We start from the raw sequence: 115343 nt of genomic DNA on the forward strand, positions 1-115343 counted from the left end.
GATGCTAGCGTCTATCTGATTAACCACAACACCATCTACGTCCAGACCAGATTTACTGAATCGGGAGATTCCCTTTCTAATCCACCGCTTACTAGTTGAATTAGCCTTGATGACATAGAGTCGAGAATCAACCAATTTGCCAATCAGCAGTGCATCACTGACCGCCCTTACAGGTGGTGTATCGATAATGATGCGATCGTATAGTGACGCCAGAACCTTAATACTATTAGCGAAGGACACCGAACCGATAACTTTTTGCGCGTCTGGTGGTGTCGTTCCCGCCGGCATTATATCCAGGCCACTTTCCTTGTCATGGAATATGCACTCTTCCAGAGTCTTATTCTCTGCGATTAAGTCTGTAAGACCCGGATGGCTATTTGCCAAACCAAAAGCTTTGGCAATAGATGGTCGCCGCAGATCGCCATCGATCAGAAGGACGTTTTCTATTTGGGCGAGAGAAAATCCGAGGTTAATTGCGACCGTTGTCTTACCTTCCTCTGGAACAGAGGATGTGACCGAGATTACTCTCCCACTTGATTCCAGGTGGTAGAGTACGAGGCTTGTTCGCAATGTCCGGACCGCCTCTATAAAGTTGTACTTTTCAGCATCGAAGTAGGTGCGAAGGTCCAGCATTCCATTGGATTTCGCGCGCATAGCAGGTACCACCCCGAATAAATTCTGTCCCAATCCACGGTCTACGTCTTCAGAACTCTTAACACCGTCATAGACAAACTCAATGAAGAGCACAATCAATACGCCAACACCTAATCCCAATACGATTGCCAAGGCCACTATCAACTTGACTTTCCTTTCGATTGGATCACGCGGCACTACGGCCGGATCTGCAATACGTGCCAGGTCAGAATTCAAGCCACTAGTTTGGTTTGTTTCCTTCAAACGGGTCAGAAATGTATTATAGAGTCCCCTATTAATTTCAACTTGCCGCTGCAATTCTTCGTGTTGAGCGTCCTTTTCTGTAACCCTCTGGTACTCCGCTTTTGACTTTTCAAACTCACGCTCTGCAGCGCCTTCATTAGCCAAAGCGACCTGGTATTCACCATCTATACCTGTCACTAACTGCTTTAGTTCGCTATTTAATCCTTGTGTTACTGCTTGCAGTTCACTTTTAGCCGCGACCATTTTGGGGTGCTTAGGGCCATACCGTAGTGCAAGTTCAGATGCCTTCAAGCGAGCTTCCGCTTCTTGTTTCTTTATTCCCTGTATCACAGTGCTGGCCTGAAACGCCGGCATAGCGCCCAATACATCAGGATTATTTATATTGCTATGTATTTGTTCTCTCGTGTTAGCTACACGCTGTAAATCGCGGCGCGCCTCCATTAGATGCGCAGTTGCGTCTGTTAGCTCTTTAGCTGCCAGGCCACGAACGCCCTCCATATCGACAAGATTTTCTCTCTGTCTAAACTCAAACAATTTTGCTTCGGAACCTTCCAATGTCTCCCTTAGATTTGCAAGCTTTTCCGAGAGCCAAGAGTTGGCGCGATTTTGGATCTCATTCTCTGTGTTTTGCAAACGGTCCATATAGGCACTGGCTACCGCATTAGCTACAGTTGCCGAAAGTTCTGGCGAACCAGACTCATATCCAACTGTAATCAGTTGTGTATTTGAAATATTCTCAACTTTAAGATTTGACTTGATTACTTTTAAGACATTCGGCCTGTCCGCGCTCTTCATCAGAGCCTGCTTATTAGTCGATCGCTGTGTATTTCCTTGCGCCCTGCTCTCCAATGGCACTTGTTGATCTACGGCGGCCTCCGTGTTATTAAGTTCTTGCTCAAATGACGAAAGATCTTCCGTGATGGTGATACTGTTTGCATGTGGCAAGTCACCGGCCTCTGTACCATTGATCGATGACGGAAATCCTGCGCTGCCATTCGAACTTGTACTTGCACCATCTTCACTGAATGCATTGCTGCCCAAAGAACCCGGCTGCAGTTCCGCCGATCCCTGCGCTTTCGCCAAATCCGGATTAAATTCTGGATGCATCTCCAGATTGAGATCCGTGATTACTTTGTCAATAATTTGACGCGACTTAATCAGTTCAACCTGCGTTTGCAGGTATTCCCAATTTTTATTCCCCCCTTCATAAACTTCATCGATAGCTACTACATTTGCCCTACCGGTATCGAAACTTATCGTCGCTGACGCCTCATACTTATCAGGCAGGTTTACCACAAACCCCAAAGCCAAAGCCCCAGCGATCATTCCCGATAGACAAACCTTCCACTTATGCCGCGATAGGATTTGTAAATATTTGCGAAGGTCAAAATCGCTTTCATCATACATTTCCAGCGCCACAGCTTCCTCTCCTGATCTACCTTTACTTTCCATTAGAAAAATCCCTGTTCAACCGTGACAATGTCACCAGGTAGAAGCTCAGTATTGAGATCTGCCTTGAATTTATTTTGCTTTTTTCCTTGATCTCTAATCACAAATATCTTTTCTTTCGATGCTCTTTCCGTGAAGCCTTGAGCAAGTGCTGCTGCCTTGCTAATGGTCAGTCCTGGCTGATATGGATATCCTCCCGGCACCTTAACTTCACCATCGATAAAGAATGGACGGTATTCATTAATTGACACCCTTACCACCGGGTTTATTAAATAGTCGCCTTTAAGGCCCTTTGTGATTAGGGCTTCGAGCTGGCCTATCGTGAGGTTGTTAGCATTGATCTCACCGAGAAAAGGATAGTTGATGACGCCGCTTTCGCTTAAAGTTGTCTCCACCGTGAGATCGTCTTCTCCGTAAACGAGAATGTTGATTTTATCGCCCGTCCCCAGCTTGTACTTTCCGGAACTGGCCTGCTCGCTAGAAAATGCGTTTTCTGATGCCAAAGGAAGTACAAAAATAAAGAGGATTGGCGCCACCTTTTTAAGAACACGATGCGCCCAGGAAAATTCCATTTTCATTGTCGATCCTTATTCTTTAGGTTTGTGTTGTTTTAAATCCGTCTATTAAAGCGTCACCGTAAAACCCAGATACATTATATTTCTTGTGTACGCGAAAATGTCGTCAGTAGATCCGTTGACAGTTTTATCGTAACCAGCGCGCAAGATTATCCATCGCTTCATTTCATAGCGTAGAGCGGCACCGACGCCCTTATAAGTATCTCGCCCCAGGCCGGGGTCAGCACCTTCGTAGTCAATCTTTTCAAAGCTATATGTTAGTTCAGAAGAGAATCTTTCGCTCCAGCCATGATCCCAACTGGCGGAATTCATTGTGATATCGACGTAATCTCCATCGCCCTGCATTTCTTCGGTCTTTCTCTCTGTCGTAAATTCTAAAGTACTGTAGGTCAACGGCTTCCAACGAAAGGTCCCGGACCAACGCATTCCAGAAAAATCGCCACGACTTGTACTATCGAACGACTTGGTCCTTGTGCCCAGTCTCGCACTTATCTCAGATTTTGCGGATTCCCAGTCAACCCCAACCAGGTAGTCTGTTTCACTGCTATCAAGAGTCTCTTCGCCCAATCTGCGCTCGTCATATTTTATACGCCAATGGCCCAACTCAGCGACCAGACTCGTCTTGCCAGCAGCTTTAAAAAACACCCCGACCTTTCCGTGTTGGTTAATTCTATTTCTATCCTTCTTTAAAATTCCCGAATAATCTAACTTGCCGATACCAAGTAGCGTTTCAAAACTTAGTCGACTTTGTTCTGCACCCAATACCACTGTCGTCGATATTCCATACTCACTAAATTTGTCCGGTTCCGCGAGCAGCTCTCCAACGCCTCTCGAAAACCTCTCACCTCGCTCGTCATGACCCAGGGAATAATTGCCGTCTATGGATATGCTCTTACGGCTATTCAGCTCCCACTCTGCGCCCAATATAACGTCATGATCTGTATAGTTATCTTCAACACTGTCTAGATATTCCGCCTTCTCAACTGTGTACTGGAGCTTGTACTTATCTGAATTGTTTTGCCCCTCTAAGAGAAAATCCGCGCCGCCGACAAGCACTAAGCTGTCGATCTCTCTGTTACTAGAATTAGTAACATTATCATCGTATAGAACGTCGATATTTACACTGGGCACAAAGTCGATACCGGGTGTTAGCTTTACTCCCTCCGCTAAGGCCAACGGTGGAATCCCGCACATAAAGAGACCAAGCAGTTGACAGAGATCTCGTTTTAACGGTGGCTTAGAGCTTTTATGAGTGGTTTTACGTCGATTATCTTTAATATGAATTTTCACTGATAAATCCTTTGGAAAACGTTAACATTAGAATTCTTAGATCCAATAAAATTGACCAATTACGAATGTAATGGAGGTCATGCTCAACACGGCGAGCCATTTTCTCTACGGTATCCGTTTCCCCACGCCATCCATTGATCTGCGCCCAACCGGTGATACCAGGCTTTACTTTGTGACGGAGCATGTAGCCGTTTACGAGGCGGCGATATTGCTCATTGTGCGCCACGGCATGCGGACGCGGCCCGACGATAGACATACTCCCCTGTAACACATTGAATAGCTGCGGAAGTTCATCGAGTGAAGTTCGGCGCAGGAATCGCCCAAACTTCGTTACCCTGGGATCTTGTCGCTTCGCCTGTACGACAGTCTCTCCATTTTCCTGTACGGACATACTGCGAAACTTCCATACATCGATAACGCGGCCGTCCAGTCCATAGCGCCGCTGTCGGAAGATAGCCGGCCCAGGAGAGGTCAAGCGGATTCCTACCGCGATCGCGGCCATGAGCGGCGCGATAAGAGTAAGAATAGCGGTCGCCAGCACCAAATCCTCGAGCCGCTTGAACCAGACATTCAGTCCTTCTATTGGCGTATCAAATACACTCAACAAGCTGGACTGCCCAACCTGGTACCAATTTGACTGAAGCATATTCGCGACGAATATATTTGGCAGCAGATGCACCGTAGCAGTCGTGTCGGCGAACTCCACTAAAATCTCGCGTATTTGCTCTTCCTCGCGGAGAGGCAATGCCAGGTACACATGATCCAGCATACCCGCGCGCGCGGCGGTCACAGCATCCTCCACACCGCCGATAACTTGTGTGTCATTTAGCAGCGAGTCAGTTTCCGCATCGCTAATAATGCCATCGACGCGGAAGAAGCCCAGAATGCGTATTCCCAGATGCGGATTGTCCGCGATATCTTTAGCAAGCTGTCTGCCTGCCTCGGTCATACCAATAATGGCGCCTGTGCGGATATTGCGGTCTCTCGCACGAAGGCGGAACAGCAATTGTCGCGCTAGGAATCGCCAGACTGCCAAGGCGCTAAATGTGCTGACAATCCACGATCCTACGACGAGGCGCGAGAAGTTAGCCCCTAGCTTGGTAAAGTAGCCCAGCAGGAGCAGTAAAGCACAGGTTGCTATCCACGCGGCAAGGCAAGTACCTATCATGCGGAGGTAGCTTTCGACGCGCCAGGACCGGTAGAGCCCGACGGACTCCGCGAGAAAAGCGAAGCTGGTGACAGCGATCAGCCCTACAATCAGCCAATCCTTCGTCAAACCATGATCAAAGATCGTCAGTGAAACCGCCAAAGCGGAAAAAATAAGAAACCCATCCAATAGTCTGTACAGGGCGGCAATACCTCCCTGGTGAAGACGACCCCATCCCTGTTGCATCTACCTCTCCGTACCTCGTACATCCATGCAGTCTTGGTCGCTGTAAACCACCGATCTTTAACCGCAGTTTCGTCGCCCTCGCGGATCCCCAACCACATATTCACTGACTTTTTACCGGTCAATTTTGTATGAAGCTTGGGACAGCAAGAACACACGACAGTAAATCTCTGCACTTACTGCGTTGCGGTTAAAATATAGCCGTGTTTTTCTCGTCCTCCAGCTATAAATTGATTTTTTTTTGCTCTCGCGTTTGCTTATCTGCCGGCCATTAATTCGGCGTGGAAGGGGCTGTCTAATGGAGGTTTGATCAGAACTTATTAACTGGGTAAGAGGACGATAAATGCCTGATGGAACGCTCAACAACTCAATGTGGTTGGCGCTGTTTTGGTGCAATTCGGCAAAGGGCTGACAGCCCGACAACTATGCATCCCAGTCACAGAGAGCCGCATGGATAGCCGACAAAATACACTATTCAATTAAGCCCTGGCGACCAGTCAGGTCGCCATGTGTGGGCGATGGGGCGCATGAATTTATTGGCTGTGAATACTCAAATGGATTCCGCCACCTGTGATGCGGGAACAACGTTCACACCATGTCCTTTCATATAGTCAGGCGGGCTTATCCCCATTTGAGTCAAAATGGTCGGCGCTAGATCAATCGCATGTCCGTCTCCAATACGCGCCCCTTCCTGAATATCTTTCGCTTTCTGGACTATGAAACCCTCAGGTCTATGGCTGCCTGCGCGATAGCGTGACACCGGTCCGATTCGTCCTAGAGCGGATGCTTAATTGCATCGCTCGCATACTTGTCTTGCCAGCCTATTACAATGTCGGTAGCCGGTTTGCGAACGTCCGGCCCATCGGATCGTCACGCATACACATTATTTTCTATACCAACAGCTCTCCACTGCGCGCAGGTTGCTGACTCGCCATCTCTCCAGATTCCTTATCAAAGATGGCCCTGGCCAAAGATCGATATGTCACGCGCATCGTACGTCTTCAGAATGAGCTCAAGAAATCGAGAATGAGCGGTCCGCCCCCAGCCAGGCGCATTGACCTGCACACCCGCAGCAATACTCAGCGCGTGATACATTTCATATAAATCGTACCGCTAAAGCTATTTCGATCAAATGCGTTGTGCGTGGAAAAAATGGCTATTTTCAACACTTGTATGCACCTACCATGATCTGCTTACCTTGAGTGCTGCTAACTGAAAGCCAGCAAAACATATAGACCAATTAGCGCCAGCGCCAACATATCGGCCTTTATCCGCGCAAATCCCTTATAGTAAGCAACTGCCAAAGCCGCGATGTAGCCAACGAACGCTCCCACACATAGGCCGTATAACATCCCGATCACACCGCCAATGCTGTGGCCGATCAGGATGCCGGTGTTGCAGGTAATCGCTGTTGCCAATTTCATATAGAAAGCGGAGAGGCTGTCACCCTTTGCCAGCGCAATGCTCATGTAAAGCATCTGCAGAAATAGTATGGCGCCATTGACAGATAGAATTGAAAGGTATTCCCCTGCGGCCATGTAACGAGGGTCATACAATATCTCAATGAGTAGCGTGGATATCAGTGACAGGAAGAGAAAGGCCGCCACCCCTAACATGTTACTGATAAATTTCAGCTGACTAATTACCTGATTCAACTGCTCTGGTTTTTCCCTGGCCACACGGGACAAGGCGGGAAAACCGACACTCGACAGCAATTTATCGCTAAGCTCTGCCAGAGCACTGATAAACGTCATCGCTATAGCCAGCAGACCAAGCGTTTCGGCCGATACAAAATAGCCCTGTATCAGCGGCTGTCCGGTACTACCGAGAAAATTCGCCAAGGTTGCCAGCAGTATCCAGCGTCCAAAACGAACGATTTCCAGCACTGCCCCGCGTTCCCAGCACCAGGTGTGCCGATGCGACCCCAGATACTTGTGGCTGAGCACAGTTGCAATCAGGCTGCCAGCTATTGTGCCAATGACAAGAGCCCAGACAGATTTCAATATCAGGGCCATCGTGATGGTAATTGCCGTGGCAATTCCAGCTTTCACAATGTCGAGTATCACCAGGCGTCTGAATTGCAGTTTTCGATTCAGCGTAGAAAGACCCGTAGATGCGAAACCCTCAATGGCAGCGGATGCTCCAACTACACACAGGAGCGGGAACAGGATCGGCTGGTCGTAAATCTTCGAGACCGGCCAGGCCAGGATACAGGCGATTAGCCAGATAACGAATCCACGGATGATTTTTATGGTCCATGCCGTATTGAGATAGTCTTTCTCTTCTCCCCGCTTGCTATGGACGATTGCCTGATGTATCCCCAGATCACCAAACATGGTGATACCCGCCAGGAAGGTGCAGGCAAGCGCCATGATGCCAAATGCTTCCGGGAACAGGATTCTCGTGAGAACCAGGTTGGATGCTAGCTGGATGACTTTTTGTACTGAGAAGCCGGCGACGGACAGAATGGAACCTCGAAGTGAGGCTGCACGGATGCCTGTTCCGCGAATACTGCGGATAAATACCCTGAGCTTCTCGCCAGCATCTAGCGATGTTACCTCGGCGACCCGCTTTGAAGTTGCATCATCCGTCACCCAAACACCCCGTAATTTATGACGCTCGACAGCGACGTCCCGTAGCATGACTTGTGATTTGATCGCATTACTTCCCGCCTTTGAATCTGCGATCCTTATGACGGCATGTCTTTAGCGAAGATGGCGATTGGTCGCAGTACGCTTCTGCGACAGTACGTTTTTTAGCATGCAAAATTGACTAAGATCTTCCTGCATTAAGCGATTCAACATGCACTCTATTTACTGGAGCAAAAACTCTTCGGTTACCAATAAATACCAGGTCATTGATGCTTTGTAGCCTGATACGCTGTCGCTGCCGCAGCGCTTGCCTGTGCATGCGGGATGTGACGCCAAGAACACCACCGAGCAGTAGCCAGAAACAGGGTGTTAGTGAGCTGTTGGGTATTTGATCTATCATGACCAGCATCAGGATCGACATGGTTCCGGCGATCACGCCAATGGCACGGCGATCCCGTGAGCGCTGTGCAGTTCGGACGGTGTAGATGAATGCGCTGAGCAGTAGTCCGGTTTCCGTCAGGTAACCCCAGATCCCATATGTCCCCAGCACGCCAATCAAGTGTCCGTCGGAAATCGAATTGCTCAGCTGATGGCGGCCCCACATCCCCCACCCAAAGGCAATCTTTTTGGCGGCATGTTCCAGCAGCTCACTTTCCTGCGTGAACCTGAATGCGAGAGAATGGGCCCGTTCGCTGCCGAATATTGTTGAGAGCTCAATAAGTTTTTGATAGGGAATAAGGCCATTAATGGCTAGTAATGGATAGACAACTATAAATAGCGTCACGATTATGCTCGCCCTCATTTGTACCTTAGGCGGCAAAAAGAGGATACATAACATGGCGCCAAAGCCTAGCAGCCAGGCACTGACGGCTTTGCACAGAACCAGGATGACCGCAAAATAGATGACCAACAGCCCAATCGGCAGGCCGGAAATTCGATATTTTCTCCGCCAGAGAGTGGCTGTGGCGCAAAGCACCATCGCGATAAATGTCGCAACCAGCAATCCGTGCCCGAGAAAAACCACGGGTCGGAAGCCGTCAAAGCGTATCTGCTGGGTAAACTGGTGGGGAAAAAATCCGTAAACCCAGGTGTGCAATTGTGGACTAATCCTGATCTCCAGTAGCATCAATGGAGAGTATGCTATTCCGGCATAGATAAGCAGTTTTAGAAGCTTGACGATATCTTGTGTATTTCTAACTAATGTTATTCCAAGTAGCAGAGGTAGGATTTTCAAGTAGTTCCCTACCGTGTCTGCTATTGCGTCGTAGTAAGTAAGTCCCGGCTTCTGCCGTAGACCATCAAACATTGGCTCAGGATTTGTGATGGCAGACAGGAGTGGAGCCAACATTAAACAAATAAACAGGCAACGCATGATCGTGCCGTCGGGAAGCAATTTAATACGGACTTTCCTGATGAGAATGCAGCAGACGGCAGCGCTGATTGCCGGTATCGTGATCTGATCCAACGGCGGTATCAGGGGCAGGTCGATCTTAGTCCTGACGGGCAACAGTAAATACCCTCCGACCAGCACCCAAAATGTTGCCGTTAGCGTGCTCATTCGCGACATTCGATAGATAACAATCGCGACCAGCGGCCAGCTTATCAGGGCAATATAGGCAAATGTATTCGGCACAAACTAACTCTCAAGGGTGGATTTATTGTGGATAGTTATCGATGTAGATATGGCACTATCCATTGGCCTTAATTTTTCTAGTGTGTGGCCCATGCTGCCGCAATGTGTTAACAATGCCCGGAAGGTAAATCAGGTTCAAAATATATCTCCTTACCAGTCGGCGCGGGTTGCTGATCATACGATAGAGCCACTCGCAACTGATTGTTTGCATCCAGTCAGGCGCACGCTTCTCTTGCCCTGTCATAAATAGCAACGAGGCACCGACGCACAAGGCCACACCTCGGCACGGAGCCGTACCAATGCGATGGGCCAGAAGTTCCTGTTGCGGAGAGCCGACTGCAATAAATATATAGTCTGGATTCAGCGCGCAGGTGGCTCTGACAATCTCTTCAACCTCCTGCGGCTTCTTGATAAAGCCCATGGAGGGATTGATGTGCGAAATGTCGAGGTCACAGTACTGCTCCCGAAGCGCTTCGATCACCTTCCGGTCTCCGCCAATGATCAATATACGATCGGCCGGGCCAAGAAGCTGGTCAAACAGCCTGCAGGTCAGGGTACTTCCCGGAACGGCTTCCGGTACTGAAACTCCAATGACCGGCATAAGCAATTTCAGTACTCTGCTGTCGCAGAGCGAAAGACTGGATTGACGGTAGATTTCACGCAAGCTGGAGTCATCGCTACTAAGATACAGGCGCTGCAGGTGATCTATGTTGGGGGTAATCACATAGTGATATTGCTTCGACTTTGCGAGACTCTGTATTTCCCGTATGGCCTCATCCATCTTAACGGCGTCGAATGGGCAAAGCGGTAAATCTATTCGCTGTGGCTGTTCCTGTGTCCCATATAATGTCTTCATTTTCTCGCCGTCCTAACCCATTCGCGTTGTCTCTTGGTGATGAATCGCGTATAGAGCGCGAGTTTTGTCGCGGGATGGAGTGCCGCCCGACTCAACTCGGACGGACTGATAAGGTCTCTGGCACAAAGCATCCAGGCGACGGAAATGGCACTTGCCAGAGTGGCGCACGATAAGAGTGCAAGGTAGACTGGCGCTGTTTGGGACAAGAAAACGCCAGCCGCAAAGCCGATGGCTGTGTAGACAAAGTTTAGGATTACCAGCAGGCTGATCGGCGGCACAGAAAGATCCAGTGCCATCGCGAATAGGCGGCGATCGAATTTTCTTATCGACCTGACGATCAAGGCCGGCACCCGGCTGAATATGATTTGCAGATGTCCATGCTCCCAGCGTTCTCGCTGAGATTGCATTCCGCCTTTCGACTTGGGAAATTGGCTGACGACGCATATATCCGCGCAGAAGTTTGGATAGGCGGAAATTGTCGCCAGGTTTATGCCCATCTCGATGTCTTCGACCAGGTTAGATGAAGCGAGATTTACCGAGCTGATCATTTCCCAGGGAAACGCCATGCCGCTTCCAGCGAGCTGGCAGGGAAGATCTAGATTTTTCAGGCCCAAAGGTCGCAGATAGTTCTTAAGCCGCCAGGCGAAGTGTCTTATTCGTTCTGAAAGGCTCTCACCGCCGAAGACACGCATGCCACTATACGCCTGTACAGGCATTCGTTGCTTTAGCGCCAATCCGGCAAGATCAGCAGGTGTACCTGTGGAGAACGCACTATCTGCGTCTAATATGATGACGACTTCCGGGGGAGCGCTTTGAAGTATCTGCAAGCCAAAATCCAGCGCGTATCCCTTCCCCAGCTTCGTATTGTCATGTCGCTCGGCGACACTCGCGCCGCACCTTCGCGCCAGCTGGGCGGTGTCGTCAGTGCAATTATCCGCGACCACTAATATACGGCCTTTTGCGGTCATTAATCGCTTCAACGCGGTAATTGCTTTTACGATGGTCGGGGATTCGTCGTGCGCGGGTATTAGCACGACATAGGAGCTCAATTTTTCCGGGCGGGGGATCTTACAGTTGCGACTTTTCAGTTCATCGCGGGCAGACAAAATTTCTGCCAGCAAGATTAGACTCCACAGCAGTAGGACAGCACCGGGAATCAGAAGGAACAGAAACAGCTCATCCATGAGACATCTTCTACTGACGCCAATTTTGTAGTCATCAATGGCGTCGTTTATCTTTAACTTATCTATCTATCTTGATTGCATCACTGACTACAGTGAAGGTCATCAAGCGTGGTATGCAGGTGCACTGCTTTGCGACAGACACGAAATTTAAGATAGGAGATTCACGGAATTCTGCCGTACTTCTTGGCGACAGTTTTCTTCATTTCTTGCAAAAAAGATTTTTTGACTGCATGCGACAATTTATCGGCTTTGAGACAAGCCGCACTGCAGTAACAATATTTTTTTAATTATGAATCGTTCACTAGCAAAGAATTGCAACATCGAACGGGCGGCACGACCAGTAGCGGGCTAAGGACCTTCAACGCTGAAACACAGCAGACACTCATTCACTGTTGAACACTTATTCGGTACTGAAATTGCGGTGCAATTTTTATGAATACGAAAAATACAGCGATTAATTTTAGTAAATCGACATAGAATGGAGAGACGGCGAGAACGGCAATACAAGTTGGTAATAAATATTTAGCGGGTGGTTATTTATATTCGATCAGGCGGAATTCCTTCTTCCGCAAAATCGTTCGATAGAAGTCGATAACACCGACAAATTGTGCAAACTTCCCGATAACGATGTAGCTGCTGTTGATCGCGGCCAGCTTTTTGCTCAAACGTGATCTTCGCACACCATTGACATAAACCTTGATCCACAAAGGGACATACAGAAGCAATACTGACGTCGCTGCGACCACACTAAAGGGAAATAGTAGAAGCGACGTGAGTGGCAGAAGGGCGCCCCAGAATATGACGCTCGCCAGACTTCGCTGTTTGAAAGCACCAAGCGTTTCGCGATGCACATAGTGACTGTGGGCATAGGAGTGACCGCATCGCCGTGCGCGCTGCAGGAGCTGAGAGATCTTGCTGATATCCGATTCATGCACCGCCATCGGCTGGTCGATTCTGATGATTTTCCATCGACTCGATCTGAGGCGGTGACACAGCTCCGGCTCTTCCCCGGCAATCATGGATTCGTTAAACATGCCAACGGTTTGTAGCGCAGCAATACGGCCAAAAAATATGCCGCCACAGGCGTCTATTTCACCGGTATTTCCGCTCCACTCTATTTCACAGAGCTTACTGAATATCGTGCTATCGGCATCTTTCTCCTGAAGGTGGCCACAGACAATGGCGGCCTCGTCATGGGACTTCATGAACTCATGGGCTTCGCTCAACCATTTTTCCTCCAGCGTGCAATCCCCATCGAGGAACTGCACAAATCGAGTTGCTGGCGCAATTCTTCTCAGCACTTCAAGCCCTTCATTGCGGGCTCGCGCAGCGGAAAAGGGACGCACGGGGTCGAGCTGAAGTACCTGGCTACAGTAGCATTTGGCCAGCTCCACACTGCCATCAATGGATCCCGAATCCACGTATATTGTCGGATAGCCACGCCCGTGGACGGAGATAAGGCTCCGCCGCAGCCGCTCTCCTTCATTGCGGCCGATGACAACGATCCCGATGTCCGGCATGGTATTTTTATCGCTCATTGAAAATCAGTTTTCTGCAAGGGTTATGCCGATTGTTACTGAACTGAAGGATGCGTTTTTGTGTAGTGATTTTTCGCGAGCCGGCTTTCGCAACCTGACGAAACGTTGCAAAGTGAGCATTAGCTTAGCTCACCGTGGCGGTTATCAACGAAGACCCTGCCAATGGAGGAGGATCTGTGCGCTTATTTCTGTAGCCACGCCGTAGGACAGCGAGAGGCGGCGACCTTACTCCCGAAGAAGATCAAGCAGGCACTCTGAATCAATCTCCAGCGATTGGCCGGAAGTACCGAGGTGTTCCCAAAAAGATAAGGAAAGAGATGAATGCAGAAAGGCGGGAATTTTTTGGGCACCGGGATTACTGGCCGATGCCCGCGGGGAGCGACGGTACGGCACCGCAGCCCCCCTCAACAATTACAGCCACACAGACCAGAACAGACGGATAACATTGGCGCCGAAACTATAGGCGGGTTCGTCGCCCGGTGCTATATCGCTGCCGTCACCATGCACCGTAACGTCGCGGAAGTTGTCGTAGTCAAACATCATATGGTCCCAATGTAAGTTGAGCGTATTTTTACGCTCAAACAGGGACCAGCGCTCCGGTAGCAGGTAACTGACGCCGATACCAAAGGAGACGTTACTGAAATCACTCAGTTCCTTGTCCCGCGCCCTAAAGCTGGTGGCATTCAGATACGGGAACAGGTCACTGTAAAAGTCAGCGCCACGCTGCTGGTAGAAGCGCAGCTTGCCCTCAAGAATCCACTGGTCTTTCTCGGCCAACGGGTGGGTATACCTGAATTCGATATTATTGGCGCGAATACCCCAGCTGTCGGCGTAGTAGCGATACTCACCTTTTACGGCTGCCCGGTATGGCAATCGATATTTTGCGCGCAGTGCTATCGCATCGCTGTTGCGGGTGGTGGGGTAGAGCTCCGGCTGATAGCTGAAACCCGCGCCCGAGGCGGGATCGAGATAACGGACACTACGATAGGGGTTGTTGAGAAAACCCTCATCGGCGACCGTTTCCACGCTCAATTCGGCGATTAGTTTTTGTGTCAGTATCTGGTTCCAGCTCAGCGCATAGCGCCGGTGCTCTGCCTGCGCAGAAAAGTTGTCATCGCCGTTGCGGTAGACATCATCGTTGCCGTAGCTGACGCGCAGCCCCAGGGTACTGAGGTCGCCAAAGAAACCCTGGCTGATACCAAAGGAGACTGTCTCCGCCTGGTAGTCATTCTCCGAGCTGTTGGTGTAGCCGAGACTGAGGGTCGCTTTGTCCACCAGATAGTCAGCGCCGAGCGAGTACTCATCGCGCTGCTCGGAATAGCGGCTGGCCGTCGCCTCGACATCGATGGAGGCGCCGGAAATCATGTCCACGTAATAGTTCGCAGACAGCGACAGCGAGCTGCCGATATTCTTGCGCACCAGTAGCGAAGGACCGTCAATGGTGACGCCGCCGCCGCTGTAGGAGTGGTACATGCTATCGGCGCGTTCTTCCGGCAGCACCGCAGCGCTGGCAGTGAGCGGAAAAAGCAGCCAAACGCACGCCAGACATATAACAGAGGTGAGGATTTTGTAGGATGGGCAAAGCGAAGTGTGCCCATCAATACCGAAACTGATGGGCACGTCGCTGAGCTCCTTTGCCCATCCTACAATTGGGACTCGGCGCTCCCGGCAAAGATTAGTTACAGCCACAACCGCCCCCGCTGCCGCCTTCCGCGCCGCGAGCCGCCTCGCGCGCTTCGTACACATGGTTCATATAGCGGGCCGCCACCGGGTGCTGCTCGAAACTCATGATCGGGTCGGCGAGATACTGCCGCTCATAGGGGGCGACCCAGGGCGTCGCCGTGCAGCCGCTAACGAAGGCTGCGGCACAGATAAGAAAAAACGCGCGGGCCATAGGCTTACTCCCGGATCAGCTCCTTGATGATTTTCTTGTAGGCGGCCTCGTCGCCGTCGCGATAGCCGCGATGGATTTGGCGTACATTGCCGTCGCGATCGATAAAGACCGAGCTTGGCATGGCGTCGATACCGTACAATTTGCTGACGTTGCCGGCACTGTCGAACAATATGGGGAAATCCACCGGGATCTTGCCCAGCATTTTCTCCGCATCGGCGCGCTCGGCATCGACATTTACGCCCCAGACCTGGAAGCCGGCGGCGGCGTAGCGGGCGTTCAACTCGTCGAGCAGCGGCATTTCCTTGCGACAGGGCCCGCACCAGGAAGCCCAGAAGTTCAGCATGATCACGTCGCCGCGCTGCTCCGCCAGTCGCAGGTTGTCGCCTTTGTTGGACGCGAGGGTGAAATCCGCCGAGGGTTCCGCGGCAGAGGCCAGGTGGGCGGAGACAATCAGAGCCAGGGCGGCTAACAGTCGAAACATCGCAATCAGTCCTTATTGTCGATTTAGAAAAAGAACGAAACGCCGAGCTGCGCAGACAGGTTGTGAGTGGTCTGCGCCTCGCCAAAAATCTCGTGCTCGAAAATGTGGTCGCGAAAATCCAGCCGCACCGCCAGCCAGTCGTTGGCCAGTACGCGGGCGCCGGCGCCGACGTTGTAGGTAAAGTGCTCCTCGTCGGCAAAAGAGGTATTGCCGACACCGCCGATCAGATACAGGCTGCTGTTCAGGGCCCAGTCGCCGAAGACAAAATACTCCCCGGGAAACAGGTTCCACGCCAGCGACAGGTTGTAGAAGCTGAGCTTGCGCTGCTCGTCGGTCAACAGTGGCGCGGAGCCACTCAGGCGCTCAAAACTGGACTCGCCCAGCTCGGTCTCGCCGTAGGCGGCTTCCATAAAGACATCTTCATTGATGTGATAGGCCAGCGCGGCGCCATACAGTGCATTGGAGCCGAAGTCCTCCACATTGATGACGCCAGCGAAGGTGCTGAACTCGATGTTTTCACTGTCGATCTGCGACTCGCGGATCTCGCGGCGCTCCAGGTCCGGAGAAATGATATCGCCTAATACATCATCACCATCCTGCGCGACGACGGCGGGAGTGGCGGCCAGCGCGGCTACTGTCGCCGCGGCTACAGATAAACGTCGAAACCAAGTTTCCACTCGACTATCTCCTGATTGTTTTCCCGCGAAGTGAGCAGGTAGTGATTGGCATACTCCGCTCTGAGGGCAAAGCGGCGGGACAGATAGGTTTTCACCCCCACACCGGTCAACATGGCGGTATCGCGACGATCACTGGTGGCGACAATCGTGGCATTGGGCGAAGTCAGATTGATACCGGTGCCGAGCATAAAGTAGGGCGTCAGCCGCCAGTGGGGATAGGGCTGGTGGAGCACCGCCAGCTGGTAGGTCTGGCTATCGGAAAAGTCGCCCACGGCCTGGGTTGCGCGCAGCTCGACGGACAGGTTGCGGGTAAAGCGGTAACCGAGCGTTGCGCCCATGGAGTTGGCGCCAGCGAAGTCGCCGTAGGAAAAGCCCAGGTGAAAGTGCTGTGACTCCACGTCGCTGAAATCCGGCAGTGGCACCCGCACCAGTTCGCCATCTTCGCCATAGATTTCATTCAGGTCGGCGACGCGTACCCAACCGCTCTTGTCTCTGTGCGCGGCCACCTTGACCCAGTCGGTGCGGCGTTTCAGCAGCCACAACTGTTCCCCGTATTCGGCGACATGAAAGATCGGATAGCCGCGGCCGGGCCCGGTGTAGATATTCACGAAGGGACTGCCGACCGTCACCAGCTCGGCGCCTTCGGGCACTTCCTCCGGCGCCGCCAGGGATCGAGCCGAAACGCCGCTGCACATCAGTAACAGTGCAATGCAGAAAACAGAAAAGCGGGAACAAACGCGCAACATGAATCAGTTCACCGGTGCCGCAAAGGGATCGTTGTAATACTGCGCACCGATATCCAGCCATTCGGAAATCAGCCTCAGTTCCGCCGGGTCCAGATAGTCCGCATGCGCCGCCCCCGGCGCGAACATCTCGAAGAAGCGGCTGCCGTTGGCGGCGTCGCCCATAAGACGGTCGACATCGACGGTCACCATAACCGGAATCGGGTTGCCGTCGCTGTCGAGGATCAGGTTGCCGTCCTCGTCGGTCTCGAACACCAGGTTGCCGTTGTCATCGCGCTCCTGCACCAATATCGGGCTCAGGGCACCGTCCACCAGTTCCTCGGTGGGGTTGTCGAACAGTAGCTCCACATAGGAAGTCATCCAGTCTGCATTGGCTGCGGACGCCGCCGCGGTCAGATCCAGCTGTCCCGCCGGGATCCGCAGCATGCCGGCCGCATCGCGGTTGGAGTGGCAGACCGTACAGGTGCGGTCCTCGATCAGGTTACCGCCGGCGTCAAGCACTTCCCGCGTGCGCTCCCACAGCGGCTGGATATGCTGCGGGTAGTGGATCACGCTGCGGCAGCCGGCCCAGTCGTCCAGGCAGGTAGCCGCAATCGGCAGCGGCGTCTGCAGATCGGCATAGGCAATGCTGCTGCTCGGATCCTTGGCGCGCACGGCCGGATCTGTCCACAGGTCACTGAAACTGATATCGCGTTCCAGTTGTGTCTCGCCGGCGATGCGGGCCAGCAGCTGCGCCATCGTCTCGCCGATTTCCGCCACCAGTGCCGGTTCCGTGTTCGGGAAAGGGACGCCGGATGTGGGCGCTCCGGCCCAGGCGGACGCAGGCTCTTTGTCCGGGCGCCCGTGGGGCACTTCACTGTCACCGGTATGGCAGCCGTTGCAGGTGCGCACCTCGCCGGCGCGCAGCTGCAGCCAGCTGCGGTGGCGGCCGACGATACGGCGGCCATCGGCGTCGACCACGGAGATGGCCAGCGGCATGTCCGCCGGTAGCTTGACCCGCACCGAGCCGTCCGGCTGGATCGGCGTGTAACCGAGAATATCGCGCATGCCGTGGGCGCGGTTGCGGCCGAAGGCGGAACGGTCGAAATCCAGGATATCGTCGTCGGGAATTCCCACCGCCTTGGCGACGCGCAGGAAGCGCGCCGGGCGCAATTCGGCGGGTGTGATATCTGGGTCGGCGAGATTCGGGATACCGGCCCCGCCCTCTCCCGCAAGCATGTCCACGCCGTCGAAGTCATAGACACTGCGGATATCCAGAATACCCACCCCGTCCTGCACCAGTTCGCTGTCCAGGTCGACGCCGGCGATCGGCTCGGGTAGATAGGCGGGTTCGGTGCGCGGCTCCAGGGTGACGCCCTCGGATATCATCTCGCCCTCCTCGGCGACGACGATCGGCAGCTGCGTGCCTTCCGCGTAATCGTAAATCCACAGGCCGTAAATTGGATCCGCCGGCACTACCTCTTCCTGGCTCAGCCACTCGTCGGTGCAGGGCCGCGGCAAACCGGTCTCCGCCTCGAGCACCCGGCACTCACTCCAGCTGACCAGCAGCCGGCTGGTACCGTCGTAGAAGGGCCAGGCGGCGGCGAAGAGTCCGTGGGGCGAGAGGCTGCCATCGGTGATGACCTCTTCCACCGCGATGGATTCCTGGCCGACCACTTCGCCTTCGCCTTCCGGCAGGCTGTAGGCCTCGGTATGGTTGGCGCTGTCGATGGCCACCAGATCGCCACCGTAGCTGGTTCCCGCCGGCGCACGCAGTGTGATCAGCAGGCGACCGTCGGGCATCTGCCGCGGCCTGACGAAAGCGGCATCGGTCTGCGCGGTGCCGGTCTGCTGGCTGTGGTAACCGTAATTGAATGCCAGGTCGGTGCCATCCGGCTCGATGGTGTAGAGACTGAGGTTGTCGACACCGCCCATATTGTCCCAGCGGTTGAACAGAATGCGGCCGTCATTCAGTACCGTCGGGTGCAGGTCGTGACTCTGGTTAAAGGAAATCTGCCGAATAGCGCTGCCGTCCGCCTCCATGGCGTGCAGCACAAATGCCTCGTTGCGCTGGTTCTCGCTCAGCGAGGAGAACTGCGGTTTGTTGTCGTCCAGCAGCAGGGCGCGGGAGCGGCGCTGGCGGGTGGAGGAAAACACTATACGCCCGTCCGGCAGGAACGCCGGGGCAATATCCTGGCCTTCCTCCGCAATCAGGTCCGACTCGATCACGCGCCTGAGTTCGCGGCTCTCGCGATCGTAGAGCCAGATATTCCAGGTGGGCTGTTCATCGTCGTCCGCGCCCTCGATTTCCGGTGCGCGCATGGAGAACACCAGGCGCTGGCCATCGGCGGAGGTGTTCAGATCCTTTACGTCGTAGTCGCCGTCGAACAGCCCGGCGGTCAGCACCGTCTCGGGTGCGCTGGGTGTGGCGCGATCCTTCATGACAAGCTGGGCACCGGGATTGAAGTCCGCCGGCGAGTAGATATCGTCCTCCACCAGGGCGCCGTCGTCCTCGAAGCCGAGCTGGCGACGCACGAAGGCGATCGGGTAGTCCACCACCACCGGGTCTTCGGCCTGATCGCCCCCGGCTGAGGAGTCGCCACTACCGCCGCTGCACGCGGATAACACCAGCAGTGCCGGCAGCGCACGCATATATTTCATTGTTGTTTACACCCGCAATCGGCTCGGTCCACCCGGTGCTCTGCCAGATCTATCGCCGCTGGTCTGAAAATTTCTCTATGCGCGACATTTTTCCCGCGCGGCGACATTCTCTCAAGCCGCGCACAAAAAATTTGCCAACTGGCCCCCAGTTCTCGCAAGTCGCTCTAGCAATACCCAACCCAGCTTTTAGTATTTGGTGTCACTACAGTCAGTGATCACTTCAACACCCTAGCTCGATGAATACTCAACCATCTCGACTGCGCGCGGCCGGGCCCATTGCCGCGGGCGCACTGCTCGGCGCCTGCCTGTGGGCGGGCACGGCCAGTGCGGCACCCCAGGACCAGGCCCTGCAGATGCACAGCCGCCTGACCGGCGTAAAACCCTCGGAGAGCGTGCTGCTCGATATGGCCCAGGATATTGTCGACGGCAACCCGCAGGCCGCCGCCTACACGGCGATGCAGAACGACGCCTTCTACAATGTGACGCTGAAGAACCTGGCCACCCCCTGGACCAATCGCGATCGCGATGTCTTCGCCCCACTGAACGATTACTCCGCGACGGTGATCGGCATGGTGCGCGACGATATCGATTTCCGCGAGGTTCTCTTCGGCAACGTCATTTATACCGGCAATGCCTCCGGGCTGCCGCCCTACCGCAACAGTGACAACGCCCACTATGAGGCACTGGAAGCCGGCGGCTATTCGCTGAAAGACAATCTGGTGCAGCAGGCCCAGTCGTCGGTCACCGGACTGCCGACCAATGCGACTGCGGGCGTAATGACGACTCGCGGAGCCGCCAAGTCCTTTTTCATCGCCGGCACCAACCGGGCCATGTTCCGCTTTACCCTGCTCAACCACCTGTGCCGCGACATGGAGCAGGTGCAGGATACCAGCCGCCCGCCGGATCGCATCCGCCAGGACGTCAGCCGCAGTCCCGGCGGCGACAGCCGCGTATTCCAGAACAACTGCATCGGCTGCCACAGCGGCATGGATCCCATGGCCCAGGCCTTCGCCTTCTACGACTTCGCCTACGACGCCGACAACGATCCCGAAGGGGAAAACGGCAGCATCGACTACAACAGCGCCGGACAAACCGATCCTGTGACCGGCAGCCGGGTCAAGGCGAAAAACCATATCAACAGCGCCAACTTTCCCCACGGCTTCATCCTGCCGGACGACAGCTGGGACAACTACTGGCGCGCAGGGCCGAATATGCACCTGGGCTGGAGCAGCGCCCTGCCCGGCAGCGGCAACGGCGCCAAGTCCATGGGTGAGGAACTGGCCAACAGCCGCGCCTTTGCCGAGTGCCAGGTCACCAAGGTGTTCCGCCAGGTCTGTCTGCGCGAGCCGGAAGACACTGCCGATCGCGCGCGTATCGACGCCATCGCCGACGACTTCAGCAGTAGCGGTTACCGGCTGAAGCAGGTCTATGCCGATGCTGCTGTTTACTGCGCGGGGGATTGAGCTATGAATTTTGAGTTAAGCTCCGCAATTCGTGCAGGGGCGGCCCTGCTGCCGGTTTGGCCTTGCGGAACACGCCGTGAATCCATCCCTGGAGGCTTGTCGGCGAGGTCCCTCTCGCCGACAGTCCCGCAAGGCCAAACCGGCAGCAGGGCCTTCGCATCCAGTTCGCAACCTCGATCAATACTACATATTCCCGGGTTGTTTTTTGCGGCGGCAATCCTCTCCGCCTGTAGCGGCGGCAGCGGCCAGGACACCGAAGAACTTCCCAATACCAATCCGCCGAGCAGCGGTGCCAGTTATTCCGGCCCGGCGCCGGAGACCGACGACGTCAAACAGTACAAACGTTATATCTGGGACAACCTGGCGGCCGAGAATCGCTGCGGCAGCTGTCACGTGGAAGGCGGCCAGAGCCCCCACTTTGTGCGCGGTGACGATATCAATGCCGCCTACGATGCCGGCCGCGATCTGGTGAACCTGGCCAGGCCCGCGGAGTCGCGGCTGGTCACCAAGGTCGGCGGTGGCCACAACTGCTGGCTGTCCAGTGCCGATGCCTGTGCGGAAATCATCACCAACTATATCGAGGAGTGGGCGCTGGCCAGCGGCAGCCTGACCAACACCATCACCCTCACCGCCCCGGTGGAACGCACCGTCGGCGCCAGCAAGAGCTTCCCCACGTCCAGCGGCGGTTTTGGCGGCACCGTCTATCCCCTGCTGCGCACCTACTGCGCGGGCTGCCACAGCGAGGACGCCGGCACCGCCCAGCAACCCTATTTCGCCAGCGCCAATCTGGAACAGGCCTACGACGCGGCGAAGAGCAAGATGAACCTGGATAACCCGGCCAACTCGCGCTTTTCCCTTCGCCTCGGCAAAGAATTCCACAACTGCTGGGACGATTGCGACGCAAACGAAGCGGAAATGACCGCGGCCATCCAGGCGTTTGCCGACAGCATCCCGCTGACCCAGGTGGATGCCAACTGGGTGATCAGTAAGGCGCTGCTGCTCACCGACGGCATCGTCGCCAGCAGCGGCGGCCGCGTGGAGAACAACGCGATCGCCCTGTACGAGTTCAAGACCGGCAGCGGCACCACCGCCTACGACACCTCCGGCGTCAACCCGGCCATCGACCTGACCCTGACCGGCGACGTCGAGTGGCTCGGCTCCTGGGGTATTCAGCTGAAGGGCGGCAAGGCCCAGGGCGCGACCGCCACCAGCCGCAAGCTGTACGACACCTTGAGCGCCACCGGCGAGTACACCATCGAGGCCTGGGTGGCACCGGCAAACGTTTCCCAGGAGGGGCCGGCGCGCATCGTCACCTACTCAGGCGGTAACGACATTCGCAACTTCACCCTCGGCCAGGCGCTGTACAACTACACCTTCCAGAACCGCAGTGACAGCACCGACGCCGACGGCATGCCGGCGCTGATCACCGACGACATGGCCGAGCGCGCCCAGGCGACCCTGCAACATGTGGTCGCCACCTACGACCCGATCGAGGGGCGCAAGCTGTACGTCAACGGCGAATTCACCGGCGATATCGACCCGGCGACGGCCGAACTGCTCAGCACCTGGGACGACACCTTCGCGCTGGCACTGGGCAGCGAAGTGTCCAACGACAATAAATGGGAAGGTTCCGTGCGCCTGCTGGCGATTCACTCCCGCGCCCTGTCCGCCGAGGATGTCGCCACCAACTACGCGGTCGGCGTCGGCGAGAAATACCTGCTGCTGTTCAAGGTTGAAGAGCACACCGGCATACCGCAGAGCTATGTGATGTTCGAGGTGCAGCAGTTCGACAACTACGGCTACCTGTTTAGCGAGCCGACTTTTGTCAGCCTCGACGACAACGCGGATCCCAGCGGCATCGCCATAGAAGGCATGCGCATCGGTGTCAACGGCCGCGAGGCGGAAGTGGGCCAGGCCTGGGCCAACCTGTCGACCGCGATCAACGGCAACTATACGTCCGGAACAGGCCAGCTGCTGTCGCGGCTCGGCACCATCATCACGCTGGACAAGGGGCCGGAATACGACGAATTCTTCCTCACCTTCGAGCGCCTCGGCAGCGAAACCTTTACTCGTGTCGAACCGGTACCGGCGGCACCGGCGGCGCCGGCAGACCTGGATCCGCAATCCAGGATCGGCCTGCGCCGTTTCGAACAGATTCACGCGGCCCTGTCGCGCGCCACCGGCATTTCCAGCGCGCATCCGGATATCGTGGACACCTGGGAAAAGGTCAAGCGCCAGCTGCCGGTGGAGAGCGATATCCAGGGCTTCCTCGCCGCACAGCAGATGGGCATCACCCAGCTGGCAGTGAAGTACTGCAGCACCCTGGTCGATTCCCCGTCGCGCAGCAGTTACTTCCCCGGCTTCGATTTCAGTGCGCCAATCGGCAGCGCCTTCGACACCCCGGCAAAGCGCGCCCAGGTGATCGACCCGCTGATCAGCAATCTGCTCGGCCACGAGATGACCTGGCACGATGGCAGCATCTCGCAACTGGCCGTGGCACCGGACCTGGGCGCGGTCGAAACGGAGCTGAACAGCCTGATCGATACTATGGAAAACTGCAGCGGCAGCGACTGCACCGGCCGCACCGAGACCACGGTTAAAGCCGTGTGCGCGGCGGCGATGGGCAGCGCGATGATTCTGATTCACTGACAATACCGGTTGCGGCCGATGGCCGTTCCTAAGGCCGCATGTTAACTGTTCCGCGCAATCGTCATACCGGCGAAAGCCGGTATCTAGTTTCGAGACAGCTGGATTCCGGCCTTCGCCGGAATGACGAAAACGATTCGCAGGCGCGGCCACTGGCCGCGATCAAATTCGAAGAGAACCTCGGGCCGAGATGTGAAGGGCCTGGTACCGGTGGCTTCCTGGCAAATATTTACCGATCAGGTTTTTTGCCAGTAAGTCACCGGTAGCAGGCCCGCCCGAAAGCCGAATAAAAGCACCTCGGATTAAAAAATCCGGACGAGACTATGAGCAAGAAAAAACATTTCGACCTGGACCAGCCCCTGCGCCACCCGGACCACCATCGCCCGGTAACCCGGCGGGACTTTCTCGCCCAGGGCTTTCGCGCCGGGCTGGGCACGGTACTCGGCGGCTCGGTGTTCAGCATGTTCGCCGATCCGCGTCGCGCGCACGCAGCCCTCTCCTCCGACTTGGAGGCACTGCGCGGCCCCTGTGGTATCAGTGCCGCCGGCGGCGCCGGCAAGATTCCGTTTATCTGCTTCGATCTCGCCGGCGGGGCCAATATCGCCGGCTCCAATGTCTTGGTCGGCAAGCAGGGCGGCCAGCTGGATTTTCTCAGCACCGCCGGCTACGGCAAGCAGGGACTGCCCGGCGACATGGTGCCGTCGCTGACCGACACCTCCGGCAACCCGTTTATCAACACCGACCTGGGGCTCGCCTTCCACAGTGACAGCGGCATGCTGCGCGGCATCCTCGACAAGATCGCCGCCGGCACTGCCTCCGCCACCAACGGCGCAGTGATCCCGGCGCGCTCGGAAAACGATACCGGCAACAACCCGCACAACCCGATGTACGGTATCAATCGCGCCGGTGCCAACGGCGAACTGCTCGCCCTGATCGGTTCCAGCTCCAGCGAATCCGGTGGCAATTCCATGGCCCCCATGGGGATGATCAATCCGGAAGTGCGCCCCACCAAGGTGGATCGCCCCACCGATGTCACCGGCCTGGTGGACGTCGGCGATCTGGTGGGCCTGCTCAGCCAGGCGGATACCGTCGCCGTGATGGAGTCCATGTATCGCATCTCCGATGCGAAACTGGGGCGGGTGAATACCAAGGTAAGCGCGGACGCGGTGATCAAGGACCTGGTGCGCTGCGGCTATATGAAGAGCGCCGACCTGGCCGACCGCTTCGGCAATCCCGCGGACCTGGACCCGGTGCGCGACCCGGATATCGTCGGCCCCGGCGGTATCTTTACCAGCACCGAATTCAATAACGACCGCGAGTTCCAGAAGGCCGCCTCGGTGATGAAACTGGTCGTCAACGGATACGCCGGAGCCGGCACCATCACCATGGGCGGCTACGACTATCACACCGGCGACCGCGCCACCGGCGAGATTCGCGATCTGCGCGCCGGCCGCTGTATCGGCGCCTGCCTCGAGTATGCCGCCCGCCGCAACCAGCCGCTGATGATCTACGTATTCAGCGACGGCTCGGTGTTTTCCAACGGCATGATCGACGACTCGGTGGAGGGTCGCGGCAAGGGCGTCTGGACCGGCGACAACCAGCAGACGGCGGCCTCCTTCTTCCTCGTCTACAACCCGGCCGGCCGCCCGCAATTGCTCGGCGGCAGCGCCGACGAGCAGGCGCGACACCAGCAACTTGGCTATATGCGCCCTTCCGGTGACGTGGAAACCGCATCAAGCCCGGCGGCAAACAATGTTAACCTGCTGGTGGAAACCATCGTGCTGAACTACTTGGCACTGCACGGCGAACAGGGCAGCTTTGCCAGCCTGTTCCCGAATCACGGCCTCGGCAACAGCAGCCTGATGGACAGCATGACCGCCTTTGCACCGATTGTCTGATGAAGCGATTTACCCGATTTTTACTGTTGTGCCTTGCCGCAACGACTTATTCCGCCCAGACACAGGCGGAATGGCACTACGACAAGCAGTCCATTATGGGCACCGAAGTAACGGTGCAGTTGTGGCATGACGACGACCAGCAAGCCGCGCAACTGATCGAGCAGGTGATGGCGGAATTCCGCCGGCTGGACGATGAGCTGTCGCCCTACAAGGAAGACAGCGAGCTGTCGCGGGTCAACCGCGAAGCCGCCACGCAGGCGGTAATGTTGTCCGACGAGCTTGCCGCACTGATCGACAAGTCGCTCTGGTACAGTGAACTGACCGGCGGTGCCTTCGATATCAGTTTTGCCACGCTCGGCAAGCACTACAATTTCCGCAAGCACCAGCAGGCCGATAAGACACTCACCCAGTCCCTGCTGGAAGCACTGAACTACCGCCATCTGCACTTCGACAAAAATGCGCAGACGTTGCGCTTCGGACACAGCAAAACCAGGATCGATCTAGGCGGTATCGCCAAGGGCTACGCGGTGGACCGCGCGGTGGCAATTCTGCAAAAGGCCGACGTCTGCTGTGCGAGCGTCAGCGCCGGCGGCGATGCGCGCATGCTCGGTGACAAGCGCGGCGAACCCTGGCTGGTGGGTATCCGCCATCCGCGGGACAAAGACAAGACTGCTGCGGTGATACCGCTCAACGATTCCGCCATCTCCACTTCCGGCGACTACGAGCGCTACTTTATCGACGACCGCGACACCCGCGTGCATCACATTTTCAATCCGGCCACCGGCAAACCGGCGGACACCACCGCCGGTGACAGCGACAAACTGATCAGCGTCAGCATTATCGGCCCGCGCGGTTTCGATACGGATCCGCTGTCCACCAGCGTTTTTGTACTGGGCAAGGACAAAGGGCTGGCACTGATCGATCGCCTGCCCGGCTTCGAGGCGGTGGTCATCGACAGCAATAAAAGACTATTTTTTAGCCGCGGACTGGCCAACCCAAAATAAAGTTACTGTCCCCAAAAGAAAAATGCCAACGGGATCACATCAGCAACATGATCCCCTGAGATAATTCACCACAATCGGCACTTCCCACGCCGCCCCAATTGAAAGGCCGCACGATGCGACGCTGTTTCCAATCATTATTGCTTTCGCTCGCGCTGGTCGGCGGCCCGACTGCGCTTGCACAGGACTTCCCCGCAGACAAGCTCGAAGCGCTGAAACGCGATGTACTGAAACTCAATCGCGACCTGTTGATCCTGGAAGAGGATCTGCTCTACCCGGCACAGAGCCAGGTGGCTTTTTATGTTTCCATGGACGTCGGCGAGTACTTCAAACTGGATGCCGTCAAGCTGCATATCGACAACAAGCTCACTGCCAGCCACCTGTATACCGAGCACCAGCGCGACGCGCTGGTCCGCGGCGGCATACAGCCGCTGTTCAAGGGCAACCTGAAATCCGGCAGTTATACCGTGTCCGCATTTTTTACCGGCATTGGCCCCCAGGGGCGCGAGTACAAGCGCGCGGCGACACTGGAACTGGAAAAGACCGACGAGCCTGCGGTCATCGAGTTGCGCATCGCCGACTCTGCCGGCAAGCAGCAGCCGGAGTTCGAACTGGTGCAGTGGCCGGCGCCCTGATCCGCAATGCTGTGCCACCCCCTATCCCGCGCAATTTCACTGACAGCAGCCCTGCTGAGCGCTGCCACGCCTGCGCTCGCCGCGGACACGCAGGAACAGGAAAAGAGCGAGAAAGGCAAATATCGGCAGGCACAGGACATGGCCTACGGTGCCGCCCTGTATGAGTACTTCCAGGGCAACTATTTCAATTCTCTCAGCACTCTGCTGGTCGCCCAGCAACGGGACGCGATCAATACCCACCGCGATAACGCCGCGCTGATCGAGGGCGGTATCAGTCTCGGCTTCGGCCTGCGCCGGCGCGCGGCAGAGCTGTTCGAACAACAATTGCAGTTTTCCGACGGTGACAGCGCGTCCGATGCGCGGCACCGCCAGGTAGCCTGGCACAAGCTCGCCGAACTGAATTACCTGCAGGGCGACTGGCCGGCGGCCGCGGCGCAACTGCAGAAATCCGGTGTCGCGGAGGAGTCCGCGCTGGCGCTGAACCTGGCGCTGCACAACCGGGATTTTTCCGCAGCGGAATCACTGCTGGAGGCGGAGAGGCTGCCTCTCGAACAGCGCGTGCTGGGCAATATCAACCTGGCCGCGGCACTGGCGCGGGAAGGGTACCTGACAGCAGCCACAGTGCACTACCGCGAGGCCGGAGAACTGGCCGCGAGCGTCGAAGATGCGCCCGAGGAAATGCGCGTGCTCGCTGACAAGGCGCATATCGGTGCCGGTTACGCCTTGGCACTGCGGGAACAGCACGAACGCGCGGCAGAGGAGTTTCGCCAGGTGCGCCTGCGCACGCCCTGGGCAACGAGCGCACTGCTCGGGCTCGGCTGGTCATCCATCAACAGCGATCAATACCAGTCCGCCATTGACGCGCTGCAATTTCTGGTGAATCAGCACGGCGACTCGCCAGCCGCGCGAGAGGCGCTGGCGGCACTGCCCTACAGCTACGAAAAACTGCAGCGGCCGGCTGCGGCACTGGCGGGCTACCGGCGCGCGGAAGGGCACTACCGCTCGGTACTGCTGCAGCTGCAACTGCTGCAGGATTCGCTCGATTCCGTGCAGCTGGCACCGGCCGCTGGCGCCGACGCGCAGCGCTACGGCTGGCTGCAACTGGCCGAGGCGCCGGAACTGCTGCACGACAACAAGCGCTACCTGCAGCAGATACTGCAGAGCGACAAATTTCAGCTGCGTCTGTCGGAACTGCGCGATCTGCGCCAGCTGGCGCAGGTGATCGAGCGCTGGCAGGAGAAGCTGCCGCAGTTTGACCAGCTCATCGAGGCGCGTCGCCAGCGACGCCTTTCTATTGAAGAAAATTACCACAGCGCGCAGTTCGACCAGCAGGTGGATATCGCCGCGCAGCAATTCCGCGAACTGGAGGAATTGCTGGCCCGCATAGAACGCGAGCGCGACGCGCTGGCGCTGCTGGTCGCCGAGGGCGACGACCGTGAGGACGCCGAAATGCTGTCGCTGCTGCGGCGCGCCGAGCGGCGCTATCAGACCCTGGCAGTCGCCGGCAGGGTCGGCGCACCCCAGCAGCAGACACTGCAGCGCGCCCGCGGCATTCTGCTGTGGCAGGCCAGCGAGCAATACCACGACCGGCTGTGGCAACAGCGCCGGGAACTCGAGCAACTCGGCAAACAGCTGCAGGACGCCGAACAACAGCGCCGCGATACCGATACGGTCGCCCGCCGCGCACCGCAGCTGCAGCAGTTGCAGTCACAGATCGCCGCGGCCGCGCCGGAACTCAGTGCCCAGTACCGCGCCATCAGTCGTGCCAGCGGGCAAATTGACGCCTCGATACGGGCGGACGTGATCGCCGCGCTCAATCACGAACGCACGCAGATCCAGCAGTATATGGCCCATACCCATCTGGCGATTGCGCGACTGCAGGACGCGGCCATGCAGGGAGCGGCCGAACAGGTGGCGGATCCGCTGAAAACCGAAACGGCGGGCGGTAGCGATGAGTAAGTCAATCCACTCGCCGAAATTCCTCGCGAAGAAATCGCTGGCGCTGGCGATCTGTTGTCTCGCCGCCTCGTGCAGCAACAATTCTGTACAAACACTCGCCGACCTGCCGTCGACAGCGCTGCCGGCAGAACCCAGCAGCGTCAGTGTTCAGGCACCGGTGCTCGACATCTCCGCGCTGCAGCGCAGCTACGAGCAGGCCCTGGCCAGTAACGGCGACCCCCACACACGGCGGCAGATACGCCTGCGCCTCGCCGACCTGGAAATGGAGCGGCTGGAGCAGCAACTGACAGAGAATCCACAGCTGGCGGTTTCTTTCGGCAGCGCGGCGCGCCAGTACGAGGCGCTCGCCCAGGAAGCACCGCGGGACGATTACATTCTCTATCGCCTCGCGCGCGCGCGGGCACTGGACGGCCAGCCGCAGGCGTCTCTGCAGGCGCTCGAGGGCATAGCCGCGACGGCGCCGCAGTCGCCGTTTATCACCGAGGTACTGTTCCGCCGAGGCGAGGCGGCGTTCAACCGCCGGGACTATACGGCCGCAGCCCGGGATTTCCGCGCGCTGCTCGAGCACGGTGACAGCCCCTTCGCCGACAACGCGCGCTACATGCTCGCCTGGTCGGAATTCAAATCGTCCGACTACCGCACATCGACACAGACCTTCCTGCAACTGCTGGATCTGCTGTACCAGCGGGCGCCCTTCGCAGAATTGCCCCAGGGGCAGCAGCGGCTCGCCGACGACAGCCTGCGGGGGCTCGCGCTCGATTTCAGCTATCAGGGCGGCGCCGCTGTTATCGAGACCTTCAATCCCGACGGCGCCGCGCGCGCCTTCCAACACGAACTGTACCGCGCCCTCGGCGACTGGTATCGGGAGAAAGAGCGCTATCGGGACAGCGCCGATACCTATCTGAGTTACGTCGAACACTATCCAGAAAGTGCGGAGGCGCCGGCCTTGCATCTGCAGGCCGTGGAAACACTGCAGAGCGCCGGGCTCAACGGTGAAGTACTGCCAGCCAAACGCGAGTTTGTCCGCCGCTACGGCGTGCGCAGCACCTACTGGGCGCAGGCGGACGAGCCACAGCGGGAGAAGCTGCGCGGCTGGCTGCGCCCATGGCTGGAGGAGCTGGCGCGCTACGACCACGCCCGCGCCCAGGCACTGGCGGCGCAGGCGGGAAAAATTACCGACATAAAAAAAAGGCGCGAGCAACAAAACGTCGCCGCGGAATCACGCCGGGCCTACCTGGCGGCGGCGGAACTGTATCAGCAGTACGAGGAAACTTTCCCCGCAGATCCGCAAACGCCGCCGCTGGTATTCCTGATGGCCGAGTGCCTGGAGCAGGCGGGCGACTATGCGCGCGCCTGGGAAGCCTACAGCCGGGTTGCCTGGGAGTACCGGGACAAGACCCACGGTGCCGAAGCCGGCTACGCGGCGATACTCTCGTCGGCTCAAGTACAAAAACAATTGCACAAACAAGCAGCCGACAGCGTCGAGGCTGAGAGCCTCTGGCAGGAACGCAACATAGCGGCCAGCCTGAAATTCGCCGACGCCTGGCCGCAGGATGCAAGGGCGCTGCCGGTACTGGTCGCCGCCGCCGACAAGCTGCTGCAACAATCCCGCTATGTGGACGCCATCACCGCGGCCGTGCGCGCCGATGGGTGGCAGCCGCCACCGAATCCGCAACAGCAACTGAATATCGCCATGATACTCGGCCACAGCCACTTCGAAGTGCGCAATTACGCGCTTGCCGAGCAGGCCTACGCGCGAGTGCTGAACAACAGCTCCGCCGACGCCACACTGCGCGACACTGCGCGACAGCGCCTGCAGGCCGCCATCTACCGCCAGGCCGAACTGGCGCTGGCCGACGGCCCGAACGAACGAGGTCTGCAGCACCTGTTGCGCGTGCGCGACAGCGGCCGCAGCGAAATCGCGGCCACCGCCCAGTACGATGCCATCAACCACCTGATCGAGCTGCAGCAGTGGCAGCGCGCCGGCGCGGAACTGGCGGACTTCCGCCAGTACTACCCCGCCCACCCGCTGACACCGACACTGGCCGCCAAGGCGGTGGTGATCTTCCGCGCACTGGAAATGCCCGCGGCCGCCGCCGGCGAACTGCTGCGGCTGGCGCAGAGCGATCCGGACAGCGAGGTGCGACGCCAATCGCTGTATATGGCCGCGGAGAGTTTCCAACAGGCCGGCGACCGGCAGCAGGCGATAGACGCCTACCGCCGTTACAGCGAGCAGTGGCAACAGCCTGCCGAGCAGCGCCTGGAGGCCCAGTTTCAGCTGACGCAGCTGCACGCGCAAACAGAAGAGCACCGCGAACGCAATCGCTGGCTGCAGCAGCTGGCCGACAACCGCGTCGATTCGCCCCGCGGCCGCTACCTCGCCGCTTATTCACAGAGCGAGCTGGCCGAACAGAGCTACCGCAGTTTTGCCAACCTGCCGCTGCGCCTGCCGCTGAAAACCAGCCTCGCCGGCAAGAAGCGCGCAATGGACGCGACCGTAGCCGATTACCGCAAGGTACTGAAATTCAATATCGCCGAGTTCACCACCCAGGCAAATTTCCGTCTCGCGGAAGTCTACCGCCAGCTGAGCCGCGACCTGATGGAATCCCAGCGCCCGCAAAACCTGAACGAACTCGAGCTGGAACAGTATGAAATCCTGCTCGAAGAACAGGCCTACCCGTTCGAGGAAAAAGCCATCGAACTGCACGAGGCCAATATCCAGCGCACCAGCGACGGCATCTACGACGACTGGGTTAAACGCAGCTTCGACTCGCTCGGCAAACTGCTGCCGGCGCGCTACCAGAAACAGGAAAATATCCTGGGGTGGAGCGATGCATTGCACTGACCGGAAAACCCTGCACGGCACATTTGTGATGCGCGCAACCAGATTACTGGTGCCTGCAGTCGCGACGCTATTGTTCGCCGCCTGCTCGTCAACGGGCCCGGCACCAGAGACGACCGCTGAGGCCGCGGGCGCACGCGTGTTGTCACCCAACCCGTATCTGGCCCAGGCGGACAGTGCGCCGGCAGCGGCGCGCGCAGGTATGGATACTGCACGACAGGCATTCGAGGCCGGAGATCTGGCCAGTGCGGAAACCGCCCTACTCAAACTGACCGAAACCTGGCCGAAACTGTCCGGCCCCTGGCTGAATCTCGGCATAGTGCAGGTGCGCGCCGGCAATGCCGAAGCGGCGGAACAGAGCCTGCGCCAGGCGATTGTCGTCAACGACAATAACGTGTTTGCCTGGAACCAGCTGGCCGCTCTGCTGCGCGATGCCGGCCGCTTCGATGAGGCATTGCGGTGTTACCGGGAAGCCCTGCAGCGCTGGCCGGACTACGGCGATGCCCACCGCAACCTCGGCATCCTGTTTGATCTCTACCTGCACCAGCCGGACAAAGCACTGGAGCACTACCGCGCGGCGCAGGCCATACGCGAGGAGCCGGACAAACAACTGGCCGGCTGGATCGTCGATTTGGAGCGAAGACTGTGATGAAAAAAATATTAATGGTTACCTTGCTCGCCGCCATCAACTTCGCCGGTGGCGCCGCGGCTGAAGAGGTCATCACGCTGGAGTCCACGGTGATCGGCAGTCAGGAACAACCCAAGGTGCTGTACATCATTCCGTGGAAACAGACCGACAGCCTGCAGCGACTGGACAGCGTGCTGCCGCAGACAGTCGACGATGTTTTCAGGCACCAGGAATATTCGGAACTGCAACGGGAAATGAAATTGCTGCAGACCGATAAAACAGGCAATTAGGCAAAATTTGTAACGATTCCCTCCCGGGCTGCCGTATAGAGAAGCGTGGGCGGCCCTGCTGCCGGGGGAGATTTACGGGACACGCTGTGGATACGTCCTTGTACGCTATCCATGGCCGTGAAATGTCCCGTAAACCTCCCCCGGCATCAGGACCGTCGAATCGGGCTCTGGCATTCTTTTCCGAGATCCGGGTCCCGAGGCTGGAGTCGTCACCGAAACTTTAATTATCTATCCATTGCGGAGATTGCATTATGGAATTCACCCAGGCGCTGCTGCGCTTCTTTCAAAACGGCGGTCCGTTTATGTACCCGATCGCGCTGGTGCTGGTCATCGGCCTGGCCATGGTTATCGAACGCTGGATATTCCTGTCCCGCGCCAAGGCCGCCAACCGTCGCGCCTACCAGCTGGTGCTGCCGATGCTGCAGAAGCGCAACTACCAGGGCGTAATGCAGCTGGCGCGCGAAAACAAGGCGGCCATGGGCCGTATCGCCGCAGCCGGTATCGGCACCCTGCAATACGCCAAGCGCGACGAAAATATCGCACTGGCCATCGAGGAGGGGATTCTCGAGGCGGTGCCGCGCCTGGAAAAGCGCACCAGTTATCTCGCCACACTGGCCAATATCGCCACCCTGCTCGGCCTGCTCGGTACCATTATGGGCCTGATCGCCGCCTTTACCGCGGTGGCCAGCGCGGACCCGTCGGAGAAGGCAAGCATGCTGTCCACCAGTATTTCCGTGGCGATGAACACCACCGCCTTCGGCCTGATCTCCGCCATCCCGCTGCTGCTGTTCTACTCCATGCTGCAGAACAAGACCAACGAGATCATCGACAGCCTGCAGATGGCCGGCGTCAAGTTCCTGAACTTGCTCACCATGGGTCGCGCCCAGGCGGCCGAACAGCGGACTGCAAAAGGCTAGGGCCCTAAGCCATGCTGAAACTGAATATTCGCCGGCGCACGCACCGGGAAGCCGAGCTGGACATCACCTCCTTTATGAGCCTGATGACCATCCTCGTGCCGGTGCTGTTGCTCAATATGGTGTTCTCGCACATTTCGGTGCTCAAGCTGAACCTGCCGGGCCTCAGCGATGCCAGTGTCGCCAGTGCGGAAGAAAACCGTCAGCTGGAGCTGGTGTTACGGCAGTCCCACGTCGACATCAATTACCCCGCGGGCATGCGCGTGAAGCGTGTTCCGCATGTCGATGGCGAGCCGGATTTTGCGACCGTATCGACGGTGCTGCAGGAAGTGAAACGTCAGCTGGGCGAGAAATCCATCGACAAAAAGGATCTGGTGATTCTTTCGGAGAAGGGCACACCCTATAAGACGCTGGTATCCGCGATGGATACCGCACGCAGCTATCGCGCGGTAGTCGCCGCCTCGGTAGTCGATGCGGAACTGTTCCCGCAGATCTCACTCGGCGATGCGCCCGGGGAGCAGATGCTGCAGGCCACAGCGGGAAAATAATATGAATCTGAATGTAGCCGCCAAGCTGCAAGATCGGAAGCAGCGGCAACAGAAGCAGCAATCGAAGCTGAATCTGGTTTCCCTGATGGATATCTTCACCATCCTGGTGTTCTTTCTACTGGTCAACTCCTCCGATGTGGAAGTACTGCAGACAGACAAGAACATCAAACTGCCGGAATCGACGGCACAGCAGAAGCCGGATGTGACCACGGTTGTTCGCGTTAACAATGCGCAATTGTTTGTCGGCGACCGGCTGATCGCGCAGGTCAAAGATATCGACCAGGGCGCGGACAGCATCGAACCGCTGCGGCGGGAGCTCGAGTACCGTGCCAGCCGTGCCGGCGAACTGCCGGAAGACAAGAAAGCCATCGGCCGTGCGGTAACTATCATGGGAGACGAGCAGGTGCCCTACCAGTTGCTGAAGCAGATAATGCAGACCTGCGCCGCAGCAGACTTCCGCGATATGTCGTTTGCCGTCAGCCAGACAGCACCGCAGGACCCGCCGGGGGTCGACAGCTGACATGACTACCGCGAACTCTGTTTACGCCCCCTGGCAGCTGCAGGAGACGGTACTGCCCTGGTCCGCCTCCGCGGAGGAAGATCGGCGCTTTGTAAAATTCCTGCGCAATGGCCTGATCGCATTCGCGGTTCTCGGAATTGCCGTTGCCCTGATACCGGTGCCGGAACTGACCCGCGAGCAGGCCGAGCGGATTCCGCCGCAGCTGGCCAAGGTCATACTGGAGAAAAAGGAACTACCCAAACCGGAACCCAAGCCGAAACCGGTTGAGAAAAAGAAACCGGAAAATCAACCGGAGAAGAAGCCGCCGGAGCAGAAGAAACCGGAGCCCAAACCAGTGGTGAAGGAAAAACCTCCGGCGGCCAAGGTGGAACTGGCGCGGGAAAAGGCCGCCAACAGCGGCCTGCTGCAGATGCAGGACGACCTGCTGGCGATGCGCGACAGCCTCGATGTAGCCGAGGTCAGCAGCGGCCAGCTTGCGGCGAGCACCGCGGCCGCGAGCAATATCGATCGCAGCCTGATTAGCGACAGATCCAAGACTGCCAGCGGCGGCGTCAACACCGGCAAGCTGAGCCGGGACACCGGCGGTATTTCGCTGGCTGCACGGGAAACCACGCGGGTGACAAGCACCCAGGCGGACGGCGCCGCGCGCGAGGTGGCGAAGAGGGTACAGCGGGAAAAGACCGCGCGCGCGGAGGAGTCGATTCGCAGTGTGATGGAGGCGAACAAGGGCGCTATCTACGCGATCTACAACCGCGCCCTGCGCCGCGATCCAACGCTGCAGGGCAAGGTCACGGTGCAACTGGTCATCGCGGCAAACGGCAGCGTCTCCGCTATCAAGCTGGTCGGCAGCGAACTGGACAGCCCGGACCTGGAGCGCAAACTGCTGGCGCGGATTCGGCTGATCAATTTCGGCGCCGCCAACGTGGAGACCACGACGCTGAATTACTCGATCGACTTCCTGCCGTCCTGACCGGCACGGCGGCGAGATCGAGCGCCGGGGTGAACATGTCGCCGCGACCCACCCCGGTCAGCGCCTAGTTCAGGTCCACCGCGTATTCGCGCAGCACTGTCAGGGGCACCGTCTCCAGCGCCCTGATATGCGTGCGCTGCAGGTAGACCCGCGGCGCCTTGCCCAGCTGCTGAGCCTCCAGCCAGCGCGCCGCACACAGGCACCAGCGATCCCCGGCCGCGAGACCGGGGAAGTCGTGCTCCTCCACCGGCGTGCTCAGGTCATTACCGCGGCTGCGGGAGAATGCCAGAAATTCCTCGGTGACCTCGACGCAGACGGTATGCGAGCCGGCGTCCTGGTCACTGGTATTGCAACAGCCATCGCGGAAAAAACCGGTCATCGGCTCCATGCTGCACGCCAGCAACGGATCCCCGAACACATTGACTGAATTATCCTTTTGCATTTTTCCGCTCACTCCCGATCCACAGTTTGTAGCAATTCGATATCCACCAGCTGCCAGCGCAGGCCGCGGCGCTCCAGCTCCAGCCGCAACGCCGCCTGGTCGCTGTCACCGTAGTCCGCGGTCACGCGGTTGAGGCCGACAAAGCGCCAGGCCAGCCGCTGCCAGCCGGCCTCCTTGTCTGCGTCGTGTTCCTGCGCCTGGCTCTCTATCGATGGCGACCGCCGGCGATACAGGTCGCGCTCAAATTCATACATATTCTTGCCGCCGCGCAACAGGTCGGCAATGCCCTCAGGCGTTACCAGCTGATTCAACAGCGGGCCGATAAACAGGTTGGCGCCGGCGACCAGAAACTCGTCAAACTCTTCCGGCAGGGAGTCGCCCATGGATTCGCGCAGCTGCCGCTGTAAGCGCAGTTTCAAGTTGTCGCGCAATACAGGAAAGTCCACATAGCGCCGCAGATTCTCGACGCCCCGCTGCCGCTCGCCCTGTTCCCGTGCATCGGCCGCCTGTGCCGCCTGCTCCAGTTGCTCCAGCGCAAATCCGGGCAGCGCGACATAGCCAATGATGATCAGCGCCAGTGACAGCAGCGCGACTCCCAACCATTTCTTCATCGATTCAGTTTCCTGTTTTCCTGCGGCGGATTCTATCTACTGGCAGGGACGCCGGCTAATTTGTCTTCGCCTCGGTTGGCGCGGGATTGTCCATCGACGACGGCTGTGAGATATTGATCGCTTATGGCTCTACACCAATAAATACGGAACTGTGAAAGGACATCAAAAATGAGCGATATCTATAAGGCCCCGGAAGCACAGCTGACCAGCGGGGAAGAGGGCGGTGGTTACGGCTCCCTGGAACGCGGCGTAGCCGGCGACTACTCCATCTCCATCGGCGAGATTTTTGGCGAGGCCTGGCGCCGCACCAAGGGCAACAAAGGCACCGTGTGGCTGGCGATTATTCTGTATATCGTCGCGTTCGTGGTCGTTAGCTTCGTGGCCGGCATGATCACCGGTTATTCGGCTTTCGATATCGAACAGCAGGCCAACGCCTCATTTGGCTCAACCATTCTCTACCAGATTCTGGTCAACCTGATCGCCGCGCCGCTGACCGCCGGCATGATGATGATCGGTATCAAAATCGCACGCGACGAAAAAACTTCAGCTACTGAAGTGTTTGCCCATTTCGACAAGCTGCTGCCGCTGGTCGTCGCCAACATCATTATGTCCATCCTGGTAACCATCGGTATTTTCCTGCTGGTACTGCCGGGCATTTACCTGGCGGTGGCCTACATGCTGACCCTGCCGCTGATCGTCGACAAGAATCTCGGCCCCTGGCAGGCACTGGAGACTTCCCGCAAGGCGATCACCAAGCACTGGTTCGCTTTCTTCGGTTTCCTGATCGTTGCCCTGCTGCTGTACGTGGCCGGCGCACTGCCGCTGCTGATCGGCCTGATCTGGGTACTGCCGCTGCTGGCAATCGCCTTCGGTGTTGTCTACCGCAATGTCTTTGGCGGCCCGGAAAGCGCCTGATCCACCTGACCTGATGGGAGTGGTGGTTTGCTGGACACCACCTGTTTGGATACTACCTATAGCGTCGAGACCCCGGAGGGGATCGACCTGCGCGCACAGGCCGCCGGGCCTGTGCCGCGTATTCTGGCCTACGCCGTCGATGTCTTTTATCGCACGCTGATTCTTGCCGCCCTCGGCATTGCGCTGGCGTTTGCCGATCGCGCCGGCTGGGGCATATGGTTTCTGTGCTCCTTCCTGCTCGAGTGGTTCTACCCGGTTTATTTCGAAGTCATGCGCGGCGGACAGACGCCGGGCAAAAAGGCCTTTGGCCTGATGGTGGTCAACGACAACCTCACCCCCATTTCCTGGGGCGCATCGCTGTTGCGCAACCTGCTGCGTTTTGCCGACTTCCTGCCCGTCGCCTATGCGGCGGGGGTTATCTGCATGACACTCGGCCGCAACTTCCAGCGTCTCGGCGACCTGGCCGCGGGTACGCTGGTGGTCTACCACCAACCGGAAAAACCCCACACGTCGCTGCCCGATGTCGCACCGCTGGCGCCGCCCCGCGGCCTGCAGCTGCAGGACCAGCAGGCGCTGATCAGCCTGACCGAACGCCACGCCGACCTGAGTGAGGCGCGTCAGTGCGAGCTGGCCAACCTGCTGGAGCCGCTCACCGGCAAGAGAGACAAAGAGGGGCTCCATTATTTGCGCTCCGTGGGCAGCTGGCTGCTGGGTGGCAAATGAAACAGATCGATTTCGAAAACCGCTACCGCGATCGCTGGGAGCAGCTGGAAAAGTGGCTGAAGGTCGGCGACGGCGGCGCTGAAGCGGCGTCACTGGACCTGCCGGCGGCCTACCGCAGCCTGTGCCAGCAGCTGGCGGTGGCGAAAGAGCGCCAGTACACCAACCAGTTGATCGACCGCCTCAACCGGCTGGTCATGACCGCCCACCACCGCGTTTACCAGCAGCAGACGCTGCGCCGCAACACCTGGCTGTGGTACCTGCTGGCCGGCTTCCCGCGCGCGGTGCGCGCGCAGATCCGCACCGTGTGGCTGGCCACGGCGCTGTTCCTGCTGCCGGCGCTGGTGCTCGGTATCGGCAGTTACCAGAACGACGCGCTGATCTTTGCGGTCATGTCGCCGGACCAGGTGTGGCAGTTCGAATCTATGTATGACCCCGGCAACCGGGTATTGGGGCGCGAGCGCGGCTCCGACTCGGACCTGCTGATGTTCGGCTTCTATATCAAGAACAATATCGGCATCGCCTTCCGCACCTTCGCCGGCGGTGTATTGTTCGGGCTGGGGACAATTTTTTTCCTGGTGTTCAACGGCGTCTACCTGGGGGCGGTGTTCGGGCATATCACCCGTGTCGGCTTTGTCTCGACTTTCTATCCGTTCGTGATCGGCCACGGCGCCTTCGAACTCACCGCGATAGTACTGGCCGGCGCCGCCGGCCTGCGGCTGGGACAGTCGCTGGTGGACCCGGGCCGCCACCGCCGCCTGGTGGCGCTGCGCCTGGCCAGTGTCGAGGCGATGAGGATTATGTACGGCACCTTCCTGATGCTGGTTATCGCCGCCTTTCTCGAGGCCTTCTGGTCGTCGAGCACCGAGATAGCGATCGGCGTGAAACTGGCAGTCGGCGGCCTGCTGTGGCTGCTGGTCATTGCCTACTTCGCGCTCGCGGGGCGCGGAGTCGCTGGCCCTGAGCACGAGGTACAACGTGGAGCTTAGCAACCTCGCCGTACACGCGCGCCTGCGTTCGCCCTGGGAATCCATCGACCTCGGCATCGCGCTGGCGCGGCGACACTGGTGGCCACTGTTCCTGGTGTGGCTGCTGCCGGCGGCGCTGCTGTTCGCCGCCTGCCACTGGCTGCTGCCGGACTCCCCCAACTGGTCCCTGTTCCTGATCTGGTGGCTGAAACCGGCCTTCGACCGCCTGCCGCTGTTTATCGCCAGCCGCACGCTGTTCGGCGAAGCGGTTTCGGTACTCGGGGCACTGAAACAGTTCTTTGCCCAGAACCGCCGCGACTGGTTTGCCTGGCTGACCTGGCGCCGCCTCAGTGCGACCCGCTCCTTCGATTTGCCGGTGACGCTGCTGGAGCAGAGCAGCGGCGCCGCCCGCGCCGCGCGCATCGGTGTGCTGCACCGCAAACACGCCAGTGCGGCGACCTGGCTGACCCTGACCGGCTTCCACCTGGAAACATTCCTGCTGATGGCCCTGCTGGGGCTGATCTACCTGTTTATTCCCGAGCAGGTGCAGATCGACTGGATACCGCTGTTCAGCAGCGGCGCCCCGTGGTTCGAATGGGGTATCAATGCGTTCTACCTGCTGGTGATGGCCGCGGTCGCGCCCTTCTATGTCGTCGGTGGCTTCTGCCTCTATATAGGCCGGCGCATCGAACTGGAGGGCTGGGATATCGAGATCCAGTTCCACCGCCTGCGCGACCGACATCAGCGCGAGCAGAAGCAACGCGCCAGACAGGCGTCCCGCGCCCCGGCTGCCGCGCAACTGCTGTTACTGTGCGCTGTGGCGGTAACGACAGCAATATCGATTCCGCCGGCCAGCGCCGCCAGTGCGGAGACCCCCGTTCAGGCGCGGGAGACCATCGACGAGGTACTCGCCGGCGATGACTTCCATCAGGTGGAAGAGGTCAGCGGCTGGCGCCTGAAAGAGATCGAGCGCAAAGACAGCGAATTTCCCGAGTGGCTGATCGCCCTGCTCGAGTGGCTGGAAAACCGCCCTGTCGACAGCGACAGTGAATCGGACTGGGGCCCGTTTATCGGCCTGCTGATCGAGATACTGCTGTGGGCCACCGCTGCCGGTTTGCTGGCGTACCTGCTGTGGCGCTATCGCGAGCCGATTCGCCGTAGCCTGCAGTTGCGCAGGCAGGTCGAGCAGAAAAAAGCCGCTCCCGAGACACTGTTTGGCCTGGACGTGCGCCAGTCCAGCCTGCCGGCCGATGTCTGCGCCGAGGTGTTGCGCCTGTGGCAGAGCGGCGACCAGCGCGCGAGCCTGGGCCTGCTGTACCGCGCGACCCTGTCGCACCTGATCGAGTCCTACCAGTTTGAGTTCGCCGATCACCTGACCGAGAGCGAATGCGCACAGCTGGTGCAGCTGCGCCAGCAACACCCGGCGCAATCAACCGGGCAGGCCGAGGCGCAGTTGCGGCCGGTCAGTGCCGCCCTGAGCGGCTTCGTGCATCAGCTGACGACCAGCTGGCAGCAGCTGGCCTACGCCCACCGCGCGCCGGAATCCGCGCGTGTGCAAATACTGTGCGACCAGTGGCGGGAGGCGTTTGGCCGTGACCATTAAGCGCCTGCTACTGGGCCTGCTCCTGCTGTTGATCGCCGGTCTGGCCGCACTGTTTTTTACTTTTTTCGAGCGCTACACGGAACAGGTGGACCGCGGCTGGGGCCCCGCGGCCTGGCACAATCCGTTCCTGGCCGCCGAACAGTTTCTCGCCCGAACCGGGCTGCAGGCGCGCCGCGCCGACAATATCGCCGTGTTGGCGGAGCTACCGGCCGACGCCACCCTGTTTGTCGCCAGCTCCACCCAGGTCTACAACCCGCAGCGGGCGCGGGAACTGCTGGACTGGGTAGAGCGCGGCGGCCACGCGATCGTGGTCGCACACGGCGTCGCCTACGGGGAACGCGACTGGCTGCTGGAGCAGCTGCAAGTCACGCTGGAGGAGGGCCGCGAGGAGCTGATTTTCGAACACCCCTTCCGCCAGCTGCTGGACGACGATGCCGAGCAGTACCGCGGCAAGAGCGCCAGCGAAATGCTGCGCGAGCACAACCGCAAACTCAGAGCGGAAAAGGGCGCGGGCGGGAAGGCCGCGAACACAGGGGAAGACGAACCGGCGGAAGAAATAACACCGCCGCGCAATCCGGAGGTGGATCCGCAGGACCTGATAACCCTGCCGACGGACGATGGCAGTGACTACCAGCTGCACTTCGACGCCAGCTACCTGCTGCATCACCCGGCCATCGGCGCTGCCGGCCAAGGCGAAGACTTCACCACCGAGCCGGTGTTCTGGGCGAAAATCTGGCGCGATGACACCGGCGTGCCTTTTATGCAGTTCGAGCGCGGCGAAGGCCTGATCACGCTGATGGCCGATGGCGGCATCTGGCGCACGCAGCGTATCGGCCATTTCGACCACGCCTATTTCCTCGGCCTGCTCGCCACGGAGGGCGAATTCGTATTCCTGACCCAACCGCGTTTCGCCTCCCTGTTCGAGCTGGTGCGCCGTTACGCCGCCGAGTTTTTCCTCGCCGGCGGCCTGGCCCTGCTGGCGTGGCTGCTGCTGCGCGCGCGCCGCTTCGGCCCGCTGGCGGCGGAACCGGAACTGGCGCGGCGCTCGCTGCTCGAGCATATCTCCGCCTGCGGCCACTACTACTGGCGCGCGGAAAAGTGCGCGCGACTCTTACACAACCTGCGCCATGACCTGCTGCGACGCCTCGGCGGCGAGAACGCGTCCATGGAGACCAGGCGCAGGCTCTGCACAAAACTCAGTACCGCCAGCGGGCTGAGCGAATCCGCCATTGCCGCCTGCCTGTGGGGCGACCTGCCCCACAGCGAAGAGGCATTTACCGAACGCATGCGCAACCTGCAGCAAATCGAGGCAGCCCTATGAGCGACACCATCCATCAACCCGAACACCCGCAACAAGAGAGGGCCGGCGCGCACTGGCAGGCGGCCTCCGCCCAGCTGGCGCTGCTGCGCAACGCCATCAACCGGCTGCTGATCGGCCAGGAACAGGTGGTCGACCAGGTGCTGATCGCACTGCTGGCTTCCGGCCACGTGCTGCTCGAAGGCGTGCCGGGCCTCGGCAAAACACTGCTGGTGCGCTCGCTGGCCAACTGCTTCGGCGGCGACTTCCGCCGCATCCAGTTCACACCCGACCTGATGCCGGCAGACGTGACCGGCCACGCGATTTTCAATATGGGCGAGAGCCGCTTCGAAGTTCGCCGCGGCCCCGTGTTCACCAACCTGCTGCTGGCGGACGAGATCAACCGCGCCCCCGCCAAGACCCAGGCCGCACTGCTGGAAGTGATGCAGGAGAAGCAGGTCACCATCGACGGCGAGGCGCTGCCGACGCCGCGACCGTTTATGGTGCTGGCCACCCAGAACCCGATCGAGCAGGAGGGCACCTACCCGCTGCCGGAGGCGGAGCTGGACCGCTTCCTGCTCAAGGTGCTGATCGACTTCCCCAGCCACCAGGCCGAACTGAAACTGGCCGCGGCGGCCAGCAGCGGCCGCATCGAGCAGCAACTGCAGCAGGCACCCGCCGGACAGATGACTGTCGAGCAGCTGCAGCAACTGCAGACACTGCTGCCGCAGATAGCGCTGGACCAGCAGGTACTGGACTACGCCGTGCGCCTGGTGCGCGCGACCCGCGAATCCAGCCAGCTGCGCCGCGCCGCCGGTCCGCGCGCCAGTATCGGCCTGCTGCAGGCGGCGCGCGCCCAGGCACTGCTCGCCGGGCGCGAATTCGTATTGCCGGACGACGTCAAGGCGATGGCGATTCCGGTGATGCGCCACCGCGTCGCCCTGTCGCCGGATATGGAGATCGACGGCGAGACGCCGGACTCGGTACTGGCACAGATTATCGATACCGTCGAGGCGCCGCGCCTGTGAACCCGGGCCCGTCAGCCGAAACCGTAAGCCCCGCCGCCAGCGATGGTGAGCGCGCAGCAGCGCGGGCCGGCGCAACCGGCCCCAGCCGGCGCCTGGTCAGGCTGCTCGGCTACTGGTGCCTGGCGGCACTGGCGGTCAGCGGTGCCCGTATCTGGCAGCCGCAGAGCGCCGCCGCGCTGGAAAATCTGTGGTGGCTCGCGGGCACTGCACTGCTCGCCGCCGCGCTGCTGGATTTCCTCACCGGGCGCCGCGTACAGGGACTGGACGGCGAGCGCCGGCTGCCCGGCAACCTGGCGCTGGGCGTAGAGAACCAGGCGCGGCTGACGCTGCGCAACAGCGGACCGCGGGCGCTGGCATTGAATGTCAGTGACAGCCTGCCGGCACAGCTCAATGCCGAACAGCTGCCGCGCCGCGCGCAGCTGGATCCGGGTCAGCAGGTCGCCATCGACTACCCGCTGGTGCCGCACCGCCGCGGCCGCGCGGACTTTGGCGCTATCCAAGTGCTGGCGGACTCGCCCTGGGGCCTGTGGCAGACGCGAGTGCGGCTGGGCCAGCCGCAGAGCGTCAAGGTCTACCCGAATTTCCTCGGTATCTCCTCGCTGCAATCGCTGTCCACGGAACAGAGCCTGCGCTTTCTCGGCCTGCACCAGCAGCAGCGGCGCGGCGAGGGTATGGATTTCCGCCAGTTGCGCGAGTACCGCCAGGGCGACAGCCAGCGCCAGGTGGACTGGCGGGCCAGCGCGCGGCTGCGCAAGCTGATCAGCCGCGAATACCAGGACGAGCGCGACCAGGAGATCGTCTACATGCTCGACTGCGGCCGCCGCATGCGCGCCAAGGACGGCGAGCTGAGCCACTTCGACCACGCCCTGAATGCACTGCTGCTGTCCGCCTATGTGGCGATCAAACAGGGCGACGCCGTGGGCCTGCACGCCTTCGCCGCCGACGGCACTAGTTCCGGGGGCCGGCTGCCGCCGGTCAAGGGCGAGGGCGGCATCAACCTGCTGCTGAACCACGTCTACGACCTGCACTCCGGCACCGCCAACGCGGACTTCAGCGGTGCCGCCCAGCAACTGCTGGCGAGCCATCCGCGCCGCGCGCTGGTGATTCTGGTGACCAACCTGCGCGACGAGGACAGCGATGAACTGCTCGCCGCTGTGCAGCTGCTGTCCCGCTGCCACCTGGTCATGGTGGCCAGCCTGCGGGAGACCGCCGTCGACCGGCTGCTGTGCCGCCCGCTAGAGAGCTTCAATGATGCGATCGAGGCTGCTGCCGCCAGAGACTTCCTGGCACGCCGCGCCCGCCTGCTGCAACAACTGCGCGCACGCAATGTGCTGGTCGTGGATGCTGCTCCCGACCAGTTGCATATGGCCCTGGTGGAGAGCTACTGGCAACTGAAGCGCAGCGGCAGAATCTGACCTGTCGCATAGGGGAAAAAGGGTGGGATGCGTATAATGCCGCCAGCCTTTCAATGCAGGACCGATAGGAAAATGACAATGCTAAACATCCCAGGCCTGGCATCCGCGGCGGTCAAGGCCGCGCCCTTCCCGCACTTCTATCTAGAGCGCTCGGTGTCGCCGGAACATATCCAGGACCTGATCGCCGACTTCCCACAGCTGGATCAGGGCGGCAGTTTCAATATCAGGGATGTCGAGACGTCGGCGCGCTTCCGCCAGTTTGTCGAGCAGTTCGAGAGCGAAGAAGTGCGGCAGATACTCGGCGAAAAATTTGCCGTGGACCTGCAAGGCAAGCCGATGATGGCCACGCTGCGCGGCTACTCCCGCGCCAAGGACGGCCGCATCCACACCGATTCCAAGACCAAACTGATCACGGTACTGGTCTACCTCAATGAAGATTGGCAACCGCAATCGGGCCGGCTGCGAATCCTGCGCAGTGGCACCGACATGGACGATTACACCGATGAACTGCTGCCGGGGCCCAGCTCCATGGTCGCCTTCAAGGTGACCGATGACTGCTGGCACGGTTACCCCAGTTTCGAGGGCAAGCGCCAGTCCATCCAGATCAACTTCCTCACCGGCGAGGGTGTCAGGGCCAAGCACCAGTTTTTCCACAAACTGAGCGCCAAGCTGAAAGCCCTGTTCCGCTGATGGCTGCGGCAGCTAGTGCCGCGCGCAGCCTGAGTCCACCCCGATAAAAACAATGGCGCAGCGCAAACGGCCCAAATTGCAATTTCGCGCGCGCCTGTCCCAGTGGCAGGCGGCGCTGTTTCTGTGCCTGTTTCTGTGCCTGTTTCTCGCCGTGCGCGGCCTGGTGCCGGCGGGCTTTATGCCCGCATCCCTGGCCGCCGGCACGCCCTACGGCCTTTGCCACGGCGACGGCCGCAGCGCGCTGCTGCTGAATGCGCTGGCGCAATGGGAACACGCCCATCACGGTGCCGGCCACGATCACAGCGCGCTGACGGCGCAGGCCTTCGCCGACAATCACTGTAGTTTTTCCGCCGGCGCCGGTATCGCGACTGCGCCGACCCTGGAGCTGGCGCCGCTGTTCGACGGCGGTCAGCAACCGACAAATGCACCACCCCGTAATCCGCCGCAGTGGCGCCTTTATGTGCTGCCGCCGAAGCGCGCCCCGCCCATCTCCCGTTCCGCTTAGATTCCAATAATTTTCAGTTCGCGACAGGTATAGCCTCGCCGCGATTTCAGTTTATGGCGGCCGCCATTTTTGCGGCGGCCGTATTGCTATGGGAAAAAGCAATGAACGCATTCAAGAAAACCCTGCTGGCCACTTCCGTTGCCCTGGTCACACCACTGGCACTCGCCCACGACGACACCCCCGACTACCTGCCCGACAGCCACGCACCCGCCGGCGTGATGGCCGATCACCTGCACGCAAAAGGTGAATGGATGTTCGGCTACCGGGCCATGCGCGAGGAATACGCTGACGTGTACCGCGGTTCCGACGAGGTCGGCGCGATGGAGCTGGGCATGGCCGGCTACTCGATGATGCCGACGAGCATGACTATGGAGATGCACATGCTCGACATCATGTACGCAGTTTCCGACGACCTGACCCTGATGCTGATGCCCCAGTACATGACCATGGATATGTCGATGGCGATGATCGGTGGTGGACACGATCACATGGGCGGCATGGCCACAATGGATGGCATGAGCGGAACGGACGGCGGCGCTGTGATGGGCGGCCACTCGCACGATGTCGCCGGTGTCGGTGACACCATTATCGGCGGCCTCTTCCGCATCGCCGGCACTCAGGGCTATCGCCTGCACGCGACCCTCGGCTTCAGTGCGCCAACCGGCGCCGTCGACGAGAAAAATGCGGACGGGCGCTTCACACACTACGGCATGCAGCTGGGCACCGGCACCTGGGATCTGCTGCCGTCGTTAACTTACACAAGTGCGTATGAGAGACTGAGCTGGGGTGGTCAACTGTCGGCGCGACTGCCGCTGGAGGGCGAAAATGATTCCGGCTTTGCCGTCGGCGAGCGTTATGCGGCCACCGCCTGGAGTGGATACCGTGTCCTGGACTGGTTGAGCCTGTCGGTGCGGCTGCAATACACGAAGCAGGGAGATATCAACGGCCATTACAACGGCCCGCACAATCATTCCAGCCCGGCAGATCTGCAGACGAACTACGGCGGCGAGTTACTGGATTATGGCCTGGGCGTGAACCTCGTGGGTCAGCAAGGCGCCCTCGCCGGCGTACGCCTGGGGCTTGAGTGGATCGGCAACTTGACCGCCGATTACAACGGCTATCAGCTGGCACGCAAGGACGGCCTCAATATGAGCCTGAGCTACGCCTTCTGATTCTTGCAAAAAGCTATCCGCTTGCGGTCAGCGGCCGCGAGCGGGTAGATACGTATCTAGAAGCGGTAGGCAAAATTCAGTGTCAGTGAGCGCAGGTGGCCGAGGTCTACATCGGCCACCCTGCCGACATCGTTGTAGTTGTACTCGAGGGAGGTGTCGAAATCCCGCGTCCAGTTGTAGCGGTAACCGACGCCTGCGTTCCAGTAGTTATCATCACCGCTGTCATTGACAACGATAAGAGTGTCGTGCCGCTCGACGGTGCCGATATCGAAATCGCCGTAATTCCAGCCGACCATCCAGTACAGGCACTGCACGTCGCACGCCAGGCTAAAGTCGACCTTAAAATTCACGCCATACTGGTCGACATCAACCTGGTTGTCGTCAAAATTGGAGTAGCGGAACTCTACCTGCCACACCCCCACCGATGGGGTAATACCGACGCTGGCATAACCAAAGGCATCCCGGTCATCATTGATTTGCAGGCGTGCATCACCGAGACCGAGCGTGGTGATTACACGGTATTCGCCGGTACAGATACCGACGAAGGGGTTATTCCACTCAACGGCGGCTGCCGTAGCCGAGTACATCAGGGCGAAAGCAAAAAGAATTTTTTTCATTGCATCCTTCCTTGGAGCTTTTTCGTCGATCAGGGTTCTGCTTTCGGAGAGCTGTGCGCATGGCCAACGTCAATAATGGCCCAAATACCCCCGGCAAAAGCCGGATTTTTCCGTAATGCTTCCAGCTCTCCCGCAGGTGGCGGCTGCTCGCCGGCATCCAGCAGCTCCTCCAATCGCTGCAATATGGTCTCCGCCATTTTTTGCAGAGCTGTATCCAGCGTATCGGCGTGGCAGTGACAGTGGGGCAGGTCCGGAGCTATGGCACCGAAGCCGGCATATTCGATGTTGTGGACCACAACCGGATAGCGCATCGCGAGTTACTCATACGGGCATTAACTCACCAAGCGTAGACTTAAATTATTTTTTCGTGGAACAAATACGAGAAAAAATTGGCGCGCGGAAAAATAGCGGAAAAAAGAATTAATTCTTGCTGCGTATTTAGAATCGCAATTGCCTTTTATCAGCGCGGCATGCGCCCGAGCAGGGCGCGGCGGGAAAAAATCATTTCCTTGTAGGTTTGCAACAGCGAAAGATCCAGATCCGATTCGGCACCACCCAGCTCTTCCATTTGCCGCTGCAACCAGGTGATCTCCGTTTCCAGCTGCAGACGCAACCGGCGAATTTCACACTCGCTGATATTGATATGCGCGCTGCGAAGACTGGACATAGCTCTACCCCAACCGGATTTCGCGCCCGCAGGCGCGGAAAGCTTCAGTGGATTCCCGGCTCCGCCCGCCTGTCGCGGACGGAGTATTCGGTAAGCTTAGTCGAATGTCGGCTATTTCGTGAGCAAATCGCGCCAACCGTAGGAAGGGTCGCCAATGACATAGAAGAACGGGTTCAACAGGGAGTCCTTGCGGTTGTAACGCAGCAACTGAAACTGGTCATCGACCACTATGCCGCCGGCAGCCTCAACCACCGCCTGCGCAGCGGCCGTATCCCACTCGCAGGTGGGCGCCAGGCGCGGATACAGGTCCGCAGCGCCTTCCGCGACGAGGCACAGCTTCAGCGAGCTGCCCATGTTTTTACAGGCCACCGCCCCGAGATCGGTCTCGATCCGCTCGACCAGCTGATCCACGGCGCCGGCGCCGTGGCTGCGGCTGGCCACCAGCTCCACTGCCTCGCCGGCATCCAGGCGCGGCTGCAGCGGCCGCGCACTGATCACCCGATCACCCTGCGCGTCGCGCTTGAAGGCGCCATCGCCCTTGAGACCGGCATAGGTGATATTCAATACCGGCACATGCACCACCCCCAGCACCGGTTCGCCGTTGTCGATCAGCGCCACATTGACGGTGAATTCTCCGGTGCGGCGAATGAACTCCTTGGTGCCGTCGAGTGGGTCCACGATCCAGTAGCGCTGCCACTGGCTGCGCTCGGCAAAGGAGGGCATCTCCTGTTCTTCCGACAGTACCGGCACGCCGTCGATCAGCTGCGCCAGCGCGGGAGCCAGTATTGCGTGCGCGGCCAGGTCGGCGGCGGTCACCGGCGAGTCGTCCGCCTTGGTCTCCACCGCCAGCTCGGCGCTGCTGTTATACACCTCGAGGATCGCCTCGCCCGCGCGGGTACAGATCTCGATGACCCGCTCCAATAATGCCTTGTCCATAACTGCTCCCGAATCTATGAACGCCGCATTATACGCACTCGCCGGCGCCGGGCCACGGCACCGGCGGCGCCATCGGCTGCCGCTGCTAGGCGGGGAAGAGGTCGTCGATGGACAGGTAGCGCTCGCCGGTATCGTAACTGAACACCAGCACCCGGCTGCCCGCAGCGAACTCACCCTCGCGCCGCTTGACCGCGGCCAGGCTGGCGCCGGAGGAAATACCGACGAAGATACCCTCTTTCAGCGCACACTGGCGCGCCATCTCGAAGCTGTCCTCCTCGCTGACCAGGATGGTACCGTCCAGCGCTTCGGTGTTGAGGATTTCCGGCACGAAGCCCGCGCCGATGCCCTGCAGGCGGTGCAGGCCCTTTTCACCACCGCTGATCACCGGGGACTTCTCCGGCTCCACGGCCAACACCTGCAGTTGCGGCAGTTTCTCTTTGAGTACCTCGGCGCAGCCGGTGATATGGCCACCGGTGCCGACACCGGTAATCAGATAGTCCAGGCCGTCGCCAAAGTCGGCGAGAATTTCCCGCGCCGTGGTCTCGCGGTGCACCTTGACGTTGGCGGGATTGCGAAATTGCTGCGGCATCCAGCTGTTCGCATGCTCCCGCAGCAGCTCCTCGGCCTTGGCAATGGCACCGGGCATGCCTTTCTCTTTCGGGGTCAGCACCAGTTCCGCACCCATCGCCTTCATGACCTTGCGCCGCTCCACCGACATGGATTCCGGCATGGTCAGGATCAGGCGATAGCCCTTTACCGCCGCCACCATCGCCAGGCCGATACCGGTATTGCCGGACGTCGGCTCGACAATCACCCCACCGGGCTTCAGGGTACCGCTCGCCTCCGCCTCGGCGATCATCGACAGGGCGATACGGTCCTTGATGCTGCTGCCGGGATTGAAGCGCTCCACCTTCATCCACACCTCGATATCCGGGCGGAACAGATGATTAATTCTGACATGGGGGGTGTTGCCGATGGTTTCGAGGATATTGGCTGCCTTCATGGCGGAGCTCTCCCTTTAGTTAGTTCGCTGTTGGGGAATAACGCTGGCGGTTAGCGGGTGGCGCGGAAGATTGCGCCGCCGCGATCTTTGCCGAATACTCATGCTGAACGACCGGAACGATCGGTTCATTCACCCGAGCAAACCACAAAATCATAAAAATCGCGAGAAGAGACATGCATATTACCTCCAGTACCGGCAGTTCCACGCCACTGCAACGGGCCGATTTCCGGCTGCCGCTCGCCTTTGTCGCTTTCGCCGCCGTCTACATGGCCCTCGACGCCGGCGGCCTGCGCGGCCCCTGGATGGCATCGTTGAAGATTGTCCCCATCGCGATACTGGCGCTGCTCGCGCTGCGCGATCTCCGCGGCCCCACCCGCACGCTGACGCTGGCGGCACTGAGTTTTTCGGCACTGGGCGACGTGCTGCTGGCGCTGGAATTCCACAACCATTTTGTCTTCGGCCTCGGCGCCTTCCTGCTGGCACAGCTGACCTACGCGGGCAATTTCCTGCGTCGAGCGGACTTTCGCAACCAGCGCACGCTGCTGCGCGCCCTGCCGGTGCTGGCCGCCGCCCTGCTGCTGGCACAACTGCTGCTGCCGGCGGCGGGCGAGCTGGCCCCGGCGGTGCTGGTCTACCTGCTGGCGATAGTGGCCATGGCCCTGAGCGCGGCCGCGCACCGCGGCGACTCGGCACTGCTGTTCGCCGGTGCGGTGACCTTTATGGCATCGGACACACTGATCGCGCTGAACAAATTCATCGCGCCGCTGCCGCTGGCCGGCACCGCCATCATGCTGACCTATTACGGTGCCCAGATGGCTCTGCTGTACGGCATAGGTCGCGCGCGGGCATAATGGGCCGCTGACTAGGGGCGGCGGCGATCTATCCTTTGACTGCTACCGCCCCTAAACGAGAGGTACACCGACCCGATGCTCGACTGGCCCACGTTCGACTGGCAGGAAATCGACACAGTGCTGCTGGACATGGACGGCACGCTGCTCGACCTGCACTACGACAACCACTTCTGGCTAAGTCACCTGCCCCGGCGCTACGCCGAGATCCACGGCCTGGCGCTGGAACAGGCACTGCAGCAGATGAATACCGAGATAGAGGCGCGCCGCGGCACCCTCGAGTGGTACTGCCTGGATTTCTGGACCCGCGAACTGCAACTCGATATTCCGGCAATCCTGCGCGAAATCGAAGACCGCATCGCCCTGCGCCCGCAGACCGAGCTATTTCTCGAGGGGCTGCAGCAGCTGAACAAGCGCACGCTACTGGTCACCAATGCCCACCGCCGCGGCCTGGATCACAAGCTAGAAATCACCGGTATCGACCGCTGGTTCGACGGCATCGTCTCCTCCCACGACTACGGTCACGCCAAGGAGAGCGGGCACTTCTGGCGCGCGCTGCGCGAGCAGGTGGAGTTCGATCCCGCGCGCACCCTGTTCGTCGACGACAACGAGAGCGTGCTCGCCGCCGCGCGCGACTACGGCATCGCCCACCTGCTGTGCATCCGCCAGCCGGACAGCCGCGGGCCGCTGCGCGAGATCGCCGATTTTCCGGCGATTCACCTGTTCGATGAGATCATGGCCATCAGGAGTCGGTGATTCAGCTCCTCCTCCAGATGGATGGCCGCACGGCGGCGCAGGTTGGCACCTTGCGAGGTCCTGCTGTCGGGGGCCAGCCGGCAAATAGTTACCGATGAGGTTTTTTGCCGGGTGGCCACCGGCGGCAGGGCCGATCGGGGCACGTTATTAACGAACAAACCATCAGGCATCAATGGATAAAGTACGTATCGACAAGTGGCTCTGGGCCGCACGCTTCTACAAGACCCGCAGTATCGCCAAGCAGGCCATCGAGGGCGGCAAGGTCCACGCGGACGGCCAGCGGGTCAAAGCCAGCAAGGAAATCACCACCGGCATCACGCTGAGCATCCGCCAGGGCTGGGACCTGGTGGAGGTAGAGGTGCTGGCCCTGTCCGACCAGCGCCGCGGCGCCGATATCGCCCGCACCCTGTACCGGGAAACCGAAGCCAGTATCGCCAAACGCGAGCAGACCCGCGCCGAGCGCCAGGCCAGCAACGCCGGTATTCACAGCGAGCGACCGAACAAGAAGCAGAGACGCCAGATCCACCGCTTCATCCGTGAACAGGATTGACCCACCGGTACTGCGATGGCGAATTAACCGCCAGTTGCGTTTCAGCTGCTAAACTGGCCCCACACTACAGATAACGAATCCCCCCATGATGAAAAGATTCCTCGCCCTGACTCTGCTGCTTCTGCTCACCGCGCAGGCCGCCAGCGCCGACAGCCGCGAACACGAGCAGCTGAAGCGCTCCATCATCAAGATCTACACCACTGCGGCCGCGCCGGACTACTTCAATCCCTGGGCGCTGCTGAACCCCAAACAGCTGTCCGGCTCCGGCGCAGTGATCAGCGGTAAGCGAATACTCACCAACGCCCACGTGGTCGCCAACGGCAGCTTTATCCAGGTGCAGCGCCACGGCGATGCGCAGAAGTTCCGCGCACAGGTGCAGTTTGTCTCCCACGACGCCGACCTGGCGCTGCTGACCGTCGAGGATGACAGCTTCTTCGAGGACACCCGCCCGCTGGCGCTGGGTGAGTTACCGGACCTGCAGGAAGAGGTTACCGTCTACGGCTACCCGATCGGCGGCAAGTCCCTGTCCATCACCCGCGGCGTGCTGTCGCGGGTGGAGCACCAGTATTACGCCCACGCCGAAAGCTACCTGATGGCGGGCCAGATAGATGCCGCGATCAATCCCGGCAACAGCGGCGGCCCGGTCATCTCCGACGGCCGTATCGTCGGCGTGGCCATGCAGACCAACCAGGGGGCGGAAAACCTCGGCTATTTCGTGCCGCCGAGCGTGATCGCCCACGTGCTGGAAGATGCGAAAGACGGCGTCCACCAGGGCTTCCCGGAACTGGGTGCGGTCACCCAGAGCCTCGAGAGCCCGTCGATGAAAGCGGCCGCCGGCCTCAGCGAAGACCAGGATGGCGCGCTGATCGTCAAGGTCTTCGGCGATTCCCCCGCCGCCCAGGTGTTGCAGCCCGGCGATGTACTGCTCGAAGTGGACGGCTACCCGGTAGCCGCGGATCGCACCGTGGAGTGGCGCGAGAACCAGCGCACCAACTACCACTACGCGGTGGATCGCCACCATGTGGGCGACAAGCTGCCGGTGCGCTTCTCCCGCGACGGCGCGGTACAGAGCGCCGAAGTCGCCCTGGCCGCCGCGCCGCCCTCGCGCTCACTGGTATTGGGCGAACAATTTGACCAGCAACCGCGCTATTACATTTACGGCGGCGTGGTGTTCGTGCCGCTGAACATGAACCTGATCAAGCGCTGGGGCAACAACTGGCACTCCAAGGCGCCGATCGAGTACCTCTACGCGCGCAACCAGTGGAGCGATGCGCAGCGGCGGGAGCTGGTGGTGGCACTGAAAGTGCTGCCGGCGATGGTCAATCTCGGTTACCACGACTGGAAGAACTGGATTATCGACTCGGTGAATGGGCACAGCGTGGCGGACTTCGACGAGTTTGCGCAGCTGATGGAAAACAACGAGGAGACCTTCGTGGATCTGCGCGACCAGTCCGGCTACCGCTTGGTGCTGGATGCCGCCGCGGCGCGCGAGCAGGAGCCGCTGATACTGCAGACTTACCATATCCCACAGCGCCACTCCCAGGGGCTGTTCAGCACCCTGGCCAATAAGGAAGAATAGCGCCTGTCACCAATTACAAATCGGAAGGGACGGCCATGAAATCTGTATTTGGGGGAATTTTGCTGGGCGGGCTGCTGCTCTCGAGTGCAGCCGCTTGCGCCGGCGACCTGTACCGCTGGGTTGACGAAGACGGCAAGGTCCACTTCGGTGACCGCCCGCCGATGGAAGCCGAGGCGGAAAATATCGAAGGCGAGTTGCGCCCGGTCAATACCGCCGATGCCCCGGCGCCCCAGCAGACCGCATCGCGACAACAGCACAACGTGGATCAGGAATATGAGAACCGCCAGCGCCAGCGGGAATTGCGGCAAAAGCAGCAAATGACCCGCGCCTGCAATAGCGCGCGCCGGCAGCTGCGCATGCTGCAGGGCCGGGTGGCGTTTATCGACGCGAATGGCAAGGAAATCAAAATGACCGAGCGCGAGCGCCAGCAACAGGCCGAACGGCTGCGGCGGGAAGTCGCGCGCGCCTGCGGCTGACGGCTCCCCGCAGCCCAACCGCCGTTCGAGTCCGCCGCAACCGCGGCGGCTACCATTTATAGATATCCACCTCTAAAATCCCGCGGCTCGCTGATGTGGCGGGCCACACGGCGTTCACCGCGCCTTGGCTCGCAGAAAACGGCCGCCGTCGCGGTCATCAAATTTAAAGTTAACAGGCCCTAGTACCGAGGCACCCGAACCATGTCCGACCAGCTGGAACGCTTTATTTTCTCCCGTCACGATATTCGCGGGCAGATGGTGACCCTCACCGACAGCTACCGCGCCGTGCTGGAGAACAACCAGCTGCCGCCGCCGGTGGCGCGGTTATTGGGCGAGTTCCTCGCCGCCGCCTGTTTGCTGTCCACCACGCTCAAATTCGAGGGCCTGCTGGTACTGCAGGCGCGCGGCGAGGGCGACGTGCCGCTGATCCTGGCGGAGTGCACCCACCACAGCGATCTGCGCGGTATCGCCCGCGTGGCCGAGGGGGCACAGATAGACGGTGACGCCAGCCTGCGCCAGCTCGTCGGCCGGCGCGCGGCCCTGGCAATCACCGTCGAGCCGGAGCAGGGCGAGCGCTACCAGGGCATAGTGCCGCTGGAAAAGGACACCCTGGCGGAGTGCCTCGAGGACTACTTCACCCAGTCGGAGCAGCTGGCCACCCGTTTCTGGATCGAATCGAGCCCGGACACCGTCGGCGGCATCATGCTGCAGGTGCTGCCCGGCAATAACGCCGCCAGCGAAGAGGAAAACCGGGACGCCTGGGAGACGGCGCAGCACCTGGCGGAGACAGTGACCGCCGACGAGCTGCACTCGCTGCCCCACGAGCAGCTGCTGCACCGCCTGTTCCACCAGCTGCACCCGGCCGCACTGGGCACCGCCAATATCCGCTTCAAGTGCAGCTGCTCCCGCGAGCGCAGCGCCCGCGCGCTAATCGCGCTGGGTCCGGAAGATGTGTACAAGCTGCTGGAGGAGCAGGGTGGCGAGATCGCCGCCGACTGCCAGTTCTGCAACGCCCAGTACCGCTTCGACGGCGAGCAGATCGAAGCGCTGTTCAACGCCCCGCCACACACCCTGCATTGATGCCGCTCACCCGCCGCGCCCGGCCCCGTCGGGCGTTGCGGAGGTCGCCGCAATTAGCGGATTTTTCGGCAAAAATTCATAAAATCTATGTAGTAAAACTACACCATCGAAATTTCAAATAATTTAGCGCGTTTTTTCCATTGACAGCGCTATCATTGCACAAAAAACAACCTCTTTGTCTGTCACGTCAATTTGAAGTTTGCCATAATGCGCCCCCCGAAATTTGCCCGGCCGCCGCGCCCCGCGGTGGCCCAACTACTTTCTATTGATACAACTTCACGGGTAATCGACGAATGGCACAGATCGACGACACCGCGCAGGTCTTCAAAAACCTGGCACCGGCGCAATTGGTTGAACAGGCGCTGGCGCGCGGCGAGGGCAAGCTGTCCGACACCGGCGCACTGGTAGCGGAAACCGGCGCGCGCACCGGTCGCTCCCCGGCGGACCGCTTTGTAGTGGAAGAGGCGTCCAGCGCCGACAGCATCGACTGGGGCAACGTCAACCGTCCTTTCCCGCAGGACAAGTTCGACGCGCTGTGGGACCGCGTCGAGGACTTCGTCGCCAGCAGCGACCGCTTCGTGCAGCAGCTGCACGTGGCCCAGGACGAGGACCACTACCTGCCGGTGATCGTGACCACCCAGACCGCGTGGCACAACCTGTTCGCGCGCAACATGTTTATCCGCGCCGAGAAGTACAACCCCAAGGCCAAAGAAGAGTGGCGCATCCTGCACGCGCCCAACTTCGTCTGCGATCCGGAGCGCGACGGCACCAATTCCGAAGGCTGCGTGATCATCAACTTCGGTGCGCGCAAGGTGCTGCTGGCCGGCATGCGCTACGCCGGTGAGATGAAGAAAGCCATGTTCTCCGTGCAGAACTTCCTGCTGCCGGAAAAAGACGTCATGCCGATGCACTGCGCCGCCAACGTCGGCGTGGACGGCGACACCTGCCTGTTCTTCGGCCTGTCCGGTACCGGCAAGACCACCCTGTCCGCCGACCCGGAACGCTACCTGATCGGCGACGACGAGCACGGCTGGACCAAGGGCGCCGTATTCAACATGGAAGGTGGCTGCTACGCCAAGACCATCAACCTGAGTCGCAAGAACGAGCCGGTAATCTGGGACGCCATCCGCTTTGGCGCCATCGTCGAGAACGTGGTGACCGACGAGGCCGGCGCACCGAACTACGACGACACCAGCCTGACCGAGAACGGCCGCTGCTCCTACCCGCTGGAGCACGTGGAGATGCGCCAGCTGGAAAACCGCGCCGGCGAACCGAAGAACGTGATCTTCCTGACCTGCGACGTTTCCGGTGTACTGCCGCCGGTGTCCATCCTGTCCAAGGAAGCGGCCGCCTACCACTTCCTGTCCGGCTACACCGCCCGCGTCGGCTCCACCGAGCTGGGTGCGGAAGCGGGTATTCACCCGACTTTCTCCACCTGCTTCGGCGCTCCGTTCATGCCGCGCGCCCCGCGCGAGTACGCGGACCTGCTGATGAAGCGCATCGAGGACTTCGGCTCCAAGGTCTACCTGGTCAACACCGGCTGGACCGGCGGCTCCGGTGACAACGGCAAGCGCTTCCCGATCCCGGTAACCCGCGCGGTGGTCGCAGCCATCCAGAGCGGCGCGCTGGAAGGTGCCGACACCGAGCACCTGGATATCCTCAACCTGGATATCCCGCTGGAAGTACCCGGCGTGGACAAGTCCTACCTGAACCCGCGCGAAGCCTGGGCGGACAAGGCCGCCTACGACGACCAGGCCGGCAAGCTGGCCAAGCTGTTCGCCGAGAACATCGAAAAGTTCAACGTCAACGACGACGTCAAGGCTGCAGGTCCCAAGGCATAACGCCAGCCAGGATTACCTGCACGCCCATCCCAAACCCCCGCGGTGCGAGCCGCGGGGGTTTCTTTTTTGCGCGGCCACTGCCCGCGGCCGAGTCGGTCTGATTTTGCGACTATAGTGAATAAAGAAGCGCCGACGATCGACAGTCTGCGCCGCAATTTTCCTGGGTGCAGCAGTCGCGAACACAACATGTCCGCAGGCAACTCATATTCCCGCTTCAGAACCGGCTATCCGCAGTCGCCCCCCGGCCAGCGCACCAACCGCCTGGTAGTGGTCGGCCTGGCACTGCTGCTGGTACTGGTGGTCGTCACACTGTGGCTGTACCTCTACCTCAAGTCGCTGGAGAAACCCTACCTCCAGATCAAGGGGTATCGGGTAGCCACGATGCAGAGCTTCAACAATTTCCTGCGCCGGGAAGGCAACCGCGCCCGCGTCACCGAGTTGACCCGCTTCCTGGAGAAAGAGGGTGTCGGCGACGTCATTGCAGTACACGAGCTGCTGCGCCAGGGCACCGATTGGCTCGACATCGACGAGCCGCCCTTCGCCATTCCGCCGAGCGACCACTGGCGCAATATTGTCACCACGCTGGCGATTATCCGCGACGAGGTACAGCCGACCGTCGGTGCGGTTGAAGTGCTCTCCGCTTACCGCACTGACAATTACAACCGCAAGTCCGGCGGTGCCGCGCGCAGCAAACACCGCGATTTCTGCGGTATCGATGTGGTGCCGAAATCCAATATCAGCCGCAAGGAATTGGTGCAGGAACTGCAGAGCCTGCACCGGCGCCTGGGGCCGAAGAGCAACCTGGGACTGGGCATCTACAGCAGCGTGCGCTTTCACATCGACACCTGCGGTTACCGTATCTGGTGAAGCATGGAAATACACGAGAGTGAAGACCACGAGTTCGTCGATATACATATTGAGCGACGCCGCGTTATCTGGATCAGCGCGGTGGTACTGGCCGGCATCATTGCACTGCTCGTCCTGACCATGGACAAGGTGCGCGAGCTGGGCGAGCGCATCGTCACGCCGCGCGAATATATCCCGCCAAAGAGCATCCCCAAGGGCATCGAAATTCCCGATGTCTACGACATCAAAGGCTACGCCGCGGCGTCTCCCAAGGCATTCGACCGGTTTCTGGCCAAACAGGACTTCCGCGAAATTTTCGCCCGCCTGCAGCACTTTCTGTACATTAACGAGGTGGACGGCGTGGTGCCTTCTTTTCAGTTGTTGCGCCAGGGCAGCGACTGGCAGACGATCGACGAGCCACCCTTTGCACTGCCGCCGGAAGAAAGCTGGGAATCCATGGTGAACACGCTGCGCCTGTTACAGGAAGAGATTGTTCCCCGTATCGGTCCGGTCACGGTGTTGTCCGGCTGGCGCACCGATCGCTACAACGCCAAGGCGGGCGGCTCCAAGACCAGCAAACATATGCATTTCTGCGGGCTGGACATGGTGCCGGAGCGGGACTTCACCCGCGAGGAATTACTGCCCATTCTGCGGGACATCCACCGCAAACAGGGTAAAAAATGGAATATGGGCCTGGGCATTTATAAAGGCGTCCGCTTTCACGTCGACACCTGTGGCTATCGCCGCTGGTGAGTGCCGAGCGCCTCTGGTAAAAAGTAGCCGCTTCTGCTTACATAGGCGCCACACGCAAGCCCCAAACCACAGACAGCCACAGCGCGACAATTAGAATAATTGAGGAACACAGCCGGTGCAGGAAAAGCTGGAAAGACGCTCGTTTATATTTTCCCTGTTGCTGGTGACGCTGGCCTTTGCCCTGCTGCTGAAACCCTTCTTCACGCCTATTTTCTGGGCCTGTGCAATCGCGCTGATTTTCTTCCCGTTTTACCGCTACCTGTTGCGGCACTTTCCCAAGTGGCCCAACCTGATGGCACTGCTGACGCTGCTGATGTGTATGGTGCTGGTGGTGATACCGGTGCTGTTGGTGGCCAGTTCATTTGTCAACGAGATGGTGACACTTGTCCAGAAGGCACAGACCGGACAGATAGACCTGTCGCAGCAGGTCGAGAAGGTGCGCAGTGCCTTTCCGGGAATCAACGCCTTTTTTGAGCGCTTCGGTATCGACTTTGACCAGATGAAGGAGCGATTGCTCGGCAGCGTGATGAGCGTCGGCAGCTTCCTGGCCAAGAACGCCCTGGCGGTGGGACAGAACACCGTTAATTTCTTTATGATGCTGGGCCTGATGCTCTACCTGACCTTCTTCCTGATTCGCGACGGGGAGAGCCTGGTGGCACTGCTGATCCGCGCCATGCCTCTCGGTGACGAGCGCGAACACCTGCTGCTGGCAAAATTCGCCGAGGTCACTCGCGCGACGATCAAGGGTAACCTGGTGGTGGCTGTTACCCAGGGCACCCTGGGCGGACTGATCTTCTGGGCGCTGGGCCTGCCGGCGCCGCTGTTGTGGGGCGTAGTGATGTCGCTGCTGTCACTGTTGCCCGCGGTCGGTGCGGCACTGATCTGGTTTCCCGCCGCTCTTTATTTGTACGCCACCGGGGAGATCGTCAAGGCATCGATACTGATGGTATTCGGCGTGATGGTAATCAGCCTGGTCGACAATATCCTGCGCCCGATCCTGGTCGGCCGCGATACCAAGCTGCCGGACTATATCGTGCTGTTCTCCACAATCGGTGGTCTTTTCATGTTTGGCATCAGTGGCTTCGCCATAGGTCCGCTGCTGGCCGCGCTGTTTATTGCCTTCTGGGAGATATTCATGCGGGAGTTTGTCACCCCTTCTGGCATCCACCGCAACCAATAGCACTTCGCCGCCGCCTCTCCCTCATCCGTCGTCATGCACCGGGGGAGGCCCGCCTGTTCGCCGGTGCTCAGCTTCCTGCAGGCGCAAATGCAGTTCCGCCATCGGGCGCTGATCGAGCAACAGTGTGCCCTCGGTGGACCTGTCGAGATCTGCGATCAGCAGGATGACGGTCGAAAACGTCAGCGCCAGCGCCAGCGCTACATGCAGCGAACCGCCGCGACTGACGCCGAACTGAAAGCCGATCGCCAACATCGCCAGCGCCGTCATAAAGTAGATCGCCACCCATATCGCGCCGGGAATACGATATTCCAGCCCCACAGTTATGCGCGAGTTGTGGTCATTGATTACTGCATTGAAAGGTTCGACAAACTGGCGCAGGTAACCGGGATCATAGCCGTCGCGGATATGTTTACTCACCAGCGACCATATCTCGCGATGAATCTCCGCGCTGCGCGCTATGGCGTAATCGCGCGCAGCGGCCTTGAGCGGATTGATATCTCGAATAGCCGCGTACTCCGCCAACAACTGCCTGGCGCGGCCGGCCGCCGGCTCCTGCAAAAAATCTGCGCGCAAATAGGCGGTGTAAATCACATTGACTTCATCCAGCAACAGCACCTTGCGGTCATTGAAGCGGCTCGCCGTCATGTTGAAGGTGAAGGCGAGCAGGAAAGCCAGCATCCCGAGTGTCGCGGCGACAGCGCTGCCGATGGACGCATCCTTGATCTCCCTGTCAGTGCGCAGGTGTCGGCGCCCGAGATACAATCCCACGGCCAGTGCGCATAAAACCAGAAGCACCGAAAAGACGTAAACGACCAGCAGTGGCAGGGTGTGAAAGAATTCGCTTAAATTCATCAGAGTTCTCGGCTGTCCAGCCAAGTCTGGTCCAATTGCCGGCAGGCCGCTAGCGATTCGTCAAGCGCCGAACCTCACGGCAGGTTGGTATAGAATGGGCCCAGCCTTTGTCGCGCCCAACTCGCTGACGACTTTACGAAAAGCAAGTGCAGCCAATGACCATTAGCTCTAACCAGGGACACGTTATGAAACGCTTATTCGGTTTTCTGATTGCCGCATTTACCAGCCTGCCGCTTGCGGCGCTGGAAGTCGGAGATCCGGCGCCCGACTTCTCGCTGCAGGCTTCCGACGGCAAAACCTATTCGCTGGCGGACTTCAAAGGCAAGCAGGCCGTCGTGATCGCCTGGTACCCGAAGGCCTTCACCAAAGGCTGCACCATCGAGTGCAAGTCCCTGGCCGAAAACGGCGATATGATTCGCGCCTACGATGTCGCCTACTTTATGGCGAGCACCGACGAGGTAGACGTCAACACCAAGTTTGCCGAAGAGCAGGGCGCGGATTTTCCGCTGCTCAGTGATCCGGATGGCGAGGTGGCCAAAGCCTACGACGTGCTGATTCCCGTCATGAACGTGGCGCGGCGCGTCACCATTTATATCGGCAAGGATGGCCGCATCCTCAAGATCGACAAGGAAATTCACCCCGCCACCAGCGCGGAGGATATAGCGCGAACGCTGGATGAACTCGGTGTTGCGCGAAAAGGCTGAATTCGAACGGCGCGGGAAGACGGCGACAACGCCCGCGCCTTAACCACTTTGCTCTCGCTTCGCGCCATGCGCAGTTTAGCGGCCACCGCAATGGCGATTACTGCTTGTTGGCTTGCCGGCGCATTCTTTCAGCCGCCGCCAGCCGCGCATTGAGCTCCGACATCGGCGTCTGGTCGACAATCAAAACGCCTTCATAGGCGCGATCCAGATCCGCGATCAGCACGATCACGACGGAGAAGGCCAGTGCGAGCGCCAGTGCCACCTGCGGCGACCCCCGGCGACCGACGCCGAGCTGGAAGCCGATACCGAACATGGCCAATGCGGTGAGCGCGTAGAGCGCCGCCCAGATAGGTGGCGGTATCTTGTAGAAAGTCCCGACATAAAGACGCGAAGTGTGGAAGTCGATGACCTGATTCAGGATATCGTAGAAGCCCCGCAATCTCTCTCCGTCGTACCCCGCCGCGCTGAGCTGCGCGACTATCTGCCAGAGTTCGTTATGGATCTCTGCGCTGCGCGCAATGCGCTCATCGAAGTCGGAAACATTCAGGGGGTCGATATCCCGCAGGTCGGCGTACTCCGCTATCAGTGCGCGGACCCGCCTGCCCTCATCCGGCAGCAGCAGATCCGCGCGCAGATAGGTCGTCGCCATCGCATTGACCTCGTTCAGCAACAGCGCTTTGCGCTGATTGAAGCGGTCTGCAGTCATATTGAAGGTGAACGCCAGCATAAACGCCAGGAGCCCAAGGGTGGCGGCAACCGCACCGCCAATGGACATTTCTCCCACCTTGCCATTGCGCGCCGCGCGGCGGCCAAAAAAATTGCCCACGGCCAGCGACACGAGTACGAGCAGGATGGAAAACCCGTAGATGACGAGGAGCGATATCGTATTGAATTGAGTTAGAAAATTCATCAGCCGCAGAACTGGCATTTTTAGCCAAGTCTGGCTCAGGCGCGCACTGTCTGCCGGATTTTTAGCTGGAGCAGGTCCGGGACCAGTGCACCCGCCGCCTTACGGGGGCGGGTAGTCGTGATAACTGGCGCAGGGATTAGTCGGAGTCGCCGTCGCCGTTCATGCCCAGCTCTTTGAGTTTACGCGTCAGCGTATTGCGCCCCCAACCGAGCAGTTCGGCGGCGTCGCGCTTGCGGCCGGCAGTGTGCTTGAGTGCGATTTCGATCAGCGCGCGCTCGAACGCCGGCACCGCCTCGCTGAGAATCTCGCGACGGCCGGTGGCCAGCGCCTGGTCCGCCCAGAGCCGCAGGGCTTTCTGCCAGTCCTGCGGCGCCTCGCCGGTAGCGGTCTGCTGGTGCAGTTCCTGCGGCAGATCCTCGATATGCACTTCGCGGCCGGAGGCCATCACCGTGATCCAGCGACAGGTATTCTCCAGCTGGCGCACGTTGCCGGGCCAGTCGAGGCCGGAGAGGTATGCCTCGGTCTCCTTGAGCAGAATCTTCGGCTCCACCCCCAGATCCTTGGCGGCGGAATTGAAGAAGTGGCGCACCAGCCGCGGGATGTCCTCGCGGCGGTCGGCCAGGCGCGGAATATGGATGCGAATGACGTTCAGGCGGTGGAACAGGTCCTCGCGGAACTTGTGCTCCTCCACCAGCCGCTCCAGATCCTGGTGGGTAGCGGCAATAATGCGCACGTCCACCTTCACCGGTGTGTGCCCGCCGACGCGGTAGAACTCGCCATCCGCCAGCACGCGCAGCAGGCGCGTCTGGGTCTCCGCCGGCATATCGCCGATCTCATCCAGGAACAGGGTGCCGCCGTCGGCCTGCTCGAAGCGGCCGGCGCGCTGGGAACTGGCGCCGGTAAAGGCGCCCTTCTCGTGACCGAACAGCTCCGACTCCATCAGGTCCTTCGGAATCGCAGCCATATTCAGCGCGATAAACGGTTTGCTCTTGCGCGGGCTGTGGTTGTGCAGCGCCTGCGCCACCAGCTCCTTGCCGGTGCCGGATTCACCGTTGATCAACACGGTGATATTGGAATGGGACAGGCGGCCGATCGCGCGGAACACCTCCTGCATCGCCGGCGCCTCGCCGATAATTTCCTTGCTGCCGGCGCCACTATCCAGGCTGACCTGCTCTTCGCCGCGCTGCTCGCTGGCGTGCGCCAGGGCGCGGCGGGTCACCGCCACCGCCTCGTCGACATCGAAGGGTTTCGGCAAATATTCAAAGGCACCGCCCTGGTAGGCGGCGACGGCGCTGTCCAGGTCCGAATGCGCGGTCATGATAATGATCGGCAGCGAGGGGCGCTCGGACTGGAAGCGCTGCAAAAGTTTGAAGCCGTCGGAACCGGGCATGCGGATATCGCTGATCACCACATCGGGCGAGTCACTGTAGAAGTCGTCCAGCGCGCGATCGCCGCTCTCGTAGCACTTGGTCTCTATGCCTTCGCGCGTCAGCGCCCGCTCCAGGACCCAGCGGATCGATCGGTCGTCGTCAATAATCCAAACGCGATTGCTCATGCTCTAGGTTCCCGTAATCAATTATTCGTTCGAAAGCGGCAGATAAATCTGGAACACGCTCTGCCCCGGTCGGCTGTCGCACTTAATCAGGCCGCGATGCTGATTGATGATGTTCTGTGAGATCGACAGCCCCAGACCCGATCCCTCGGCGCGCCCGGAAATCATCGGGTAGAAAATGCGCTCGCGGATGTCCTCGGCGATACCGGGGCCGTTGTCCTCAATCTCGATGCGGCACACCAGCGGACAGTGGTGTTTGCCGATGGTGAACTGGCGCTGGATACGCGTGCGCAGCACGATTTCGCCGCTGGCGAGGCCGATACTCTCGTCGATGGCCTGCATGGCGTTGCGGGCGATATTCAGCAGTGCCTGGATCAGCTGCTCGCTGTCGCCGGGAATATCCGGGATCGACGGGTCGTAGTCGCGGCGGATCTTCAATTCGCCGTCGCACTCCGCATCGATCAGCTGGGCGACGCGCTCGAGAATTTCGTGCACATTGGTCGGCTTCAGCTGCGCCGGTTTGCGCGGACCGAGCAGGCGATCGACCAGATTGCGCAGGCGGTCCGCCTCGTCGATGATGATCTGCGTGTACTCCGCCAGCTCCTCGTCCGGCAATTCCCGCTGCAACAGCTGTGCGGCACCGCGGATACCGCCGAGCGGGTTTTTCACCTCGTGGGCCATGCCGCGCACCAGATTGCGGGTGGTCTCCTGGGCACTGATCAGCGCGTCCTCGCGAGCGATACGCAGCAGCCGATCCATGCTCTGCACTTCGAGCAGCAGCAACCCCAGCTCCGGCACCGGGCTTACCGAGTAGTCCACGGTGCGCGTTTCGAGGTTGTGCAGCGTCCAGGTGGCGCGGCGGACTGTGTACTTTTCACCGGTGGCCAGGGCGTTGCGCAGCGCCTGCTGCGCGGCGGCGGATTCACGCACCACATCCGCCAGCGGCTGGCCACTGACCCGCGAGCTGGAAGCGGCGAGCAGGTCCTCCGCGGCGGAGTTGAGGTAGCAGAGCAACAGACTGTCATCCAGCACCAGCACGGCGGAGGTCAAACTGTCGAGCAGCTGGCGCAACTGGCGGTCGTTGAGCATGCGATAGGTTCCGATTCAGTTGTGGACGGAGCGCGAACCCGCGGTACACCCGCCGTCGGCTTCGGCCACAAGGCCTTTGTAATCAGTCAGTGCAAGAAGCAAACCAAAATGGCGCACAAAAGTGCCGGGAGCACTTTTGGTCAGCTTTAGCTGACCCCGATAGGGGCGGGGCCCACGGACGGGCCCCGCACTAAAGTGCCGGGAGCACTTTTGGTCAGCGTCACTGGTCATATGAAGCGCACAGTCCCGCAATCCGAGTGCTGCACGCGCGCACCCGGGTGCGGGCGCTGAACCGCAGAGGGGCACGCCGCGGCGATACACGCGTCCGGGGACCACAGCGGGTGCACACGGGGACTGGCGCCCTCTCGCTTGCACCATTATGGTGCGCCGATCAAAAAAACGCCAGCCTGGCGGCCGAGCGTGGGCGTGGGGAAGGGGTATTGCCGGGCGCACAGGGCCCGGCATCCGGGGTTAATTGCCGCGGCGCGACCGCTGCTGCTGTTGTGGCTGGGACTGGGGCAGGCCCGGGGCCACGGGAGCCTTGGGTGCCTGGGTGGCCCGGGGTGCAGCGATATCCGGCAGGGTGCCGCCGGGGCGCTTCACATAGATGGTAATGACCTGGGATTGCGCCAGCACGTTGCCGCGGTCGTCGGCCAGTACCGCCTGCACGCTGTGAGTGCCGCGCTCCAGCTCAGAGATATCCAGGCTCGAACTGGAGGAGCCGCCGCGCCACGGCTGGCCGTCAATCACCGCGAAAAACTGTGCACCGGCGGGATAGGCGGGTACCACATCGACCTGCAGCGCGATAAAGCGCTGGCCCGGCGGAATCGTCGCCCCGTCCGGCGGACTCACGATGGCGATGTCGACGGGACCGATCGGCTGGCTCGCATCGTCGGCGCGCTGTTGCGCGTCCTTCGGCGACAGCTTGCGCGTTGGCAGCGGCCGCGGCAGGGCAATGGGCTGCACATTGGTGGGACCGATCACGACCTTTTCCGCCTTGCCGCTCTTCGGCGGCGTGTCGCTGAACACCACCTTCCCGTCGGGACCGACGGTCTTGTAGACGGTATTGCCGGACGGCGGCGCCTCTGTGCCGTCATCGCCGGCCAAAGTGCCGATAGGCAGGGCGAACAACAGCGCGAACAGATAGGGAATAGTCTTCATCTTGCCTCTCGTGCGGCGCCAGGCCGCTCCGACACGAATCGCGGATTTACAGTCACTTTTAACCCTAGCAGGCTGGTGAAAAACAGCCTGCTAGACCGGGCCAAGGACGGCCCGACCGCAAATCAGGCGCGTAAGTGCTTGATTTGTCGAGGAGGGTTTGCGGACATGCGCCGCAAACCCGGGTTGAAAAAGGCCGGGATGGCCTTTTTCAACAACCTCCTAGTCTACCCGCAATAAAAAAGCCCGCACCAGTCGGCGCGGGCTTTTTCCGAAAACGGACCGGCATCGGGGCCGATGCCGGCGGTCGTTATACGGAGTAGTACATGTCGAACTCGACCGGGTGAGTGGTCATCTGCAGGCGCTGAACCTCTTCGCCCTTCAGGGCGATATAGGCGTCGATCGCGTCGTCAGTGAACACACCGCCTTCGGTCAGGAAGGCGCGATCCTGATCCAGTGCTTCCAGGGCCATTTCCAGGCTGGAGGCAACGGTCGGGTACTCGGCCAGCTCTTCCGGCGGCAGGTCGTACAGGTCCTTGTCCGCGGCGTCGCCCGGGTGGATCTTGTTCTTGATGCCGTCGAGGCCGGCCATCAGCAGCGCGGCGAAGGCCAGGTACGGGTTGGCAGTCGGATCCGGGAAGCGGGTCTCGATGCGCTTGCCTTTCGGGCTGGCGACAAACGGAATGCGGATGGACGCAGAGCGGTTGCGCGCGGAGTAGGCCAGGATGACCGGCGCCTCGAAGCCCGGCACCAGACGCTTGTAGGAGTTGGTGGAGGCGTTACAGATGGCGTTCAGCGCGCGGGCGTGCTTGACGATACCGCCGATGTAGTACAGGGCGGTCTCGGACAGGCCTGCGTAGGCGTCGCCGGCAAACTGGTTCACGCCGTCCTTGCTGAAGGACATGTGTACGTGCATGCCGGAACCGTTGTCGCCCACCAGCGGCTTGGGCATGAAGGTTGCGGTCTTGCCGTAGGCGTGGGCAACGTTGTGTACGGCGTACTTGAGGATCTGCACCTCGTCCGCTTTCTTGGTCAGGGTGTTGGCGCCGACGCCGATCTCACACTGCCCGGCGGTGCCCACTTCGTGGTGGTGCACTTCCACACGCAGGCCCATTTGTTCCATGGCGCCGCACATGGCCGCGCGCACGTCGTGCAGGGAGTCGACCGGCGGTACCGGGAAGTAGCCGCCTTTCACGCCCGGGCGGTGGCCGATGTTGCCTTCCGCGAAGGAGGCACCGGAGGACCAGGCCGCCTCTTCGGAGTTGATCTTGTAGAAGGCGCCGCCCATTTCGGCACCCCAGGTGATGTCGTCGAATACGAAGAACTCGGGCTCCGGGCCGAACAGCGCGGTGTCACCCAGACCGGTGGACTTCAGGTATTCCTCGGCGCGCAGCGCGATGGAGCGCGGGTCGCGCTCGTAGCCCTGACCGGTGATCGGGTCGACGATGTTACAGCGGATGATGACGGTGGCTTCGTCGGTAAAGGGGTCCAGGAAAGCGGTCTCGTCGTCCGGCATCAGGATCATGTCGGATTCGTTGATGCCCTTCCAGCCGGCGATGGAGGAGCCGTCGAACATCTTGCCTTCTTCGAAGAACTCGCCGTCAATTTCCGACGTCGGAATGGATACGTGCTGTTCTTTACCCTTGGTATCGGTGAAGCGCAGGTCGATCCACTTGGCTTCACTCTCTTTAATCAAACCGAGCGTTTTAGCTGACATTGCTGTCCTCCAGGTCTTGAAATGTAATTTGTCGCTATGCCGTTGGCCGGCATGCACTCCCTACCTGGCGTGTAATAAAGCAAGGAGTGTGCCAAATTGGGGCAGCCGCGCCGCCGCTGCGATTGCGGCGTGCGCCGGCAGGTTTGCGGCGCCATCTGCAGCAGAATAGATGCAATGTGGCGGGTCAGCCACCCACGGGCGCACCAAAATGGCGCGCATTTGGGCGCCCGTGCACGAATGCGGTGCGCAAGCAAGTTGTGCTCGGCGGGGGCTCACTAGCTTATAATGCCGCACCTCCTATCAATTCGCGGTACCCCACGGATCCCCATGCACTTTGTCGTCAAATTTTTTCCAGAGATCACCATCAAGAGCAACCCGGTGCGCAAGCGCATGTCGCGCCAGCTCAAGGACAACCTGCAGCGCCTGCTGAAACAGCTGGACGATCGCATCGTGGTGCGCAAGGACTGGGAAAAGATCGATGTGGTCGCGCCGGATGCGGTCGCCCACCTGCGGCAGCGCATCGAGGAAGTGCTCTCTCACACGCCGGGGATCGCCAACTTCGCCCGCGTGTGCCAGTTCCCCCTCGGCGATCTGCACGACATCTATGAGAAAACCCTGTCGGTGTGGGGCGAACACCTCGCCTGCAAGACCTTCTGCGTGCGCGCCAAGCGCACCGGCCAGCACGACTTCAAGTCCCTGGATGTGGAGCAGTATGTGGGCGGCGGCCTGAACACTAATACCGACGCCGCCGGCGTAAAGCTCAAGAATCCGGACATTACCGTGAAGCTGGAGATCCGCCACGACAAGCTGTACGTGATAGAGGCGCAGCACCCGGGCCTCGGCGGCTTCCCGCTCGGCACCCAGGATCCGGTGCTGTCGCTGGTATCCGGCGGCTTCGATTCCACCGTGGCCAGCTACCTGACGATCAAGCGCGGCATCCGCACCCACTACCTGTTCTTCAACCTGGGCGGCCGCCAGCACGAACTGGGCGTCAAGGAGGTGGCCTACTACCTGTGGAACAAGTACGCCGCCTCACACCGGGTGCGCTTTATCACCGTGCCCTTCGACGAGGTTGTGGCCGAGATCCTGGAGAACGTCGACGACTCCTATATGGGCGTGGTCCTGAAGCGCATGATGCTGCGCGCCGCCACCGTGATCGCCAACGAGGTGGAAGTGGACGCGGTGGTGACCGGCGAGGCCATCGCCCAGGTGTCCAGCCAGACGCTGAAAAACCTGGCGGTGATCGACAGCGTCACCGACACCCTGGTGCTGCGCCCGCTGATCACCAGCGACAAGACCGACATCATCCGCACCGCGCGGGAAATCGGCACCGAGGAGTTCGCCGCGAATATGCCCGAGTACTGCGGCGTGATCTCGGTGAAGCCGACCACCCGCGCCAAGATCGAGAAAGTGGAGAAGGAGGAGAATCGCTTCGACTTCACCGTCCTCGACCGCGCCATCGGCAACCGCGTCATGCAGAATATCGACGAGGTGATCGAGGAGGTGAACGGCGAGGTACCGGACGTGGAAATCCGCGATGAGCCCGGCGATGCCGTGGTCATCGACATCCGCCACCCCGACGAAGAGGAGATTGATCCGCTGGAGCTCGAGGGCAAACCGGTGGAGGCCATTCCCTTCTACCGCCTCAACAACGCCTTCGCCAAGCTGGATCAGGAGCGCCACTACCTGCTGTACTGCGCCCGCGGCGTCATGAGCAAGCTGCACGCGTCCCACCTGCTGGACGAGGGCTACCGCAACGTGGGCGTATACCGGCCACAGAAACGCAACGCCGCGTCACCGGAAGATACACAAGCCTGATCCGCCAACCCTGCGCGCGCCCGAAATAGCGCCTGGCAACCATCGCAACTGGCAACCGCGCGCATAAGTGTTATGGTTGCCTCATGACCGCCCACTTTTCTCCAGCCGCAACGGCCCTGAGCCACACCGCGCGCACACGCCCCTCCGGGCGTGCGCCGTCTGCCGCCTTGCAGACTTAGGCCGGGTTTCCATTCGCGCGCGGGAACCCGGCACCCCCGCCCGCTGCGCTCCCCGAAACTCTATCGAAACCCGATTGACGCCACTTTCCACTGGAGAAGTCATGTCTACACTGCCCCCCATTACGGTCTCTCGCGAGGATCGCGACAAGATCTACAACCTGCTGGACAACATGCCCGCGCACGACGAGGTAGCCGAGGGCCTTTACGATGAACTGGATCGGGCGCAAATCCTCGAAAAACAGGCAATGCCCGACGATGTGGTAAGGCTCAACAGCAAGGCGCGCTTTACCAATGAGGCATCCGGCAAGGTTTACCACCTGAAACTGGTAATGCCCGCGGATATGAGCGGAGACCAGTGTGTCTCCCTGTTGAGCCCCGCCGGCGCAGCGCTGCTCGGCCTGAAAGTCGGCGACAGTATCGAGTGGCCGCTGGCCGGCAAGCGGCTGCGGCTGCAGCTGAATACCGTCGAAGCCTAAATACCCACAGCGCTCGGCCCGAAAAGGCGCCAGTCCCGGCATTTCGGGTGTGCACGCCATTCGGGTGGATGCCGGCATCCACCCGAATGGCGAAATCTGCAATTTCAATCCCGCGGCGGAATCGCACAAATTTCCACCAAATTCGCTCCCAATTGTCACGCTTCGCCACTATAATCGCCGCCTTTGGCCGGACCTCCGCTGTCTGGGCCTGGTGACAGGTCCTAAGCCCCCGCCCCACACCATTTCACGCGTTAACGCCCAGAGGCACCCTGTGATAGAGAATTTGCGCAATATTGCGATCATCGCCCACGTAGACCATGGCAAGACCACCCTGGTGGACAAACTGCTGTCCCAGTCCGGCACCCTCGACCGCCGCGACCAGGGCGCCGAGCGGATCATGGACTCCAACGACCAGGAGCGGGAGCGCGGTATCACCATTCTGGCCAAGAACACCGCCATCCGCTGGAACGACTACCGCATCAATATCGTCGACACCCCAGGGCACGCCGACTTCGGCGGCGAGGTGGAGCGCGTGCTGTCCATGGTGGACTCGGTGCTGCTGCTGGTAGACGCGGTGGACGGCCCGATGCCGCAGACCCGCTTCGTGACCCAGAAGGCGTTCGAGCAGGGCCTCAACCCGATCGTGGTCATCAACAAGATCGACCGCCCGGGCGCGCGCCCGGACTGGGTGATGGACCAGGTATTCGACCTGTTCGACAGCCTCGGCGCCACCGACGAGCAGCTGGACTTCCCGGTGGTCTACGCCTCCGCCCTGAACGGCATCGCCGGCCTCGACGATACCGATATGGCGGAAGACATGACGCCGCTGTTCCAGATGATCGTCGACAAGGTCGAGCCGCCGAAAGTGGACCTGGACGGCCCCTTCCAGATGCAGATTTCCGCGCTGGACTACAACAGCTACGTCGGCGTGATCGGCGTCGGCCGCATCACCCGCGGCATTCTGAAGCCGAACCAGCAGGTGGTGATCCTCGACCGCGAGGAAAACAAGCGCAAAGCCAAGGTGCTGCAGGTTATGGGTTACCTGGGCCTGGAGCGCGTGGAAGTGGAGCAGGCCAGCGCCGGCGATATCGTCTGTATCACCGGTGTGGGTGAGCTGAACATTTCCGACACCCTGTGCGACCCGGACCACCCGGAGGTGCTGCCAGCGCTGACCGTGGACGAACCCACCGTGAGCATGACCTTCCAGGTCAACGATTCACCGTTTGCCGGCAAAGACGGCAAGTTCGTCACCAGCCGCAACATCAAGGAGCGCCTGGATCAGGAGCTGATTCACAACGTGGCGCTGCGTGTGGAGCAGGGCGATTCTCCGGATAAATTCAAGGTTTCCGGCCGCGGCGAGCTGCATCTTTCCGTTTTGATCGAAAACATGCGTCGCGAAGGTTTCGAACTGGGCGTATCCCGCCCGGAAGTGGTGCAGAAAGAAGTCGACGGCGAAATCCAGGAACCCTACGAGCAGGTGGTGATCGACGTCGAGGAGCAGCACCAGGGTTCGATCATGGAAGAGCTGGGCCTGCGCAAGGCCGAGCTGACCAATATGGAACCGGACGGCAAGGGCCGTGTGCGCCTGACGTTTATCGTGCCGTCCCGCGGCATGATCGGCTTCCGCAACCAGTTCCTGACCCTGACCAGCGGCTCCGGCATCATGACCAGCATCTTCGACCACTACGGTCCGGTAAAAGAAGGTGACGTGGCCAAGCGCATCAACGGCGTACTGGTCAGCATGGTCAACGGCAAGACCCTGGCCTACGCGCTCTTCGCGCTGCAGGATCGCGGTCGCCTGTTCCTGGGCCACGGCGAAGACATCTACGAGGGCCAGATAGTGGGTATTCACTCCCGCGGCAACGACCTGGTGGTAAACCCCACCAAGGCCAAGCAGCTGACCAACATCCGCGCCGCCGGCACCGACGAGGCCCTGACCCTGACCCCGCCGATCCGCCACACCCTGGAGCAGGCGCTGGAGTTCATCGAGGACGACGAGCTGGTGGAAGTGACTCCGAACCACATCCGCCTGCGCAAGAAGATCCTGCAGGAGAACATGCGCAAGCGCGCCAAGAAGTAAGCGCTGGCAGAAAGAGAAAGGCGGGCTTTGGCCCGCCTTTTTTATTTCCGTTCGCGGCAGCAGTGCGCAATCGGCCCGTTACGGCGCATCGCATCAGATGGCACTTCGTAGTGAAACGCGCAGCGGTAGCCGTTGGGCAAAAAACCTGATCGGTAACTATTTGCCCAACGGCTACCGCTGCGCTTTTCAGTTATCACAGAAATCTAAATCCCCTATCCCGTCAGGACTGCGGGCCGCTTAACCGCCGAAGAACCGCTTCCCCACCCGCCGCCATTCAGCCAGCGCCGTCGGCGTGTGCAGGCAGACGGTCAGCTTGTCGAATTCCCCGACGTGTTCCAGCAGCACTTCCAGCGCCTGGTGTGCGGCTATCTCGTGGGGGAAGCGGTTGGTGCCGGCGCCCAGGGCCGGGAACAACAGGGTCTTGAGCCTGTTTTGCAATGCCAGCGACAGCACACTCTCATAGCAGCGTCGCAGTTCCACCAGCGCCTGGGCACCCCACTGGTCGCCGCTGCTCCACTGGGGCGTCACCGTGTGCAGCAGGTATTTCACCGGCAGGCTGTAGGCGCGGGTGAGCCTGGCCTCGCCCACGGCGCATTCCGGCTGCTGCTCGCAGGCCGCCGCCAGCGCGGCGCCGCCGCGATCGTACACCTGTGCCGACAGGCCGCGCCCGCGTATCAGGTGCTTGTGCGCAGGGCACACCAGTGCGTCAGCGCGCAGGGCGAGGATATCGCCGCATGTCAGTTCAATTTGTGCCACTTCTCAAATTCACACTTTGGTTCATTGATACTTTAGTCCCGACCTTTGGTGGTCGGGCTAATCACAATATACTGCTTGGCTATCCCTTTCTGTGGCGGCTTGTTGAACCGCGCCTGCAGAGGCGGAGCATGAAACAGAAAATGCGGCCGTGCCCCAGGCACGGCTCCGGGCCAGACGGAAGTAAGTGGTCCGCACAATGACAGGGAGCCCCATGACTTCAGGGTACGACCACCAGAACCTGGCTTTTCGCGACCCCATCGAAGAGGCGCACCAACTCGAACTCCGCCGCCGCGTCCAGGCTTCCGGCTACATGCTGATCTTCGCGATGGCGATTACCGGCGCCATGGCGCTCATCGCACTGACCGGCGGTGACATCTGGCAGGCCAGCGCGCTGTTCGGTGTCGGCGGCGTCATTTTGGCCGCCTACATCACCATCAACCTGATCGGCCCGAGCAGGATGACTCCGGTGCTCGTCGGCATTCTGTTACTGGTACTGTATTTTTACCTGCTGCTGTCCGGTGGTGTAAACAATACCGGCCTGATGTGGGCGGTGATGCTGGTGCCCGGTTTCATTAATCTCTACGGCTACAAGCGCGGCACTGGGACCCTGATCGCAGTCGGTAGCGCCACCGCCCTGATCCTCTTCTATCCGGACTTTCCCGGGCTCACCGCCGAATACGACACTGCCTACCGCGCGCGATTCATCGCCGTGTTCGGCGCGCTCACCGCGCTCACCGCACTGCTGGACAGCAGTCGCCACCAGACCCAGCAACTGCTGCAGCGGCTGACCCAGGAACTGGAAAGCCGCGCCTCCACCGATGCCCTCACCGGCCTCGCCAACCGCCGCGAGGCCTACCGCGCGATCAACGAACTCGAGCGCCGCAACCGCCACCTGGAGGGTCGCTACGCGGTACTGATCGGCGATCTGGACAACTTTAAACGCATCAATGACACCTATGGCCACGCCTTCGGCGACCGGGTATTGCAGGACGTGGCGCAGGTATTGCGGGATAACACGCGCGCCGACGACATAGTGGCGCGCTGGGGTGGCGAGGAATTCCTGGTACTGCTGCCAAACACCGACCTGCACGGCGGCGGCATACTGGCGGAAAAGCTGCGCGACAAGGTCGAAGCCCTGAGCGGCAAATACGATCCGCCGGTAACGATTTCCATCAGCTTCGGCGTCGCCGAGGGTGATCCGACCTGTGCCACTCACGGCCAACTGCTGGCAGAAGCCGATGCGCGCATGTACCGCGCCAAGGATGCCGGACGCAATAAGGTGATGGCCGTTTAGCCCCAAATTCCAGCGCTCGGCGCTGTCGGCAGCGCCAGCAAACTGGACTTACCGACACCAAAAGTGCCGGCACGCGGAGCAACGTGGGTAAAAAAACCGAAAATAGCAACAAAAAAAGCCGGCAAATGCCGGCATCAGGATGGGACATCCTAAACTAGTGGTTTAAGCGGTAAATTCCGTAACCGATCTCTTCGCCACAAGCCCCTGTGCTGCGTTGAAAAAGTTTGAATTAGCCCTGCTAGTCCTGCGCTTTTTCGCCTTGCCCTGGAGCCTGTGGCTGTAAGCTTTATTTACCGCATTTACCGCTTAAACCACTAGTGTTCGACCATTTCGTCCAGTAACTGGCCGGTGGTCTTGAGGAACCGATCGGACAAGCGCTTGCTCTTCACGCTGCGCGACAATTGCAGGGCACCGACCATCGCCGCCAGCACCAGTACGCTGCGCTCGTCGGCATCGTCGCCGCCGAGGCCGGCGGCGATCTGCTCCAGGCGCGTCTTTACCAGTTGATCCGTGGTGGCACTGGGCTCACCGCGCTGGCCCAGTTCCGCGGCCATGGTCGGCAGCGGGCAGCCCTGCTCGGCGTGTTTGCGGTGCGCGGCAGAGAGATACTGCGCGATCAGGGTCTGCAGCGGCTCGTCGCTCGCCATGTACTCATCCACGGCATCGTTGCGCTCCTGCACCGCGTGTTGCAATGCGGTTTCCACCAGGTCGTCCTTGGACTTGAAGTGCGCGTAGAAGCCGCCGTGCGTCAGGCCCAGCGCCTTCATCAACGTCTGCAGCCCGGTAGCGCCGATGCCGTCGCGACGAAAGCGCCGCGATGCCTCGTCGACGATACGCTCGCGGGTCCGGGCCTTGTGCTCTTTGGAATAGCGCATAACTCTCTCGCTTCAGATGTTACCTATCATCTTAACGTCAAATCCGCCGTGGAAAAATTGCGCTTATGGCTCCACCCGCTCCAGCAGGGTCGCGACGCCCTGGCCGCCGGCGATGCACTGGGTGGCTACCGCATAGCGCTCACCGCTGTTGCGCAGCAGTGCCGCCGCCTTGCCGGTAATGCGCGCGCCGGTAGCACCAAGCGGGTGTCCGAGGGCGGTGGCACCGCCATGCAGGTTCACTCTGTCCATCTCCACCCCCAACTCCCGCACGCAGGCGATGGACTGGCTGGCGAAGGCCTCGTTGATTTCCATCAAGTCGATATCGGCGATGCTCAGGCCGGCGCGCTCGAGCAGTTTGCGCGTTGCATACACCGGCCCCATGCCCATGATCTCCGGCGCGCAGCCGGCCACCGCCACCGCCCTGATACGAGCGAGTATTGCCAGGCCGCGGCTGCGAGCGAACGACTCTGTACACACCAGCAGCGCGGCAGCGCCGTCGGTCAGCGGCGAGGCGGTACCCGCGGTAACGGTGCCGTCGAATGCCGGCTTCAGTTGCGCCAGGGCTTCGCTATTGGTGCCGGGGCGTATGCAGCCGTCCTCGGAGACCGGCCCGCTGGGCGTTTCCACCGCGGTGATTTCCGCGGCGAGCAGGCCCTGCTCACGGGCGCTGGCCGCCTTGGCGTGGGACTCCACCGCAAACGCCTCCTGCTCGCCACGACTGACGCCGTAGCGCTCCGCCACCTGTTCGGCGGTGTGCCCCATAGACATGTAGACCTGCGGAAAGGTCTCCAGCAGCTCCGGGTTTGGCGAGACATTGAAGCCACCCATCGGCACCCGCGTCATCGACTCGACGCCGGCACAGATAAACGCCTCGCCGGCACCCGCGGCGATTTGCCCATACGCATAGTGCACCGCGCTCATGGAGGAACCGCAGAAACGGTTGATGGTGATACCGCCGAGGTGCTGGGGAAAGCCGGCACGGAAGCTGGCGATGCGCGCGACGTTCATGCCCTGCTCCGCCTCGGGATAGGCGCAACCCATGATCACGTCCTCGATTTCCGCGGGGTTCACGTCCAGGGATTCCACCAGCCCGCGCAGTACCTGCGCGGCCAGGTCGTCCGGGCGCACATCGACCAGCGCACCCTTGCGGGCGAAGTGAAACGGTGAGCGTTTGTAACCCGCGATAACGATAGATTGCATGGCATCGACTCTCTGGTAAGTACACAGGCGGCCGACAAATCCCTGTAATGCCGGCCATTAGATTACAACCATCATACACACATTTGGATTATAGTCATCATTTAATGATTCACCAGCGTTATCTCCGGCTTTTCACGCCCGGGCGGTCGCGAGGTGCTTGATCTATGGATAGGCGCCGGCCAGCTGTGCGGCGCGCATGCCGAATCACCGTGTCAGGCGGCGTCGATGCCAAACAGTTGCCGCAACAGGTAACCGGTCACGTAAGCCAGTGACGCGGCGCCACCGCCGAGCAGCAGAGTACTGAAACCCGCGCGCAGGATCGGCTGCGAGTACACCAGGCTCTTCAGCATACCGATGCACAGGAACATCAGGGCGGCGAGAACAGTACTGGCGACAAACTGTGTCTGCTGCGCCAGAAATGGCATCAGGAAGGGCAGCAACGGAATGGCGCCGACAGCGATAAAGGCGGCAAAGGTGACCAATGCCGAGGTCACCGGGCTGTAGCGGGTGCTGTTGAGGCCGTACTCCTCAGTGAGCATCGTCTCCACCCACAGCTGGCGATTGGCAGTGATGGTGGCGACGATTTTTTCCAGTGTTTCGCCACCAAAGCCCTTGTTGGCAAAAATCTGCCGGATCTCCTCGCGCTCCCCTTCCGGCACCAGCTCGATATGGCGCTCCTCGGTGCGCCGGGCCAGCTCCCGGTATTCGCGCTCGGCGTTGACCGCTTCATAGTTGCTGACTGCCATGCTGAAACCGTCGGCGATCAGGTTGGCGAAACCCAGCACCAGCACTACCAGCGGAGAAAAACCGGCGCCGAAGGCACCCGATACCACTGCGAAGGTCGTCACACAGCCGTCGATTGCACCCAGTACAAAGTCGGAAACCTTCTGCGATTTCGGCTGCTGCTGCAGGCGCCGGGCAATATTTTCCGGCCGGTGCTCGTCGAGCAGGTCCTTCCTGCGCTGTTCTGCCATCGCCAGTCCTTTCGTCAGTCCACTCTTTTGGAGTAGAGCGCTACTGCAGAAAACGCTGCATCACATAGACGTCTTCCAACCCGCGCTGTGGATCAAGGCATGTCTTGGGCAGGGTATCTATGATGGTGAAGCCCAATTCCTGATACAGCGTTACGGCAGCCACATTGTTACCGGGCACATAGTTAAACTGCATTTCGAGGAAATCCGCGTCCTGCGCGCGGGCAATGCTGTGCTGCACCAGTGCGCGTCCGACGCCTCGATCGCGCACTTCGGGGCGCACCAGATAGGTTGCAGCACAAATGTGGTGAGCGAGGCCGGGGTAGTTAACTCCGAGTTTGTATATCCCCAGCTGGTGTGGCCCCTCTTCGGCCACATAAGTCAGCAGGTCTCCACCAAACCACTGGCAGTGGAATGCATCCCGATCGATCGCGCCGGAAAAGGGCAGGTCGCCATCGGCGCGTACCGCGCGAAAAATGCCCCACATGGACTCCAGATCCTCTTCCACGGCTTCGCGGATGTGCATGGTTTACTCCAGTCCGCGGCTCTCGATGGGATAGGGGCGCGGCGCGTTATTTGACGATAAAGCTACCTCGGTCGACACCGGTGTTGCCGGTCTTCGGGTCGTAGGCGTAGACGAGAATCTCATAGACGCCCGGCGCCGAAGTCTCCAGCTTGGTACTGAAGGTATTCATGGTTTCCTGCATCTTGAGTGGCAGGGTCTTGAACGCCTGGCCGTCCTTCTTGACGATGGCCGCCACCTCCAGCTGGCTGCCGTCCCACAGGCCGCCATCGGTTAGCGGGCAGCCGCACATCATCACCACGTTGGCGCGTATCTCAAATGGGCCCTTGTCCGCGGTCGCGTAGAAATGTGTCTGCGGGCTCAGCAGGTCCACCACCATACCCGGTATCTCGACGACGACCCCGTCGCCGGCGATCGGCTTGCCCGGTACCAGCCAGGTCTGTGTCTGTGCCAGTACGCGCGCCTGTTTCTTGATATAGGGCGCCACTACCTCGACGGTGAGGAAAACCGGCTCGCTGATATCGAGTGTAGCCTCGAACTTGGCTGCGCCCTCGGTAATGGAGCCATAACGGCTGTGGGGCTTTTCCATAATGATTTCGGTGTTGCCGGTACTGCCCCGGGTCAAACCCTCCGCCAGAATGCGGCCGCTGTCCGCCTCGCGAATGCGCACCATGGCGCCGCCGATGGAGGTGCCGATAAATTTGGCGTCCTTGGCCTTGGCACGCACGACGATATCGGTGGGGATATCCTTTGCCAGCAACGGCAATGGCGTTATCAGGAGCAATAGCAGAGTGAAAAATCGAGTAATCGGTCTCAAGGCTCTTTCCTTTATCGAGTCAGGGGAAACGGGGCCGCCGGCGGTGCCCGGTAGATACCGGTGTTTACAGGATTCCCCCGGGTTATTTTCATAATGTCGCTTATTGGGCCTGTGCATAAGGCCCTGAGGTACGCCAAAGCTAACTTGGACGGCGGGGAATTGCCATAGGTGTGCGACCGCTCCAGCGGCCAATAAAAAAGGCCGGGCAATGCCCGGCCTTTACATTGGGTAATTCCACTGCAGCGGATTAAGAGGCCTTCACCTCTTCAACCCAACGATTCACACGCGCCTCGAGCATCGGCAGCGGCAGCGCGCCGCCGCCCAGCACGGTGTCGTGGAAACCGCGGATATCGAACTTGTCACCGAGGGCTTCCTTAGCCTGGTCACGCAGTTCGAGGATCTTGTTCATACCGATCTTGTACGAAGTGGCCTGGCCCGGCAGGGTCAGGTAACGACGCACCTCGGAGCGCACGGCGCTCTCCGGGATCGCGGAGTTGTCCAGGAAGTACTCCACCGCCTGATCCTGGGTCCAGCCCTTGGAGTGCATGCCGGTGTCGACTACCAGGCGGATGGCGCGCCACATTTCGGCGGTCAGGCGGCCGAAATCCTTGTAGGGATCCTGGAACTGGCCCATCTCCTTGGAGAGTTTTTCCGAGTAGAGCGCCCAGCCCTCGATGTAGGGCGTGAAGTGCGCCTGGGTGCGGAACTGCGGGATGTCCTCCAGCTCCTGGGCGATGGAGATCTGCATATGGTGGCCGGGGCTGCCCTCGTGATAGGTCACGGTCTCCATGTCGGTAGTGGACAGGGCACTCATGTCAGACATATGCACGTAGTAGGTACCCGGGCGCGAGCCGTCCGGCGTGCCGGATTGGTAGTGCTGGGCGCCGCCGGGAACTTCGCGGAAGGGCTCGACGCGCTTCACTACCAGCTTGGCCTTCGGCAGGATGCCGAAGTATTCCGGCAGCTTCTTCTCGATATCGGCGAGGAAGCCGCGCGTCTCGGCCAGGTAGCCTTCACGGCCCTCATCGGTGTTCGGGTAGTAGAACTGGTCGTCTTCGCGAATGAAGGTGAAGAATTCCGGCAGGTCGCCGTCGAAGCCCACCTGCTCCTTGATGCCCTCCATCTCCTTGCGGATACGCGCCACTTCATCCAGGCCGATCTGGTGCACCTGATCGGCAGTCAGGTCGAGAGTGGTGTAGTTGGCCAGGCGGTTGTTGTAGAAGGCCTCGCCGTTCGGCAGGGTCGAGGCGCCCTTCGGCTCCTCGCTGGCATTCACACGGTCTTCCTGCAGCCAGGCGATGTAGGCGTCGAAGGCCGGCTTGAAGTTTTCCTTCAGGCTCTTTTCCACCTTGGTTTGCAGCTGCGCGGCGGTTTCCGCATCGATCTTGTCGGCTTTTTTCAGCGCTTCGATCTTGCCCTTGGCATCGGAGTAGAGCGGGGCATCGCCCTCACCCGTGAACGGCGCACCGCTGGAGACTTTCTGCGCGCGCTCGATGGCCAGGTCGTAAGCGAAACGCGGCGGGCGGATGCCGTCTTTAGCGGAGAGTTGGGCGCGCTCGAGCAGCTGCCCCAGGGCGCGGCTGACACCATCGATACGGGCGATGTACGCCTGCATATCCTCGACGGAATCCACCTTGTGAATATTGATCAGGAAATTGGGCAGGGACGCCTCCGGGCCACCCAGCTCACCGGCGAAGTAGGAGTGACGCTTGAACGGCTCCGCGGCCTTGGCCTGCTCGTACTGGAAGATCCACAGGTCGTAGGATTCCTTGCCAGCAGTGGTGAGCTTGTCGTAGTCGAAGTTTGCCTTCAGGTCGTCGACGGTCTTCGCCTGCCAGGCCAGCTGGCGGGCCTCCTCGGCCTCGCTCATGTCGTCGATCTGGTCGTAGAGTTCCTTGCGGCCCAGGTAGCTCAGCTGAATCGGGCTGAACTGCAGCTGCTCTTCGTAGCGCTCGTCGAACCACTCGGTCAGGCGCTGGGTTTCGGCGGCCGGATCCGTCGCGGCAGCGGTTTCAGTGGCGGCGGCATTTTGCGCCTGCTGCGCACTGGCGCTGGCTTCGGTGGCTTCGTCGCGCTGACAGCCGCCCAGGATGGCGAGGGCCAGCAGGCTGGGGATAAGGGGGTTGTACAGTTTTTTCATTGGAATCTTCGTGGCCAGATCAAAATTTGTGCAAAAAAAACGCCGGTTACTTTGACATGAAAACGGCGAGGTGTCGATTAACCCGCCCGCAGGGCACTGCGCCTTTGCGCCGAATCGACGGAACGGCGAGACGGGTATTTCAACGAAAGGTTTGACGGGAACCTAGCCGGAACCGGGATCGGCCGGATTCACCAACGCGCGCCGCCGGCGCCAGCGCTTGTAGCGCGCGTGCACACCGCGGGTCAGCAGGGAGGAATAGTTCTCCAGGACATCGACGCCCAGCAGTACGAAGACCACCAGGAATGCCAGGGTTATCGCCGTGCCGGGCACGCCGAAACCGATCAGCGTGCCGATCGCCGCCTGCACCCAGATGGTGGCCGCGGAGGTCACCCCCACTACGACGCCGTCGCGGGCCAGCATGACGCCGGCACCGAGGAAACCGATCCCGGTAATAACCTGCCCCAAAACTCGCGCGCGGTCGGCGTTACCGCCGATGGAAACCGCCAGCGCGGTGAACGCATAGGTGCCGAGCACGATCAGGATCGAGGTGCGAATACCGACCGGCTTGCCGCGCAACTGGCGCTCGAAGCCGATGGCCCCTGCGCACAGCATGGCGGTGATAATACCGCTCCAGGTCAGCGGCGCGACGGTGAGCAAGTCATTCATTCTGCAGTTTCTCGAGGACCTTCTTGCCTTCCGGCTGGCTGACGATATGCAGCTCCCGCTGCGGGAAGGGAATGGTGAGCCCCTCGGCCTCCAGCGCCGGCTTCAGTTTTTTCATCATGCCCCAGTAGATATCCCAGTACTCATCGTTGCGCGCCCAGGCGCGCAGGTGCAGGTTCACGGAGCTATCGGCCAGTGCCCGCACCGCGTAGGCGGGTTCCGGCTCCGGCAGGATACGCGGCTCCTCCGCCACCAGGCGGCGCAACACCGCCATGCCGGTCTCGATATCGTCGCCGTAGGCGATACTGGCGATAATCTCGAGGCGGCGGGTGGCGTTGCGGCTGAAATTGATCAGGTTCTGGCCCCACACATTGCTGTTGGGGGCGGAAATCCGCAGGCCGTCCACGGTGTCCAGCTGGGTGGTGAAGAGGCCCACCTCGACCACGGTACCCATGGTGTCACCGAATTGAATCAGCTCGCCGACGCGGAAGGGACGCAGTCCGAGCAGGATAAAGCCGGCGGCGATATTCTGCAGCGTGTCCTTCAGGGCCAGGCCCACGGCGATACCCGCGGCACCGAGCAGCGCCACCAGGCTGGTGGTGTTGACGCCAAAGCGGTCCAGTATCACCAGCAGGCCGACGATATAGACACCCCAGACGACGATATTGCTGAGCACCGGGATCAGGGTGGCGTCGAGTTTCGACGACAGGCGGCCGACGGCGCGGCGGGCGAGCCCGGCGGCAATCCAGGTAACGATCAGGATCGCGATGGACACCCCGACCTTGAAGGCCAGCGCCATCAGCTGGGGGGCATACTGCTCCAGCAGTTGATTGAAATCCATTGCACAGCTCTCCTCTCAGTGATGTCCGCAAAGGGCCAATGGTCGCAGCATACGGCAAAAGCCGGCGGCCTTCACCGACCAGCTGCGTCGACGAGCGGCCGCGTCAGAGCAGCCCCCGGCGCGCGGCCTCCGCCTCACACTCGGCGTGGGCGGGGCAGGTCACCAGGTGGTCGTTGACCATGCCGGTTGCCTGCATATGCGCGTACATGATGGTGGAACCGACAAAACTGAAACCCACTTTTTTCAGTGCCTTGCTCATCGCGTCGGAGGCGGGCGTGCTGGCCGGCACCTGCTTGAGGCTGCGACGGCGATTGACCAGTACGCGGCCATCGGTAAATTGCCACAGGAATTCCCCCAGGCTGGTCCCGCTATCCCGCAGTGCCAGCGTCGCGCGGGCATTCTTGACCGCCGCCTCCACCTTCAGGCGGTTGCGGATAATGCCCGGGTCCAGCAACAGCTTTTCTATTTTTCTCGGCGTATAGCGGGCGATCTTTTCCGGGTCGAACTGGTCGAACAGCCGGCGGTAATTCTCGCGTTTGTTCAGCACGGTGATCCACGACAGCCCGGCCTGCGCTCCCTCGAGAATCAAAAATTCGAACAGGGTAGCGTCGTCGGTAACCGGTCGCCCCCACTCCTCATCGTGATATGTCTGGTACAGCGGTGTACTGAGACACCAGCCGCAGCGTTTGTCCTGCATGGTTATTCACCCCTGCCCTTTGCCCATCCTACTGTGCCCTATGTTTTCCCATGATGGTTGGCACAACCACCCTGTAGGAGCCTGCTGTGACCGCCATGGAGGGCGGAAATGCAGATTTTGCAGGAGCAGAAATCTGCCAGGCGAGAAACCCGGCCTGAAAAAGGCGCCGACAGTTTTCGCCGGCAAACAGGCTCCTACATGGAGACGCTATTGAGCGCCGGTAAAGAAATAGTGTTGTATCAGTTGCAGCACCAGCAACAACGCGACCAACACGAAAACGATATTATTGCGGTTCACACGCTCTCCTTAATCGCGCCTGCCGGCTTATCCAGCAGTTTCTGTTCGATCAGCCAGTCGCGGCATTCGCGCAACATGGCATCCAGATCGGTAGCGGAATCATAACCGAGTTCCCGCTCGGCCTTTGCACTGCTCGCCACCACGCGCCGCGTAATCAGCGCGGCTTTCTCCGGAGTGATAACCGGCTCGCGGCCGGTAAAGCGTGACAGGGCATCGGATAGCCATCCGACCGTCCGAATCGCCACCGCAGGCGTCGTGCGTTTGGGTACCGGTTTTTCCAGCAGCGCGGCGATCTTGCCGAAGAACTCGAGGAAGCTGGCATCGGTGCCGGCGAGAATATAGTTTTCGCCGCGGCGCCCTTTATGAAACGCATTGATATGCGCGCGCGCCACCGCGCCGGCATGACAGAAAGATCCGCGCCCCGGCGGCACGCCCGGCAGCTGACCTTTCTGAATCATAAAAAATGTCTGCGCCCAGTTGCCGCTATCGTACTTGCCGACGATGGCACAGGGATTCAGGAATAGCGCATCCAGGCCGCGTCCGATTTCCTCGCGCACCGCCTGCTCGGCCCGTTTCTTGGTGTACAGGTAGTGATAGCGCGGGTCATCCGCCAGCTGCGGACTCTCCTCGGTAATCTGCTCGCGGTGATAGCCGTAGGCCGAAATAGAGCTGGTGACGATCAGGCGGCCGGCGGTTTTACTCCGGGCGAAGGTCTCCCGCGCCACCCTGGCGATATTCGCCGATCCCTCGACATTGTCTCGCCACTGCTGCGCATTGCCGCCGCGCCACATGTTCGTGTTCGCCGCCAGGTGAAATACCGCATCGACATTTTCCGGCATGGCCGCGCGCAATGAGCCCGCGTCAGTCAGGGAAGCCTCGACCAGCTTCACGCCCATCTGCCGCAGCAGTTGCGTATCGGAGCCGCGGCGGTGCATGGCGGTGACCTGCCAGCCGTCGCCGATCAGCTGCTCTATCAGGTTGGCGCCGAGGAAGCCGGTGCCGCCGGTGACGAATGCGTATTTCAATTGTTTGCTCTCTTCTTGTTGTTCGGCAAGTCCGGGGTGGAGCAGAGGTAGCCCTTCGGAAAAAAACCTGATCGGTAACTATTTTCCGAAGGGCTACCTCTGCTCCGGCTACCGCTGTGCCACTCGAATAGATTTTTGAAACTTTATTGGAGCTGCAAAAGTCAGAGCGTGTGTAAAAGGCGCGGTGGTGGTCTTGTGGGAAATAGTTACCGATCAGGTTTTTTCCCGCAAGACCACCACCGCGCCTCCCCCCTACGAAGCACAGTTACTCAACCACTCGATCACCGGCATCGAGTCTTCATGAAGGTATTAACGGTTTCTCGCCCTCGCTCTGTCCGCTAATCTAGGCGATTTACTCACCGGGTTCCACAAGCGCAGAGAGGTTGAGATGAAGGGGTTGATCCAGCGAGTGAGCCACGCACGCGTGGATGTGAACGGAGAGTCGGTCGGTGCCATCGATCGCGGCCTGTTGCTGCTGCTGGGTGTCGAGGCGCAGGACAATCGCGACAGTGCCGACAAGCTGCTGCACAAGGTGCTGCACTACCGAGTGTTCGGGGACGAGCAGGGGCGCATGAACCTGAATGTGCAGCAGGCCGGCGGCGCCCTGCTGGTGGTGAGTCAGTTCACCCTGGTGGCCGACACCGCCCGCGGCCTGCGCCCCAGCTTCAGCCGCGGCGCCACGCCGCAACAGGCGGAGGAGCTGTACGATTACTTTGTCGAGCGGGCCCGCGCTCAGTTCGCGCCCGTGGCCAGTGGCGTGTTCGCCGCGGACATGCAGGTCTCGCTGTCAAACGACGGGCCGGTAACTTTCCTGCTCGAAGCCTGATAGCGCGCCGCCAGCGTTTCGAGGCGCCGTTTGCGGGCGCTCTTGTCGAGCTTGCCCATTGCCTCTGCGGCCTCATAGAAGGCCTCCCAGCTGCCGCTGTCCAGATACAGCTGGCGGAAGGCCGGCACCTGGGACTGGTATTCGGCCGCCAGCGCCAGGGTGGCGTTATTGGTTTTTTCGATATAGGCGCGATAGCGCTCCGGATTGGGCCAGTCCGCCGACAGCTCGCGGTAGCAGTGCCGCAGGCGCGCGAGAATGGCGGCTTTCTGTGCGCGCTTGTCGTCGTCGGGCAGGCCCGACTCGTAGAGCGGTTCCAGCCGCTTGCGCGTTGCCGTCATCAGTCGCCTGACCGCCAGTGCCTGGGCGCGGGCATCCGCCGAGGCTCCGGTCAGTCCCTGGCGCCGGCGCCAGTCCGGCAGTGCCAGTTCCGACACCGCGGTAGCGAAGCTCTCGTTGAACTGGGTATCGCCGGAGATATATACGCGCCGGTGCGCCAGCTCGTGGAACAGTAGTCCCCCCAACCGCTCCGGCGACCAGTTGACGAAACTGGACAGCACCGGGTCGTCGAACCAGCCCAGGGTGCTGTAGGCGGGCACCGGCCCCAGGTAGACATCGTAGCCTTCGCCCAGCAGTTCCTGCGCCTTGCCGCGCGCGGCGGCTTTGTTGAAATAACCGCGGTAACTGGCACAGCCCGCAATCGGGTAGCACCAGCGCTTGGGCGACAGGGAGAATTCCGGCGCCGCCAGCACATTCCAGATCGGGTACTCCTCGTCGAGCTTCACGAAGGCACCGTAGGCGCGCCCGACCGGCAGGCGCAGTTCGCCGCTGGCATAGGCGCGAATCGACTGCACCAGGCGCAGCTGCTGCTGCAGCTTTTCCTCGGTGTCCGGCGCCTGCGCCACCTCCTCGATCGGCTGCCGGGCGGCGAGGATTCGCCACTGGCCGGTAGCCGCCTGGGTGTAGTAGCCCGCGGTCTCGCAGCCGCTCAACAGCAGTAGCGCGACGACCAGTGCGATCACTCGCGGGTTCAGTATTGCGATTGGGCGTCCGCTGCTGATATACACTCTTATTCCTATCGATGGATTTCCGATTCGCAGGAGGGTTAAGGCATGGAGCCGGCAGCCACTGGTACCGGCATGGCGCCCGTCGCCGCCGTCCTGACAGTTTTTGCGCTGGTCTTCGGCTTCATCAGCTGGCTGCGCCTGCTGCGCGTCGGCTTTGGCGAGCAGACGGCGCTCGGACTTCTCGCCGTATTCCTGCCACCGCTGGCGTTGCTGCTGCTCCTGCCCCGCTGGCGCCAGGAGCGCGAGATGTTTTTGCTCGCCGCGGCCGCGCTGACCTTCTTCTGCGCGGCCCAGCTTCTTTGAGCCCTGTGGGGCTCCCACATTCTAGGAGGTTTCCGCGCACCGGGTCGCAATCGGCGGCCAACTTGATCCAGGTCAAGTCGCTGGCGCCGCCGGCACCTAGACTGGCCTCATCAGATAGTTGGTATTGAGGAGCCAGAGATGGATGCGTTAATTGATCTGTTCACCAGCTTTTCCGGCCTGCTGAGCCTGGGCATTATCGGGTTCGTCTGCCTGATGGCCGCCTATTTTATCCGCTTGGCCCTGCGCAAAATCGAACAGGAGAGCTGATCCAGCTTCCGTTCCGCCGCTACTGGCCGAAGGGTCATAGAGCCGCCAAATCGAGGAAGGCCGCGACACCGTATGTGTTGCGGCGGCGCTTTTCACGGGTTGTGGAATTTTTCCGCTATGCCGCTTTCCAAAGTGCGGTAACCGCTCGACTCGCATCTTCGAGGACAGGCCAGAATGACCCGCGCCAAAGTTTGCACTCTCACTGCCGGCCTATTACTTGTCGTCGCAACCGCCGCCTGTGAAAAACAGGAGCGCGGCTTCGCGGCGGAAATCCACACCGTTGACTATCGCTGTGAAAATGGCGAACGCCTACAACTCAAATACGTGATTCCCACCGACGGCGAACCGCGGCTGGCCACGCTGACCTATCGCAATACGATGATCCCGATGCACCAGGAACCCGCCGACTCCGGGGTGCTTTTTGTCGCCGACAAGGGACAACCCAACTATCGCTGGCATACCGAAGGGGGCCAGGGCGTGCTGCTCAAGCAATCCCTCGGCGATGGGCAGGTGACTGAACAACTGAAAGACTGCCGCAGCGCAGAGCAACCTGCAGAAGGCGATTAATCGGCCGTACAGTCAAATTGCTCTGCGCGCGCATCGGTAAAATAGCCACGGCTTAAATACTGTAGCGCCTGGAAAATTGCCTGCTCGTCTGCAGCGATACCGCCGTGCGTTTGCGGCAAGACCAGAAAGCTGCACATTCCCGGCAAGCGCGCACTTTCCACCGTGATACGTCCGTCATCCTGGCCCGCCAACAGCGACGAAGCCAGGGGATTAAGAGAGCGGTTGCCGGCAATGATCCCCAGGTTAAACGCCGCCGGCTCGAGTTGTAACGGCACGCTGCCAGCGCCGGTACCGAGCTGGCGCCCGGCGGGCCCATTGATGTCCTTGATATAGGGAATACAGCTGAGGATGTCGCCGACACGGCTGCCGTGATTGGGCGGCGCGAGCATCACGATCCGGTTCAGTTGCGCCACTGAATGCCGCTGCAGATAGTGACGGACCAGGAGACCACCGAGGGAGTGTGTAACGAAGTTCACCGGCCGCGCGTTTACCCGCGCGCACTGCTCCAGCCCCGCTTTGACTGCGTAATCCGCCAGCTCGGCAATTGGTTTTTGTCGCGATGGATAATCGATATTCGCTACGTAGTAGCCGGCATCTATCAGTTGATGCTGCAGTGGGCGCAGGCTGCGCGAGTCTTTGGTAAGTCCGTGCAGCAGGATCACGCATTGGGTCTCTGCGCGCACGGAAGCCGCGAAAAACAACAGAACCGTAACCGCCGCCGCGAGCGACAGTTTCCCCTGGGTGATTCCCCCCTTAGGCACTCTCTTCCTTGGGGCGGGATCTTACCCAGCGCCCCAGGATGAGCCCGAGCTCAAACAGCAGCCACATGGGTACTGCCAGCAGGGACTGCGACAGGATATCCGGCGGTGTCAGCAGCATGCCCACCACGAAGCAGGCGACGATGACGTAGGCGCGCTTCTGCGCCAACACTTTGGGCTCGACCGCACCGCTCCAGATCAACAGCACCGTGGCGATGGGAATCTCAAACGCGAAGCCGAAGGCGAAAAACAGCTTCAGCACCAGATCCAGGTAGCGACTGATATCCGGCAGCACCTTGATATCGGCATGGGCGGAACTGACAAAGAAGTCGAACAGAATGGGGAACACGACAAAATACGCGAACGCCATGCCGGCATAAAACAGGATCACGCTGGAAATCAGGATCGGCGCGGCAAAGCGCTTTTCATTTTTGTACAGGCCGGGGGCGATAAAGGCCCACGCCTGATAGAGCACGTAGGGGATGGCGATAAAAAAAGCCAGGATAAACGTGGTCTTGAACGGTGTGAAAAAGGGCGAGGTCACTTCCGTGGCGATCATGCCGGCGCCTTCGACCAGCCGGTCCTGCAACGGATCGGCGACGATATCGTAGATATCCGCGGCAAAGGGCACCATGCAGGCAAATATTGCCACCACGACCAGCAGTACCCGCAGCAGGCGATCGCGCAGTTCGATCAGGTGATCGATAAATGGCTGATGGCTTTCTTCGGGCTGACCCTGTTCTTGCGGTTGCTCGCTCATGACTGGCTATTTTTTTCCTGCGGCGTTTTTTCCAGGGGCAGGTCTTTTTCTGCAACGTGCTCGGGGTGTTGCGGATTCATATCCGGATCGCCGTAGTCGTGCCAGTGCTCCGGATATTCGGGGTCCTGCAGTTCCTCGGCATTCTCGTCCTGTTCCGGCAGGTAGTCCTCCGCGTCATCGGTGGGATGACTGGGATCGAAAGTTCGCTCGGGTTGCGCAGATTGCGGCGCGGACTCGCTTTGTGCCGGTGCGACTTCCTCGCGGCCGGCCTCACTGAAAGCCTGCTCCATTTCCCGGCGGCTCTCCTCGAGCTCGCGCATGATGCGCTCGTTGTGCAGCTCGCGGCGAATATCGTCCGCGCCCACCTCTTTTTCCAGCTCTTCGCGCGCGTTGTGCAACGTGCGCTTGATGCCGGACCACCAGCGGGCGGTGGTGCGGATCGCGTCCGGCAGCCGCTCGGGCCCTACCACGAGCAGGGCCACGACGCCGACCAGCAGGAGTTCAAAGAAGCCGATATCAAACACAGGCCGAATCTCGCGCTCGTATATTCGGGAAGGGTTGTCGAATTATTTGTCCTGGGACTGTTTTTCCTTGTCCTGCACGGATTCTTTCGTCTGCGGTTTTTCCGTTTCGTCGTGCTGGAGGCGATCCGGCTCCTTGTCGGACTCTTTGTCCTTGTCCTCGTCCTTTATCGCCTTCTTAAAACCCTTGATGGCACCGCCCAGGTCGCCACCGAGATTTTTCAAACGCTTGGTACCGAACAGCAGCAGCACGATCACCAGAATAATCAACAGCTGCCAGATACTAATTCCACCGAATCCCATAATTTTCTCCAGATTGATTGCGGCCGGGCCGCTAAAGCATCAGTCGTTGTTCGAACGCGCGGCTTTTTCTTCCAGCCCCGAGAGGCCGAAGCGACGCCCCAGCTCACGCAATACGTCCTGTGAATCCGCGCCCAGGTGTGAAAGCATCACCAGGGAGTGAAACCAGAGGTCGGCGGTCTCGGCGATCAGCGCCTGCCGGTCACCGCCGTTCTCCGCGTCCTTGGCGGCCAGGATCACCTCGGTGGCTTCCTCGCCGACTTTCTCCAAAATCTTGTTCAGCCCTTTCGCATGCAGGCTCGCCACATAGGAGCTGTCGGCGTCGCCGGCGCGCTTGCGGCTTGCCAGTACCGCGTCCAGTTGTTGCAGCAGGTCACTCATAGTTCGGGCGACTCGTAGATGGTTTCCGGGCTCTTGATCACCGGCTGAGTGGTCGACCACTCGCCGCCCTGCAACACGCGGTAGAAGCAGCTGCTGCGCCCGGTATGGCAGGCTATGCCGCCCTGCTGTTCCACCAGCAACAGAATCGTATCGCCGTCGCAGTCGAGGCGTATCTCGCGCACCTGCTGCAGGTGTCCGGAAGACTCGCCCTTGCGCCACAGCTTGCCGCGCGAACGGGACCAGTAGACCGCATAGCCCTCGCTGGCGGTGATGGCCAGTGACTCACGATTCATCCACGCCATCATCAGTATGCGCCCGGTTTTGAAATCCTGCGCGATAGCGGGTACCAGGCCGTCGCTGTTCCAGCTGACCTGGTCGATGAATCCGGCTTTAGGATCTGCTTGCGTCAATGTCCCTTCCTTCAGACTTCCAATTGTAGGTTGGACTCCAAACATTGAGTTCCAACGAATACGCAGCGCTTATGCGACCTAGGGCCACAGCAGCAGCACCAGCGCGGCGGCGCCCATGGCCCAGCCCGCCGGTGGCAGCTGCGCAAACCAGTCCGGAGCGGCAAGCGCGGTGGCGCCGAACGCCAACAGCACGCCGGCGATGCGCCGGAAATACTGGCGCCGGCCGCGGCGGTGGCTGCGCGCCAGCTGCTCGCCGATGTTGTCCAGCTGCGGCGCCAGTTCGCGGGACTGTTCCAGCGACGAATACACCAGCTGCGGCAGCTGCGGAAACTTCTCCAGCCACTCCGGGCCGTAGCGCTTGATCTCGCCCAGGATCGTGCGCGGGTGGATGCGGTCGCGCATCCAGCGCTCGAGAAATGGATGAGCAGTCTTCCACAGATCGAGCTGCGGATAAAGCTGCCGCCCCAGCCCCTCGATATTGAGCAGCGTCTTCTGCAGCAGCACCAGTTGCGGCTGCACCGCCATGTCGAATCTGCGCGCCGTCTGGAACAGGCTGATCAGCACGCGTGCGAAGGAGATCTCGCCGAGCGGCTTCTCGAAAATCGGCTCGCACACGGCGCGGATCGCCGCCTCGAAGGTGTTCACCGGGGTGTCGGCCCGCACCCAGCCACTCTGCACATGCAGCTCGGCCACCATGCGGTAGTCGCGGCGGAACATGGCCAGCAGGTTGCGCGCCAGGTAGTACTGGTCCTCGCGCGACAGGCTGCCGACGATGGCGGTGTCGATGGCGATGTACTGCGGGCGGCGGGGATTCTTGCGCGATACGAAGATATTGCCGGGGTGCATGTCGGCGTGGAAGAAATTGTGCTCGAACACCTGCTTGAAGAAGATCTCCACGCCGCGCTCGGCCAGCAGCTGCATATCGGTGTCCTGGGCGCGCAGTTGCGCCACGTCGGTCACCGGAATGCCGTCGATGCGCTCCAGCACCAGCACGTTTTCCCGCGTGTAGTCCCAGTGCACCTCGGGGATATACAGCAGCGGCGAGTTGCTGAAGTTGCGCTTCAGCTGGGTGCCGTTGGCGGCCTCGCGCACCAGATCCAGTTCGCCCTCGATGGTGTGGCGGTAATCCTCAACCACCTCCACCGGGCGCAGGCGGCGGCCGTCGGGTACCCAGCGCTCGATCCAGCGGGCGATGACCCGCAGCAGGCGCAGGTCCTGCTCGATGATCCTGTCGATACCCGGGCGCAGCACCTTGACGACGACGGACTCACCGGACGGCAGCACGGCACCGTGCACCTGCGCCACCGACGCGGACGCGAGCGGCTGCCGGTCGAATTCGGCGAACAGCTCATCGACACTGGCCTCGAGCGCCTGCTCGATCCGCGCGACGCACTGGTCCGTCGGGAAGGGCGGCACATTGTCCTGCAGGTGGTCGAGTTCCTCGACGATATCCGGCGGCAGCAGGTCCGGGCGCGTCGACAGCAGCTGGCCGAACTTGACGAAGATAGGCCCCAGCTCTTCCAGCGCGCGGCGCAGCCGTTCGCCGCGGCCCATCTTCGGCTGCGGCACCAGCTTCAGCGGTGCGAGAAGGCCGCGCAGCCACAGTGGCCGGCGGGTGGCCGGCAGCAGCTGGTCGAGGCGGTAGCGCAGGACGACCCGCGCGATCTTAAAACTGCGAGCAACCGGCAAGGCTATTCGACCTCCCGCCGGGAAAATCTGTCCCGCAGCAGCTGCACCCGCGCCTCGAGGCGATCCGCCGCCAGGGTCAGGTCGGAAAGATCGTCGACGAAGGCCTCGAACTGGGCCTTCGGCGGGGTCAGGTGCCACTCCTCGCTGACGGCCTCCGCCGCCGCGGCGGGTGCGCGCATCAGATTGCCGCGCAGCCAGCGCGAGGCGTCGCGCAGCAGATTGCCGACGGTGTGCGCGGGCACGTCGCCGACTATTTGCGCCAGCGGCGCCTCCCAGTCGATCTCCAGGTCGCGCATGATGGACTGCAGTTCCGCCAGCAGCGCACTGGAGCCGCTGACATGCACGCCCAGCCCGGCCGGGGTCGCCGAGGAATCCCGCAGCAGCCGCACGAAGGCGATCGCCGAGCCGCTCAGGCGGGTCGAGATTTCCCCTTCCCAGTGGTGGCGCACCCGCACCTGGTCGCCCTCGATGCACAGGCAGAACTGCAGGCGCGGCGCGGTCAGGTCCAGCGCCAGCGCCTTGCCGTCGAGTTTCTGCAGGCGCGCGCGGGTGCCGGGATCGTATTGCAGCGCGGTGTTGATTGCGGTTTCCAGCGCGGCATCGAAGCCGGCGCGAAATGTCGGGTCCAAGGTGACGTCCTTAGCTTCCTGGCCTTAGGGTTTGATGCCTTTGTGCAGTGCGACAATGCCGCCGGTCATATTGTGGTATTCGCAGTCCACGAAGCCGGCGTCCGCCATCATCTGCTTCAGGGTCTCCTGGTCCGGGTGCATGCGGATGCTCTCCGCCAGGTAGCGGTAGCTCTCGGCATCGTTGGCCACCAGCTTGCCCATAAACGGCAGCAGGCGGAACGAGTACTGGTCGTAGACCTTCTCCAGCAGTTTGGACTGCGGCTTGGAGAACTCCAGCACCAGCAGGCGGCCGCCCGGCTTCAGCACCCGCAGCATGGAGCGCAGCGCCAGGTCCTTGTCGGTGACATTGCGCAGGCCGAAGGCGATGGTGATGCAGTCGAAGGTGTTGTCGGGGAAGGGCAGGTACTGGGCATCGGCCTGCACCGGCACCACATTGCCGGCGATGCCGCGGTCGAGCAGGCGGTCGCGGCCCACGCGCAGCATCGACTCGTTGATATCCGCCAGCACCACGGTGCCGTCGGCGCCGACGATGCGCGAGAAGCGCGCGGTCAGGTCGCCGGTACCGCCGGCGATATCGAGGATCGTCTGGCCCGGGCGCGCGCCGGAGAGTTCGATGGTGAAACGCTTCCACAGGCGGTGAACGCCTCCTGACATCAGGTCGTTCATCACGTCATAGCGCGCCGCAACCGAGTGGAAAACCTCCGCTACGCGACCGGCCTTCTCCTCTACCGGAACCTCTTGATAGCCGAAGTGGGTGGTCTTGCGATCCTTCATGCTGTGCCTGCTGAGCCCTGTCGAGCCCCTGTCTGGTCAATTTAGAGGGGCGCCATTGTACATCGACGGCGGCGCGCAGGCACCGCCCCCTTGTGATTAACCGGGCCCGCTTTGCGGTCAGCTGAATAAATGCGCAGCGGCACCCACTAGACTTTACGGGGAGCGGCGAGTGGAACGGCAACATGGTCTATCAGCTAAAGCGCAAATTGCCCCTGGCGAAAGCCCTGCGCCGCACCGCGCGCAGGGAAATCGCCGGCGCGCTGCGCGACCTGCAGGCGCTGCCACAGGAAGAGGCCGTGCACGAGCTACGCAAACACTGCAAGAAGATGCGCGCGCTGCTGCGCCTGGTGCGCGCGGATATCGGCGACCTCTACCGCTACGAGAATGCCCACTACCGCACCCTCGCCGGCGGCCTGTCCGGCAGCCGCGACGCCGTGTCGGTGCGCGACGCCCTGCTGGCGCTGGCACCGGCGGAGCGCTTTCCGCAGATTTTGGAATTCCTCGAGGCTCGCGCCCGCGGCCAGGCCGATGCAGATGCGCTGGAAGAGGCCAAGACATTGCTGCAGCAGGGCGGCGAGCGTATCGGCGACTGGCCACTGGAGACACTCAAATGGAAGCACGCGCGGCGGGGTTACCGGCGCAGTTACCGGCGCGCCGCAAAGACCATGGACAAGGCCTTCGCCGAGCGGAGCGCAGCCAGCTTCCACGAATACCGCAAGCGGGTCAAAGACCAGTGGTACCACACGCGCCTGCTGCAAAAGAAATGCCGCCGGGCGCTGCGCGGGCGGCGCAAGCCGCTGAAAAATCTGGCCCAGGCACTGGGCGACTGGCGCGACCTGGCATTACTGCGCGAATTGGTGGGGCGACAGGGGACGCAGTTCCGCGGCGAGCTGATTCCGCTGCTGGATGCCGCCGACGAGCGACTCGACACCCTGCAGCAGGAAATCGAACGCCTGAGCCGACAGCTGTTTACGGCAAAAAAATTCGCATTCAATGGCGGTTCCTAGCGCCGCCAGCGCTAATTCGCCGACATCTGCAGGATAATTTCCGCGACTTGTGCGAATTCTTTGGCATAATCGAGGAAATATCGCGCACGGGAAGGGAGCCCTGCCATCATGCTTGATTGGCTCAACGCACATATCGCCTATTGGCACTGGCTGGTACTCGGCCTGCTGCTGATCACCGCGGAAATTTTCGTTTCCGGTTTCGTCCTGTTCTGGTTCGGCCTCGCCGCCCTGCTGATGGGAGTACTGACCCTGGCGGTGGACATACCCATCACCCTGCAACTGATCCTGTGGGCGTTCTCGTCGGTCGCGCTCGTGGTGATCTGGGTCAAAAGCATCAAGCCCCGCTGGAAAGACCGCACCCTGTCCGGCATGGCCGCCGAGGCACTCAACGGCCAGATCGGCCTCGTTATCGAATCCAATCGCGGGCGCAACCGCGGCAAGCTCAAATTCCCCGCGCCGATACTCGGCGAGGAGGAATGGCTGTTTATCTGCACCGAGGAAGTCGCGATCGGCGACCGGGTCAAGGTAACGGACATCTCCGGCAATTCGCTGATCGTCAGCCGCATCTGACGATCTGAAACCTGTCGTCGTTCCGGCGCAGGCCGGAACCCAGGAACTCCGAACGTTCTGGATTCCGGCATTCGCCGGAATGACGATTCTCAACGCTTCAAAAACTCAAAAATCAATTTCGGCTTTACCGAGCTTTCATCCGGGAGGGGAAAAAACAGTGGAAGGTTTATATGTAGTACTGGCGCTGGTCGCACTGGTGGTCATCACCATCGCCAAAGGCGTGCGCATCGTGCCGCAGGGTTCCAAGCACATCGTGCAGCGCCTGGGTAAATACTACCGGACGCTGACGCCGGGCATGAACGTGGTGATCCCCTATATCGACCAGGTGCCCTACAAGGTCACCACCAAGGACATAGTGCTGGATATCCCCTCGCAGGAAGTCATCACCCAGGACAACGCCACCATCATCGCCAACGCCGTGGCCTACATCAATATCGTCTCGCCGGAAAAGGCCGTCTACGGTGTCGAGGATTACGAGATCGCGATCCAGAACCTGGTGCAGACCGCACTACGCTCCATCGTCGGCGAGATGTCGCTGGACGCGGCGCTGTCGTCCCGCGACCTGATCAAGGCCAAGCTGAAAGAGGGCATCTCCGACGATATCGCCGACTGGGGCATCAACCTGAAGACCGTCGAGATCCAGGATATAAACCCATCCGCCACCATGCAGAAGGCGATGGAAGAGCAGGCCGCGGCCGAGCGCCAGCGCCGCGCCACCGTGACCCGCGCCGAGGGTGAGAAACAGGCCGCAATCCTCGAAGCCGATGGCCGCCTGGAAGCATCGAAGCGCGACGCCAAGGCGCAGGTGGTACTGGCCGACGCCAGCCGCGAGGCCATCGAGCGCGTGACCCAGGCCATCGGCGACAAGGAGATGCCCGTCATGTACCTGCTGGGCGAGCGCTATATCGGTGCACTGTCGGAGCTGTCGCAATCCGACAATGCCAAGAACGTGATCTTCCCGGCGGATCTGCCGCAGGCGGTGAAGGGGTTGCTGAACCGATAACTAGAGCAAGCCCTGGCCGCCACCGGTCCGGGCTTAGCAACGGCACGGATCCATTGTCTTTAGCTGCGCCTCCATCCTTGTGAGCACTCATACAAGCACCTGTTCTCCGCAACGCTGAGAGAAAGCTTTTCCTTCTGCGCCCCCTTAGATCGAAGCAATATTTCTATCGATTAATTAGACCTAAAATCATGAATAGTATTTATAAACTTATATTTTTTATTTTTTTGGTCGGCTGCTCCCATAGCAACAAGTTTGACGCTAATAGCGCGTGGGATGAACTGATTACTACGCTGAGATCTGAATATGCCTATATAGACAGAGTGAATGAAGACTTCGATAGCGTAATCTCAAACTTTCACTCCAAGGCGCTAGCAACAACTTCAAAAGAAGAATTTATCGATGTCGCTCAGTCGTTACTACGCAACTTCCGCGACCCTCATCTCAACCTAGGGCCTTATGACAACGATGACTTTATTGTTTATCCAACTGGCTCAGATATTTACGCTGAAATACAAGCAAGCTCAGTGGTCATTGTTGACATAAAATCTGATTCTGCGGCATTTGAGCAGGGATTACGTCCTGGCATGACGATAAAAGGAGTAGACGGATCAACTATCGACGAAGCAATTGAAGCGGTTACCGGCATGCCTATCGAAAGACTGTCGTTAGCGCAGAAAAATTATGCGCTTAATATCGCTCTGGGCGGCAAACGCTATCAAAGCCGAACGCTAGCAGTTGTAAATGAGGACGGTGAGCACAGCTACTCTCTAGCCCCGAGTTATGACAGCATTAACAGGCTGAAAGATGGACCGGCAGTTAGCTTCAGAGATATCGGCGGCGTCGGCTATATCCGGTTTAATAATGCACTTGGTAATAACACGAGCGTGGACGAGTTTGGCAATGCCATCAGCTCTCTGGAGCAAAGCCAAGCGCTTATTATTGATCTGAGAAACACGCCGAGCGGTGGCAACACCGGGGTGGCGGAGCCCATTTTGGGGCACTTCACTGAAGCTAAAAGGACTTATCAGCGCTATCGCACGCAAACACCAGGTCGTTCCTATAGCGAGGCGACGTTACAGCAAGCAACCGTGTCACCGCAGTCACCCCTTATAAACAAACCCTTTGTCGTGCTGGCCGGACGATGGACCGGCAGTATGGGCGAAGGCATGACCATCGGGCTTGATGCATTGGGCGCGAAAGCTGTTATAGGCGCGCCAATGGCCGATTTATTGGGCGGCATAAAACGGATAGAGCTTAATGTGAGTGGTGCCTGGCTAGAGCTTGGATTTGAGCGCCTATACCATGTAAATGGAAGTTATCGGGAAGATTTTATACCCGACATGCCGCTGAACTCTGCCGACATCGATGAACAGGGTAGGGACCAGGCTTTATTAGTCGCACTTGATGTGTTGACTAAAGGTTGAATTTATAAAAAAGCGATGAAGGAGTCGGGCGCCACCGCAATTCGCGCCGAAGATGAAAAGGCAGACGGCGATCCTCGATATGCATCGCCGCCCCGCCCTCAAGGGTGACGCCAAGGCACATGTAGTACTGACCGACGCAGGCCGCAAAACCATCGAGCACGTCTCCGCCGCTGTCGGCAGACAGGAGATACCGGCGATGCACTCAATCGTTGAGCGCTTTTTAGAGGCGCCATCTGAACTTGCAAGATACTGCGACGCCAAGAACGTGATTCTTGCCGGTGTGCCTGCCGTATCGCATTCCCAAGGTCGTCTTAGCCGTTCACAGCTAATGTGGATTTTTCTGCTTCCAATAGGAAATCGGCCCTTGCTTACCTACAATGCCCGGCGATTCCACCAACTGAGTTTCCGCTGTGACCAAGCCCGATACTGACCACCCCCGCGATTTCCAGTCCCTGCCACTGCAACAGCCCCTGCTGAAGAACCTTCAGGACCTCGGCTACGAGCGCCTGACGGAAATCCAGGCCGCGGCGCTGCCGGCGATTGTGGCGGGCAAAGATGTTATCGGCCAGGCCAAGACCGGCTCCGGCAAGACGGTGGCGTTTGGCCTGGGCGTGCTGCACAAACTGCAGGCGGAGCGCTTTCGCGTGCAGGCGCTGGTACTGTGCCCCACGCGGGAGCTGGCGGACCAGGTGGCGCGGGAGCTGCGCAAACTGGCGCGGGCGATTCACAACATCAAGATCCTGACGCTGTGCGGCGGTATGCCGTTCGGGCCGCAGATCGGCTCGCTGAAGCACGGCGCCCATATCGTCGTGGGTACGCCCGGCCGCATCGAGGACCACCTGCGCAAGGGCAATCTCGACCTGGGCGACGTACAGACACTAGTACTGGACGAGGCGGACCGCATGCTCGACATGGGCTTCCAGGCGGTGCTGGACCAGATTGTGGCGCAACTGCCACCGCAGCGGCAGACACTGCTGTTTTCCGCCACCTACCCCAAGACCATCGACGCGCTGGCGACCCGCGTGCTGCGCGACCCGGTCAAGGTGGAAGTGACCACGGCGCACACCGAGAGCACGATAGAGCAGAATTTCTACCGGGTGGAGAACAACGAGCAGCGGCCCGCGGCGCTGCACCAGCTGCTGGCCAGTAACGACGTTTCCGCCGCGGTGGTGTTCTGCAACACCAAGAAGGAAACCGACGAGGCCGCCCGCGCGCTGAAGAGCGCCGGCTTTGCCGCACTGGCGCTCCACGGCGACATGGAACAGAAGGATCGCGATCGCACGCTGGCCCTGTTTGCCAACGGCAGCGCCGCCATCCTGGTGGCGACGGACGTCGCCGCGCGCGGGCTGGATATCGAAGAGCTGCCGATGGTGGTGAACTACCACCTGTCCCGCGACCCGGAGGTGCATGTACACCGCGTCGGCCGCACCGGGCGGGCCGGGCAGAAAGGCGTGGCGCTGACGCTGGTCAGCAAGAAGGAAATCTACAAGCTGGAGCGGCTGGAGGAGTTGATGCAGCAGCCGATAACGCTGCAGGAAATCCCGCCCCTGCCCAGGGGGTTCGCGCCTGCTCGACCGCTGATGTCCACCCTGCAGATCGACGGCGGCAAGAAGCAGAAAGTCCGTGCCGGCGATATTGTCGGCGCCCTGACCGGCGAGGGCGGTATCGACGGTGCGCAGATTGGCAAGATCCAACTCTTCGACTTCTCCACCTTTGTCGCAGTAGAGCGGACGGTGGCCAAAAAAGCACTGAACAAGCTCGCCAGTGGCAAAATAAAGGGCCGCAAGTTCCGCGCGCGGATTGTGGGAGTCTGAGCTGAATAGCTCCCGGTTAAGAGCTTTGCGTAGGATGGGCAAAGCGAAGCGTGCCCATCAGTTCCGCCGAACATAAAAATTGGTGTCAGAGTAAAATATTTCTACTTATCTGAATCGACAAATTAGGCGCCAAAACAGCAGAATATTGAACCCGGTCCGCCGCAACGATATTGCCTGTTCGTGAACTACAAATTTAAACTCCTCCTCTGTGGATTTGCGATGCACGCAGTACCGCAATCCGGCCTAGCGGACATATTTAATCGAATTTTTCGCATTATTACCGCCTGTTAATTCGCACAGTTTTTCTGACTGGCAATTTATTGCCTGGTCAGCGGCAAAGGCGCTGCCGATTTTATTAACGGCATTTAACAGAATGGAAGCTATCTATATCAAAAGGAAGGGATTGAAATGATTAACAGTAGCGTAGGACTAGGCGGCGCGAACCAGAGGGATGTCGTGACCTATGTGCAGAAGCTGCTAAACCGGTATATCGAGTCCCGCGCGATTTACGTGTTTGCGTTTCTCAAAGTGGATGGCAATTGTGGGCCACATACTATTGCATGCATCAAGGAATTTCAGAGCCATATTGTCGGCCTGGCAAACCCTGATGGGCGCATTGACTCCAATGGCAGAACGATTAAAGCACTGGAAAATTACAGGTCTGCGCAAAAGCAGCGACTTTATGAATTCAGCATCGGAATGCCCGCCCCTCTGTCGTTTACGGACCGGGCAAGCGCCTCCTTGCCAAAGAAAGCTGCCGCAAATTCCACGACCACGGTTACCGATGACCCCAGAAAACTGATGACACGAGCGGCGGTAGCCGAGGCCTACGGCTCGATTTCTGCAAGTAAAGTCTGGGCGAAGAAAAGCACTTACCTGAAAATGTTCAAAATCCCGGATTCGATAACAAAAGATAAAGATTATGCCTGGGTAAACGTGTATGACCCCAAAAAGCGTAAGGTGAGCAAGATCTGGTGCCACCAGGCGATGCACACATTCCTCGACGCCGCGCTGAAAAACTTGCAGAAGCAGAGCTTACTGGGCGACCTGAAGGAATTTGGCGGCTCTCACGCTATTCGAGCGACGAGGGGCACCACAAACTGGTCCGCGCACTCCTGGGCATTGGCCATTGATATCAATATGACCGGCAATGGCCTGGGTGAGACACCGACTATGTCCAAAAAATTTGTGAAATGCTTCACCGACGCTGGGTTTTTCTGGGGTGGAAACTACTCGAGAAAGGATGGCATGCACTTTACAATCGCAGGATTTGACAAACCAAGATCTTCTTGACTGCAATCGGATACCCGGAATAACAATGAAACTGATTTTGAAGACTTTGCTCACTCTGGTGGTTTTTTCCGCGGCTGCCTGCAATAGCGAAGCCGGTAGCGAAACCTCGAAAAAAATGCTGCAAACTTCTTATACGCGCATCGATTCCTGCAGGGAAACCGTGGACAACGTCAACGCGGCTTTTTCCATCCTGGACTGTGGCAAATTGGGCGAACATGATTTGCAGATAACCGTGCAGTCGCCCACTGTCTTCACGGTGCACCTCAAGAACGGCAGTAGTGAAGTCATGTCCGAGTTTGAGGAATTGAGTGGAGATTTACCGCTCGAGACCGGACCAACGCTTGAATGGTACAGCGATAATCACCAGCCGCGTCTTATGGTGTTTCGCGTCCGGTGGGGTACAGAAGAAGCGCCATTCCAGATGAATGAGCGGTTGGTGATCAGCCATATTGGCATAGACCGTATATGCCCGCTCGCTACCGTGGATGTGCAATCCAACAAGAATGCCAACGAGAAAGCGCGCGCATTGATCTACGAAAAATTCCTGTCGATCTCTGAATGCCCTGAATCCGTATTGACGTATTAAGCCGATTCTGGATTCGATGCGGCGCGCCAGCGTGTCGGCCCTTCAGGGCGCGGCTTCTAGCCGCGGATGGCAGACACCCGCATGGAGAGACTGCTTATCCTATTGCGAATTTCATCGTTGATCTGCGGCTCATGCATGGCCCCAGTACACCACTGAACGGCATACCACAGCAAGGTCAGGTACCCGTAGATCACCCGCCAGCGATCGAGCCTCCGCCAATCCTGCCGCGACAAGGGTCGATTCAGGTATTCCGCGAGCAATAGTTGCTGCCGCTGCTTATTCAGACGGTATTCTTCGACAATCACCGCAAGTTCATAAAATGGGTCACCCATGGCGGTGTACTCCCAATCTACGGCATACAGATTTCCGTCTTCGCCGGCTATCAGGTTGCTTGCCAGCAGATCGTTGTGGCAAAGGCAGGCACCGGTACTCATGTCCAATGCCGCAGCGATATACTGCGGGGCTTGTTGAGCCAGGGCTCTTAATGGCTCACAGAAATCCGCTCGTTCATCTATGGACTGCCAGTAGCTCGCCGCCTTGGCGCCGGCGTCCAGCCGCGCATCTATGGCCGGCAATGCGTGAATTCGGCGCAGCAGCCGTGCCAGCTGTTTCAGTTCACCATTGCCGCTCGCACGCCAGGGCTTGCCCTCGACAAAGCGGGTGACCAGGTATTGGTGGTTTGGGTCGCAATAGATGAGCGGTGCACACAGGCCGGCCTTGTCGGCGTGGCTCAGCGCGGCGACCTCGGCACTGCGGTTCAAATCCAGTGCGTCACTGATGGCGGAGTTCTTGCGCAGCACCCATTTTTCTTTGCCGGCGACAATCAGGTAGCTCTGATTAGTCAGGCCACCGGGGAGCGGTTGTACGACGGCCGGCTCGAAGACGCTCCAATGGGGCCAGTCGGCCGGGACAATATCAGTTGGAGATGTGCTCATGCGGGCACCGTTTCGGCATCCCCCGGTAGCAATTCGCTTCTATAAATGGCCAGCCACTGGAAGAAACCGACGATCACGATAATCACGTAGAGCGCAAACAGCAGTGCCGTCAGGTAGAGCCCCCGGTCGAGATACAGATAGATGGAAACACCGTCCACAACAATCCAGTAAATCCAGTTCTCCAGCACCTTGCGCGTCACCATATAGGTGGTGATCACGGCGCCCCAGGTGGTGAAAGAATCCAGATAGGGCAGGGCGGCGTTGGTATTCGTTTGCAGCAGATAACCAAAGGCGACAGTTAACGCTCCGACGCCAGTCGCAACGAGCAGATGTGTGCGCAGCGGCCAGCGGTGGATTTTCAGATCCTGTTGCGCATCGCCGTGATGCCGCCACTGCCACCAGCCGTAGACGGCCATCACCAGGTAAAACACCTGCAGTGCCGACTCCATCAGCAGGCTGACGTCCCAGAACAGGAACAGGTAAATCAGCGTGCTGGCAAAGGCCGCACACCAGCAGCTGATCTTTTCCTTCATCGCCAGCAACAAATAAGCCAGCGCGAGAATCACTGCGGCGATTTCCCACAGCGACATGGCGGCGACGGATGCGGCTATGGCGCTGAAGAATTCTGAACTAAACACTGCTCGTTACCGGCGCCAGGTCGCCGTCGATGAACTTACAGATGAAGATTGCGCGGCCATGTTTTTCGTAGGACGCGCGCATTTCCTGCTTCAGCACGTCCATCAGCAGGTCGTAGTCGCCGAACACCTGGGTGCTCATGGTATTGGTGATCACGCGCAGATCCGGGTGGCGATTCAGCCGATCGATAAAATCCTGGATGCTGGGGATGTACTCGTCCTTCAACGGGTACATGCTGATTTCAACGGAGAGTTTCATTGGTTTTTTCTCCCGGGGCATTGCTCAGACTGCTCTGTAACTCGTCATTCCGGCACAAGCCGGAATGACGAAATGAACTTTCCAATCTAACGAAACAAATCCGCCCCAAATTTCTAGAACGTATAAGTACCGGTGACACCCGCCACGCGCGGTTCGCCAAACTGATAGAAGGCCTCGGGCGCATAAAAATTCTCGGGGTTGTTGCCGAACTGGTTACTGAAGTAGAAACCGCGGGTGAAGTAGTCCTTATCTGTCAGGTTTCTGCCCCACAGTGCCACTTCCCAGTCGTCGCCCTGATAGGTCAGGCGCGCGTTCAACAGCTCGTAAGCGGTAGATTTTTCGTTGTGGCTGTTGGAAAAATAGAACTCGTCTTTTCCTTCCACTTCCAGGCGCAGAATCAGGTAGGGCAACAGTGCAATCTCGGCACCGGTGAAAAACTGGTAGCTCGGAGCGTGCGCCACCTGGCGGCCATCGAGATCCACCGGAGCCAGCGCGATGCCGTTGTAGTCGTCCCGTGCATCCACGTGCGACGTGCTTGTGAAGCCTTCAAATTCCGCCTTCAACCAGCCCGCCGACGCAAACAGGCGCAACGCATCGCTGGCGAGATAATTCAACTCGGCTTCCACGCCGGTGGTTTTGCCACCCGCCGCATTGGTCAGGAAGTCATCGAAGGAAAAATCATTCGGGTCGAAGATGGACTGCTTGGCCTGCACATCGCTGCGGTCCTGATAGAAGGCGGCCAGCTGTGCCTGCAGGCGATTCTCCAGCCACGCGCCCTTGATACCGAGCTCGTAGTTGAGCAGTTGCTCGGTATCGAATTCGAACACATCGCTGCCGATGGCCGGATTGGTAGCCGACGCGGAAATGATGCGGCCGTTGACGCCGCCGGCCTTGTAGCCGCGGGACACGGTGCCGTAGATCAGTATGTCTTCCGCGTACCGGTACTCCAGCGAAATATTGCCGCCCCAAAGGTTTTCATTGTTGCTGGAATCTACCGCGAGCGAGTCGGCGTAATCGGCATCGCGCTGTTCAAAGCGGAGGCCGGTTACCAGCGCGAACGTATCGCTGAGTGCAGTGCGCAGCTGTCCGTACACTGCGGCGCTCTGCGTATCGAACTGGCTGGTGAAGCTCTGGTTGCGCTCCAGGTCCTCGCTTTCATCGCGCACATAGACCCCGGCAACCCAGCTGCCGCGACCATTGAACAGTGCGGAGGCATCCGTCGACAGCAGGCGCAGGTCGGCGCTCAGGTTCTTCTTATCGCGCAGGTAATTGTCGGTAGAGCTGTATTCCCACGGGTGAAAACCCACGTAAGTCCAGTCTTCGTCGTAACCGTATTCGGTATCTGAATCGGCGGCGCTCAGGGTGGTTTGCAGGGTGAACAAATCACTGCCGCTCCACTGGCCAATCACCGAAGCCGCCAGGGTTTCCTGCCGATCCCAGCCCGGCTGGTCCGACAGGGTCTCGCGGGTATTTTGCAGCGAGAAGGCGTCGTAGCCATTGTCGGCATCGAGGTAGAGCAGGGCAAAGTCCAGCTGCAGATCTTCCTGCGCCTGGTAGCGCAGTTTGCCGCGCACGACCGACTCATCGATATTGTTGGTGTCGTCGCGGCCCAGGTAAGTATTTTCGATATAGCCGTCGCCTTGCTGGTTCTGCGCGGCGAGGCGGTAGGTCAGTTGATCGGTCAGCGCACCGCTGCTGACCGCGGACAGGGTGCGGCCGTTGTATTCGGAAACTTCCGCGGACACTTTTGCCATGGGTTCGGCCGTAGGCGCTGCGCTGGTCATATTGATCAGGCCGGCCAGCGCATTGGCGCCGTAAACCGTGCCCTGCGGGCCGCGCAGAATTTCCACCTGGTCGATATCCAGGGTGCTGGCGGCCAGGCCCAGGCCGGTGAAGTCGATACCGTCGATGATCAGGCCCACGGACGGATTGACCGGGTCGATAAACTGGCTGCGCTCACCGATGCCGCGAATCTGCACAAAGCGCCCGCGCGATGCGCCGGCGGCAAAGTTGACGTTCGGGGCCAGGTTGAGCAGCTGCTCCAGGTTGCGGGCGCCGCGCGCAGAGATCGCGGCGTCATCCAGCACGCTGACGCTGGTGGGGAGGTCGAGCTGCTTGGTGTCGCGCAGCTGGCCGGTGACGACGACCTCTTCCAGGCCGGCGCCCTCCGGTTCAGCCGCCGCGAGCGCATTGGCCGCGGAAAGGCTGCCGGCAAACAGCATCGACCAGGCGATTGGTTTTATTCTAAAAACGGTGTTCATGGCTCTCTCTCGATTGAAACAGGAGTGAAAGAGACCCGGGGTGCGACGTGAGGAGGGCTGATGAGTGCTAGGGCCTGGACCCCGACCTATTCCTACGCCGGTATTAACCGGATCAGGTTCAAGGGTTTGCGGTTCGCGATCGTGCAGATCCGAAGCGCATCTCAGGCCGTAGCCACCCCTTAGGTATTGCGGGCGCGATGATAGCAGAAGTGCGCCCGGGGAGTCACAGAATGCACCTTTCCATAAAAAGGCCCCGGCAGCCCATAAAAAAGCCTCGGCAGCGTCACCACTGCCGGGGCTTCCAGGCGTTTAGTCGCTCGGCTTAGTTGCCCAGCAGGCCACCCGCACGCGCCATCACGTGGAACAGATAGCTCTGCTCGTTGGTGCCGCTGACCAGATGCGCACCGGGGCCGCGCGCCCAGACACCGACATCCTCGCCGGCGTGGGATTCCGACGCCAGCGGTACCAGGGCTTCCTGGTGATAGCCGGGCGCGGTGGTATCCACGTGGGTCAGGTCCTTGCGGCCGGTATCAACGTCGTGGTCGTAGCGCTCGTCCGCATCGGTCTCCTCGCCGAAGTCCGCGTAGCCGAAGCCGTTGCCGTAGCTGACGGTGGTGTAGGGCAGGCCGTCCGCCGCCAGGCTCGGGGCCGTTTCCGGCTGGCCGCTGCCGTCGTTGACCACTACCTTGCCGAGGATCGGGTTGCCGCGGGTCGGGTAGCCGGCGATGGTCATCACATGGCTGTGGTCCGCGGTGACGATGATCAGTGTGTCCTCGGCGCTGGTGTTGTCCATTGCCACCTGGATCGCCCTGGCGAATTCCACCGCATCGCTCAGCGCGTTGTAGGCGCTGCCGGCGTGGTGGCCGTGATCGATACGGCCACTTTCCACCATCAGGAAATAGCCCTTGTCGTTTTTCTGCAGCAGCTGCAGTCCCTTCGCCGTCATCTCGCTCAGGGATGGCTCACCGGCGACATCCTTGCCGCGGTCCGCCTCGTACAGCATGTGGGAGGCGTTGAACAGGCCCAGCACCTTGTCGGCGGCGGCGACATCCAGGCCGTCAAAGCCAGCCTGGTCCTCGATATAGGCCACATTGGTCACGCCGTCGCTGTAGCGCTCCTGCCACTCCTCCACCAGGTTGCGGCCGTCTTCGCGCTTGCCGGTCTTGCCTTCCAGATCGGTGACACTGTCCGGCAGGAAGTTGCGGCGGCCACCGCCGAGCACCAGGTCGATGCCGTCACCCGCGGCCAGTTCCACCAGTTGCGTGGCGATATCCTTGCAACCCACCGGCGCCGCGTATTCCCAGTCGCGCTCCGGCACCTTGGCATAGGTGGCACCGGGAGTCGCGTGGGTGACGCGCGCGGTACTGATGATACCGGTGCTCTTGTCGAGGCCCTCGGCCAGTTCCAGCGCAGTGGTCAGTTGCCGCTCGAGACTCGCCGCGCAATCGCCGCGGGCCACGTCTTCGGCCACACTGAGCACACCGGCCTTGGTTTTGACACCGGTCACCATGGCGGTGGCGGTACCGGCGGAATCCGGGGTCTGCTGGTTGGTGTTGTAGGTCTTGACCAGGCCGGCGAATGGCATCTTCTCGAAGCTGAGCTGGTACTCCTCGCCACTGAGGCCCTGCTGCTGACCGGCGAGAATGCGCGCGGCGGTTACGGTGGAGATACCCATGCCGTCGCCGACGAACAGGATGATATTTTTGGCCGCACCGGGTGTATTGTCGATCACCTGGTTGCGAGCACGATCCACTGCCTGCTCGCCATTCTGGAACCAGCTGCTGTCGCGCTGCGCCGCGGACAGGCTCAGTACCTGCTGCTGCGGTTCCGGCAGCACGGCGAGATCACCGGAATTGGAATTGTCATCGCTGCAGCCCGCGGCCAGCCCGGCAATGGAAAAGGCCAGGGCCAGTTTGTTGAATTGTTTCATTGTCATTTACCCCCAAATTATTCCGCGGTCACCGACAGTCCGGTCGCGCCGACCATCAGGTGGAAAACTGCACTCTGTTCCAGCGTGCCCTGCACCAGCTGGGCGCCGGCACCAATCGCGTGCAGGCTGATATCCTCGCCGGCGTGGCTCTCCGAGCCGAGCGGCACCAGCGCCTCCTGGTGGAAGCCCGGCGCCTGCGTGTCCACCGCGCTCAGGTCCTTGCGCCCCGCATCCGCGGCCAGGTCGTAGCGGGCATCCGCGTCCGTTTCGTCGCCCAGGTCGGCGTAACCCAGGCCGTTGGCGTAGGAAAGCGTCGTGTAGGGCAGGCCGTCCAGTGCCGCACCGACCTCCGCTTGCGCCGCGCCGGCGGCGTCGTTGGCGATCATCTTGCCGAGAATCGGATTGCCGCGGGTCGGATAGCCGGCGATGGTCATCACGTGGCTGTGATCCGCGGTTACCAGGATCAGCGTCTCGTCCAGGTTCACCTTGTCCAGCGCCGCCGCCACCGCATCGGAGAAGGCGATGGCATCGTGCAGCGCGTTGTAGGCGTTGCCGGCGTGGTGGCCGTGGTCGATGCGGCCGGACTCCACCATCAGGAAGTAGCCGTCGCCGTTTTTCTGCAGTACGTCGATCGCCGCGCTGGTCATTTCGGCGATACTCGGCTCGTCGGCGCCTTTTGCCACGCGGTCCGCATCGTAACTCATATGGCTGCTGGTGAAGAGACCCAGCAGCTTGTCGGTCGCGGCCAGGTCCAGCGCGGCCAGGTCGGAGCCGCTCTCCAGGTATTGCGCCAGCTGCTCACCGTCGTAACGCTGCTGCCATTCGGCCGTCAGGTCGCGGCCGTCTTCGCGCTTGCCGCCGGCGTCGCTGGTAATGAAATTGCGGCGGCCGCCGCCGAGGATCACATCGATGCCGTCGCCAAACTCACTTTCCACCAGCTGTGCGGCGATGTCCTTGCAGTCGCCCCCGGCGCTGTACTCCCAGTCCCGTTCCGGGCTGCGCGCATAGGTAGCCGCCGGCGTGGCGTGGGTGATGCGCGCCGTGGAGACGATGCCGGTGGACTTGCCGCGACTCTCCATCAGCTCGAGAAAGGTGTTCAGCTCCTTGCCCTTGCTGTCGGCGCAGTCGGCGCGCAGCGCGACGCCGTCGATATTGAGCACGCCTGCCCGGGTTTTAACTCCGGTCATCATCGCGGTCATGGTGCCGGCGGAATCCGGCGTCTGCTGGTTGGTGTTGTAGGTCTTGATCAGGGCACTGTGGGGAAACTCTTCGAACGACAGCGCGTTTTCCTCGCCGTTCTCGCCGCGCAGCTGGCCCTCGAGAATGCGCGCCGCGGTCAGCGTGGAAATACCCATGCCGTCGCCGACAAATAGGATCACATTCTTCGCGGTCTGCGCGCTGCGGGATTCCGCCGCCCTGGCTTCAACGCGGCTGTCACCGTCGGTAAACCAGGCACTGTTGCGCTGGTAGTCCGGCAGATCTGCGGCCTGGACTGCGGGAATTAGTGGGAAAAAACAGCACGCGCCGAGCGCGCGGGCAAATCGCTTTGCCATCGGGAGCCTCCGGTACTCAATGATTTGGCCTGCATTAGAGTCCGGAAATATGACGTGAAAATTACCTTTCTATTATTTTGCTGAGAAAGAGTAATTATTTATCTGCTAGCAAAATTTATTCGCCTAAATTGTTAGCCGATAATTTTTACCGCACTCTCGTCCGGGTCGCGCCCCTTGCCGGCGGCGCGCAGACGCTGTAAATACGCGTCCCAGTTGCCCGGGTAGTTTTCGCCCAGTTCGCGCAGGTATTCCCAGGTGTAAATTCCGCTGTCGTGGCCGTCGTCGAAATTGATCTTCAGCGCGTAGCGGCCGGCGGCTTCGACACTGTCGATACCGACGCGCAGCTTGCCGCTGACCAGCACCGGCTCACTGGCGCCGTGGCCGCGCACCTCGGCGCTGGGGGAAAACACGCGCAGGTACTCCGCCGGCAGTGTGTATTCGCCATCGGCGAAAACGATCTGCAGGCTTTTTTCTGCGCGGTTGAGTCGGATTTTTTGCGGTTTCATTTACAAAATAAAACGGGACAGGTCTTCGTCCCGGGCCAGCTCACCGAGATGGCTGTCGACATAAGCACCGTCGATGGTCAGCGACTTGTTGCCGTCACCGGCATCGAAGGAGATCTCCTCCAGCAGGCGCTCCAGCACCGTGTGCAGGCGGCGCGCGCCGATATTTTCGGTGCGCTCGTTCACTTCGAAGGCGACCTCGGCAATGCGGCGGATACCGTCTTCGGTAAACTCCAGCTGCATGCCCTCGGTGGCCAACAGCGCTTTCTGCTGTTCGGTCAGCGACGCCGATGGCTCGGTGAGAATGCGCTGGAAATCCCCGGAGGTGAGCGAGCTCAATTCCACGCGAATCGGCAGACGCCCCTGCAGCTCCGGAATCAGATCCGACGGCTTGGACAGGTGGAAGGCGCCCGAGGCGATAAACAGTATGTGATCGGTCTTGATCATGCCGTACTTGGTGGTGACGGTGCTGCCCTCGATCAGTGGCAGCAGGTCGCGCTGCACGCCCTCGCGGGATACGTCGGCACCGCCGGTTTCCTGACGCTTGGCGACCTTGTCGATCTCGTCGAGGAACACGATGCCGTTTTCCTCCGCGGCGCGGATCGCGCGCGTCTTCACATCCTCGTCGTTGACCAGCTTGGCCGCCTCTTCGTCGGTCAGCTGCTTCAGCGCCTGCTTGACGGTGAGCTTGCGTTTCTTGGTCTTGCCCTGGGACATGTTGGAGAACATGCCCTGCAGCTGGTTGGTCATCTCCTCCATGCCCGGGGGTGCCATGATTTCCACCCCCATCGGCGCGACCGCCATATCGATCTCTAATTCTTTGTCGTCGAGCTGGCCCTCGCGCAGCTTCTTGCGGAACATCTGGCGGGTGCTGGAATCCTTGTCGCCGGGTTCGGTGGAACGCGCCGGCGGCAGCAGCGCATCGAGAACGCGCTCCTCGGCCGCATCCAGCGCGCGCTGCTCGACACCGGCCATGGCCTTCTCGCGCTCGAGCTTCACCGCCATTTCCACCAGATCGCGGACGATGGATTCCACATCGCGGCCGACATAGCCGACTTCGGTGAACTTGGTCGCCTCGACCTTGATAAAGGGCGCGCCGGCGAGCTTGGCCAGGCGGCGGGCAATCTCGGTCTTGCCGACGCCGGTGGGGCCGATCATCAGGATGTTCTTCGGCGTGATTTCCGCGCGCAGCTCCTCGCTCACCTGCATGCGCCGCCAGCGGTTGCGCAGCGCAATGGCCACGGCGCGCTTGGCGTCCTGCTGGCCGACGATATGGCGGTCGAGTTCGTGGACGATTTCGCGGGGGGTCATTTGGGATTGGGACATAGAAACTCTCGATAGCAAATTCGCTTTGGTCTGGTCACCGCTCCACCCAGGCGAGTGCGGTGGCGGCGGCGCACTGAGGCGAGGGTTTCAAAACCGCTGTGAATACATCCCTGTACGCTCTGTCGGAAACATCCCTGTTTCCGACAGTTTTGAAACCCTCGCCCCAGCACGCCCCCTTCAATTCAGGTTGCAGTACTTCGTCAGTAATTCAGTTCTTCAATAGTATGATTCTGGTTGGTATAGACGCAGATATCGCCGGCGATCTTCAGGCCCTGCTCGACGATGGAACGCGCATCCATCTCGGTATTGTCGAGCAGCGCGCGGGCGGCAGACTGGGCGAAGGGGCCGCCGGAGCCAATCGCGATCAGGTCGTCTTCCGGCTGGATGACGTCGCCGTTGCCCGTAATGATCAGGCTCGCGTTCGCATCGGCCACGGCCAGCAGCGCTTCGAGGCGGCGCAGGGCGCGGTCGGTGCGCCAGTCCTTGGCCAATTCGACGGCGGCGCGGACCAGCTGGCCGCCGTGGGCCTCCAGCTTGGCCTCGAAGCGCTCGAACAGCGTGAAGGCATCGGCGGTGCCGCCGGCGAAACCGGCGATCACCTTGTCGTTGTGCAGGCGGCGCACCTTGCGCGCATTGCCCTTCATGATGGTATTGCCCATGGAGACCTGGCCGTCGCCGCCGATCACGACTTTGCCGTTGCGGCGGCAGGAGAGAATGGTGGTTCCGCGATACTGTTCCACTGGAGGCCTCTTGGATTGCTGTCTGGGTCTGCGGCAGTCGCCGCTGAGCTTCTGCCGGGAGAATTCTGTAAGTGTGGTCGCGGGGGCGGAATTTCAACCGAGGTGACTATAATGCGCGCCTTCTAACTCATGCGGAGTATTGCATTGGCCGCCCTGTCCTCGCGCTACTACACCCTGGTGTTCGCGCTGATCATGTCCTGCTTGATGTCGCTGCTGATGTCCGGGGTCATCACCTTTATCAACACCGGCTTCGACGGCGGTTTCGCGCTGCGCTGGCTGCGCGCCTGGCTGGTGGCGTGGGTGATTGCGTTTCCGCTGGTGTCGTTCATCGCACCGCTGGCGCATCGGCTGACGCGCAAGCTGGTGCAGACCACAGAAGTTTAAGAATTGGGGAGTGGGGCGGCCGCTCAGGATTTGGCGGGGCGCTTGAGCACCAGCGGCATCAGCTTGTGATCCGCCAGCACTTCGCGCGCCTTGGCGACGCGGGAGCGGCTGGAATAGGGGCCGACCAGTACCCGGTGCCAGGTGCCGCGGCTGTCGGTGGCGGTTTCCACCTTCACGTCCAGATTGGCGAGCGTCAGCTGCGCGCGCAGCCGCTCCGCCTCGGCCGCCTCGCGGAAAGAGGCCGCCTGCAGTATGTAGACCAGTGCCGGTTCGTCGACGGGCGCCTCGCTGCGCGTGTTGCCGGAGCTGGCCGCACCGGAAGTCGAGCTGCTCGTACTGGTCCCGTTGTGGCGCGCCGGCTTGGCGGCTTTCGGCGGCGGCACCGCCACTTCGTTTTCCTGCAACAGGGTGTAGAAGTCGAAGCGCGGCGCGTCGGACTTGTCTTCCGCCTGCTTGGCGGGCGGCGGGCGCTTGGCGATGGCGGCGGGCTTGCCGTTATCCTTGAGCCCGTGCAGGAAAATCATCAACACCACGAAGCCGCCGACGAAATTGCCCAGGACAAACCAGACCCAGGCGGGCTTACCGGCGGAACTGCTGCTGCGGCGGCTGGCATTGCGACGGCTCATGAATAGCTTTTCCCTGTTCTTCTAAGTCTTTCTCTCGTAAGACGGGAATTGTAACGCCATTCGCCGCCCTCGCGGTGGCCGGGGCGCAAATTCGTGCCAGCCTGTTGCGGCAACTCCCGGTTACGACAACTCCTGCGCATCCATATCCACCGCCCAGCGCAGCCGGCGATTCTTGTAACCTTCGGCCCACTGACACAGGCGCGCCAGCAGCGGCTGCAACTGGCCGCGCTTTTCCGCGGTGATCTGCACATAGAAGCGGAAGCGGCCGGACTTGCGCTCCAGCAGCGCCGGCACCGGTCCCAGGTACTGCAGCTCCGGCGACGGCGGCGCCAGCGCCTGCATATGGGCGCGCGCCTGCTGCAGGAATTCCTCCGCCCAGCGCGGCTCCTCGCACTCGGCGCGCACCAGCGCCATGGCGCGCAGCGGCGGCAGCTGCGCGACGGCGCGATCGCGCAGCAGCTGGCGGGCGAAGGCGCCGTAGCCTTTTTCCAGCAACATTTGCAGTAACGGGTGTTCCGGGTAGCGGCTCTGCACCAGCACCCGGCCGGCCAGGTCGCCGCGACCGGCGCGGCCGGCCACCTGCTCCAGCAACTGACCGGTGCGCTCGGCGGCGCGGAAGTCGGCGCTGAACAGGCCGCCGTCGGCATCCTGGATCACCACCAGGGTGACGCGCGGCAGGTGGTGTCCCTTGGCCAGCATCTGCGTGCCTAATAGTAGGCACGGCTTGCCGTCGCGGGCCGGCGCCAGCAGCCGGTCCAGGGCCTGCTTGCTGGCGGTGGTATCGCGGTCGACGCGAATTACCGGGAAATCCCTGAAGGTGTGGGTAAGGAAGTCTTCACTGCGTTCGGTGCCGCCACCGAGGGCAGACAGGGAGCGGCTGTGACACTGGGGGCAGCTGTCCAGCAGCGGCCGGCGGTAGTCGCAGTGGTGGCAGCGCAGCTGGCGCTGCCGCCGGTGCATCGTCAGCTTGCTGGAACAGTGGGGACAGTCGGCCAGCCAGCCGCAGTCGTCGCAGGTCAGTGCCGGCGCGAAGCCGCGGCGGTTGATAAATACCAGTGCCTGTTCGCCCCGCGCCAGGGTCTCGCCGATGTGGCGCAGTACCTGCGGCGCGAAGCCCTCCTGCAGCTGCTGGCCGAGGATCGGCACCACGTGAATCTGCGGCGGGCGCGCATTGCCGGCGCGGCTGCGCAGGCGCAGGTGCTGGTAGCGGTCGGTGAGGGCGTTGTGCAGGCTCTCCAGCGACGGCGTCGCCGAGCCCAGCAGCACCGGCACAGCGGCGTTGCGCCCCAGCACTACGGCGAGGTCGCGGGCCGAGTAGCGCACACCGTCCTGCTGCTTGAAGGAACCGTCGTGCTCCTCGTCGACAATCACCGCGCCGAGGCGCGGCAGCGGTGTCAGGATCGCGGAGCGCGTGCCGATAACGATATCCGCCTGGCCGGCGGCGGCCGCCAGCCAGGCCTGGGCCCGCTCGCCCTCGGCGAGGCCCGAGTGCAGTGCGGCGATACTGCGATCCGGGAAGCGCGCGGTGATGCGGCGCAGTGTCTGCGGGGTCAGGCCGATTTCCGGCACCAGCAACAGCGCCTGCCGGCCCTCGTTGAGCACCCGCTCCATCAGGCGCAGGTACACCTCGGTCTTGCCACTGCCGGTCGTGCCCTCGAGCAGGGTCGCGGAGAAGCGATTCGTCGCCACGGCGGCCAGCACCTGCCGCTGCTCCTCGTTCAGTTCGGGCGGCGGCGTCGGCTCGGCGGGGGGCAGCGGTGGCGGCACGGTGGGACCGGCGATCCACTCAACCAGGCCGCGCTCCTGCAGCGCGCGGATAATGGTGGTCGAGTGGCCGAGGGTTTTCAGCTGCGTGCGGCTCAGGCGGCCGCGCCGCAGCAACAGCTGCAACAGCACCTGCTGTTTGGGGGCCCGCGCCAGGGCCGACTCCGGCAAGCCCTTGCCCTCGACGGTGAGCTGCA

Annotated in this window: 110 protein-coding genes and 1 riboswitch (2 of these 111 only partly in view); of the genes, 50 read left to right on the forward strand and 60 right to left on the reverse strand. The window is 60.5% G+C overall.

Features of this window, described 5'->3' with window-relative positions:
* The 15 genes from BUC36_RS08385 to BUC36_RS08455 all read right to left on the reverse strand — a co-directional run.
* Nucleotides 1-2349 carry the 5' portion of a GumC family protein gene (locus tag BUC36_RS08385; protein WP_073273588.1) on the reverse strand. The gene continues 195 nt to the left of window position 1, outside the view, so 2349 of the gene's 2544 nt are visible here — the first part of the coding sequence; it begins with the start codon at nt 2347-2349; its stop codon lies beyond the left edge, outside the window.
* Nucleotides 2349-2924 (reverse strand): polysaccharide biosynthesis/export family protein, encoded by a 576-nt coding sequence (locus tag BUC36_RS08390; protein WP_200797211.1) that lies wholly within the window; start codon nt 2922-2924, stop codon nt 2349-2351. Before BUC36_RS08390 ends, BUC36_RS08385 begins: the two co-directional genes overlap by 1 nt.
* 45 nt (nt 2925-2969) lie before the next feature.
* Nucleotides 2970-4211, reverse strand: coding sequence for an outer membrane beta-barrel protein (locus tag BUC36_RS08395; RefSeq protein WP_143186918.1), 1242 nt, complete (start codon nt 4209-4211; stop codon nt 2970-2972).
* Nucleotides 4195-5604 (reverse strand): undecaprenyl-phosphate glucose phosphotransferase, encoded by a 1410-nt coding sequence (locus BUC36_RS08400; RefSeq protein ID WP_073273594.1) that lies wholly within the window; start codon nt 5602-5604, stop codon nt 4195-4197. Before BUC36_RS08400 ends, BUC36_RS08395 begins: the two co-directional genes overlap by 17 nt.
* Before the next feature lie 1205 nt (nt 5605-6809).
* Nucleotides 6810-8195, reverse strand: coding sequence for an oligosaccharide flippase family protein (locus tag BUC36_RS08405; RefSeq protein ID WP_159436004.1), 1386 nt, complete (start codon nt 8193-8195; stop codon nt 6810-6812).
* A gap of 178 nt (nt 8196-8373) precedes the next feature.
* Entirely contained in the window at nt 8374-9825 is a 1452-nt protein-coding gene (locus tag BUC36_RS08410) for a hypothetical protein (protein WP_073273598.1), read from the reverse strand.
* A 55-nt stretch (nt 9826-9880) separates the two neighbouring features.
* The gene (locus BUC36_RS08415) at nt 9881-10681 is read right to left on the reverse strand and encodes a WecB/TagA/CpsF family glycosyltransferase (RefSeq protein ID WP_073273600.1); all 801 of its coding nucleotides are present in this window, start codon (nt 10679-10681) and stop codon (nt 9881-9883) included.
* Nucleotides 10678-11865, reverse strand: a complete 1188-nt coding sequence (locus BUC36_RS08420) for a glycosyltransferase family 2 protein (RefSeq protein ID WP_073273602.1) — start codon at nt 11863-11865, stop codon at nt 10678-10680. Before BUC36_RS08420 ends, BUC36_RS08415 begins: the two co-directional genes overlap by 4 nt.
* 533 nt (nt 11866-12398) lie before the next feature.
* Entirely contained in the window at nt 12399-13403 is a 1005-nt protein-coding gene (locus tag BUC36_RS08425) for a glycosyltransferase family 2 protein (protein ID WP_084535731.1), read from the reverse strand.
* A gap of 411 nt (nt 13404-13814) precedes the next feature.
* Nucleotides 13815-14903 carry a DUF3570 domain-containing protein gene (locus BUC36_RS08430; RefSeq protein WP_234994928.1) on the reverse strand — a complete coding sequence of 363 codons (1089 nt, stop codon included), beginning with the start codon at nt 14901-14903 and terminating at the stop codon, nt 13815-13817.
* A gap of 175 nt (nt 14904-15078) precedes the next feature.
* Nucleotides 15079-15297: a DUF4266 domain-containing protein gene (locus tag BUC36_RS08435; protein ID WP_073273604.1), complete on the reverse strand. Its 219-nt coding sequence runs from the start codon at nt 15295-15297 to the stop codon at nt 15079-15081.
* Nucleotides 15298-15301: 4 nt separating this feature from the next.
* The gene (locus tag BUC36_RS08440) at nt 15302-15778 is read right to left on the reverse strand and encodes a TlpA disulfide reductase family protein (RefSeq protein WP_073273608.1); all 477 of its coding nucleotides are present in this window, start codon (nt 15776-15778) and stop codon (nt 15302-15304) included.
* A 23-nt stretch (nt 15779-15801) separates the two neighbouring features.
* Nucleotides 15802-16455, reverse strand: a complete 654-nt coding sequence (locus BUC36_RS08445; RefSeq protein ID WP_073273610.1) for an outer membrane beta-barrel domain-containing protein — start codon at nt 16453-16455, stop codon at nt 15802-15804.
* Nucleotides 16425-17201 (reverse strand): outer membrane beta-barrel protein, encoded by a 777-nt coding sequence (locus BUC36_RS08450; RefSeq protein ID WP_073273612.1) that lies wholly within the window; start codon nt 17199-17201, stop codon nt 16425-16427. Before BUC36_RS08450 ends, BUC36_RS08445 begins: the two co-directional genes overlap by 31 nt.
* A gap of 3 nt (nt 17202-17204) precedes the next feature.
* Complete coding sequence (locus tag BUC36_RS08455) at nt 17205-19838, reverse strand: HzsA-related protein (RefSeq protein WP_084535735.1); 2634 nt, start codon at nt 19836-19838, stop codon at nt 17205-17207.
* 236 nt (nt 19839-20074) lie between these two features.
* On the opposite strand from BUC36_RS08455, the gene BUC36_RS08460 reads away from it, so the two are divergent.
* The 13 genes from BUC36_RS08460 to BUC36_RS08520 all read left to right on the forward strand — a co-directional run bounded on the left by BUC36_RS08460 (nt 20075) and on the right by BUC36_RS08520 (nt 36152).
* On the forward strand, nt 20075-21301 hold the full coding sequence (locus BUC36_RS08460; RefSeq protein WP_073273614.1) for a hypothetical protein: 1227 nt from the start codon (nt 20075-20077) through the stop codon (nt 21299-21301).
* A 198-nt stretch (nt 21302-21499) separates the two neighbouring features.
* Nucleotides 21500-23950: a LamG domain-containing protein gene (locus BUC36_RS08465; protein WP_234994929.1), complete on the forward strand. Its 2451-nt coding sequence runs from the start codon at nt 21500-21502 to the stop codon at nt 23948-23950.
* Between the two features lie 320 nt (nt 23951-24270).
* Complete coding sequence (locus tag BUC36_RS08470; RefSeq protein ID WP_073273617.1) at nt 24271-25845, forward strand: general secretion pathway protein GspF; 1575 nt, start codon at nt 24271-24273, stop codon at nt 25843-25845.
* Nucleotides 25845-26849, forward strand: coding sequence for an FAD:protein FMN transferase (locus BUC36_RS08475; RefSeq protein WP_073273619.1), 1005 nt, complete (start codon nt 25845-25847; stop codon nt 26847-26849). The genes BUC36_RS08470 and BUC36_RS08475 overlap by 1 nt, the downstream gene beginning before the upstream one ends.
* Before the next feature lie 113 nt (nt 26850-26962).
* Nucleotides 26963-27481: an AraC family transcriptional regulator gene (locus tag BUC36_RS08480; RefSeq protein WP_073274764.1), complete on the forward strand. Its 519-nt coding sequence runs from the start codon at nt 26963-26965 to the stop codon at nt 27479-27481.
* Nucleotides 27482-27487: 6 nt separating this feature from the next.
* On the forward strand, nt 27488-29440 hold the full coding sequence (locus tag BUC36_RS08485) for a tetratricopeptide repeat protein (protein WP_073273621.1): 1953 nt from the start codon (nt 27488-27490) through the stop codon (nt 29438-29440).
* Nucleotides 29433-32285: a tetratricopeptide repeat protein gene (locus tag BUC36_RS08490; RefSeq protein WP_073273623.1), complete on the forward strand. Its 2853-nt coding sequence runs from the start codon at nt 29433-29435 to the stop codon at nt 32283-32285. Before BUC36_RS08485 ends, BUC36_RS08490 begins: the two co-directional genes overlap by 8 nt.
* 136 nt (nt 32286-32421) lie before the next feature.
* Nucleotides 32422-32931, forward strand: coding sequence for a tetratricopeptide repeat protein (locus BUC36_RS08495; protein ID WP_159436005.1), 510 nt, complete (start codon nt 32422-32424; stop codon nt 32929-32931).
* Nucleotides 32931-33200, forward strand: a complete 270-nt coding sequence (locus tag BUC36_RS08500) for a hypothetical protein (protein ID WP_073273627.1) — start codon at nt 32931-32933, stop codon at nt 33198-33200. Before BUC36_RS08495 ends, BUC36_RS08500 begins: the two co-directional genes overlap by 1 nt.
* 251 nt (nt 33201-33451) lie before the next feature.
* On the forward strand, nt 33452-34117 hold the full coding sequence (locus tag BUC36_RS08505) for a MotA/TolQ/ExbB proton channel family protein (RefSeq protein ID WP_073273630.1): 666 nt from the start codon (nt 33452-33454) through the stop codon (nt 34115-34117).
* 20 nt (nt 34118-34137) lie between these two features.
* Nucleotides 34138-34662 (forward strand): ExbD/TolR family protein, encoded by a 525-nt coding sequence (locus BUC36_RS08510; protein ID WP_073274767.1) that lies wholly within the window; start codon nt 34138-34140, stop codon nt 34660-34662.
* 1 nt (nt 34663) lies between these two features.
* A complete protein-coding gene (locus BUC36_RS08515) occupies nt 34664-35182 on the forward strand; it encodes an ExbD/TolR family protein (RefSeq protein WP_073273632.1) in 519 nt (172 codons plus the stop codon).
* Nucleotide 35183: 1 nt separating this feature from the next.
* Complete coding sequence (locus BUC36_RS08520; protein ID WP_073273634.1) at nt 35184-36152, forward strand: AgmX/PglI C-terminal domain-containing protein; 969 nt, start codon at nt 35184-35186, stop codon at nt 36150-36152.
* Nucleotides 36153-36216: 64 nt separating this feature from the next.
* On the opposite strand, the gene BUC36_RS08525 is transcribed toward BUC36_RS08520, so the two are convergent.
* Complete coding sequence (locus BUC36_RS08525) at nt 36217-36594, reverse strand: DUF2237 family protein (protein ID WP_073273636.1); 378 nt, start codon at nt 36592-36594, stop codon at nt 36217-36219.
* An 8-nt stretch (nt 36595-36602) separates the two neighbouring features.
* Entirely contained in the window at nt 36603-37205 is a 603-nt protein-coding gene (locus BUC36_RS08530) for a DUF2939 domain-containing protein (RefSeq protein WP_073273638.1), read from the reverse strand.
* Between the two features lie 168 nt (nt 37206-37373).
* Between BUC36_RS08530 and BUC36_RS08535 the strand changes: the two genes are divergently transcribed.
* The 10 genes from BUC36_RS08535 (at nt 37374) to BUC36_RS08580 (ending at nt 47518) form a co-directional block, all read left to right on the forward strand.
* Complete coding sequence (locus BUC36_RS08535) at nt 37374-38120, forward strand: DUF2189 domain-containing protein (RefSeq protein ID WP_073273640.1); 747 nt, start codon at nt 37374-37376, stop codon at nt 38118-38120.
* Between the two features lie 45 nt (nt 38121-38165).
* On the forward strand, nt 38166-38843 hold the full coding sequence (locus BUC36_RS08540) for an RDD family protein (RefSeq protein ID WP_234994931.1): 678 nt from the start codon (nt 38166-38168) through the stop codon (nt 38841-38843).
* Nucleotides 38840-39829 (forward strand): stage II sporulation protein M, encoded by a 990-nt coding sequence (locus tag BUC36_RS08545; RefSeq protein WP_073273642.1) that lies wholly within the window; start codon nt 38840-38842, stop codon nt 39827-39829. Before BUC36_RS08540 ends, BUC36_RS08545 begins: the two co-directional genes overlap by 4 nt.
* On the forward strand, nt 39819-41411 hold the full coding sequence (locus BUC36_RS08550) for a DUF4129 domain-containing protein (protein WP_073273644.1): 1593 nt from the start codon (nt 39819-39821) through the stop codon (nt 41409-41411). The genes BUC36_RS08545 and BUC36_RS08550 overlap by 11 nt, the downstream gene beginning before the upstream one ends.
* Nucleotides 41401-42732, forward strand: a complete 1332-nt coding sequence (locus BUC36_RS08555; protein ID WP_073273648.1) for a DUF4350 domain-containing protein — start codon at nt 41401-41403, stop codon at nt 42730-42732. The genes BUC36_RS08550 and BUC36_RS08555 overlap by 11 nt, the downstream gene beginning before the upstream one ends.
* On the forward strand, nt 42729-43736 hold the full coding sequence (locus BUC36_RS08560) for an AAA family ATPase (protein ID WP_073273650.1): 1008 nt from the start codon (nt 42729-42731) through the stop codon (nt 43734-43736). Before BUC36_RS08555 ends, BUC36_RS08560 begins: the two co-directional genes overlap by 4 nt.
* On the forward strand, nt 43733-45151 hold the full coding sequence (locus BUC36_RS08565) for a DUF58 domain-containing protein (RefSeq protein ID WP_084535745.1): 1419 nt from the start codon (nt 43733-43735) through the stop codon (nt 45149-45151). Before BUC36_RS08560 ends, BUC36_RS08565 begins: the two co-directional genes overlap by 4 nt.
* A 78-nt stretch (nt 45152-45229) precedes the next feature.
* Nucleotides 45230-45841 carry a 2OG-Fe(II) oxygenase gene (locus BUC36_RS08570; RefSeq protein WP_234994932.1) on the forward strand — a complete coding sequence of 204 codons (612 nt, stop codon included), beginning with the start codon at nt 45230-45232 and terminating at the stop codon, nt 45839-45841.
* A gap of 52 nt (nt 45842-45893) precedes the next feature.
* On the forward strand, nt 45894-46346 hold the full coding sequence (locus tag BUC36_RS08575) for a hypothetical protein (RefSeq protein WP_073273654.1): 453 nt from the start codon (nt 45894-45896) through the stop codon (nt 46344-46346).
* A 101-nt stretch (nt 46347-46447) separates the two neighbouring features.
* Nucleotides 46448-47518 (forward strand): transporter, encoded by a 1071-nt coding sequence (locus BUC36_RS08580; protein WP_073273656.1) that lies wholly within the window; start codon nt 46448-46450, stop codon nt 47516-47518.
* 56 nt (nt 47519-47574) lie between these two features.
* On the opposite strand, the gene BUC36_RS08585 is transcribed toward BUC36_RS08580, so the two are convergent.
* The 5 genes from BUC36_RS08585 to cysK form a co-directional block, all read right to left on the reverse strand.
* Nucleotides 47575-48135, reverse strand: coding sequence for an outer membrane beta-barrel protein (locus tag BUC36_RS08585; RefSeq protein WP_073273658.1), 561 nt, complete (start codon nt 48133-48135; stop codon nt 47575-47577).
* A 29-nt stretch (nt 48136-48164) separates the two neighbouring features.
* On the reverse strand, nt 48165-48446 hold the full coding sequence (locus tag BUC36_RS08590) for a type II toxin-antitoxin system HicB family antitoxin (RefSeq protein ID WP_073273660.1): 282 nt from the start codon (nt 48444-48446) through the stop codon (nt 48165-48167).
* A gap of 149 nt (nt 48447-48595) precedes the next feature.
* The gene (locus BUC36_RS08595) at nt 48596-48802 is read right to left on the reverse strand and encodes a hypothetical protein (RefSeq protein ID WP_073273662.1); all 207 of its coding nucleotides are present in this window, start codon (nt 48800-48802) and stop codon (nt 48596-48598) included.
* A 111-nt stretch (nt 48803-48913) separates the two neighbouring features.
* The gene (gene cysQ / locus BUC36_RS08600; protein ID WP_073273664.1) at nt 48914-49738 is read right to left on the reverse strand and encodes a 3'(2'),5'-bisphosphate nucleotidase CysQ; all 825 of its coding nucleotides are present in this window, start codon (nt 49736-49738) and stop codon (nt 48914-48916) included.
* Nucleotides 49739-49823: 85 nt separating this feature from the next.
* Nucleotides 49824-50741, reverse strand: a complete 918-nt coding sequence (gene cysK / locus BUC36_RS08605; protein WP_073273666.1) for a cysteine synthase A — start codon at nt 50739-50741, stop codon at nt 49824-49826.
* Between the two features lie 173 nt (nt 50742-50914).
* On the opposite strand from cysK, the gene BUC36_RS08610 reads away from it, so the two are divergent.
* From BUC36_RS08610 to BUC36_RS08655, 10 genes are all read left to right on the forward strand, one after another.
* A complete protein-coding gene (locus BUC36_RS08610) occupies nt 50915-51592 on the forward strand; it encodes a lysoplasmalogenase (RefSeq protein ID WP_073273668.1) in 678 nt (225 codons plus the stop codon).
* 75 nt (nt 51593-51667) lie between these two features.
* Nucleotides 51668-52345 carry a GMP/IMP nucleotidase gene (gene yrfG, locus BUC36_RS08615; protein ID WP_073273670.1) on the forward strand — a complete coding sequence of 226 codons (678 nt, stop codon included), beginning with the start codon at nt 51668-51670 and terminating at the stop codon, nt 52343-52345.
* A 172-nt stretch (nt 52346-52517) separates the two neighbouring features.
* Nucleotides 52518-52895: an RNA-binding S4 domain-containing protein gene (locus BUC36_RS08620; RefSeq protein ID WP_073273672.1), complete on the forward strand. Its 378-nt coding sequence runs from the start codon at nt 52518-52520 to the stop codon at nt 52893-52895.
* Between the two features lie 85 nt (nt 52896-52980).
* Nucleotides 52981-54474 carry a S1C family serine protease gene (locus BUC36_RS08625; protein WP_073273674.1) on the forward strand — a complete coding sequence of 498 codons (1494 nt, stop codon included), beginning with the start codon at nt 52981-52983 and terminating at the stop codon, nt 54472-54474.
* 35 nt (nt 54475-54509) lie between these two features.
* Entirely contained in the window at nt 54510-54950 is a 441-nt protein-coding gene (locus BUC36_RS08630; RefSeq protein WP_073273676.1) for a DUF4124 domain-containing protein, read from the forward strand.
* 201 nt (nt 54951-55151) lie between these two features.
* Nucleotides 55152-56030: an Hsp33 family molecular chaperone HslO gene (gene hslO / locus BUC36_RS08635; RefSeq protein ID WP_073273678.1), complete on the forward strand. Its 879-nt coding sequence runs from the start codon at nt 55152-55154 to the stop codon at nt 56028-56030.
* A gap of 293 nt (nt 56031-56323) precedes the next feature.
* On the forward strand, nt 56324-57871 hold the full coding sequence (locus BUC36_RS08640) for a phosphoenolpyruvate carboxykinase (protein ID WP_073273680.1): 1548 nt from the start codon (nt 56324-56326) through the stop codon (nt 57869-57871).
* A 186-nt stretch (nt 57872-58057) separates the two neighbouring features.
* Nucleotides 58058-58738 carry a D-Ala-D-Ala carboxypeptidase family metallohydrolase gene (locus BUC36_RS08645; protein ID WP_073273682.1) on the forward strand — a complete coding sequence of 227 codons (681 nt, stop codon included), beginning with the start codon at nt 58058-58060 and terminating at the stop codon, nt 58736-58738.
* Nucleotides 58739-58741: 3 nt separating this feature from the next.
* Nucleotides 58742-59470, forward strand: coding sequence for a D-Ala-D-Ala carboxypeptidase family metallohydrolase (locus BUC36_RS08650; protein WP_073273684.1), 729 nt, complete (start codon nt 58742-58744; stop codon nt 59468-59470).
* Nucleotides 59471-59585: 115 nt separating this feature from the next.
* Nucleotides 59586-60650 carry an AI-2E family transporter gene (locus BUC36_RS08655; RefSeq protein ID WP_073273686.1) on the forward strand — a complete coding sequence of 355 codons (1065 nt, stop codon included), beginning with the start codon at nt 59586-59588 and terminating at the stop codon, nt 60648-60650.
* Between the two features lie 21 nt (nt 60651-60671).
* On the opposite strand, the gene BUC36_RS08660 is transcribed toward BUC36_RS08655, so the two are convergent.
* Entirely contained in the window at nt 60672-61502 is an 831-nt protein-coding gene (locus BUC36_RS08660) for a bestrophin-like domain (RefSeq protein WP_073273688.1), read from the reverse strand.
* A gap of 185 nt (nt 61503-61687) precedes the next feature.
* Here BUC36_RS08660 and BUC36_RS08665 point away from each other — a divergent pair, with 185 nt between their 5' ends.
* Nucleotides 61688-62206 (forward strand): peroxiredoxin, encoded by a 519-nt coding sequence (locus BUC36_RS08665; protein ID WP_073273691.1) that lies wholly within the window; start codon nt 61688-61690, stop codon nt 62204-62206.
* Nucleotides 62207-62303: 97 nt separating this feature from the next.
* On the opposite strand, the gene BUC36_RS08670 is transcribed toward BUC36_RS08665, so the two are convergent.
* The 5 genes from BUC36_RS08670 to glnA all read right to left on the reverse strand — a co-directional run bounded on the left by BUC36_RS08670 (nt 62304) and on the right by glnA (nt 68632).
* Nucleotides 62304-63116 carry a bestrophin-like domain gene (locus tag BUC36_RS08670; RefSeq protein WP_073274773.1) on the reverse strand — a complete coding sequence of 271 codons (813 nt, stop codon included), beginning with the start codon at nt 63114-63116 and terminating at the stop codon, nt 62304-62306.
* Nucleotides 63117-63252: 136 nt separating this feature from the next.
* Nucleotides 63253-64671 (reverse strand): nitrogen regulation protein NR(I), encoded by a 1419-nt coding sequence (gene glnG / locus BUC36_RS08675; protein ID WP_073273693.1) that lies wholly within the window; start codon nt 64669-64671, stop codon nt 63253-63255.
* Between the two features lie 21 nt (nt 64672-64692).
* Nucleotides 64693-65757, reverse strand: a complete 1065-nt coding sequence (glnL, locus tag BUC36_RS08680; protein WP_073273695.1) for a nitrogen regulation protein NR(II) — start codon at nt 65755-65757, stop codon at nt 64693-64695.
* Between the two features lie 471 nt (nt 65758-66228).
* On the reverse strand, nt 66229-66918 hold the full coding sequence (locus BUC36_RS08685; protein ID WP_073273697.1) for a DUF4124 domain-containing protein: 690 nt from the start codon (nt 66916-66918) through the stop codon (nt 66229-66231).
* 307 nt (nt 66919-67225) lie between these two features.
* The gene (gene glnA, locus BUC36_RS08690) at nt 67226-68632 is read right to left on the reverse strand and encodes a glutamate--ammonia ligase (RefSeq protein WP_073273699.1); all 1407 of its coding nucleotides are present in this window, start codon (nt 68630-68632) and stop codon (nt 67226-67228) included.
* Nucleotides 68633-68959: 327 nt separating this feature from the next.
* Between glnA and thiI the strand changes: the two genes are divergently transcribed.
* The 3 genes from thiI to typA all read left to right on the forward strand — a co-directional run bounded on the left by thiI (nt 68960) and on the right by typA (nt 73185).
* Nucleotides 68960-70450: a tRNA uracil 4-sulfurtransferase ThiI gene (gene thiI / locus BUC36_RS08695; protein WP_073273701.1), complete on the forward strand. Its 1491-nt coding sequence runs from the start codon at nt 68960-68962 to the stop codon at nt 70448-70450.
* A 280-nt stretch (nt 70451-70730) separates the two neighbouring features.
* A complete protein-coding gene (rnk, locus tag BUC36_RS08700; RefSeq protein ID WP_073273703.1) occupies nt 70731-71105 on the forward strand; it encodes a nucleoside diphosphate kinase regulator in 375 nt (124 codons plus the stop codon).
* Between the two features lie 271 nt (nt 71106-71376).
* Entirely contained in the window at nt 71377-73185 is a 1809-nt protein-coding gene (typA, locus tag BUC36_RS08705; protein WP_073273705.1) for a translational GTPase TypA, read from the forward strand.
* A gap of 237 nt (nt 73186-73422) precedes the next feature.
* Here the strand turns inward: typA and BUC36_RS08710 are convergent, their stop codons facing one another.
* Nucleotides 73423-73941, reverse strand: coding sequence for a macro domain-containing protein (locus tag BUC36_RS08710; protein WP_073273707.1), 519 nt, complete (start codon nt 73939-73941; stop codon nt 73423-73425).
* Nucleotides 73942-74152: 211 nt separating this feature from the next.
* Here BUC36_RS08710 and BUC36_RS08715 point away from each other — a divergent pair, with 211 nt between their 5' ends.
* Nucleotides 74153-75235: a GGDEF domain-containing protein gene (locus BUC36_RS08715; protein ID WP_073273709.1), complete on the forward strand. Its 1083-nt coding sequence runs from the start codon at nt 74153-74155 to the stop codon at nt 75233-75235.
* A 314-nt stretch (nt 75236-75549) separates the two neighbouring features.
* Here the strand turns inward: BUC36_RS08715 and BUC36_RS08720 are convergent, their stop codons facing one another.
* From BUC36_RS08720 to BUC36_RS08765, 10 genes are all read right to left on the reverse strand, one after another.
* Entirely contained in the window at nt 75550-76110 is a 561-nt protein-coding gene (locus tag BUC36_RS08720) for a TetR/AcrR family transcriptional regulator (RefSeq protein ID WP_073273713.1), read from the reverse strand.
* Nucleotides 76111-76173: 63 nt separating this feature from the next.
* The gene (locus tag BUC36_RS08725; RefSeq protein ID WP_073273715.1) at nt 76174-77310 is read right to left on the reverse strand and encodes a thiolase family protein; all 1137 of its coding nucleotides are present in this window, start codon (nt 77308-77310) and stop codon (nt 76174-76176) included.
* Nucleotides 77311-77522: 212 nt separating this feature from the next.
* Nucleotides 77523-78284, reverse strand: a complete 762-nt coding sequence (locus BUC36_RS08730) for a VIT1/CCC1 transporter family protein (protein WP_073273717.1) — start codon at nt 78282-78284, stop codon at nt 77523-77525.
* 40 nt (nt 78285-78324) lie between these two features.
* Entirely contained in the window at nt 78325-78807 is a 483-nt protein-coding gene (locus BUC36_RS08735; protein WP_073273719.1) for a GNAT family N-acetyltransferase, read from the reverse strand.
* A gap of 46 nt (nt 78808-78853) precedes the next feature.
* Nucleotides 78854-79621 (reverse strand): hypothetical protein, encoded by a 768-nt coding sequence (locus BUC36_RS08740; protein ID WP_234994933.1) that lies wholly within the window; start codon nt 79619-79621, stop codon nt 78854-78856.
* Nucleotides 79622-79868: 247 nt separating this feature from the next.
* Nucleotides 79869-81761 (reverse strand): DUF885 domain-containing protein, encoded by a 1893-nt coding sequence (locus tag BUC36_RS08745; protein WP_073273721.1) that lies wholly within the window; start codon nt 81759-81761, stop codon nt 79869-79871.
* A gap of 162 nt (nt 81762-81923) precedes the next feature.
* Nucleotides 81924-82427, reverse strand: a complete 504-nt coding sequence (locus tag BUC36_RS08750; RefSeq protein WP_073273723.1) for an MgtC/SapB family protein — start codon at nt 82425-82427, stop codon at nt 81924-81926.
* On the reverse strand, nt 82420-83265 hold the full coding sequence (locus BUC36_RS08755; protein ID WP_073273726.1) for a mechanosensitive ion channel family protein: 846 nt from the start codon (nt 83263-83265) through the stop codon (nt 82420-82422). The genes BUC36_RS08750 and BUC36_RS08755 overlap by 8 nt, the downstream gene beginning before the upstream one ends.
* 103 nt (nt 83266-83368) lie before the next feature.
* Entirely contained in the window at nt 83369-83962 is a 594-nt protein-coding gene (locus BUC36_RS08760) for a DNA-3-methyladenine glycosylase I (protein ID WP_073273728.1), read from the reverse strand.
* Nucleotides 83963-84255: 293 nt separating this feature from the next.
* On the reverse strand, nt 84256-85284 hold the full coding sequence (locus tag BUC36_RS08765; RefSeq protein WP_073273730.1) for an SDR family oxidoreductase: 1029 nt from the start codon (nt 85282-85284) through the stop codon (nt 84256-84258).
* 388 nt (nt 85285-85672) lie between these two features.
* Between BUC36_RS08765 and dtd the strand changes: the two genes are divergently transcribed.
* Nucleotides 85673-86110 carry a D-aminoacyl-tRNA deacylase gene (gene dtd / locus BUC36_RS08770; protein WP_073273732.1) on the forward strand — a complete coding sequence of 146 codons (438 nt, stop codon included), beginning with the start codon at nt 85673-85675 and terminating at the stop codon, nt 86108-86110.
* On the opposite strand, the gene BUC36_RS08775 is transcribed toward dtd, so the two are convergent.
* Nucleotides 86017-87174, reverse strand: coding sequence for an aminopeptidase (locus BUC36_RS08775; RefSeq protein ID WP_084535748.1), 1158 nt, complete (start codon nt 87172-87174; stop codon nt 86017-86019). The two genes, dtd and BUC36_RS08775, sit on opposite strands and share 94 nt — an antisense overlap.
* Nucleotides 87175-87219: 45 nt before the next feature.
* Between BUC36_RS08775 and BUC36_RS08780 the strand changes: the two genes are divergently transcribed.
* The 3 genes from BUC36_RS08780 to BUC36_RS08790 all read left to right on the forward strand — a co-directional run bounded on the left by BUC36_RS08780 (nt 87220) and on the right by BUC36_RS08790 (nt 88311).
* Nucleotides 87220-87477, forward strand: coding sequence for a hypothetical protein (locus tag BUC36_RS08780; RefSeq protein ID WP_073273734.1), 258 nt, complete (start codon nt 87220-87222; stop codon nt 87475-87477).
* 138 nt (nt 87478-87615) lie between these two features.
* Entirely contained in the window at nt 87616-87744 is a 129-nt protein-coding gene (locus tag BUC36_RS08785) for a DUF3149 domain-containing protein (protein ID WP_073273735.1), read from the forward strand.
* 174 nt (nt 87745-87918) lie between these two features.
* On the forward strand, nt 87919-88311 hold the full coding sequence (locus BUC36_RS08790) for an MliC family protein (protein WP_073273738.1): 393 nt from the start codon (nt 87919-87921) through the stop codon (nt 88309-88311).
* On the opposite strand, the gene BUC36_RS08795 is transcribed toward BUC36_RS08790, so the two are convergent.
* From BUC36_RS08795 to ubiE, 9 genes are all read right to left on the reverse strand, one after another.
* The gene (locus BUC36_RS08795) at nt 88308-89072 is read right to left on the reverse strand and encodes an esterase/lipase family protein (RefSeq protein WP_143186919.1); all 765 of its coding nucleotides are present in this window, start codon (nt 89070-89072) and stop codon (nt 88308-88310) included. The genes BUC36_RS08790 and BUC36_RS08795 overlap by 4 nt on opposite strands.
* Complete coding sequence (gene tatC, locus BUC36_RS08800; protein ID WP_073273740.1) at nt 89065-89829, reverse strand: twin-arginine translocase subunit TatC; 765 nt, start codon at nt 89827-89829, stop codon at nt 89065-89067. Before tatC ends, BUC36_RS08795 begins: the two co-directional genes overlap by 8 nt.
* The gene (gene tatB / locus BUC36_RS08805) at nt 89826-90353 is read right to left on the reverse strand and encodes a Sec-independent protein translocase protein TatB (RefSeq protein ID WP_073273742.1); all 528 of its coding nucleotides are present in this window, start codon (nt 90351-90353) and stop codon (nt 89826-89828) included. The genes tatC and tatB overlap by 4 nt, the downstream gene beginning before the upstream one ends.
* Before the next feature lie 42 nt (nt 90354-90395).
* A complete protein-coding gene (gene tatA / locus BUC36_RS08810; protein WP_073273744.1) occupies nt 90396-90653 on the reverse strand; it encodes a Sec-independent protein translocase subunit TatA in 258 nt (85 codons plus the stop codon).
* Nucleotides 90654-90692: 39 nt separating this feature from the next.
* Complete coding sequence (locus BUC36_RS08815; protein ID WP_073273746.1) at nt 90693-91031, reverse strand: phosphoribosyl-ATP diphosphatase; 339 nt, start codon at nt 91029-91031, stop codon at nt 90693-90695.
* Nucleotides 91028-91441 (reverse strand): phosphoribosyl-AMP cyclohydrolase, encoded by a 414-nt coding sequence (gene hisI / locus BUC36_RS08820; RefSeq protein ID WP_073273749.1) that lies wholly within the window; start codon nt 91439-91441, stop codon nt 91028-91030. The genes BUC36_RS08815 and hisI overlap by 4 nt, the downstream gene beginning before the upstream one ends.
* A gap of 78 nt (nt 91442-91519) precedes the next feature.
* A complete protein-coding gene (gene ubiB, locus BUC36_RS08825; protein ID WP_073273751.1) occupies nt 91520-93130 on the reverse strand; it encodes a ubiquinone biosynthesis regulatory protein kinase UbiB in 1611 nt (536 codons plus the stop codon).
* Between the two features lie 2 nt (nt 93131-93132).
* A complete protein-coding gene (locus tag BUC36_RS08830) occupies nt 93133-93759 on the reverse strand; it encodes a ubiquinone biosynthesis accessory factor UbiJ (protein WP_073273753.1) in 627 nt (208 codons plus the stop codon).
* A gap of 24 nt (nt 93760-93783) precedes the next feature.
* Nucleotides 93784-94533, reverse strand: a complete 750-nt coding sequence (gene ubiE, locus BUC36_RS08835) for a bifunctional demethylmenaquinone methyltransferase/2-methoxy-6-polyprenyl-1,4-benzoquinol methylase UbiE (protein WP_073273755.1) — start codon at nt 94531-94533, stop codon at nt 93784-93786.
* A 182-nt stretch (nt 94534-94715) separates the two neighbouring features.
* Between ubiE and BUC36_RS08840 the strand changes: the two genes are divergently transcribed.
* From BUC36_RS08840 to BUC36_RS08875, 7 genes are all read left to right on the forward strand, one after another.
* Nucleotides 94716-95540, forward strand: a complete 825-nt coding sequence (locus tag BUC36_RS08840; protein ID WP_073273757.1) for a CHAD domain-containing protein — start codon at nt 94716-94718, stop codon at nt 95538-95540.
* A 108-nt stretch (nt 95541-95648) separates the two neighbouring features.
* Nucleotides 95649-96110, forward strand: coding sequence for an NfeD family protein (locus BUC36_RS08845; protein WP_073273760.1), 462 nt, complete (start codon nt 95649-95651; stop codon nt 96108-96110).
* 157 nt (nt 96111-96267) lie between these two features.
* Nucleotides 96268-97113 (forward strand): SPFH domain-containing protein, encoded by an 846-nt coding sequence (locus BUC36_RS08850; protein ID WP_073273762.1) that lies wholly within the window; start codon nt 96268-96270, stop codon nt 97111-97113.
* A gap of 188 nt (nt 97114-97301) precedes the next feature.
* A complete protein-coding gene (locus tag BUC36_RS08855) occupies nt 97302-98537 on the forward strand; it encodes a S41 family peptidase (RefSeq protein ID WP_073273763.1) in 1236 nt (411 codons plus the stop codon).
* 410 nt (nt 98538-98947) lie between these two features.
* Nucleotides 98948-100351 carry an ATP-dependent RNA helicase DbpA gene (dbpA, locus tag BUC36_RS08865; protein ID WP_073273767.1) on the forward strand — a complete coding sequence of 468 codons (1404 nt, stop codon included), beginning with the start codon at nt 98948-98950 and terminating at the stop codon, nt 100349-100351.
* A 408-nt stretch (nt 100352-100759) separates the two neighbouring features.
* Entirely contained in the window at nt 100760-101644 is an 885-nt protein-coding gene (locus tag BUC36_RS08870) for a M15 family metallopeptidase (protein ID WP_073273770.1), read from the forward strand.
* Between the two features lie 25 nt (nt 101645-101669).
* Nucleotides 101670-102230: a hypothetical protein gene (locus BUC36_RS08875; protein ID WP_073273772.1), complete on the forward strand. Its 561-nt coding sequence runs from the start codon at nt 101670-101672 to the stop codon at nt 102228-102230.
* 56 nt (nt 102231-102286) lie between these two features.
* Here the strand turns inward: BUC36_RS08875 and BUC36_RS08880 are convergent, their stop codons facing one another.
* From BUC36_RS08880 to hslV, 9 genes are all read right to left on the reverse strand, one after another.
* Nucleotides 102287-103165 (reverse strand): choline/ethanolamine kinase family protein, encoded by an 879-nt coding sequence (locus tag BUC36_RS08880; RefSeq protein ID WP_073273774.1) that lies wholly within the window; start codon nt 103163-103165, stop codon nt 102287-102289.
* The gene (pnuC, locus tag BUC36_RS08885; protein ID WP_073273776.1) at nt 103162-103755 is read right to left on the reverse strand and encodes a nicotinamide riboside transporter PnuC; all 594 of its coding nucleotides are present in this window, start codon (nt 103753-103755) and stop codon (nt 103162-103164) included. Before pnuC ends, BUC36_RS08880 begins: the two co-directional genes overlap by 4 nt.
* Nucleotides 103756-103795: 40 nt before the next feature.
* Nucleotides 103796-104059: a hypothetical protein gene (locus BUC36_RS08890; RefSeq protein WP_073273777.1), complete on the reverse strand. Its 264-nt coding sequence runs from the start codon at nt 104057-104059 to the stop codon at nt 103796-103798.
* A gap of 113 nt (nt 104060-104172) precedes the next feature.
* Nucleotides 104173-106320, reverse strand: coding sequence for a TonB-dependent receptor (locus BUC36_RS08895; RefSeq protein WP_073273780.1), 2148 nt, complete (start codon nt 106318-106320; stop codon nt 104173-104175).
* Nucleotides 106321-106392: 72 nt separating this feature from the next.
* Nucleotides 106393-106510, reverse strand: a riboswitch (TPP riboswitch).
* 132 nt (nt 106511-106642) lie between these two features.
* Entirely contained in the window at nt 106643-108250 is a 1608-nt protein-coding gene (locus BUC36_RS08900) for an alkaline phosphatase (protein WP_073273782.1), read from the reverse strand.
* A gap of 17 nt (nt 108251-108267) precedes the next feature.
* Nucleotides 108268-109803 carry an alkaline phosphatase gene (locus BUC36_RS08905; RefSeq protein ID WP_073273784.1) on the reverse strand — a complete coding sequence of 512 codons (1536 nt, stop codon included), beginning with the start codon at nt 109801-109803 and terminating at the stop codon, nt 108268-108270.
* A gap of 131 nt (nt 109804-109934) precedes the next feature.
* The gene (locus tag BUC36_RS08910; protein ID WP_073273786.1) at nt 109935-110309 is read right to left on the reverse strand and encodes a gamma-butyrobetaine hydroxylase family protein; all 375 of its coding nucleotides are present in this window, start codon (nt 110307-110309) and stop codon (nt 109935-109937) included.
* Nucleotides 110310-111632, reverse strand: coding sequence for an ATP-dependent protease ATPase subunit HslU (gene hslU, locus BUC36_RS08915; RefSeq protein ID WP_073273789.1), 1323 nt, complete (start codon nt 111630-111632; stop codon nt 110310-110312).
* 200 nt (nt 111633-111832) lie between these two features.
* Nucleotides 111833-112372 (reverse strand): ATP-dependent protease subunit HslV, encoded by a 540-nt coding sequence (gene hslV / locus BUC36_RS08920; RefSeq protein WP_073273791.1) that lies wholly within the window; start codon nt 112370-112372, stop codon nt 111833-111835.
* Nucleotides 112373-112516: 144 nt separating this feature from the next.
* Here hslV and BUC36_RS08925 point away from each other — a divergent pair, with 144 nt between their 5' ends.
* Nucleotides 112517-112756, forward strand: a complete 240-nt coding sequence (locus BUC36_RS08925; RefSeq protein ID WP_200797212.1) for a DUF2798 domain-containing protein — start codon at nt 112517-112519, stop codon at nt 112754-112756.
* A gap of 23 nt (nt 112757-112779) precedes the next feature.
* Here the strand turns inward: BUC36_RS08925 and BUC36_RS08930 are convergent, their stop codons facing one another.
* Both BUC36_RS08930 and BUC36_RS08935 read right to left on the reverse strand, forming a co-directional pair.
* Nucleotides 112780-113382, reverse strand: coding sequence for an SPOR domain-containing protein (locus BUC36_RS08930; RefSeq protein WP_073273795.1), 603 nt, complete (start codon nt 113380-113382; stop codon nt 112780-112782).
* 120 nt (nt 113383-113502) lie between these two features.
* A protein-coding gene (locus BUC36_RS08935; protein ID WP_234994934.1) for a primosomal protein N' crosses the window boundary here: on the reverse strand, nt 113503-115343 show its 3' portion. It continues 376 nt past the right edge of the window; only the last 1841 of its 2217 coding nucleotides appear in the window; its start codon lies off the right edge, out of view; it ends in the stop codon at nt 113503-113505.

This window comes from Microbulbifer donghaiensis, from assembly GCF_900129095.1.
Classification (GTDB): domain Bacteria; phylum Pseudomonadota; class Gammaproteobacteria; order Pseudomonadales; family Cellvibrionaceae; genus Microbulbifer; species Microbulbifer donghaiensis.

Coding starts and splice junctions, on each gene's coding strand:
- BUC36_RS08525 (WP_073273636.1), bottom strand. CDS start 36,594: ATGCAAAAGGATAATTCAGTCAATGTGTTCGGGGATCCGTTGCTGGCG.
- BUC36_RS08735 (WP_073273719.1), bottom strand. CDS start 78,807: ATGCACATCCGCGAAGCCGTGGAAGAGGATCTGGAGTCCATGTGGGGC.
- BUC36_RS08650 (WP_073273684.1), top strand. CDS start 58,742: ATGGAAATACACGAGAGTGAAGACCACGAGTTCGTCGATATACATATT.
- BUC36_RS08880 (WP_073273774.1), bottom strand. CDS start 103,165: ATGAGCACATCTCCAACTGATATTGTCCCGGCCGACTGGCCCCATTGG.
- BUC36_RS08490 (WP_073273623.1), top strand. CDS start 29,433: ATGAGTAAGTCAATCCACTCGCCGAAATTCCTCGCGAAGAAATCGCTG.
- BUC36_RS08790 (WP_073273738.1), top strand. CDS start 87,919: ATGACCCGCGCCAAAGTTTGCACTCTCACTGCCGGCCTATTACTTGTC.
- BUC36_RS08725 (WP_073273715.1), bottom strand. CDS start 77,310: ATGCAATCTATCGTTATCGCGGGTTACAAACGCTCACCGTTTCACTTC.
- BUC36_RS08425 (WP_084535731.1), bottom strand. CDS start 13,403: ATGAGCGATAAAAATACCATGCCGGACATCGGGATCGTTGTCATCGGC.
- BUC36_RS08520 (WP_073273634.1), top strand. CDS start 35,184: ATGACTACCGCGAACTCTGTTTACGCCCCCTGGCAGCTGCAGGAGACG.
- glnL (WP_073273695.1), bottom strand. CDS start 65,757: ATGCTCAACGACCGCCAGTTGCGCCAGCTGCTCGACAGTTTGACCTCC.
- BUC36_RS08415 (WP_073273600.1), bottom strand. CDS start 10,681: ATGAAGACATTATATGGGACACAGGAACAGCCACAGCGAATAGATTTA.
- BUC36_RS08580 (WP_073273656.1), top strand. CDS start 46,448: ATGAACGCATTCAAGAAAACCCTGCTGGCCACTTCCGTTGCCCTGGTC.
- hslU (WP_073273789.1), bottom strand. CDS start 111,632: ATGTCCCAATCCCAAATGACCCCCCGCGAAATCGTCCACGAACTCGAC.
- BUC36_RS08630 (WP_073273676.1), top strand. CDS start 54,510: ATGAAATCTGTATTTGGGGGAATTTTGCTGGGCGGGCTGCTGCTCTCG.
- BUC36_RS08855 (WP_073273763.1), top strand. CDS start 97,302: ATGAATAGTATTTATAAACTTATATTTTTTATTTTTTTGGTCGGCTGC.
- BUC36_RS08890 (WP_073273777.1), bottom strand. CDS start 104,059: ATGAAACTCTCCGTTGAAATCAGCATGTACCCGTTGAAGGACGAGTAC.
- BUC36_RS08400 (WP_073273594.1), bottom strand. CDS start 5,604: ATGCAACAGGGATGGGGTCGTCTTCACCAGGGAGGTATTGCCGCCCTG.
- BUC36_RS08750 (WP_073273723.1), bottom strand. CDS start 82,427: ATGAATGACTTGCTCACCGTCGCGCCGCTGACCTGGAGCGGTATTATC.
- BUC36_RS08610 (WP_073273668.1), top strand. CDS start 50,915: ATGCATATTACCTCCAGTACCGGCAGTTCCACGCCACTGCAACGGGCC.
- BUC36_RS08715 (WP_073273709.1), top strand. CDS start 74,153: ATGACTTCAGGGTACGACCACCAGAACCTGGCTTTTCGCGACCCCATC.
- BUC36_RS08535 (WP_073273640.1), top strand. CDS start 37,374: ATGAGCGATATCTATAAGGCCCCGGAAGCACAGCTGACCAGCGGGGAA.
- BUC36_RS08660 (WP_073273688.1), bottom strand. CDS start 61,502: ATGAATTTAAGCGAATTCTTTCACACCCTGCCACTGCTGGTCGTTTAC.
- tatC (WP_073273740.1), bottom strand. CDS start 89,829: ATGAGCGAGCAACCGCAAGAACAGGGTCAGCCCGAAGAAAGCCATCAG.
- BUC36_RS08545 (WP_073273642.1), top strand. CDS start 38,840: ATGAAACAGATCGATTTCGAAAACCGCTACCGCGATCGCTGGGAGCAG.
- BUC36_RS08470 (WP_073273617.1), top strand. CDS start 24,271: ATGAGCAAGAAAAAACATTTCGACCTGGACCAGCCCCTGCGCCACCCG.
- ubiE (WP_073273755.1), bottom strand. CDS start 94,533: ATGAAGGATCGCAAGACCACCCACTTCGGCTATCAAGAGGTTCCGGTA.
- BUC36_RS08625 (WP_073273674.1), top strand. CDS start 52,981: ATGATGAAAAGATTCCTCGCCCTGACTCTGCTGCTTCTGCTCACCGCG.
- BUC36_RS08665 (WP_073273691.1), top strand. CDS start 61,688: ATGAAACGCTTATTCGGTTTTCTGATTGCCGCATTTACCAGCCTGCCG.
- BUC36_RS08620 (WP_073273672.1), top strand. CDS start 52,518: ATGGATAAAGTACGTATCGACAAGTGGCTCTGGGCCGCACGCTTCTAC.
- BUC36_RS08460 (WP_073273614.1), top strand. CDS start 20,075: ATGAATACTCAACCATCTCGACTGCGCGCGGCCGGGCCCATTGCCGCG.
- BUC36_RS08455 (WP_084535735.1), bottom strand. CDS start 19,838: ATGAAATATATGCGTGCGCTGCCGGCACTGCTGGTGTTATCCGCGTGC.
- BUC36_RS08585 (WP_073273658.1), bottom strand. CDS start 48,135: ATGAAAAAAATTCTTTTTGCTTTCGCCCTGATGTACTCGGCTACGGCA.
- BUC36_RS08685 (WP_073273697.1), bottom strand. CDS start 66,918: ATGAAGACTATTCCCTATCTGTTCGCGCTGTTGTTCGCCCTGCCTATC.
- BUC36_RS08840 (WP_073273757.1), top strand. CDS start 94,716: ATGGTCTATCAGCTAAAGCGCAAATTGCCCCTGGCGAAAGCCCTGCGC.
- BUC36_RS08900 (WP_073273782.1), bottom strand. CDS start 108,250: ATGAAACAATTCAACAAACTGGCCCTGGCCTTTTCCATTGCCGGGCTG.
- BUC36_RS08815 (WP_073273746.1), bottom strand. CDS start 91,031: ATGAGTGACCTGCTGCAACAACTGGACGCGGTACTGGCAAGCCGCAAG.
- BUC36_RS08530 (WP_073273638.1), bottom strand. CDS start 37,205: ATGAAGAAATGGTTGGGAGTCGCGCTGCTGTCACTGGCGCTGATCATC.
- BUC36_RS08645 (WP_073273682.1), top strand. CDS start 58,058: ATGTCCGCAGGCAACTCATATTCCCGCTTCAGAACCGGCTATCCGCAG.
- cysQ (WP_073273664.1), bottom strand. CDS start 49,738: ATGGACAAGGCATTATTGGAGCGGGTCATCGAGATCTGTACCCGCGCG.
- yrfG (WP_073273670.1), top strand. CDS start 51,668: ATGCTCGACTGGCCCACGTTCGACTGGCAGGAAATCGACACAGTGCTG.
- BUC36_RS08435 (WP_073273604.1), bottom strand. CDS start 15,297: ATGGCCCGCGCGTTTTTTCTTATCTGTGCCGCAGCCTTCGTTAGCGGC.
- BUC36_RS08910 (WP_073273786.1), bottom strand. CDS start 110,309: ATGAAACCGCAAAAAATCCGACTCAACCGCGCAGAAAAAAGCCTGCAG.
- dtd (WP_073273732.1), top strand. CDS start 85,673: ATGAAGGGGTTGATCCAGCGAGTGAGCCACGCACGCGTGGATGTGAAC.
- BUC36_RS08895 (WP_073273780.1), bottom strand. CDS start 106,320: ATGAACACCGTTTTTAGAATAAAACCAATCGCCTGGTCGATGCTGTTT.
- BUC36_RS08640 (WP_073273680.1), top strand. CDS start 56,324: ATGGCACAGATCGACGACACCGCGCAGGTCTTCAAAAACCTGGCACCG.
- BUC36_RS08595 (WP_073273662.1), bottom strand. CDS start 48,802: ATGTCCAGTCTTCGCAGCGCGCATATCAATATCAGCGAGTGTGAAATT.
- hslO (WP_073273678.1), top strand. CDS start 55,152: ATGTCCGACCAGCTGGAACGCTTTATTTTCTCCCGTCACGATATTCGC.
- cysK (WP_073273666.1), bottom strand. CDS start 50,741: ATGAAGGCAGCCAATATCCTCGAAACCATCGGCAACACCCCCCATGTC.
- BUC36_RS08870 (WP_073273770.1), top strand. CDS start 100,760: ATGATTAACAGTAGCGTAGGACTAGGCGGCGCGAACCAGAGGGATGTC.
- BUC36_RS08480 (WP_073274764.1), top strand. CDS start 26,963: ATGCGACGCTGTTTCCAATCATTATTGCTTTCGCTCGCGCTGGTCGGC.
- tatA (WP_073273744.1), bottom strand. CDS start 90,653: ATGGGATTCGGTGGAATTAGTATCTGGCAGCTGTTGATTATTCTGGTG.
- BUC36_RS08905 (WP_073273784.1), bottom strand. CDS start 109,803: ATGGCAAAGCGATTTGCCCGCGCGCTCGGCGCGTGCTGTTTTTTCCCA.
- BUC36_RS08875 (WP_073273772.1), top strand. CDS start 101,670: ATGAAACTGATTTTGAAGACTTTGCTCACTCTGGTGGTTTTTTCCGCG.
- glnA (WP_073273699.1), bottom strand. CDS start 68,632: ATGTCAGCTAAAACGCTCGGTTTGATTAAAGAGAGTGAAGCCAAGTGG.
- BUC36_RS08930 (WP_073273795.1), bottom strand. CDS start 113,382: ATGAGCCGTCGCAATGCCAGCCGCCGCAGCAGCAGTTCCGCCGGTAAG.
- BUC36_RS08575 (WP_073273654.1), top strand. CDS start 45,894: ATGGCGCAGCGCAAACGGCCCAAATTGCAATTTCGCGCGCGCCTGTCC.
- BUC36_RS08845 (WP_073273760.1), top strand. CDS start 95,649: ATGCTTGATTGGCTCAACGCACATATCGCCTATTGGCACTGGCTGGTA.
- BUC36_RS08475 (WP_073273619.1), top strand. CDS start 25,845: ATGAAGCGATTTACCCGATTTTTACTGTTGTGCCTTGCCGCAACGACT.
- BUC36_RS08720 (WP_073273713.1), bottom strand. CDS start 76,110: ATGCGCTATTCCAAAGAGCACAAGGCCCGGACCCGCGAGCGTATCGTC.
- BUC36_RS08780 (WP_073273734.1), top strand. CDS start 87,220: ATGGAGCCGGCAGCCACTGGTACCGGCATGGCGCCCGTCGCCGCCGTC.
- BUC36_RS08560 (WP_073273650.1), top strand. CDS start 42,729: ATGAGCGACACCATCCATCAACCCGAACACCCGCAACAAGAGAGGGCC.
- BUC36_RS08745 (WP_073273721.1), bottom strand. CDS start 81,761: ATGAAAAAACTGTACAACCCCCTTATCCCCAGCCTGCTGGCCCTCGCC.
- BUC36_RS08515 (WP_073273632.1), top strand. CDS start 34,664: ATGAATCTGAATGTAGCCGCCAAGCTGCAAGATCGGAAGCAGCGGCAA.
- rnk (WP_073273703.1), top strand. CDS start 70,731: ATGTCTACACTGCCCCCCATTACGGTCTCTCGCGAGGATCGCGACAAG.
- BUC36_RS08450 (WP_073273612.1), bottom strand. CDS start 17,201: ATGTTGCGCGTTTGTTCCCGCTTTTCTGTTTTCTGCATTGCACTGTTA.
- BUC36_RS08485 (WP_073273621.1), top strand. CDS start 27,488: ATGCTGTGCCACCCCCTATCCCGCGCAATTTCACTGACAGCAGCCCTG.
- BUC36_RS08730 (WP_073273717.1), bottom strand. CDS start 78,284: ATGGCAGAACAGCGCAGGAAGGACCTGCTCGACGAGCACCGGCCGGAA.
- BUC36_RS08440 (WP_073273608.1), bottom strand. CDS start 15,778: ATGTTTCGACTGTTAGCCGCCCTGGCTCTGATTGTCTCCGCCCACCTG.
- BUC36_RS08390 (WP_200797211.1), bottom strand. CDS start 2,924: ATGAAAATGGAATTTTCCTGGGCGCATCGTGTTCTTAAAAAGGTGGCG.
- BUC36_RS08785 (WP_073273735.1), top strand. CDS start 87,616: ATGGATGCGTTAATTGATCTGTTCACCAGCTTTTCCGGCCTGCTGAGC.
- glnG (WP_073273693.1), bottom strand. CDS start 64,671: ATGAGCAATCGCGTTTGGATTATTGACGACGACCGATCGATCCGCTGG.
- BUC36_RS08505 (WP_073273630.1), top strand. CDS start 33,452: ATGGAATTCACCCAGGCGCTGCTGCGCTTCTTTCAAAACGGCGGTCCG.
- BUC36_RS08755 (WP_073273726.1), bottom strand. CDS start 83,265: ATGGATTTCAATCAACTGCTGGAGCAGTATGCCCCCCAGCTGATGGCG.
- BUC36_RS08420 (WP_073273602.1), bottom strand. CDS start 11,865: ATGGATGAGCTGTTTCTGTTCCTTCTGATTCCCGGTGCTGTCCTACTG.
- BUC36_RS08570 (WP_234994932.1), top strand. CDS start 45,230: ATGCTAAACATCCCAGGCCTGGCATCCGCGGCGGTCAAGGCCGCGCCC.
- BUC36_RS08500 (WP_073273627.1), top strand. CDS start 32,931: ATGAAAAAAATATTAATGGTTACCTTGCTCGCCGCCATCAACTTCGCC.
- BUC36_RS08590 (WP_073273660.1), bottom strand. CDS start 48,446: ATGCGCTATCCGGTTGTGGTCCACAACATCGAATATGCCGGCTTCGGT.
- BUC36_RS08670 (WP_073274773.1), bottom strand. CDS start 63,116: ATGAATTTTCTAACTCAATTCAATACGATATCGCTCCTCGTCATCTAC.
- thiI (WP_073273701.1), top strand. CDS start 68,960: ATGCACTTTGTCGTCAAATTTTTTCCAGAGATCACCATCAAGAGCAAC.
- pnuC (WP_073273776.1), bottom strand. CDS start 103,755: ATGTCGCTGTGGGAAATCGCCGCAGTGATTCTCGCGCTGGCTTATTTG.
- BUC36_RS08760 (WP_073273728.1), bottom strand. CDS start 83,962: ATGCAGGACAAACGCTGCGGCTGGTGTCTCAGTACACCGCTGTACCAG.